Below are 112,841 nucleotides of genomic sequence, written 5' to 3'. Positions count from 1 at the left end.
GCCGACGAACCAGGACTTCGGCGAGCCGGGGAAGCCGGAGAGCAGCTCCACGACGGGGAACTTCTTGTCCTTGTGGGCCGGGTCGTCGTACTGCGGCGGGAGCCAGACGTACACCTCGGCCTTCACCCCGGATATCCCGCCCTTCAGGATGGTCTTCTGGACGCCGGGGCCCATGGTGGGGTCGTCGACGGGCGTGAAAGTCTGCCTGACCTTCGGCAGGTCGGAGATGCGCTTGCCGCCCAGCCCGTCCGGGCCGAGGTCGATGGCGGAGTCGACGTGGTCGCTGGTGCCCAGCAGGTCGTCCCAGCTGTCGTACAGCCCGTTGACGTTGTTCACGGCGACGAAGACCACGACGATCGCCGTGAGCTGTGCGAAGGCCACCATGCCCAGCCGCGTCGCGCCCCGGACGAGTGCGGGGCCGCGCACGCGGCTCCACAGCGCCAGGGGCAGCAGGACGGCGATCACGGCCAGCACGACCGCGGTCACGAGGAAGGGGGTACCTGTCAGGCTCATCACGGGGAGTAGGAGGGGGCCTGAGCCGTGCTGGTTGCCGCTCCTATGTACCGGTTACCTCACAAATACGCCCGGCGGGATCCGGCAGGCGTCACACCAGACGGCGGGCGGTCGCCCAGCGGGTCAGCTCATGCCGGTTGGACAGCTGCAGCTTGCGCAGCACGGCCGAGACGTGCGACTCGACCGTCTTCACCGAGATGAACAGCTGCTTGGCGATCTCCTTGTACGCGTATCCGCGCGCGATCAGCCGCAGGACCTCCCGCTCGCGCTGGGTGAGCCGGTCCAGGTCCTCGTCGACCGGCGGGGCGTCCGTCGAGGCGAACGCGTCCAGCACGAACCCGGCCAGCCGGGGCGAGAACACGGCGTCGCCCTCCTGGACCCGGAAGATCGAGTCGACCAGGTCCGCCCCCGTGATCGTCTTGGTGACGTACCCGCGCGCGCCGCCCCGGATGACGCCGATGACGTCCTCGGCGGCGTCCGAGACGGACAGGGCCAGGAACCGTACCGGGTTCTCGGGGGCCGACATCAGGCTCGCGCAGCGGCGCAGCACCTCGACACCGCCGCCGCCCGGCAGGTGGACGTCGAGGAGGACCACCTCGGGGCGGGTCGCGGTGATCACGGTCACCGCCTGGTCGACGTCGGCGGCCTCCCCGACCACCTCCACGCCGGTCGTCTCGGTCCGCCCGATCTCCGCCTGCACGCCGGTGCGGAACATCCGGTGGTCGTCCACCAGGACGACCCGTACCCGCCGCCCCGCGTCGGCTGCAGTCGTCGTGTCCTCGGTCATCCGTCCACCCTCTCCATCTCCAGCTCCACTTCGGTGCCGTCTCCCGGCACCGACCGCAGCCGCGCGGTGCCTCCGTTGCGCTGCATCCGGCCGATGATCGATTCTCGTACGCCCATCCGGTCGGCGGGTACGGCGTCGAGGTCGAAGCCCGGCCCCCGGTCCCGTACGGAGACGAAGACCGTCCGGCCCTCGACCTCCGCGTACACCTGCACCGCCCCACCCCGGCCACCGTACTTGGCGGCGTTGACCATGGCTTCCCGCGCGGCCTGCATCTGGGCGGCCAGTTTCTCGTCGAGCGGGCAGTCGCCGACGACCACGACCTCCAGGGGCACGCCGTGCTTGTCCTCGACCTCGGCGGCGGTCTTCTTGACCGCCTCGGCGAGCGTGTCCGGCTCCTGGTCCTCGTCCTTGCCGGTGCCCTCCGGCCGGTACAGCCAGTTGCGCAGCTCGCGCTCCTGCGCGCGGGCGAGCCGCCGGACCTCGCCCGGGTCGTCGGCGTTGCGCTGGATCAGGGTGAGGGTGTGCAGGACGGAGTCGTGTACGTGGGCGGCGACCTCGGCCCGCTCCTGGGCGCGGATGCGCATGGTGCGCTCCTCGGACAGGTCCTGCGACATCCGTACCAGCCACGGTCCGGCGAGCAGGGTCATCCCGGCGAGGACGGCTATCGCGGCGGTGAGGGCGGTGCCGAGCTGGGCGGCCGAGCCGCGCACCACCATGAACACGGTCAGGCCCATGCCGACGAGCGCGACGCCCGCGAGGCCCCGCACCAGCTGGAAGAGCCGTTTGCGGCGGCCCGGCTCGGTCCAGCTGGCGCGGCGCGCGTTGTCCACCTGCCGCCACACCAGGACGACGCCGACGCCGACGAGCAGGGTGGGCCATACGTACCGGTTGGCGTCGCTGCCGAGGTCGACGCTGCTGACGAAGCCGATCGCGCCGATGGTGAGCGCGACGAGCGCCACGATCTGGCCCTTGTCGGGCTTGCGGAGCCTGCGCCGCCCGTCGGGGGTGGTGGCGAAGACGGAACGCGGCTCGGCGGACCGGCCGCCGACGCCCAGCGGGACGACGATCCAGAAGACGGCGTAGACCAACACACCGAGGCCGTCGGCCAGGAAGAGGGCGAGGAAGACCAGGCGTACCCAGACCACGGGCAGCCCGAGGTGCCCGGCCAGGCCGCGCGCGACGCCGCCGAGCATCCGCCCGTCGGCGCTGCGGTAGAGCTTGCGCACGGGTGGTTCGTCGGTCGTCTCGGGTGGGCGGGCGGCGACTGGCATGCCCCGATCGTCACACGCCGGCCGCCGCCGGACATCAGGGCCGTCCCTCATCCGACCCTGAGAAACGCCCTGTTCTCCGAGAGGCGGTACGGGGGGCAGTACAGGGTCGAGACGGGGTCGAATATCAGGGACGGGCCAGGGTCGCGGAAGGTGCCGACGCGGCTCACGGGCCGTCACCATGGACGTATGACGCGTACGACCCCCACCCCCGCCCAGGCCGAGGCCGAGGCCGATGGAGCACCGGCCCAGCCGCCGCTGCGGCGCACGCCGCGGCGGAAGGTCGTGGCCGGGGTGTGCGGAGGGCTCGGGCGGTACTACGACCTCGACCCGGTGATCTTCCGGGTCGCGATCGGTGTGCTGGCCGTGACGGGGGGCCTCGGGCTGGTCTTCTACGGCTTCGCTTGGCTGCTGATCACGGCCGAGGACGAGGAGGAGAACGAGGCGCGGCGGCTGCTGTCGGGCCGGGTCGACAGCGCCTCGCTGGTCGCCCTGCTGATGGCGCTGGTCGGTTGCGGCCTGTTCCTGTCGATGCTCGGCAGCAGCAGCACCATCTCCTTCTCACTGCTGCTGATCATCGCCGTCAGCGGGGCCGCCGTCTGGTCGCAGCGGCGCCGGCTGGGCGAGGGCCACGAGGCGGCGGCGCACACGGCGGCGGCACACACGGTGGCGGAGGCGCCGCCGGAGACGAAGGCCCCGCCGCCGCCGGAGTCCCCGTCGTGGTGGCGCGAGCCGATCGTCAAGGACGGTACGTCGGGGCCGGTCCCGCTCGGCTATCTGTGGGGGCCGGAGGACGGCGCGGGGGTGGAGGACGCGATCCTGGCTCGCCCCTCGAAGAGCGCCGGGGCGGGCGCCGTGCCCGCCGCCGCCCGTGGCCCGCGTTCCCTGGGCGGCCCGGTCCTCCTGCTGGCCCTGGTGGCGGGCGGGCTGGGCACGGGACTGTCCTGGGGGTCGCAGCCGCTCGGGGTATGCCTGCAGATCGGGCTGGTGTGCGCGCTGGTGGTGTTCGGGCTCGGGCTGGTGGCCGGTTCGTTCCTGGGCCGGACGGGGTTCGGCACGGTGTTCATGACGGTGGTCACGGCCGTGCTGCTGGCGGGCGCGGCGCTGATACCCCGGCAGATCGACACGGATTGGATACGTGCGGACTGGAGACCGGCGGCCACGGCGGATCTGCGCCCCCGGTACGAGCTGGGCACCGGCGTCGGCACCCTCGACCTGTCCCGCCTGGCCGTTCCGGCGAAGCAGACGGCGCGCACCGCCGCGGAGGTCGGCGCGGGCCGCCTCCATGTCGTCGTACCGAGGAACGTGACCGTGAAGGTGCACGCCGAGGTGGGGCTCGGCGATCTGCGCCTGCCGGCCGACCCGGCCAATGACATCGACGTCGCCCCGGACCGCGAGGCGACCCGCACGATCGCCCCACCCAAGGGCGTGGCCCCGGCAGGCACGCTCGACCTCACCCTGGAGGTCGCGCTCGGACAGGTGGAGGTCACCCGTGCTACGTCATGACGAGCATGGCGAGCAGGGCCGCCGCGGCGAATGGCGCCATGAGTTCCGCCCCGGCCGGCTGGTCGTGGGGGCCACGGCCCTGGGCATCGCGGCGCTGTACGGGGGCGACGCGGCACGCGCCTGGGACACGCCCTGGTACGCGGCGCTGCCGTCGCTGGTCGCGGGGCTGGTCCTGTCGGGCGTCGCCGGCTGGATCGGCTACCGCGCCCGGCGCCGCCGCGCCGCCAGGGCCGCGTCGAGCGACAGCAGCGGAGCGCCGGCCAGCACCAGCGGCAGCCACGCCATCAGGTAGGCGAGGTCGTTGCCGTAGTAGTACGGGTCGGACTGCCAGCTCACGGTCAGCCACAGGCTGAGCGAGATGAGCGCCCCGCCGGCCGCGGCGAGCCTCGCCAGCAGTCCGACGAGCGTGCCGATGCCGACGGCCAGCTCGCCGAAGGCGATGCCGTACCCGAACCCTTCCGGGTTCTTCAGCGCCAGGTCGACGAGCCACGGCACGGCGGAGGAGTCCCGGACGGACCGCATCGTCTCGCCGATCGAGCCGGTCCCGGAGGCGGCCATGAACCGGTCGTCGGTGATCTTGTCGAGTCCGGCGTAGACGAAGGTGACACCGAGGAAGACCCGCAGCGGCAACAGCGCGTACCGGGAGGCGGTCGCCTTCCAGCCGCGCGGCCCGTCGGCGCCGCCCCCGTAGGTCGCTGTCGTCCGGTAGGTGTGCGCCATTGCCGGCCTGCCTCTCCACACGGCTGTCCCCGGGACCGATTCTCCTCGGCATCCCCGTGCAGGGATACGCGGCGAACGGCACGTGGGTTCAACGGCGGCCGGCCGCGTCGGCACGTGGGTTCAAGGTCGGCGGCCGGCCGCGTCGGCACGTGGGTTCAGGGGCGGCGGCCCGTCACGCGGACACGTCCGGTCCAGGGGCCGGCGGCCCGTCACGCGGACACGTCGATGACGACGCGGTTCGTCACCGCGCCCGAGGCGGTGACGACCTGGATGTCCGTCCAGCCGGGAGGGACGTCGGCCGGGACCGGGACGGTGAGGGTGGTGTCGGTGGGGCTGGTGAAGCCGCCCGGTGCCGGGACGAGCGGGACGTGGACATGGACCGGTCCGATACGGACGACCGTGCGGGTGAGGTGGGCGGGCGTCGCCGCTCCGGGCGGTACGAAACCGGCGCCCCGGATCTCGATGTCGTCGCCGGTCCGGAGAGGGGCGTCCGGGGCGCCGGGCCCCGGGGCGCGCACCACGGAGAGGATGACGGGCCGGACGCCCTCGGCGCACTTGGCGGCCAGGTAGGTGGCGGCCGAGAGGGCGACCAGGGCGACCAGCGCCCACGGCAGGTGCGGCAGCTCGCCGGGGCGCCGGACCAGCCGGGCGGCGGCGAACAGCACCGCGAACGCCGACACCAGCACGTACTGGGCGTCCGCGAGGCAGGCGCGCCCGGCGTCGTCGCACAGCAGGTCGGCGGCGCGCGGCCGTTCGGCGCGCACCTTCTGCACCCGCTGCGCCAGGATCCGCACGGTCACCACCTTGCGTACGGTGACGGCCACGGCGCACACCAGGGCGAGCGCCGTCAGCAGCCGGGCACCGCCCGCGAGCCCGACCCCGCCCCCGCCCCCGGCGGCGCCCTGGAGGGCGAGGTGGAGCGCGGCGAACACCGCGAGGAGCACCCACGCGGCGGCGACCGCCCGGGACGTCGACAGCCGGTTGTCCTCGCCGATCAGGGGCGCGAGGAGCCCTCCGTACGCCCGGTGCACATGGGCCGCGCCGGTCAGCAGGGCGCCCACGCATATCGCGGCGGCCAGCCCCGCCGTGCGCGCCCCGGTCCATCCGCCGCCGGCGCCACCGTACGGCGCGGCGGCCACCGCGTGCCCCGCCAGCAGGACCGCGACGGCGCCCCACACCGCGTACGGCGTGCCGCGCCACACCGCCTGCGGCCATGCCTCGCCGAGCGCCCGGCCCCGCTCGGCGAGAGTCCGCGCATGCCGGCCGAGCTCGTCGGAGACCCAGCGCCGTGAGGCCCCGTTGGGGAGGTCCGGCACACCCTCGCCCGCCGCCAGCCGGTCCCGCCGGGCCCGGAACGCGGCCACCGCCCGCCGGTGCTCCTCGCGTGCCCCGTGCGTACATCCGCCGCACCGCCTGGCCCCGTACACCGCCATGGCGCCCCCTTCCGTGTCTCAATCGGCGTCTCAACCACCCGACAGGGAAAAGGAATTCTTTCCTATGAACGCCACGGCCCGCGCCCCGCTCACACCTGCCCCAGGGGTGAAAGACACACCCGGAAGTTGACTGTCTACGACAGGAGTTCGGGCTCCGAGCGGCTGATCTGCCGCCACAGCGGCTGGTAGTTGATCCAGGCGACCAGATCGCTGCCGAGCCGCTCACGCGTCGCGACCGCCTCCCGGTGCCCGATCGGCACCGGCTTGCCGGCCGCCCGCGCGGTGAGCTGCACCTGGCTGCACCGCTCCATGGTGATGAACCACCAGGCCGCCGCGTCCACCGAGTCGCCGACCGTCAGCAGCCCGTGGTTGCGCAGGATCACGGCCTTCCGGCCGGCGAGCGCGGCCGCGATCCGCCGCCCCTCGGCGGCGTCCACGACGACGCCCGTGTAGGCGTCGTACAGGCAATGGTCCTCGTAGAACGCGCACGCCTCCTGCGTGATCGGCTCGATCAGTTCCCCCAGCGCGGCCAGCGCCCGGCCGTACGTGGAGTGGGTGTGCGCGACGGCCACGACATCGGGCCGCGCCCGGTGCACCTCGGCGTGCACGGTGAACGCGGCCTGGTTGACGTGCTCGGTCCCCTCGACGACCTGTCCGTCGCCATTGACCAGGAGCAGGTCGCAGGCGGTCAGACCGGCGAGCGGCTCACCGAAAGGGTTGACCCAGAAGCAGTCGGGGAACTCGGGGTCCCGCGCGGTGATGTGCCCGGAGACGCCCTCCTCGTACCCGAACCGCGCGAAAAGGCGCAGCGCGCCCGCCAGCCGCCGCTTGCGGTACGCCCGCTCGTCGGCGACGGACGCGTGGCTGGGCGGCATCGCGAAGTGCAGCCGCTCGACGGGTATGGGCACCGGCTCCGGCGTAGGTGCTTCGGCTTCGCTCATGGCCGGAAGTTACCGCCGGTCACGTCAACTGACCAGAGATGGAGGTGCACCCCATGAAGGGCGCCGACCGTACCTCGCTCTCCCCGCTGGTCGGCCTCCTCGACCTCGAACCGCACGTCGAGGGCGGCTGGTTCCGGGAGACCTGGCGGACGACGGGCTCGACCACACCGCACGGCTACCCCGGCCCCCGTACGTACGCGACCGGCATCTACTTCCTGCTGCACCCCGGCGAAAGCTCCCCCTGGCACCGCGTCCGCTCCGACGAGCTGTGGCTCTGGCACCGCGGCGGCCCGCTCCGCCTCGCCCTCGGCGGCGAGGGCGACGCCCCGTCCGAGCCCTGGGACCTCGTGCTCGGCCCGTCCGTCGAGACCGGCGAACAGCCGCAGCTCCTCGTCCCGGCCGGCACCTGGCAGTCGGCCGAGCCGGCCGGCACCGAGCCGGTCCTCGTCACGTGCGTGGTCGCGCCGGGCTTCCGGTACGAGGACTTCACGCTCGAAGCCGCCGCCCACAGGAAGTAGGCGACGGCTTCGGTCAGGCGCGGGGCGGGATCACTCCCACTCGATGGTGCCCGGCGGCTTCGACGTCACATCCAGCACGACCCGGTTGACGTCCTTCACCTCGTTGGTGATCCGCGTCGAGATCTTCGCCAGCACGTCGTACGGCATCCGCGTCCAGTCCGCCGTCATCGCGTCCTCCGACGAGACGGGCCGCAGCACGATCGGGTGGCCGTACGTGCGCCCGTCGCCCTGCACGCCCACCGACCGGACATCGGCGAGCAGCACGACCGGGCACTGCCAGATGTCGCCGTCGAGCCCGGCCGCCGTGAGCTCCTCGCGGGCGATGGCGTCGGCCTCGCGCAGAAGGTCCAGGCGCTCCTTGGTGACCTCGCCGACGATACGGATACCGAGGCCCGGTCCCGGGAAGGGCTGGCGCTGGACGATCTCCGCCGGGAGGCCGAGCTCCTGGCCGACCATCCGGACCTCGTCCTTGAACAGCTTGCGCAGCGGCTCGATCAGCTTGAACTCGAGGTCCTCGGGGAGCCCGCCCACATTGTGGTGCGACTTGATGTTCGCGGTACCCGTACCGCCGCCGGACTCGACGACGTCCGGGTAGAGCGTGCCCTGGACGAGGAACTCCACCGGGTGGTCGTCCGGCGCCTCGGCGACGATCTCGGCCTGGGCCTGCTCGAAGACGCGGATGAACTCGCGGCCGATGATCTTCCGCTTCTCCTCGGGGTCGGAGACCCCGGCGAGCGCCTCGAGGAACCGCTCCTGCGCGTCGACGACCTTCAGCTGGACGCCGGTGGCCGCCACGAAGTCCTTCTCGACCTGCTCGGTCTCACCCTTGCGCATCAGGCCGTGGTCGACGTACACGCAGGTCAGCTGCGAGCCGATGGCCTTCTGTACGAGGGCGGCCGCCACCGCCGAGTCCACGCCGCCCGACAGGCCGCAGATGGCGCGCTTCTCGCCGACCTGGGCGCGGATGGCCTCGATCTGCTCCTCGATGACGTTGCCGGTGGTCCAGTCGGGACGCAGACCGGCGCCGCGGTAGAGGAAGTGCTCCAGGATCTGCTGGCCGTGCGTGGAGTGCATCACCTCGGGGTGGTACTGCACGCCGTACAGCTTCTTCTCGTCGTTCTCGAAGGCCGCGACCGGCACGACGTCCGTGGACGCGGTGACGGTGAACCCGTCCGGGGCGGCGGAGCAGGCGTCGCCGTGCGACATCCACACCGGCTGCTCGGCCGGGGTGCCCTCGAAGAGCGTGGAGCCGGTCTTGCTGACGTGCAGCGGCGTACGCCCGTACTCGCGCGCGCCGGTGTTGTCGACGGTGCCGCCGAGGGTCGTGGCCATCAGCTGGAAGCCGTAGCACATGCCGAAGACGGGGACGCCGGCCTCGAAGATCTCACGGTCGAGCTGGGGTGCGCCCTCCTCGTACACGGAGGACGGGCCGCCGGAGAGGATGATCGCCTTCGGGTTCTTGGCCAGCATCTCGGCCACCGGCATGGTGGACGGGACGATCTCGCTGTAGACCCGGGCCTCACGGACGCGGCGGGCGATGAGCTGGGCGTACTGCGCGCCGAAGTCGACGACGAGTACGGCGTCGGGCGCGGCAGCGGGATTCGCTGATGACACTACGGCGGCCTTCCGGCGGGAGGAGCAGGAGGAGTCTGTATGTCGATTCTACCGGCGCGACCGGGGGAGCCTTTGTCTCACCATCCGAACCCGCGCTTGTCCCGCTCGGCGGATGGTCCATACTTGCCGCATGCGCAAGCTCTCGACCTTCGTCTTTACCTATGGCACCGGGCCCGTCCGGCTGCCATGGTCGTGCTGCTTGAGCCACTGACAAGCGACTTCCCAGGCGCCCCGGGCCGACAAGGTCCGGGGCGCCTGTTGCTTTTACCGGACCTGGTCGCCGGCCCGGGCTCCACCCACCAAAGGAGCCCCCGCCATGACCGCAGTGCACACCGACCGGACCGGCGCCCGCACCGACGAGGCCGCCGACGTGATCACGGGCGCGCGTGAGCGCATCGACGCGCTCGACGACCGGATCATCGGTCTCATCCAGGAACGGATGGCCGTCTCGGCCGTCATCCAGGAGGCCCGGATCTCGTCCGGCGGCCGGCGCGTGAACCTGGCGCGCGAGATGGACGTGCTGGCCCACTACAGGGACGCGCTGGGCAAGCCGGGTACGTCGCTGGCGATGACGATGCTGGAGCTGTGCCGGGGCCGCATCTGAGTTCGGGCGCGCTCTCACCCGTACGGCGCGTGACCGCTCCGGCACGGCTTCGTTGGATCGGTTGTCCGTGTCAGCCAGGGGCGGAACGAAGAAACCACGCGTGGCTCCGCCGGGGCGTGTGGCGTACCTCATGAGGTACGTCGTGGGACCTCGCACCGGCGTGCGTGACCGGACGGCAGGGGACAGCAGCCCGGTCACCCGAAAAGGCGGTCGGCTCCGGGGACGCCCGGAGCCGGCCGCATCCGGTCCCCACCGTTGCGTCGGCCACGGCCGTCCAGCACGATGCGAACGAGCCCGGTCCCGCCGCACCACCGTGTCCTGGCCCGCCCGTACGACCCACGACCACTGCCACCGAGCGGCGCTACCCCCCGGCGCCGCCTCCCTCGGCACCGGCGCTGCCCTGACGCCGGTGCTGACGGCCAAGGGCCCCGCGGAAGCGTTTCCGCGGGGCCCTTGTTCTGCGTGTTACGAGGCGTTGGCGCGGCGGCGGGCGACGACGAAGGTCGCGGCGCCCGCGGCGAGGAGGGCGGCGGCGCCGGCGGTGGCCGGGAGGGCGAGGGAGCCGGTGTTGGCGAGGCCGCCGCCGGTCTGGGTGGTCGGGGTCGACCCGCCGGTGGTGCCGGTCGTGCCGGTGGTGGTCGTACCGCCCGTCGTCGTGCCGCCCGTGGTGGTGCCGCCGGTGGTGGTCGTGGGGCCGGTGGTGGTCGTGGGGCCGCTCGTCGACGAGCCGGTCGTGGTGGAGCCGCCCGTGGGGTCCGTGCTCGGGTCCTTGGGGTTCAGGACCAGCTGGGCCGTGTTGTTGGCGGCCTTCGGGTCGAAGGCCGGCTCGGGGTGGCTGAGGAAGGTGTTGCGTACGGTCACGGCGCCCTTGGCGTCCGGGACGACCTTGTCGATCTTCAGCTCGAAGGGCAGCGCGAAGTCCTCGTCCTCGAACACCCGGATCGGTGTGTCACAGAAGTAGCGCGGCGCGCCCAGCGGCTCCTCGCGGTACTCCCCCTTGGCGGTACGCGGCTCGCAGCGGGCCGGCTTCTCGGTGACCGTGGCGCCGGCGGGGACGGTCACGTCCACGGTGGCGACGGGCTCGCCGGAGCGGAGGTACGCGATCCAGGCGGGGCCGCTGTTGCGGAACCCGACCGTCGCCTCGACCGTCTCGCCCGCCATGGCGGTGAGCTGGTCACCGTACGCGGCGAAGTCGGCGGTGTTCGTGGCGCGGAGGTCGACCTCCTGGTGGTTGTCCGCCGGTTCGAGGTCCGCCGCGCGGGGGGTGGCCGGCGCCTTCTTCAGGGTCAGCTCGGGGCCGGCGCCCTTGGCGGCCTTGCGGCGCGGGCCGCTCTGCTCCTCGACGCGGTGGGTGAAGATCTCGATGTACGCGTGGCCCGTGGCCTTCAGGCGGATCGGCTCGGCCAGCGTGTACGTGGCGCCGGGCTCGAACGTACCGGGGAAGCCGCAGACCGCCGTGGTCAGACCCGTGGTCTCGGTGTAGTCACAGTTGGCGTACCGCCGCGTGTAGTCGAGGCCGTGCGAGGTCGTCAGCGTGAGGCGTACGCCGTCGGCGGCGGCCGTGCCGGTGTTGGTGAAGGTGAGCGGGGCGTCCTGCACCTGGCCCGGCGTGACGTCGCGCTTGAGGCCGAGGGGGTGCATCACGAGGTCGGGGCCGCCGACGGTCACGCTGGTCGAGAACGACGTGAACGTCGCGCCCTCCGCCGTGCCGGTGACCTCGATGGCTCCGGTGGCGCCGAGCGCGCTGCCCTTGGCGGCGGTGACGTCCAGCTCGGCGACGCTGCTCACGCCCGCGGGGATGCCGAAGGCGTCGGTGCAGACGCCCGTGGTGCCGGTGATGGTGCAGTGCGCGCTGCCGGTCTCGCCGAAGCGGACGTCGGCGACGCCGGCCAGGCCGCTCAGGTCGAAGGTGACGGTGTACTCGCCCTCGAAACCGCCGTTTCGCCCGTCCTCGCCCGGGTTGTCGACCGTGACGTCGATCGTGGCCCCCTGCGGTTCGCCGGTGGCCGGATAGGGCCGCAGGCCCACCTCGGCGGGCCCGTCGAGCGTGAGGACCGGCTCCTCGGCGGCGTACGCGGCGGGGGCGGCGCTCAGCACGGCACCGGCGAGGAGCCCGGCGGCGGCGAGGGAGGCGGAAAGACGTCTCATCTGGGGACCTCTGGTTACGGCATACGGCGTGACTCTCGAGCACGGGTTCGACCAGGAGGCGATCCGGATGGTTGCGCGGCCGGAGATCACGGATTGGGCACGGGGAGCGCACCGGCAGATGGTGTGACGCGGCACACATAAAGTTCTCGTCAGGTGGCGTGCAACCATTCCCGCCAGTCACGGGTCATGTATGCGGAACCAACGGCCACACCCGTGAGACCCCACGCCGGGTCGGCCCCCACGACACCGTGCCGCACTAGGCGGTACGCCTGGACTTCACTGAGGTCTTCATGAAGCTTCGCCGCGCCATGGCGGTCGCCGCCGCGACCGCCGTCATAGCCCCTGCCGCCTTCCTGGCGGCTCCGGCCGCGTACGCGACGGACGGCACCACCAGCACGACCTCCACCTCCGGCTCCACCGGCGAGACGGAGACCGGCACGACCGGCGACACCACGACGACCGACGACTCCGCGAAGACGGACGACGGCGCGACGACGACCGAGGACGGCACCAAGACCGAGGACGGTTCGGCGACCGACGACGGCGCCGCCACCACCGAGGACGGTACGAAGACCGAGGACGAGTCCACCAAGGACGAGGGCTCGAAGACCGAGGACGACACGACCCCGGGCGACACCGAGACCGGCACCGAGGACGGCGCCCAGAAGCCGGGCACCGAGACCGGCAAGGACGAGGAAGAGGTCGTCGACGAGGAAGAGGAGATCATCGAGGAGGAGGTCTGCGAGCAGGCCGCCGTCGATGTCTCGCTCTCCAACCTCCCCGGCAAGATTGTCGCGGGCAGCGGCTGGAAGAACTTCCAGCTGAACGTCAAGAACAACAGCAACGAGGCCCTCGACGACGTTGTCGTCGGCGCCTGGGCGTCCTACAAGAAGGACCTTGACGAGGAGGCCTACACCGACCGCCTCGTCGAGAAGTACACCAAGATCGAGTACAAGCTGCCCAACGGTGAGTGGGAGAACGGCGCCATCCTCGCCGGCGGGAACATCGGCCTCTTCTTCGACATCGTCAACCTGAAGAAGGACGAGAAGCGCACCATCCAGCTGCGCATCTCGATCGACAAGGCCGCTCCGGCCGGCGCCGCCCTCGGTTTCGCCGCCACGGGCTACGACAAGAACGACGAGTGCTACGAGGACTACGCGTCCTACAGCTTCGAGGTCCTGGCCGCCGGCAGCAACGGTGGTGACGGTGGCGAGGCCAAGCCTTCCGACGAGAAGCCTGCCGACCTGAAGCCGCAGGGCGGCTCGAACCCCATCAAGGTCGAGGGCGAGCTCGCCGAGACCGGTTCCAGCTCGATGCTGCCGACCATCGGTATCGCCGGTGGTATCGCCATCGTCGCCGGTGCCGGTGTCGTCTTCGCGCTGAAGCGCCGTAACAGCGGTGCCACCGCGTAACACGCGTACCGCATAAAGCACATAAAGCAAGAGAGGCGCTGCACTCGGAGGGGGGTGCAGCGCCTCTCTCATGTCCCGTCACGGCTTGGGCGGGACCGCCGGGATGCCGAGGAACGGGAGCTTCAGGGCGCCGAAGGCGTTCGCCGGGACCGCCGGGGACTTGGGGGCGATCGGGGCGAGGCGTTCGTAGGACGCGGACTGGTCCGGGCGCGGGTCCTGCTCGCCCTTGTTGGGCCAGAAGGACATGGCGCGCTCCGCCTGGGCGGTGATGGTGAGGGACGGGTTCACGCCGAGGTTGGCGGAGACGGCCGCGCCGTCGACGACCGAGATGCCGGGGTGGCCGTAGAGGCGGTGGTACGGGTCGATGACACCGTCCTCGGCGGACGCGCCGATCGCGCAGCCGCCCAGGAAGTGGGCGGTGAGCGGGGTGCCCATCAGTTCGCCGACGTTGGAGCCGGCGAAGCCGTTGATCTCCTCCGCGAGGAGCGACGCGGCACGGGTGCCCTCGGGGATCTGCTTCGGGTTGGGGGCGCCGTGGCCCTGGCGGGCGGTGAGGAGGCCCTTTCCGATGCCGTCGCGCTTGCGGTAGGTGGTGAGGGAGTTGTCGAGGGACTGCATGACGAGCCCGATGATGGTCCGCTCCGACCAGCGGCGGTTGGACAGCGAGCGCAGCGTCAGCAACGGGTGGCGGGCGACGTTGCCGAGCCAGGCCCGGACCCGGCGCTCCGCGTACGGGACCTGGAGGATGGACAGCGACCCCATGGCGTTGGAGCCCTTGCCGTAGCGGACCGGTTCGATGTGGGTGGTGGCGTCCGGGTGGATGGACGACGTGATGGCGACGCCCTGGGTGAAGTCCACGCGCTTGTGGCCGTGCCGCTTGCGGTAGCGGCGGTCGGTGGTCTGGGACCCGACCAGCGCCTCGGAGTTGGTACGGGTCAGCTCGCCGAGGCGGGCGGAGATACGGGGCAGCTTCCCCTCGTCCTTCATCCGGTGCAGGAGCGTCTGGGTGCCGTACGTGCCGGCCGCGACGACGACGTACCGGCAGCGCAGCGTCCGGGGGGTGGCCTTGCGGCGGCGGTGTGTCGGGACGGTCGAGACGGCGTAGCCGTCACCCGACGGGTCCTCGGTGACGGCGGTGACCGTCGTCATGGGGTGGATGACGGCGCCGGCCTTCTCGGCGAGGTACAGGTAGTTCTCGGTGAGGTTGTTCTTGGCGCCGTGCCGGCAGCCGGTCATGCACTCGCCGCACTCGGTGCAGGCGCGGCGGGACGGGCCCGCCCCGCCGAAGTACGGGTCGGGCACGGGGGCGCCCGGCTTGGCCTTCGCCGTGCCGTCGGCGTCCTTGCCGTCGCCGAAGAAGACCCCGACCGGGGCCAGGTGGAAGGTGTCGCCGACACCCATCGCCTGGGCGGCCGCCTTGAGGTGGACGTCGGAGGGGGTCATGGTCGGGTTCAGCCGTACGCCCAGCATGCGCTTGGCCTGGTCGTAGTAGGGGGCCAGTTCCGCCTGCCAGTCGGTGATGGACGCCCACTGCTTGTCCTTGAAGAACGGCTCCGGCGGTACGTAGAGGGTGTTGGCGTAGTTGAGGGAACCGCCGCCGACCCCGGCGCCCGCGAGGACCATCACGTTGCCGAGGAGATGGATGCGCTGGAGGCCGAAGAGGCCCAGGGCCGGGGCCCAGAGGTAGTTCTTCACGTCCCAGGAGTTCTTGGGCAGCGTCTGCGGGGTGAAGCGGCGGCCCGCCTCCAGGACGCCGACCCGGTAGCCCTTCTCGGTCAGGCGGAGGGCCGAGACCGAGCCGCCGAAGCCGGAGCCGACGACGATGACGTCGTAGTCGTACCCGTCAGGCGATTCGGCCTGGTTCCGGGCAGGGGGTACCTGGGGCATGGGCTCTCCTCGTACCGAAGGGGAAGGGTCTAGCGGAAGCGGAACGCCTTCATCAGGCGCAGGCTGCGGCTCATCAGCGCCGCGTACTGCTCGTCGTCCATACCGAAGGAGGGCGCGAGCGGGATCAGCCGCTGCTGCGCCACCGTCTGGGCCTCGGTGTACTTGAGGATGCCCTCGGAGCCGTGCCGGCGGCCGAGGCCCGAGTCCTTCATGCCGCCCATCGGCGCCTGGACGCTGCCGTACGCAGGGGCGTACCCCTCGTTGATGTTGACCGTGCCGGTGCGCAGCTTCGCGGCGACGGCGTGGCCGCGACGGCCGTCCCTGGTCCAGACGCTGGCGTTGAGGCCGTACGCGGTGGCGTTGGCGCGCTCGACGACCTCGTCCTCGTCGCTGAAGCGGTAGATCGACACGACGGGGCCGAAGGTCTCCTCGGTGCACACCGCCATCGGTTCCTGGACGTTGTCCAGGATGGTCGGCTCGTAGAAGAGCGGGCCGATGTCGGGCCGGGCGACGCCGCCCGCGATCAGCTTCGCGCCCTTGGCGACGGCCTCCTCGACGTGCCGGGTCACCGTCTCCAGCTGCCGCTCGCCGACCAGGGAACCCATGTCGGCCCCGTAGGCGAGGGAGTTGCCGAGGCGCATGGCCTTGGTGCGGGCGGCGAAGCGCTCGACGAACTCGTCGGCGACCGACTCGTGGACGTACAGCCGCTCGATGGAGATGCAGAGCTGGCCGGCCGAGGAGAAGCAGGCGCGCACGGCGCCCGCGGCGGCCTTCTCCACGTCCGCGTCGTGGAGGACCAGCATGGCGTTCTTGCCGCCCAGTTCGAGGGAGACGCCGACGAGGCGGGCGGCGGCGCCCTGGGCGACCTCGCGGCCGGTGCGGGTGGAGCCGGTGAAGGAGACGTAGTCGGCGTGCCTGACGACCTCGGGGCCGACGACCGGGCCGTCGCCGAGGACGACCTGGAAGACCTCGGCGGGCAGACCGGCCTCGATGAGCAGGTCGCGGGCCCACAGGGCGGTCAGCGCGGTCTCGGTGTCGGGCTTCATGACGACCGCGTTACCGGCGACGAAGGCGGGCAGCGCGTCGCCGACGGAGAGTTCGAGGGGGTAGTTCCAGGGGGCTATCTGCCCGACGACCCCGCGCGGCTGGCGCAGCTCGGTGACCTTGGTGAGGGTCGGTACGACGCCGGTGTGGCGCCTCGGCTTGAGGTACGCGGCCGCGCGGCGGCCGTAGTGGCGGGCGGCGACGGCGACGGCCTGGACCTCTTCGTGGGCGTGCAGCCTGGCCTTGCCCGTCTCCAGCTGGATGAGGTCGAGGACCTCGGCCTGCCGCTCCAGGACCAGGTCGTGGAAGCGGAGGAGGACGGCGGCACGCGCGCGTACGGGCGTCTTGGCCCAGACCGGCTGGGCGGCGCGGGCGCGGGCGAACGCCTCGGCGACGTCCTCGGGGGTGGACTCGGGCAGGTCCGCCAGCTTCTCGCCGGTGAAGGGGGTGTGGTTGGCGGTACGGCCGGACCCGACGACGCCTCGCGTGAGCTGGGCGACCACTTCGGGCGTGACCACGTCGGCGGCGGTACGGGCACCGGCCGGGGCGGGGGCTGTCGGGTTCGTGCCGAGGGGCGTGGCGGGGGCCTGCGTGTCCGTCGTGTCCGTCATGGGGTCCGTCATGGGGGCGAGGGTATTCCGGATACGGGCCGCGCGGTACCCGCCGGTAACAGCTTTTCACCGGGCGCTCACACCGTGCCAGTGTTCGCTGGCAAATAAGCCCTGATCAGGGTCGGGCCCTCGGGGTTCAGGAGTGCCGCACCCGGAAGGAATCGAGAACGGTGTCGAAGTGACGCTTCAGCTCGTCGAGCCGGGCCACCGGCGCCGAGACCCACACGTCGTACATCCGCCCGCCCTCGTCCCAGCAGATGTCGTAGGTGCGCCGCGGCCCCTCGGCGCGGGAGAAGCCGTTCCAGGTGAACTCCCGCAGGGCGGCCGGGAGACCGTTGTGGGTGGTCGGGGTGACCTTGGCCGCGCGGTAGCCGGGGTTGGTGTCGGGTCCGTTCGCGTGGGCCCGCCGCATGTACCCGAGAGGGCCGTCGGCAGCCGGGGCCTGGATCCGGATACCGATCCGGAAAGCCTTGTCGGACGACGTGTAGTAGACGCGCCTGTCGTCGGTGGAGCGGACGTACCCCTGGGGCACGGTCACCGTGAAGCCACGCGGGTCGGAAGTGGATCGGTATCCGGTTGGTACGCGGGCGTGGGTGGGGGTCGGGCTCGGTGTCGCACTGGCGCTTGCGCCGGGACCCGTGCCGGTGCCGGGACCCGTGCCGGTGCCTGTGCCGGCCGCCGCGCCGGGCGTGTTGGGGACGGTGGGCGCGCCCGGTGACGGTGACACCGTGGCCGTCCAGTGGTCACCGCCGCCTCCGCCGCCCCCGCCTCCGCCGTCACCGCGCAGGAGCAGTACGCCCGCCGCGCCCGCCCCGGCGAGGGCCACGAGCAGTACGGCGGCCACCAGCGGCGTACGGCGGAGCCGGCGCCAGGCGGGATGGGCGGCGTGCGGGGGCGTCGCGTCCTCGTGCGGCGGGACGGCGTCGGAGCGGTCGCGGTCGCGGTCGCGGTAGTGGGCGCGGTCGCGGGAGCGGGCGCCGGGGCGGTTGTGGGCGCGGGGGCGGGTGCGGTGCGGGACGGCGTCGGTGGGCGCGGGCCGGGCGGCGTCGGCGCGCGACGGGCGCGCGTCGGCGTACGGGCCGGCGGCGCCGGTCGCCCTGCCGGTGTACGACAGCGGGACGTCGTCGGCCGGTTCGGGCCCCTCGTGCCGGGGCCCCTCGTACCCACGCGGTTCGTACCCCCGTGGTTCGTACCCACGCGGTTCGTACCCACGCGGTTCGTACCCACGTGTCGCGGCACGATCCGACCGCGCGTACGCCCGCAGCAGCCGTTCCGCCTCCGCCGCGCCCATCCGCCGCGCCGGGTCCCGCTGCAACAGGCCGCGTACGACCGGCAACAAGGGCCCCGCCGCCGCGGGGGGTCTGAAGTCCTCCTCGACGACCGCGTGCAGCACGCCGCCCAACGAGTCCCGGTGGAACGGCGACTGGCCGGTCAGCGTGGCGCACAGCAGCGCCCCGAGCGACCACAGGTCCGTCTCCGGACCGGCCTGCGCGCCTTGCATGCGCTCGGGCGCGGTGTACTCGGGCGAGCCGACGAACATCCCCGCTTCCGTGATCGTCGTCGAGCCGGCCAGCTGTGCGATGCCGAAGTCGGTGAGGACGACCCTGCCGGTCCCCTCCTCCAGCAGCACATTGGCCGGTTTCAGGTCCCGGTGCAGGACGCCCAGCGCGTGCGCGGCGCGCAGCGCGCTCAGCAGCGCGAGACCGATGCGGGCCGCCTCACGGGCGTCGAGCGGACCGTGCGTCGCGATCCGCTCGGCGAGCGAGCCGCCCTCGACCAGCTCCATGACGATGTACGGGACGCCGTCCTCCTCGACGACGTCGTGGACGCAGACGATGTGCGGGTGGTGGACGCGCGCGATGGCACGAGCCTCGCGGAGGGTGGGGTGGACGGCGGTTCCGACGTCCACATGGAGTTCCTTGACGGCGACGCGGCGGCCGAGCAGCTCGTCGTACGCCCGCCAGACGGTGCCCATGCCTCCCCGCCCGAGCCGGGCCTCCAGCCGGTAGCGTCCGACGATCCGCCGCTGCTGCCCCGATCCGGACACGGCACATCCCCTCTGCTCGCGCCGAGGGTCACTCCTCGGCGGGACGCCAGCCGCGCAGCATGATGTCGAACTGCTCCCGGGTCTCCGGCCAGTCGGCCGCGGGAGCGGACATGAACAGCGCGTACTCGGTTCCGTCGTCCGCGTAGTACACCTGGTCGATCGCGTGCCGCTCCCCCGCGTTGGCGTTCTTCTCGACCCAGGTGAACTCCCACAGACAGGATTCCAGTTGATCACGGAACGTGTTGGAGTGCAGCTCCTTCCGCTCATACTGGGGAAGCCGCTTCTTCAGCCCTTTCTCGATATCGAGCATGTGAAGGCAGGGATTCTCGAAGTCCGGTGAGGCGTCGACGCTGATACGGATGAGGTGGCGGCCGTTGTCGGGTGTGTAGTCGATCTGACCGTCCTGCGTCCGGCGCTTCCAGCCCTCGGGTACGAGAAGGCTGAAACCCGACGGGTCCTTGACCCGCTCCCAGCCATCCGGAACGGTCTGTGCCGCCCCGTCCCGGTGGGCGGCGGCGTCGTCGTTCCGGGTCGTGTCGTCGTTCCCGTACCGCATCACGGCGAAACCCGCGGCGCTGCCCACGACGGCGGCGAGGACGGTCACGAGGACGGCCGTGCGCCAACGGCTGCGGGGAGGTGACGGATTGTGGGCGGCGGGAGTGGCGGTGGCGGCGTCGGCGTCGGCCTGGTCGCCGGTGAGGCCTGGGGTCGCGGGGGCACTCGTGGCGCCCGCCGTCTCCTCGCCCGTGGCCTTCCGGCCGGGAGCCTCCGCCTCCGAGGCGCCGTACTCCGAGGCGCCGTACTCCGAGGTGCCGTGCCTGCCGTGTTCAGGGCTGCCGTGCTCCCGGCTGCCGTGATCCGGGCCGCCGTGATCCGACCCCGGCGGTCCCGCGGTCGCGGCCGCCAGGTCCTCCCGGCTCATGGACCGCGTCGGGACGTACGCCTGGGCGGCGGCCGGGGCGCGGCCCTCCATCGCCTCCAGCAGCATGCGTTCGACCTCGGCGGCGTCCGGGCGGTCGGCCGGGTCCTTGCGCAGCAGCGCGGTGATGACGGGCCCGAGGGCGCCGGCGTGCTCGGCGGGCGGTGGCTCCTCGGTCACCACGGCCTGCATGACGCTGAGCGGCGAGGTGCGATGGAAGGGCGGCGTGCCCTCCACGGCGGTGTAGAGCGTGGCGCCCAGTGACCACAGGTCGGAGGCGGGGCCGGGGTCACCGCCGCGTACCCGCTCGGGGGCCAGGTACTCGATGGAGCCGACCAGTTCTCCGGTACGGGTGATGGTGGAGTCGCCCTCGATGGCGGCGATCCCGAAGTCGGTGAGCAGGACACGGCCGTCGCGGGCGAGCAGGACGTTGCCCGGCTTGACGTCCCGGTGCAGCACTCCGGCGGCGTGCGCGGCACGCAGCGCGCCCAGGACGTGCAGTCCGATGCGGGCCGCCTCACAGGCGTCGATACGGCGATTTTCGGCCGCCTTGGCGGCGTCGGCGAGCGAGGGCCCGTCGACGTACTGCATCACTATCCAGGGCCGGTCGTCGTGCTCCAGGACGTCGTGGACGGTGACGACGCCGGGGTGGGTGATGCGGGCGGCGGCCCGTGCCTCCTTCTGCGTACGGGCGTGGAGGACGGCCCGGTCGGCCTCGGAGACGTACTTGCCGGCCGTGAGCTCCTTGACGGCGACGGTCCGGTGCAGCACTTCGTCGTGGGCGCGCCAGACCTTGCCCATGCCGCCGCGGCCGATGGTCTCGCTCAGCCGGTAGCGCCCGGCGAGTACGCTTCCCGCGCCCATGCCTTGAGAGTGTTCCACTGTCCCCCGCTCGTTCCTTCGGAGGACAGGTTACGGAGGGTTGCGCCGTGGCCGAAACCTCGGGGTTGCCAAGGAGACCGCTCTGTGATGCGTAGTTGGGGTTCCGGGAGAGTTTCGGACGCATTTGTCAGGACGTGCGCGTGGAGCGGTAGACCCCGACCGCCTGTTGGTAGATCTCCGACACCTTGTCACGCTCAGTTTCCGGGCCGATGACCTGGACGACGTGGTAGCGGTCGCCGACGACGAGCGCCAGGTTCCGGACGTACACCTCACGGCCGTTGGCGTCCGACCAGGTGAACTGCCCCTCCGCCATGACCTGTCGGCCGACGTCTATCCGGCGCAGCCCGGAAGCGGTCGCCCAACTGGACTCCCGCCAGGGCTGCAGCTCGCGCTCCTTGGTGCGCTGGTACTCCAGGGGGTCGCTGCCGTTGGCCTGGACGGTGTCCCGGCCGGGGACGACGATCAGGGTGAAGTCGCCGCCGGTGTACCGGACCTGGCCCACGTCGTTGATGGGGCTGCGCCGCCAGCTCTTGTCGACACCGATACGGAAGCCCTCCGGGTCGTCGCGCACGGCGTAACCGTCCGCCATGTCGGGTGAGCCGGCTGGGTCGGAGGAGCCGGAGGAGCCGGGGCTGACGGTGTTGGTGGAGGGTGCGGGGCCGCTGGGAGTGGGCTGTTGTTGCTGTGGGGCCTCGGTCCGCTGTGGCGGCTGCTGGGGCGGTTGGGGCTGCTGAGACGTTTGCGGGGCCTGGCCACGGGGCTGCGGTTCCGCCTTGGGCATGAACATCACGGCGTACGCGATGGCGGCGGCGAGCGCGAGCAGTATGACGAGCAGGAGCGTACGGCCGAGGGCGCGCGGGGCCCGGGGGGCGTTGGTCCCGGGCTTGGTCTTCTTGGTGTGGCGGTGGCGGCCGTGGGTGGTGCCGGGAGCGCCGGGGCGGCGCCTGCGGACGAGTTCGCCCCGGCGGCGTACGACGGGCAGGCGGGCGGCGTCGACGGACGGCATCGGCACGACGGCGGTACCCGCGTCGGGCTCGGGTGCCGAGCGGATGAGCGAGCGCAGCCAGCCGCGCAGCTCCTCGAAGTCCGGCCGCTCGGTCGGGTCCTGGCGCAGCAGCGACTCGACGACCGGGCGCAGCGGGCCGCACTCCTCGGCGAACGCGGGCGGCTCGGCGCACACCATCTGGACCAGCTCGGCTGCGCTCTCCTCGGGGTACGGGGCGTGGCCCTGGACCGCGCGGTAGAGCAGCGCGCCCAGCGCCCACAGGTCGGTGGCGGGGCCGATCGGCGGCGCCAGCTGCCAGGTCTCGTGGACCGGCCCGGCCTGTTCGGGCGCCCATCGCTCCGTCACGGCTCCGACGACGGCGATCCGGGCCTGGCGGGCGCGCTCGGCGGCGAGCGGCGTGGCCGGGCCCCGGTACGCGGGGGCGGGGGCCGGGGCGCCCGCGACGACGTCGTCCCAGCGGCCCGGTCCGGCGGGGCCGGGGGTGGGGCCCGGGGCGGGGTCGGGGGCGTGCGTCCGGCGCTGGGCGTCGGCGCGCAGCGCGTCCCTGGTGCCGTACGGGGAGACGCCGCCGCCCGCCGGAACGGAGCCGGGGCCGTGGCCGGGGCCGCCCGGCCCGTCGCTCCAGGTGCCGGCCAGCAGGGCACGCCGGGGGGCTCCGCGGTCGGCCTCGCCCTCGCCGGTGTCGTCGTCCTCGTCGTCGTCCTCGTCGTCGTCCAGGTCCGCGGCCTGCGCCCACCACCGCGGTTCGTATTCGTCCTGGGTGCCGCCCGCCGGGGCCGCGGGGCCCCTTGGCGGGGGCGGCAAGGAGAGGGCGGCGCCCGCCTCACCGGCGCGGGCGGCGGCACGCGCTCCGGCCCGGTACGCGGCGATGGCACCGGCCCGGGCGGCACGGCTGTCCGGCGCGGGGCGGCCCTCCGGCGCAGTGCGGCCGTCCGGCGCGGGTGCCTCCGGGAGCGTGGGCGCGGCCAGCTCGTACCCGGGCGCGAGGGCGGGAAGAGGCGGCACGGGGGCCGGTTCCGAAGCGGCCGGTACGGCGTGCGGGAAGTCGTCGTCGGCGTCCGGGTCCGGGTCCGGGTCCGGGACCGGGGCGTACCCGCACAGAGCCTCTTCCGCGGCGCCCGCCGCGAGGCCCGTGAGCACGACCCGTCCGTCGTCGCAGACCAGCACCGTACGCACCGTGATGTTCCGGTGGACCCAGCCGTGCGCGTGGAGCGCGCGCAGCGCGGTGAGCACGTCGGAGCCGATCTCGGCCGCCCGGTAGGGATTCAGCGGCTTCTCCGCGAGCAGCGCCGCCAGCGGGCGGGCCGCCACCAGTTCACTCACTATCCACAGCGACCCGGCCTCGGCGAAGACGTCGAAAACCTGGTCGAGCCGGGGGTGGTCCGGGATCTGCGCCGCTGCCTGAGCGGCCTCGATCGCCCGCCGTACCGCCGGATCGGACGACCTCCGGACCGCCCGGCCGGTCGCCGGTCTGCGCGGCGGCACGCGCGACCCGGCCGGTACGCCCGAGACGTCCGGGTCCACCACCTCGGCGTCGACGACCTCCGGCAACGGAAGCTGCCGGACCAGCACTTCCTGGCCGCTGTAGGTGTCAAAGGCGCGCGTCTCGACGAGTTCGTACTCGTCGGAGGGCGGCAAGGGCAGGCGGTAGCGGTCGGCGAGCACCCTTCCCGCGTAGTCGTCCACGACGCCGCCTCCCCACGAGCGCGCTGTCCCCCGGCTTCCAGACCGTACGAAACCGTCAAAACCGGTCGTCCCGCGTGCAGTTACCCGCCCATTCCGGCTGCGTACGGTCTACGAGCTCTCACGATACGTGGCCCTGGTCAGTCCTTGGGGCTGAACGTCGCGAACGCCGTGTCCCGCAGCGTCCTGCACTCCGCGCCGTCCCACTCGGCGGCCTTGCAGGTGATCATGATCGCGTAACCGCGTCGGGCATCGACCTTGAAGCCCCGGTTGAGCACGCGTACCCGTTCACCGTTCTGGTCACGCTCGAACTTCCAGTCGGCGGCCGTCGGATAACCCTTGTAGTCGACCTTCTCGATGCCGAGGTGCTTGTAGCCACTGACCCGGAATCCGACTGCGGCGGACTGCCATGCCTTGACGGCGTCGTCCTTGGGGCTGCTGCCGAAGTCGACCTGGACGCGCGGGAAGCCGCCCTTCTTCTCGCTGAATATCCCGCCCGAGTTGTCCCCCGCTATGGCGTGCATGCGGAAGCTCGACGGCATGGCCATGGTGAAGTGGAACTGGTCGTTGCTGACCATGGCGTACCCGGCCGGCAGCGACGCCGCGCCGTTCCCCGTCCCTTCGGACGGCTTTGCGCCACCGCTGCCGTCGCCGCCCCCGCCGCCGGGTTGTTGGCCGTCGGGCTTGGTCTCGTCCGGCTTGGCCTCGTCGGGCTTGGCGTCGTTCCCGTTCCCGGCGGTGGCGCCCTGGGCGACCGCGGAACCGGCCGACGCGGTCCGGTCGGTGCCGGGCGTGCCCTGGCCGTTCGCGCCCGGCTCGTCGCCACCGCTCAGTGCGATGGCCAGCACGGTGGCGACCACGGCGAGCGCGACGACGACCGCGATGACCACGAGCGTGCGGCGCGAGACCACGTCGGTGAGCGGTGCCCGCGTGGGAGCCACCGGCGCGGACCGGTCGGCGGTCTGCGGCGGGGTGGCGGGCTCCGCCTTGGCGAACGCCGCCGCGTTGCGTACGGAACGCAGCGCGCCGCGCACCCGCTCCGCCGCCGGGTCGTCCACGCCCTTGGGCTTGGCGGTGGTCTCCTCACCGGGCAGCGGCAGCAGGGGCACGATGCGCGTGACCTCGGGCGACGGCTCGGACACCGGCGGCGCCACGGGCGTCTCGGGCGCGTGGATCACGTCATTGAGCAGGACGCGGGCGCCGGCGTCGTCGAGCCGCTTGGCCGGGTCTTTGTGGAGCAGGCCGTAGATGACCTCCTCCAGCGGGCCCGCGTTCTTCGGCGGGTCGAGCTGCTCGGTCATCACGGCGGTCAGCGTCGCGATGGCGGAGCCCTTGTCGTACGGCGGGCAGCCCTCCACGCACGCGTACAGCAGGCCGCCCAGCGACCACATGTCCGCCGCCGGGCCGGGCTTGTGGCCGCGGGCCCGCTCGGGCGAGATGTACGAGGGCGCGCCGACGAGCATGCCCGTCGACGTGATGGACGGGTCGCCCTCGACCTGCGCGATGCCGAAGTCGGTGAGGACGACCCGGCCGTCGTCCGCGATGAGGACGTTGGACGGCTTCACGTCACGGTGCAGGATGCCCTCGCGGTGCGCGGAACGCAGGACGTCGAGGATGGCGAGCCCCACCTCGGCGGCGCGCCTGGGCGTGAGGACGCCGTCCTCGCGGATGGCGTCGGCGAGCGACTTGCCCTCGATCAGCTCCATGACGATCCAGGGGCGGTCGTCCTCGTCGACGACGTCGTAGACCGTCACGGCGCCGTTGTTGCGGATCCGCGCGATCGCCTTGGCCTCGCGGAGGGTACGCGTGATGAGGCGGCGCTTCTCGTCCTCGTCGATGCTGTTGGGGAAGCGGAGTTCCTTGACGGCGACGGTGCGCCCGAGCGTCTCGTCGACGGCCCGCCAGACGGTGCCCATGCCGCCGCGTCCCAGGACGCCACCGAGCCGGTACCGTCCCGCGAGCAGCCGCCCTTCGTTCGTGGGCCGCGCACCTGACGCCGTACCGGCCCGGTCACCGCCGCGCCCGCCGCCGGCCTCTCCGGACGCCTTGCTTCCGTCCCCCGGCTCCTTGGCACCCTTGGCCGAACCCGACCGCGCCCCGGGCACCGAACCGCCCGTACCCGAGGCCCCGGACGCCTTGCCGGACGGCTCATCAGCCCCGGAACCGGACGTGGCCGCACCGGCACTCGCACCCGCGCCGCCCTTGCCCGACCGGGGGGCGGGCACCGAAGCGTCCGCGTCCGCGTCCGAGCCCGTACCCGAGTCCGAGCCCGTACCCGCATCCGCATCCGCACCCAAGCGCGAGTCCGAGCCCGAGCCCGAGCCCGAGTCCGCGTCCGCCCCGGCGCCGGATGTGTCGCCCGCGTCCTTGCCCGAGGGGCCGCCGGACTCGTCGGCCGCCGCCTCGGCGCGGCCCGCGCCCAGCTTCATGGTCGCGTCCTTGACCGGCCCGGTGCCCGACGTGGCGGGTGCGTCCTCGGCCGGTTCGGCGCCCGGTTCCGTGTCCGGCCCGACGTCCGCCCCGACGCCCGGCTTCGCCGCGTCCCGCTGAGGTTCCCGAGCCGCGTTCCGCGACTGCTCCGCTCCCGACATGCGTCCCCTCTGCGATCCCTGATCCTCGCCCGCGCCTGCCGCTTCCGCGCGATGCGGTAACCCGCCCTGGAAGAGCGTCCATTGTCTCTCACTCCGGGACCGGCGAAACTCCCGGGTCCTCCGTCCGCCAGGATGGGCCCCGAAGAAGGGACCACACGATGCCACTGCCCCGCGCGCGGGTCGCCGCTCCGCTGGTCACCGCCCTGCTCGCGCTGGGTGCCGGCCCGCTGTCGGGGGAACCCTCCCCCATCCCTCCCTCCGCCGTTCTGCCCCGGCTCGTCTCCGAGGGCCACGCCCCGGCCGCCGCGATGCTGTCCGCCTCGCCCACGGCGTCGCAGTTCCAGGCAGCCGGTCCGGGCATCGCCCGCGCCGACCGCTTCCGCGCGGGCAGCATCACCAAGACGTTCATCGCCACGGTCGTGCTCCAACTCGCCGCCGAGGGCAGGCTGAGCCTCGCCGACCCGGTCGACCGCCATCTGCCCGGCCTGGTCCCCGGCGAGGCGGGCCGGCGCGTCACGCTGCGCGCCCTGCTCACCCACACCAGCGGCCTGCCGGACTACACCCACGGCAGCAGTCGCCCGTCACCCACGGCGCGGTCCACCGCTCGGGAGGCCGTCCGCCGCGCTCTGGCCCACCCGCCCGGCCCCGCCGGCCGCTACGCGTACTCCAACACCAACTACGTCCTGCTCGGCCTCGTCATCGAACGGGTCACCGACCACCCCTACGCGGCCGAGGCCCGTCGGCGCATCATCAGCCCGCTGCGCCTCACCGGCACTTCGTTCCCCGGCGCCCGCACGGCTCTGCCTTCGCCGCACGGCCAGGCGTACGACGCCACCGGCCGGGACGTCACCGCGCTCGACCCGCGCACCGCGGACGCCGCGGGCGAACTGGTCAGCACCCTCGACGATCTGAACCGCTTCTACGCCGCCCTGCTCTCCGGCCGCCTCCTCCCCGCACCCCAGCTCCGGCAACTGCTCGACACCGGCCCGGCGAACGGCCGCTACGGCATGGGCATCTACCCGCGCACGCTCTCCTGCGGCACCACGGTGTGGGGCCACAACGGACACATCACCGGCAGCTACGTCCGCACCGCCACGACGCGCGACGGCCGACGTACCGTCACCTTCCGTGTCAATACGGACGCCGTCCCCGACGAAACCCTCGACGCCCTGGAACCAGCCCTCCTCGACGCCGAGTTCTGCCCATGAACCGCACACCCGGTAACCAGGAGCCCCACAAGTCCTCGGCTCCCGGCGCCCAGACCTCGGATGCCGCCGCCGGCCTGGGGTCATCGGAGAACAGGGCCGACAGCGGCATCCGGTTCCCGAGGCCCGAGGCCAGGAGCATCATCGCGCCGGTGCCGCACCGGACTCGTGCTGGCCCGGCGATCCAGGGCGCATCATCCGCTGAAACCGCCGACCCTCCTCGCCGGTCAGCCTGCGGGCACGCACAGGCTCGACCACCGTGCCCCCATGCGGTCGGATCGCACGTGACCGCACATCCGACCGCCGCGACCACCAACCTGGTGGACCTGTGCGCCCACAACGCTAGAGCGGCACGATGTCCGGTGCGCCCAGCCTGGCCGCGTCCGCTGTCAGGTCGTCCGGCTGGCGCTGGGACTCGCGTTCGGCCTCCACCCGTTTCTCGTAGTGCTCCACCTCCTTCTCGATGTGCCCTTCGTCCCAGCCCAGTACCGGCGCCATCAGTTCCGCGCACTCCCGCGCGCTGCGCGTTCCCCGGTCGAAGGTCTCGATCGAGATGCGGGTGCGCCGGGTCAGTACGTCGTCCAGGTGCCGGGCGCCCTCGTGCGACGCGGCGTAGACGACCTCGGCCCGCAGGTAGTCGTCGGCGCCGCCCAGCGGCTCTCCCAGCTTCGGATCGGCGACGATCAGCTCCAGCAGCTCCTCGACGAGCGAGCCGTACCGGTTCAACAGGTGCTCCACGCGCGCGACGTGAAGTCCCGTCCGGGCGGCGATCCGGGCGCGCGCGTTCCACAGGGCCCGGTAGCCCTCGGCGCCCAGCAGCGGCACGTCCTCGGTGACGCAGGAGGCCACCCGCATGTCGAGGCCGTGCACCGCCTCGTCGACCGCGTCCTTGGCCATCACCCGGTACGTCGTGTACTTGCCGCCCGCCACGACGACCAGGCCGGGCACCGGATGGGCCACGGTGTGTTCGCGGGAGAGCTTGCTCGTCGCGTCGGACTCGCCGGCCAGCAGCGGCCGCAGGCCCGCGTACACGCCCTGCACGTCGTCGCGGGTGAGGGGCACCGCCAGCACGCTGTTCACATGCTCCAGCAGGTAGTCGATGTCGGCGCTGGACGCGGCCGGGTGCGCCTTGTCCAGGTCCCAGTCGGTGTCGGTCGTCCCCACGATCCAGTGGCGGCCCCATGGGATGACGAACAGCACGGACTTCTCGGTGCGGAGGATGAGCCCGGTGCTCGAGTGGATCCGGTCCTTGGGCACGACCAGGTGGATGCCTTTCGACGCCCGTACGTGGAACTGGCCCCTCTCCCCGATCAGGGCCTGTGTGTCGTCCGTCCACACCCCGGTCGCGTTGACGACCTGCTTGGCCCGGACCTCGTACTCGCCGCCCGCCTCCACGTCCTGGACGCGGGCACCGACGACACGTTCGCCCTCGCGCAGGAAGCCGATGACGCGTGCCCGGCTGGCGACGTGCGCGCCGTAGCTCGCGGCCGTCCGCACGAGCGTCGCCACGAACCGCGCGTCGTCCATCTGCGCGTCGTAGTACTGCAGCGCCCCGACGAGGGCGTCCCTCTTCAGCGCCGGGGCCACGCGCAGTGCCTGCCGCCGTGACAGGTGCCGGTGCAGGGGCAGTCCGCGCCCGTGTCCGGAGGAGACGGACATCGCGTCGTACAGCGCGACGCCCGTGCCGGCGTAGAGCCGCTCCCAGCCCTTGTGCTGCAGCGGGTAGAGGAACGGCACCGGTTTCACCAGGTGCGGGGCCAGCCGCTCCAGCAGCAGCCCGCGCTCCTTGAGTGCTTCCCGTACGAGCGCGAAGTCCAGCATCTCCAGATAGCGCAGCCCGCCGTGGATCAGTTTGCTCGACCGGCTGGAGGTGCCCGAGGCCCAGTCGCGGGCCTCCACCAGTCCGGTGGCGAGGCCGCGTGTCGCCGCGTCGAGAGCCGTCCCGGCGCCGACGACTCCGGCGCCCACGACCAGCACGTCCAGTTCACGATCGGCCATGGCCGCCAGCGCCTCGGCGCGCTCGGCGGGTCCCAGTGTCGCTGTCCTCACCGCTGCCTCCCGTCGCCCCCGTGTGGTCCCCGTACGGTCCCCGATTGGGCCCCGTGTGGTCGGGCTCACAGACTCGATTCTGTCCCGGCCCTCCGACTTCAGCCACCGCCTGTGGACAACACTCGGCGGAACCACGGCTCACAATGCCGCATAACGGTCATATTTACGCCTAGTCTGACATTGCGCTGCGCTCGTTCTGTCCACAGGACTTGCGCGTCTCGTCCACTCCGGCTACTGGGAAGGACGGCATCACCCATGCCCGCAGACCTCGCCGTCATCGGCCTCGGCCACCTCGGACTGCCCCTCGCCCAAGCCGCCACAGCCGCCGGTATCGACACCATCGGCTACGACACCGACCCGCGCCCCGTGGCGGAGCTGGCGGCCGGCCGTCCACCGGTCGACGGCTCGCTCACCGCCTCGGAGATCCGCCGGATGCTCTCGGGGGGCTTCCGGCCGACCACCAACCCCACCGAACTGGGCCGGGTCCGTACCGCCGTCATCTGCACCCCCACACCCGTCGGTACCGACCGCACACCGGACCTCACCGCCGTCGCCGAGGCGGCGCGCGCACTGGCCGCCCGGCTGCGCCCCAACACCACCGTCCTGCTCGAATCGCCCGTCCACCCCGGCACCACCGAGGACGTGCTGCGCCCGCTGCTCGAAGAAGGCTCGGGCCTCACCGCCGGCCGCGACTTCCACCTCGCGTACTCCCCCGGCCGCCTCGACCCCGGCAACCGCGCCCACGACTTCGCCCACACCCCCAGGGTCATCGGCGGCCTCACCCCCGCCTGCACGGAATCGGCCGCCGCCTTCTACGGCCGCCTCACCGACAAGGTCGTACGGGCCCGCGGCACCCGCGAGGCCGAGACCGTCAAGGTGCTGGAAACCAACTTCCGCCACGTCAACATCGCCCTGGTCAACGAAATGGCGGTGCTCTGCCACGAACTCGGCGTCGACCTGTGGGACGTCATCCGGTGCGCCGAGACCAAACCCTTCGGGTTCCAGGCCTTCCGCCCCGGCCCCGGCGTCGGCGGCCACGGCGTCCCCGTCGACACGATCGGCCCGCACCGCCCGCTGCGCCTGGTGGAGTTCGCGGGCCAGGTCAACGAACGCATGCCGCAGTACGTCATCCAGCGCTGCGCCACGCTCCTCAACGAGCACGGCAAGTCCGCGCGCGGCGCCCGCGTCCTGCTGCTCGGCGTCACCTACAAGCCCGACCTGGCCGACCAGGAGGGCTCCCCCGCGACCGAGATCGCCCGCCGCCTGATGGACATGGGCGCGGTGGTCAGCTACCACGATCCGTACGTCGCCGACTGGCGCGTCCGCGACCTGCCCGTCCCCCGGGCGGACTCCCTGTACGAGGCGGCCGCCGCGGCCGATCTGACGGTCCTGCTCCAGCAGCACCGTACGTACGACCTCCAGGGGCTGGCGGTGAAGGCGCAGCTCCTCCTGGACACCCGCGGGGTCACCCCGGCGGGCGCGGCCCACCGCCTGTAACGGGCCCGGGCGGCACCACGGAGAAAAGCCCGGCCCGATTGTCGGACCGGCCTGCTAGTCTCCGGCCCTCTGAACTCACAGCGATCTTATGCGCACACAAGTGCGTACAGACCTGTGAAAACCAACCCAGGGGGATTCCCAGCATGAGCCAGCCCACCCCGCCGCCCGGCAACCCGTTCGCCGCAGGTCAGGCGCCGTACCCGCCCGCGCCCGCGCCGGCCCCCGCGCGGAACAATGTCGCGCTCGGTGTGGTCGTCGCGCTCGTGGCCGCTCTCGTCGCCGCCGTCGCGTACGGCGCCATCGGTGGCGCGATCGAGCGCGAGATCGGGTACGCCGCGGTCGGCGTCGGCTTCCTGGTCGGCTTCGCCGCCGCGAAGGTCGGTGGCCGCAGCCCGGCGCTGCCCGTCATCGCCGCGATCCTGTCGATCGGTGCCGTCTACCTCGGCCAGCTGGTCGCGATAGCGGTCATCTTCAGCAACCTCGTCGGCGGGTCCGCGCCCGAGATCCTCCTGGAGGACTCCGGCACGCTGATGGACGCGTGGAAGGAAGCCGCGGACGGCATGACGTACCTCTTCCTCGCCCTCGCCGCGGTCACCGCCTTCGCGGGCGCCAAGAAGGCCAACTCCTAGGACGCGGCGTACGCCGAAGGGGCCCGCACCGTCGTCCGGTGCGGGCCCCTCACGCGTACGTACGACCAGCGGGTCAGCGCTTGTGCTGGGCGTCCGCGACGGTGACCTCGACGCGCTGGAACTCCTTGAGCTCGCTGTAGCCCGTCGTCGCCATCGCGCGGCGCAGCGCGCCGAAGAAGTTCATCGACCCGTCCGGCGAGTGCGACGGGCCGGCCAGGATCTCCTCGGTCGTACCGACGATGCCGAGGTCGACCAGCTTGCCGCGCGGCACGTCCTCGTGGACGGCCTCCATGCCCCAGTGGTGGCCCTTGCCCGGCGCGTCGGTCGCCCGCGCGAGCGGGGAGCCGATCATCACCGAGTCGGCGCCGCACGCGATGGCCTTGGGCAGGTCGCCGGACCAGCCCACGCCGCCGTCCGCGATGACGTGGACGTACCGGCCGCCGGACTCGTCCATGTAGTCCCGGCGCGCGGCCGCGACGTCCGCGACGGCGGTGGCCATCGGGACCTGGATGCCCAGCACGTTACGGGTGGTGTGCGCGGCGCCGCCGCCGAAGCCGACGAGGACGCCCGCCGCGCCCGTACGCATCAGGTGCAGGGCGGCGGTGTAGGTGGCGCAGCCGCCGACGATGACGGGGACGTCCAGCTCGTAGATGAACTGCTTCAGGTTCAGCGGCTCGGCGGCGCCCGACACGTGCTCGGCGGAGACGGTCGTCCCGCGGATGACGAAGATGTCCACCCCGGCGTCGACGACTGCCTTGGAGAACTGGGCGGTGCGCTGCGGCGAGAGGGCGGCCGCGGTGACCACGCCCGAGTCGCGCACCTCCTTGATGCGCTGCCCGATCAGCTCCTCCTGGATCGGGGCCGCGTAGATCTCCTGCAGACGGCGGGTCGCGGTCTCCGTGGGGAGCTCGGCGATCTCGTCCAGCAGCGGCTGCGGGTCCTCGTACCGGGTCCACAGGCCCTCGAGGTTGAGGACGCCGAGGCCGCCCAGCTGGCCGATGCGGATGGCGGTCTGCGGGGAGACCACCGAGTCCATGGGAGCGGCCAGGAACGGCAGCTCGAAGCGGTAGGCGTCGATCTGCCAGGCGATCGAGACCTCCTTCGGGTCCCGGGTGCGCCGGCTCGGTACGACGGCGATGTCGTCGAACGCGTACGCCCTGCGGCCGCGCTTGCCGCGCCCGATCTCGATCTCAGTCACGATGTGTGGCCTTTCCCTCTACGTCTGCGCCTACCAGTATCCCCGACACACGCGTGGGGGGCGGTTCCCGGCCGTATGCCGGAACCGCCCCCTACGCGCGCGTGGGCTACTTCCTGAATTACTTCCTGCTGTAGTTCGGCGCCTCGACCGTCATCTGGATGTCGTGCGGGTGGCTCTCCTTGAGGCCCGCCGAGGTGATCCGGACGAACCGGCCGCGATCCTGAAGCTCCGGAACGGTGCGCCCGCCGACGTAGAACATCGACTGGCGCAGGCCGCCGACCAGCTGGTGGACGACCGCGGACAGCGGGCCGCGGAAGGGCACCTGGCCCTCGATGCCCTCGGGCACCAGCTTCTCGTCGGAGGCGACGCCCTCCTGGAAGTACCGGTCCTTGGAGAAGGACCGCTGCTCGCCACGGGACTGCATGGCGCCGAGCGAGCCCATGCCGCGGTACGACTTGAACTGCTTGCCGTTGATGAACATCAGCTCACCCGGCGACTCCTCGCAGCCCGCGAGCAGCGAGCCGAGCATCACCGTGTCGGCGCCCGCGACGAGTGCCTTGGCGATGTCTCCGGAGTACTGCAGGCCGCCGTCGCCGATGACCGGGACGCCCGCCGCCTTGGCGGCCAGGGAGGCCTCGTAGATGGCGGTGACCTGGGGTACGCCGATACCGGCGACCACGCGGGTGGTGCAGATGGAGCCGGGACCGACACCGACCTTGATGCCGTCGACGCCGGCGTCGATCAGCGCCTGGGCGCCGTCGCGAGTGGCGACGTTGCCGCCGATGACGTCCACCGTCGCGTTGGACTTGATCTTGGCGACCATCTCGCCGACCAGCCGCGAGTGTCCGTGCGCGGTGTCGACGACGATGAAGTCGACGCCCGCCTCGATCAGCGCCTGGGCGCGCTCGAAGGCGTCACCCGCGACACCGACAGCGGCGCCGACGAGCAGCCGGCCTTCCTTGTCCTTGGCGGCGTTCGGGTACTTCTCCGCCTTGACGAAGTCCTTGACCGTGATGAGGCCCTTGAGGATGCCCGCGTCGTCGACGAGCGGCAGCTTCTCGATCTTGTGGCGGCGCAGCAGCTCCATGGCGTCGACGCCGGAGATGCCCACCTTGCCGGTGACCAGCGGCATGGGGGTCATGACGTCACGCACCTGCTGGCTGCGGTCGGTCTCGAAGGCCATGTCGCGGTTGGTGACGATGCCGAGGAGCTTGCCGCCCTGGTCGGTGACGGGGACGCCGCTGATGCGGAACTTGCCGCAGATGGCGTCGGCCTCGGCCAGCGTCGCGTCCGGGTGGACGGTGATCGGGTCGGTCACCATGCCGGACTCGGAGCGCTTGACCAGGTCGACCTGGTTGGCCTGGTCGGCGATGGACAGGTTGCGGTGGAGGACACCGACGCCGCCCTGCCGCGCCATGGCGATCGCCATGCGGGACTCGGTGACCTTGTCCATGGCGGCGGACAGCAGCGGGATGTTCACCCGTACGTTCTTGGAGATGTACGAGGAAGTGTCGATCTGGTCGGGTGCCATGTCGGACGCGCCCGGCAGCAGCAGCACGTCGTCGTAGGTCAGCCCGAGTGTCGCGAATTTCTCGGGCACTCCGTCGACGTTGGCAGTCATGACACCTTCCCCAAATGGCCTTGATCGGTGCGGATGTCCATGCTAACGGCCTGCGGCCGTGTCTCATTCCACGAGCAAGATCACCCAGAAGGTTTGTACGTTCACACGTACGGCCCACATCGGGAAGGACGGCTCACTGTTCGGCGAGCGCCCGCAGCCGGCTCAGCGCGCGGTGCTGCGCCACCCGTACCGCCCCGGGGGACATGCCGAGCATCTGGCCGGTCTCCTCGGCGGTCAGGCCGACCGCGACCCGCAGCACCAGCAGCTCACGCTGGTTCTCGGGGAGGTTGGCGAGCAGGCGCTTGGCCCACTCCGCGTCGTCGCTGAGCAGCGCGCGCTCCTCGGGGCCGAGGGAGTCGTCGGGCCGCTCGGGCATCTCGTCGGAGGGCACGGCGGTGGAGCCGGGGTGCCGCATGGCGGCCCGCTGGAGATCGGCGACCTTGTGGCCGGCGATGGCGAACACGAACGCCTCGAAGGGGCGCCCGGTGTCCTTGTAGCGCGGCAGGGCCATCAGCACGGCGACGCAGACCTCTTGGGCCAGGTCCTCGACGAAGTGGCGCGCGTCGCCGGGCAGGCGGTTCAGCCGCGTACGGCAGTACCGCAGGGCCAGGGGGTGGACGTGGGCCAGGAGATCGTGCGTGGCCTGCTCGTCGCCTTCGACCGCACGGTGTACGAGTGCACCGATGGCCCCGTGGGCATGGGCCGCCTCGTCGTCGCGCATCGGTCCATGGTGCCTTGGCGGCTCTTCGCCCGCCTCACCGCGTCCACTGTTGTGCACCGAAGCGTTATGAGCAGGTGCGCCGGACGTCATCTCCTGCGCCCTCCCCTGCCGCTCGATCGACTCGTCCCCGAGGAACTCCACCCTTCAAGGATGCGGCATCGCGCCGGAAACAGATATCGGGCCTCCGCCGCCCCGTCCGCCGGGCGGCGGACGGGGATCGATACGGTCACGCGCTAGCGCACCAGGCCCCAGCGGAATCCGAGCGCGACGGCGTGCGCCCGGTCCGATGCGCCCAGCTTCTTGAAGAGCCTTCTGGCGTGCGTCTTGACCGTGTCCTCGGAGAGGAAGAGCTCGCGGCCGATCTCCGCGTTGGAGCGTCCGTGGCTCATGCCCTCCAGCACCTGGATCTCGCGCGCGGTGAGGGTGGGCGCGGCGCCCATCTCGGCCGAGCGCAGCCGGCGCGGGGCGAGCCGCCAGGTCGGGTCGGCGAGCGCCTGGGTGACCGTGGCCCGCAGCTCGGCGCGCGAGGCGTCCTTGTGCAGGTATCCACGGGCGCCGGCGGCGACGGCGAGCGCCACCCCGTCCAGGTCCTCGGCGACGGTGAGCATGATGATGCGGGCGCCGGGGTCCGCGGAGAGCAGCCGGCGCACGGTCTCCACGCCGCCCAGACCGGGCATGCGTACGTCCATCAGAATCAGGTCCGAGCGGTCCGCGCCCCAGCGGCGGAGGACTTCCTCGCCGTTGGCCGCGGTCGTCACACGCTCGACGCCGGGCACCGTCGCGACGGCGCGGCGGAGCGCTTCTCGGGCAAGCGGGGAGTCGTCGCAGACGAGGACGGATGTCATGGCCGTCCTCCGCAGCTGATGCGCGTCACCTTGAGCCTCCAGGCTGGTTACGTATCGTCACCTGTGCGGTTGACGCCCCCGGACATCTGCCCGAGCGCTTGTTCTTTCAACCGCCTCCGCACTCTCAACGACGGTCACTCGAAAGAGTTACGGGTACGCCCTCCCCCTTCGGCACTCTACGTGAGGGAGCGCGTACGGAGGAGAGCGACGCAGGTCACCGGTGCTTCACTCAGAGCTATGCCCCATTTAGCGGCTTTTCCTTCACTTTGTCGGTGTCTGTGGCTAGATTCGCAATGAGTCATATTTACATCTACTTAGACAGTAGTTGTACGGTCGTGGCTGTATCAGCCCACTCACCCGCTCAGTACCGGAACCAAGGGGACATGCGCTATGGCAGATTTCTCCCGCCTTCCCGGACCCAACGCCGACCTGTGGGACTGGCAGCTGCTCGCGGCCTGCCGGGGGGTCGACAGTTCGCTCTTCTTCCACCCCGAGGGGGAGCGTGGCGCGGCGCGGAGTGCGCGCGAGAACTCGGCGAAAGAGGTCTGCATGCGGTGCCCGGTCCGCGCGCAGTGCGCGGCCCACGCGCTGGCCGTGCGGGAGCCCTACGGCGTATGGGGCGGCCTCACCGAGGACGAACGCGAGGAACTCATGGGACGAGCCCGCAACCGTCTCATCACGACGTCGTCCGGGACGCCGAGCCGCGCCTGAAGGAACGTTTCTGCGCCGGCTCCCGACTCCCAGGCACCCACGCGCGCGTGGAGCGGGTCTACGCCAGGGCGCGCGCGTGGAGCGGGTTTACGCGAGGGCGGCCGCGCGCGTGGAGCGGGCTTACGCGAGGGCGGCCGCGCGCGTCAACTGGTCGAGGGTGGCCGCGACCGCCGGGACCTTGGCCAGGTCGGGGAGGGTGAGGGCGACGATCTCCCGCTCGACGGCCGGTTCCACCGCCACGGTCCTCGCGCCCCGGGGGCGTACCGAGCGGATGGCCAGCTCGGGCAGTACCGCGACCCCGAGGCCCGCGCCGACCAGGCCGATCACCGCCGGGTAGTCATCGGTCGCGAAGTCGATGCGCGGGGTGAAACCGGCGCCCTCGCACACCTCCACGAGTTGGCGCCGGCAGCGCGGGCAGCCCGCGATCCACGACTCCTCGGCCAGTTCCCCGATGGCCACGGCCCCGGCGTCCGCGAGGCGGTGCCCCTCCGGGACCAGGCCGACCAGGCGGTCGGCGAGGAGCGGGCGTACGACGAGGTCGTCCCACTCCGCGACGGCCGGGCGGTAGCGGAACGCGAGCGCCACGTCGCAGTCGCCGTCGCGGAGCATCTCCACCGAGCGGGGCGGCTCCGCCTCGACGAGCGAGACCCGGGTGCCGGGGTGGGCCGCGCGGAGTGCGGCGAGGGCGTTCGGGACGAGGGTGGAGCTGCCGCTGGGGAACGACACCAGCCGGACGCGCCCGGCCCGCAGGCCCGCGATGGCGGCGATCTCCTCCTCGGCGGCCGTGAGGCCCGCGAGGATGCCGGCGGCATGGCGTACGAGCGCCTCGCCGGCCTGGGTCAGCCGCATTTCCCGGCCCGTACGGATCAGCAGCGGCGTGCCCGCCGACGATTCGAGCGCCTTCATCTGCTGGCTCACCGCGGGCTGGGTGCAGCCCAGTTCGCGCGCGGCCGCGGAGAAGGAGCCGGTGGCGGCGACGGCGCGGAGGACGCGCAGATGACGGGCTTCGATCACCCTTTGAATATAAGGCTCGCTTGGGCTGCGCGCGAAATATCCGATGGCTGCTTTGAGGGCGCTCGGGCTAGCGTGTCGTCATGAGAGTTCTCGCCGTCAATGTGGGGCGGCCCAAGGCCGTGGAATACACCGACGCGCCGAGCGGTACGACGGGCATCGACAAGCGGCCGGCCGACGGCCCCGTCCGGGTGGCCGATCCGGGTCCCAAGGGGCAGGGGGCGAGCGGCGTGGCCGGGGACGCGGTCTGCGACCTGCGCCACCACGGCGGGACCCACCAGGCGGTGTACGCGTTCGCGCGCGAGGACCTGGACTACTGGCAGGGCGAGTTGGGGCGCCCGCTGGCCGACGGCGCGTTCGGGGAGAACCTCACCACCTGCGGGATCGATGTCAACGCCGCGCTCATAGGCGAGCGTTGGCGGATCGGTTCGGCGGTGCTGGAGGTGGCGTCCGTGCGCATTCCGTGCCGTACGTTCGCGAGCTGGCTGGGCGAGAGGGGCTGGGTCAGGCGGTTCACGCGACGCGCCGCCCCGGGCCCGTACCTCAGGGTCGTCGAGCCGGGGGAGATCAGCCCGGGTGACGCGATCGAAGTGGTGCACCGGCCGGACCACGAGGTGACGGTCGAGTTGACCTTCCGGGCGTCCACGCTCCAGCGGGAGCTGCTGCCGCGCACGCTCGCGGCGGGCGAGGCGCTGGACCCGGAGGTGCGCGAGGCGGCACTCACGTACGTCGCGAAGACGACCCGTAGCGCCTGAGTCCGCGGCGGGCGGTGCGGCGGATCCCGATACTCCGTACATGTACGGTGGCCCGTCCGCCGCCCCATGGGACCGCGCGCTGCTTCCTCCGCGCGGGGCACTAACGTGCCGCGTATGACGACTGCACTGATTACGGGCGCGACGGCGGGAATCGGGGCCGCCTTCGCGCGGCGGCTGGCGGCGGACGGCCGCGACGTGGTGCTGGTGGCCCGGGATGTGAAGCGGCTCCGGGAACAGGCGACCGAGCTGCACGACCGGCACGGGATCGAGGCCGAGGTCCTGGCGGCCGACCTGGCCGAGGAGGACGGCATCGCGGCCGTGGAGGCACGGCTGTCGGACCGGAAGCGGCCGGTGGACCTGCTGATCAACAACGCAGGGTTCGGCAACAAGGGCCGGTTCCTGGACGTGTCCATGGCCGACGAGCTGAAGATGCTGAAGGTGCACTGCGAGGCGGTGCTGCGGCTGACGGCGGCCGCGACGGCGTCGATGCGGGACCGGGGGCGCGGCGGTGTGGTGAACGTCGCGTCGGTGGCCGCGTTCGTACCGCGTGGCACGTACGGGGCGTCGAAGGCGTGGGTCGTGCAGTTCACCCAGGGCGCGGCGCGCGACCTGGCGGGCAGCGGGGTGCGGCTGATGGCGCTGTGCCCGGGCTTCGTGCGTACGGAGTTCCACGAGCGGGCGGGGATGGGGACGGACAACATCCCGGGCTGGATGTGGCTGGACGCCGACAAACTGGTGGCCGCGGCGCTGGCGGATCTGGCGCGGGGCAGGACGCTGTCCATTCCCGACCCGCGCTACAAGGCGCTGATGGGTGTGGTGAAGCTGGTGCCGCGCAGCGTGCTCGGCGGTGTGAGCTCGCGGGCGGGGCGCAAGTACGGGCCGCAGTAGCCCCCTCTCACTACTGCGACGCGTCTCGTTTCGTCCGGAAATCATGAACGCAGTGGTGATCGAACGTCAATGGTCACGGAACGAATGATCGAAGATCTTGTTATTCGATCAGATCGGGTCGCGGGTGGATTAGGGTCTGACGACGGGCACCGCTCGACCGATCCACCACACCTCGAGGGGGACTTCCGCCGTGCGCGAGAGTGCTGTTGAACGTCACGACCGTCTGCTGGCCCTGGTGCGGGAGCGCGGCACGGCACGGGTCTCGGACCTCGCCGCGCAACTGGGCGTCTCTCCCGTGACCGCACGCCGGGACGTGGAGGCGCTGGCCGCCAAGGGGCTGCTGGACCGGGTGCACGGCCAGGTCTCGTGGCCCCGGGGGCAGGGCGGGGCCGAGCGGCGCGCGGGCGGGGAGCCGGCGGCCGCGGCGCCGGGCAGCGGCCCGGTGCTGGGGCTGCTCGCGCCGTCGGCGACGTACTACTTCGCCGAGGTGATCCGTGGTGCGCGCGAGGCGGCGGCCAGGGCGGGCGCGCGGCTGATCCTGCGGATCTCCGACTACCGGCCGGAGGACGACCGGGCCCGCACCGAGGGCCTGCTGGCCGCGGGGGCCGAGGGGCTGCTGGTGGCGCCGGGCTGGCGGGCGCCGGGCGACCAGGCCGAGCACAGCGACTGGATCGCCGAACTGCCCGTGCCCGCCGTGCTGCTGGAGCGGCGCGCCACGCCCGGTTCGGCGCTGGACGGGCTCGACCGGGTCTCCTCCGACCACCGGCACGGCGTCGTCCTGGCCGTGCGCCACCTGGTGGGGCTCGGGCACCGGTCGCCGCTGCTGGTGGCCCGCGCGGACAGCCCGACCGCGCTGGCGGTGCGGTCGGGATACGCGGAGGCGCTGGGCGCGCTGGGTCTGGACGAGCCGGGCCCGGTGATCGACTCGGTGCCGTCCGAACTGGATCCGGAGGGGTTCGAAGCGGCGGTCCGGGCGCTGCACTCGGCGGTCGCGTCGGGCGCGGCCACCGCGGCCCTGGTGCACAACGACGTGGACGCCATCCAGATGGTGCAGCGCCTCGCCGAGCTGGGCGTACGCGTGCCGGAGGACCTGGCTCTGATCGCGTATGACGACGAGGTCGCCGCCCTCGCCGACACCCCGCTGACGGCGGTCGCCCCGCCGAAGCGGCAGGTGGGCCGGCTGGCCACGGACCTGCTGGTCGAGCGGCTCGCCCAAGCGGCGGCCGACCGCGCCGAGGGCGGCGGCGAGGCCCCCGTCGAGGTGCCGGACGGACGGCCCGAGGAGGATCCCCGGCGGCATGTGACACTCCTGCCCCGGCTGCGGGTGCGGGCCTCGTGCGGGGCGGGGCAACCGAAACCGAACTGATCTTTTTTCGATCAATCAATCTTTCGCTCTTGACTTCGCTCACGAGTGGCTCAATCATCACGGCCACACCTTTCGTGTCGCCGTTCGTTCAGGAGCCCGCCATGAGCCGCAGTTGGAGCAGAACGTCCCCCGCCATAGCCGTCACCGCCACCGCCACCGCCCTCGCCCTGCTCACGGCGTGCGGCGGCGGCAGCGGTGACGACGCCGCGGCCCCCGGGGCCGACGGCAAGCCCGTGACCATCACCTTCTGGGGCTGGGCCAAGGGCTCGAAGGACGTGGTCGACGCGTTCAACGCCTCGCACAAGAACATCCAGGTGACCTTCGAGGAGATCCCCTCCGGCAACGCCGGCGGGTACGCCAAGATCTCCAACGCCGTGAAGGCCGGCAACGCCCCCGACCTCGTCGCCATCGAGTACCCGTCGCTGCCCGAGTTCGTCAGCCAGGGCTCACTGCAGGACATCGGCGCCCACCTGCCGGACGACGTCAAGGCCAAGCTGCTCCCGCAGGCCCTCGAACTCACCACCCTCGGCGGCAAGAACTGGGCCGTCCCCTTCGACGCCGCGCCGCAGGCCTTCTACTACCGCAAGGACCTGTTCGCGAAGTACGGCGTCGACGTCCCCAAGACGTGGGACGAGTTCAAGGCGGCGGCCGAGAAGGTGAAGAAGGCCGACGCCAAGGCCCGGATCGCCACCTTCTTCCCCGACGACCCGACCAGCTTCGAGGCGATGGCCTGGCAGGCCGGCGCCCAGTGGTTCAAGGCCGAGGGCGACACCTGGAAGATCGACACCACCGACGCCGCCACCAACAAGGTCACCGCCTACTGGCAGGGCCTGCTCGACGCCGACCTGGTCCACAGCAACGCCTCCTTCAGCCCCGAGTGGACCGGCTCCCTGAAGAACGGCACCACCCTCGGCTACCTCGGCGCCTCCTGGGGCGCGGGCGTCCTCAAGGGCACCCTGCCCGAGCAGAGCGGCAAGTGGGCCGTCGCCCCGATGCCCTCCTGGGACGGCAAGCCCGCCAGCGGCATGGTCGGTGGCTCCACCTTCGCCGTGACCAAGGACAGCAAGAAGACGGAGGCGGCCGTCGAGTTCGCCACCTGGATGGCCACCACCGAGGAGGGCATCGAGGCCCGGATAGGCTCCGGCACCTCCAGCGCCTTCCCGGCCGCCACCGCCCTGCGCCCCGTCGCCAAGAAGGCCTTCGACGCCGGGTACTTCGGCGGCCAGGACATCTACCAGCTCTTCGAGCAGGCCGGCGCCTCCATCAACCCCAACTGGACCTGGGGCCCGGCCACCGGAACCACCAACCTCGCCATCAAGGACCAGCTCGGCAAGGTCGCGAACGGCGGCACCACCCTCGCCGACGCCGTGAAGACCGGGCACGACGCGACCGTCGCCGAGCTGAAGAAGCGCGGCCTGAAGGTCGAGGGCTGACCCGATGAAGGCCCGCGTCGCCCCCGCCGCCCCGGCAGCCACCGCCGCCCCGGCCGCCCCGGCCACCCCCGCCGCTCCGGCGGGGACCACGGCCACCGCGGCCACCGCGGCCACCGGCAGTCGCCGTAGCGGCGGCCGCGCCCGTACCGGCGCCGCCGCCGTCCTCCTGACCCCCTTCTTCGTCCTGTTCACCGCGGTGATGGTGGTGCCGATCGGATACGCGGTCTGGCTCAGCCTGTTCACCGAGAAGCAGTCGGGGCTGGGCTTCGGTGGCACCGAGACCGTCTTCAGCGGCCTCGACAACTACCTGGCGGCGCTGGGCGACCGGGCCTTCCGCGAGGGCTTCGGCGTCCTGCTCGGATACTGCCTGTTCTACATTCCGCTGCTGCTCGCCGGAGCCCTCGGCCTCGCCCTGCTGCTCGACTCGGCCCTCGCCCGCGCCCGCCGCTTCTTCCAGCTGGCGCTGTTCCTGCCGCACGCCGTGCCCGGCATCATCGCCGCGCTGATCTGGGTGTACCTCTACACGCCCCAGCTCAGCCCGGTCGTGAAGGCCATGGAGTCGGGCGGCATCGGCTTCGACTTCTTCTCGCCCGAAGGCGCCCTCCCCTCCGTGGTCAACATCGCGCTGTGGGAATGGCTCGGCTACAACATGGTCATCTTCTACGCGGCCCTCCAGGCCATCGACCGCTCCGTCCTCGAAGCCGCGACGGTCGACGGGGCGGGTGCCTGGCGCACCGCGTTCAGCATCAAACTCCCGCTCATCCGGGCCTCCTTGGCGATGGTCGCGCTGTTCACCGTCATCGGCTCGCTCCAGCTGTTCACCGAGCCGCTCATCCTCAACAAGGGCACGGGCTCCGCCGTCACCTCCACCTGGACGCCGAACATGTACGCGTACACCGCGGCCTTCGACCGCAACGACTACGGACTCGCGGCCGCCGCGTCCGTCCTCCTCGCGCTCACCGCCGCGCTCCTGTCCTTCGCCGTCACCCGCCTCACGGGCCGCCGGAAGCAGGACCGGAAACAGGACCTGAAGCAGGGCCGGAAGGAGACGCAGGCATGAGCGCGACCGTCACCACCACACCGCCCGCGCGCCCCACCCGCCCGGCGACAGTGAGCACCGCGTCCGCCCGCCGGCCGCCGAGCCGCTGGCTGTCCCAGGCCGCCGTCAACGGCGCCCTGCTGCTGTCCGCCGCCTACATGCTCTTCCCCCTCGTCTGGCTCGTCACCGCCGCCACCAAGGACGCGGGCGGGCTGCTGGCCGGAAACGCCTTCTCCTTCGAGGGCTTCGACCTCGCCGGCAACCTCACCCGGCTCGCCGAGTACGGCGACGGGGTGTACTTCCGCTGGTACCTCAACAGCCTGCTGTACGCGGGCGGCGGGGCGCTGGTCTGCTCGCTGATCTGCGTCGCCGCGGGCTACGCCTTCGACAAGTACGACTTCCGGGGCAAGGAGAAGCTCTTCGGCGCCGTCCTGATGGGCGTGCTGGTCCCGACCACCGCGCTCGCCCTGCCCATGTACCTGCTCGCCAGCCGCACGGGCCTCGTCAACACCTACTGGGCCGTGCTCATCCCCGTCCTGGTCAACCCGTTCGGCGTCTACCTCGCCCGCGTCTTCAGCGCCGGCTACATCCCGAACGAGGCCCTGGAGGCCGCCCGTATCGACGGGGCCGGCGAGCTGCGCGCGTTCTGGTCGATCGGGCTCCGCATGATCATGCCGGGCTTCGTGACCGTCTTCCTCTTCCAGTTCACCGCCATCTGGAACAACTTCTTCCTCCCCCTGGTGATGCTCTCGGACCAGCGGCTCTTCCCCCTGAGCCTCGGCCTGTACGCATGGAACAGCAACGCCCACGCCGAACCCGACTTCTACCCCCTCGTCGTCACCGGCTCCCTGCTCGCCGTCGTCCCCCTGGTCGTCGCCTTCGTCTCGCTCCAGCGCCACTGGAAGGCCGGTCTGACCGCCGGCAGCGTCAAGTGAGGCCGCCATCCGTGCCGCCGTTGAGGAGCTCAGGTCCCACCATGCACCACGCCACTGACAACCGGCCCGCCGAGCAGCGCCCCGCCGTCCTGCTGGCCATGGGCCCCGGCATCGCCGGGCGCCTGCTCACCGACGCCCACCGCGCCCGCCTCGCCGCCCTCGCGCGCACCGACCCGCACCTGGTCGCCCACGACCTGGCCACCCCCACGCCCCGGGTCGCGGCCGCGCTCGCCGAGGCGGAGGTGCTGTTCACCTGCTGGGGCGCGACCCCGCTCACCGCGGCCGTCCTGGACCGTGCCCCGCGCCTCCGCGCCGTCGTCCACGCCGCCGGGTCCGTCAAGCACCACGTCACCGACGCCTGCTGGGAGCGCGGCATCGCGGTGACCTCGGCGGCCGCGGCCAACGCCCTGCCCGTCGCCGAGTACACGCTCGCCACCATCCTGCTGGCCGGCAAGCGCGTCCTGCGCGCCGCGCGGCGGTACGCGGAGCTGCGCGCCGACCACGACTGGCTGAGCGAGCTGGACGACAGCGGCAACCACCGCCGCACGGTCGGCATCGTGGGCGCGTCCCGCATCGGCCGCCGTGTGATCGAACTGCTGCGGCCCTTCGACGTACAGGTGCTGCTGTACGACCCGTACGTCACCCTCGGTGAGGCCGCGGCGCTCGGCGCCGTCCCGGCCGGGCTGGACGAGCTGTGCGCCCGCGCCGACACCGTCTCCATCCACGCGCCGCAACTGCCGTCCACGCGCCATATGATCGGCGCCGAGCAGCTGGCCCTCATGCCGGACGGGGCCACGCTCATCAACACCTCGCGCGGCTCCCTGGTCGACGAGGCCGCCCTGCTCCGGCACCTCACCACGGGCCGTCTCAACGCCGTACTCGACGTCACCGACCCCGAACTCCCGCCGCCCGACTCCCCCCTCTACACGCTCCCCAACGTCCTGCTCACCCCGCACATCGCGGGCTCGCTCGGCAATGAGCTGCACCGCATGGCGGACCAGGCGCTGGACGAGCTGGAGCGGTACGTGAAGGGCGCGCCGTTCGAGGATCCGGTGCGGCCGTCGCAGCTGAGCCGCTCGGCCTAGCCGAGGGAAACGACGAGGCGAAACGACGAGGCCCGGTGCCCCCGCGACGGGGGCACCGGGCCTCGTAACGCTCAGGCAGGCGTCAGTGGGAGTGGCCGTGACCGTGGCCGTGGCCCGCGTCCGCCGACTCCTCTTCCTTCTTCTCGACGACCAGGGTCTCGGTCGTGAGCAGCAGGGAGGCGATGGAGGCGGCGTTCTCCAGGGCCGAGCGGGTGACCTTGACCGGGTCGATGACGCCGGCCTTGACCAGGTCGCCGTACTCGCCGGTGGCGGCGTTGAAGCCCTGGCCCTTGTCGAGCTCGGACACCTTGGAGGTGATGACGTAGCCCTCGAGGCCCGCGTTCTCGGCGATCCAGCGCAGCGGCTCGACGGCGGCGCGGCGGACGACGGCGACACCGGTGGCCTCGTCGCCCTCCTTGCCGAGGTTGCCGTCCAGCACCTTGACGGCGTGGACGAGCGCGGAGCCACCACCGGAGACGATGCCCTCCTCGACCGCGGCGCGGGTCGCGGAGATGGCGTCCTCCAGACGGTGCTTCTTCTCCTTCAGCTCCACCTCGGTGGCGGCGCCGACCTTGATCACGCACACGCCGCCGGCCAGCTTCGCGAGGCGCTCCTGGAGCTTCTCGCGGTCCCAGTCGGAGTCCGTGGTCTCGATCTCGGCCTTGATCTGCGCGACACGGCCCTGCACGTCCTCGGACTTGCCGCCGCCGTCGACGATCGTCGTGTCGTCCTTGGTGACGGTGACGCGGCGGGCGGTGCCCAGCACGTCCAGACCGGCCTGGTCGAGCTTGAGGCCGACCTCCTCGGCGATGACGGTGGCGCCGGTGAGGGCGGCCATGTCGCCGAGCATCGCCTTGCGGCGGTCGCCGAAGCCGGGGGCCTTGACCGCGACGGCGTTGAACGTGCCGCGGATCTTGTTGACGACCAGGGTCGACAGGGCCTCGCCCTCGACGTCCTCGGCGATGATCAGGAGCGGCTTGGAGGAGCCGGCCTGGATGACCTTCTCCAGCAGCGGGAGCAGGTCGGTGATCGCGGAGATCTTGCCCTGGTGGATCAGGATGTACGGGTCGTCGAGGACGGCCTCCATACGCTCCTGGTCGCTGACCATGTACGGGGACAGGTAGCCCTTGTCGAAGGCCATGCCCTCGGTGAAGTCCAGCTCCAGGCCGAAGGTGTTGGACTCCTCGACGGTGATGACACCGTCCTTGCCGACCTTGTCCATCGCCTCGGCGATGAGCTCGCCGACCTGCTGGTCCTGCGCGGAGAGCGCGGCCACGGCGGCGATGTCGGCCTTGTCGTCGATCGGGCGGGCCGAGGCGAGCAGCTCGTCGGAGACGGCCTTGACCGCGGCGTCGATGCCCTTCTTCAGGGCGGCCGGGGAGGCGCCCGCGGCGACGTTGCGCAGACCCTCGCGGACCAGCGCCTGGGCCAGGACGGTGGCGGTGGTGGTGCCGTCACCCGCGATGTCGTTGGTCTTGGTCGCCACCTCCTTCACCAGCTGGGCGCCGAGGTTCTCGTACGGGTCCTCGATCTCGACCTCGCGGGCGATCGTGACACCGTCGTTGGTGATGGTCGGGGCGCCGAACTTCTTGTCGATGACGACGTTGCGGCCCTTGGGGCCGATCGTCACCTTGACCGTGTCGGCAAGCTTGTTGACGCCGCGCTCAAGGGCGCGACGGGCGTCCTCGTCGAACTTCAGGATCTTCGCCATGGGAGCGATTCAGCCCTCTCGGAACTCTGGTTGACGAACCGCGCCCCTCGCCGCCCGGCAATGTGTCATCAGCGGGGGCCAGGGGCGCAGCTCAAAAGCAATCTTGCTCGGGTGACTTACTTCTCGACGATCGCGAGCACGTCGCGAGCCGAGAGGACGAGGTACTCCTCGCCGCTGTACTTCACCTCGGTGCCGCCGTACTTGCTGTACAGCACGATGTCGCCGGTCTTGACGTCGAGCGGCAGGCGCTCGCCGTTCTCGAAGCGGCCCGGGCCCACGGCCAGGACGACGCCCTCCTGGGGCTTCTCCTTGGCGGTGTCCGGGATGACCAGGCCAGAGGCCGTGGTCTGCTCGGCGTCGAGCGGCTGGACCACAATGCGGTCCTCGAGCGGCTTGATGGCAACCTTGGAGCTGGTGGTCGTCACGATCCGACCTCCCCCTTCGGAGATCTCACGGGGTTAACTGTCTGAGGTGGCGACCAGGTGGATCCGTCGTCGCGGGTGCCGGACCTGCCCGTCGCTGTGTTGGCACTCTCCGGTGGGGAGTGCCAGAGCCGAGACTATGACCGCGATTAGCACTCGGTCAAGCGGAGTGCCAATTCACCGCCCGGTCGTGGCGCCATCCGGCCCCTGGAGTCCGGCCGCCGGGCCGATCATCTCCGCGTACGCGGCCCGCGCGTGCGGCTCGTACGCGGCCCGTACGCGGCTCACACGTAGTCCTCCAGCCTGGCCACCGCGTACCCCTTGGCCGTGACGACGTCCATCACCTGCCGGATCATGTCCGGCATGGTGCCGTTCCAGTCCTCCCTGCCCCGGAAATGGGTGAGGATGATGTCACCGGGATGCAGGTCCCGGTCCCACTCGCGCCACTCCATATGGTCGGGAAAAGCCTCGGCCGCCCATAGGGGCACGGCTCTGACGCCGCAGGATCGCGCGGCGCGCAGGGTGTCGGCGTTGTAGTTGCCGTAGGGCGGGCGGAAGAGCGGCGGGCGCTTGCCGAACCGCTTCTCGATGATGTCCTGCTGCCCGCAGATCTCGCGCTTCTGCTCCGCGTACGAAAGGGCGGGCATGTAGCGGTGGTTGAGGGTGTGGTTGTGCAGGGCCACGCCCTTGTCCTGCATCCGCTTGAAGTAGCCGTAGTCCTCCTTGACCAGGTAGTCGCTGAGGAAGGCGCTGTAGGGGATGTCCAGTTCGTCCATCATCCTCAGCAGCTCGGGGTCCTTTTCCGCGCCGTCGTCGATCGTCAGGAACACGATGCGTTCGGTGGTCGGGACGGTGGTGAAGACGGGCGGGAGGGTGGGGTCGCCGACCCCGAAGCCCTTGCGGAAGGTGAGGTGCGGCTTGTCGGCCGCCGCCGGGGGCGGGGGCGCCGCCAGGGGGGCGGCCCTGAGGCCCCACTTCCTGGCGGCGAGGGCGCGGGCGGCCCGGGCGCGTTTGGTCTTCTCCACGTACGCGGTGAGGGCGCCGGCCGCGTCGGGGGGCTGCTGGGGCTGCTGGCCGGCGGCGGGCTCGACGGTGCCGCCACCCGCCGCGGGACCCGCCCCCGGCCCCGCTCCCACGCCTCCTGTGCCGGTTCCCGCCGCGCATGCGGAACCGAGCGCCGCGACGACCAGGGCGGCGAGCAGAACCCGAGCCCGCTTGCTTACCGTTTGACCTTTTTGTCGTACTAGCTGCATGGCGCCGCATCCTGTCAGCGCGCCGCCCCGACCACCGGCCGACACCGCCGCCTGACGCGCACCATCCCCCGCCTGGCCCACAATGGGCCGGGTGACCGATCTCGCCGCCTTCTCCGCGCTCCTCACCGACGAGGGCCAGGCCCTGCTCACCGCCCTGCGCGACTACACCCCCTCCCAGGAGCTGGCGGTCGCCTCCCGGCTGCGCCGCGAGCACCCCGCCGACCTGGTCACGGCGGCGATCGCACAGGCCCGGCTGCGGCAGCGGGCGGTGGCGAAGTTCGGCGAGCAGGACGCGCACCGGATGTACTTCACGCCCGGCGGCGTCGAACAGTCCACCCGCAGGCCGGTCGCCGAGCACCGCGCCGCCGCCTTCGCCCGCCTCGGCGTACGCAGCGTCGCCGACCTGTGCGGCGGGATCGGCGGCGACGCGATCGCGCTCGCCCGCGCCGGCATCCGGGTCCTCGCCGTCGACCGCGACCCGCTGACGGCCGAGGCCGCCCGCGCGAACGCCGCCGCGCTGGGCCTGGCGGACCTGATCGAGGTGCGCTGCACGGACGTGACGGAGGTCGACACCTCCCCGTACGACGCGGTCTTCGTCGACCCGGCACGGCGCGGCGGCCGGGGGCGCGTGTTCGACCCGGAGGCGTACTCCCCGCCCCTCTCCTGGGCGATCGACGCGGCCCGCAAGGCCCCGCACGCCGCGCTGAAGATCGCCCCCGGCATCCCCCACGAGACGATCCCGCCGGAGGCCGAGGCGGAGTGGGTCTCCGACGGCGGCGACGTGAAGGAGGCGGTGCTGTGGTTCGGCACCCGCCCCGGCACGATCACCGCCACCCTCCTGCCCGGCCCGCACACCCTCACCGGCCGGGGCCTGCCCAACCCGCCCGTCCGCCCCGTCGGCCGCTTCCTGTACGAGCCGGACGGCGCCGTCATCCGCGCGCACCTGGTCGCGGAGGTCGCCGAGGAGATCGGCGGCGGCCTGGTCGACGAGACGATCGCGTACATCACGGCGGACGAGCCGCGCCCCACGCCGTACGCCACCGCGTACGAGATCACCGACGAGCTGCCCTTCAGCCTCAAGAAGCTCAAAGCCCTGCTGCGCGAACGGGAAGTCGGCACCCTGACGGTGAAGAAGCGCGGCTCGGCGGTCGAGCCGGAGGAACTGCGCCGCAAGCTCAAGCCCAAGGGCCCGAACGCGGCCACGGTGTTCCTGACCCGGGTGGCGGGGGCGCCGACGATGCTGCTCGGCCGGCCCGTGCGGTAGGGCGGTCACGACGATGGCACTGCACCCCGAGGGGATATTCACCAGCGGCCCGCTCTTCCAGCTGGTCGGTCTGGCCGCCGGCCCCGGCGACGCCCTGGAGTGGGAGGTGCTGCGACTCAACCGGATCCTGCTGACCGAGCACTGGGACCCGCACTGGCGCCACCCCTTGCAGCCGCTCGCCTCGCAACTCGACTACATGGCGGTGACGTTCACCGACGCCTTCTTCGACAGCTGTCCGCCGGCCGCCCGCGCCGTGTGGACCGCCGCCGCCGGCGACAGGACCGTACCCGAGTTCATGACGGAGCTGGCCCTGCTGCTGCGCCTCGCCGACCGCGAGGGCGAGCCGGACTACGACGCGGTGCCCCTGGCCGGGTGGGAGGCGGAGGCCAGGTTCCCGCTGCTGCGGGACCTGGACCTGTGGGCCTACCTCGACGAGCACGCCTCGTTCGACAGCGCCTTCCGGGAACGCATCGACGGCGAACACCCGTGGTGCGACCGCGAGCTGGTGCCGATCGTCACCCAGGCCGTGCAGGCCCTCGCGCTGTGCGCGCGGTCGGCGGCCTTCGCCACCGCCTTCCGCGCGTACGCCCCCGCCGCCACCACGGCCACCCTGGAGATCGTCGTCGAACTCGGCCAGGCGCACATGGCCGAGCACCACCGCACCCGGCCGGCCTGAGGCGGGCCGCTCACGTCTCTCACGTCCCGTGCGACTCGAAACGCCAGCGGTGCACGGGGCGGGTCACCAGCTCCGGGGAGGGTTCGGGCAGTTCGGGAAGGTCCGCGTCCAGGGGGGCGTTCCACCAGGTCAGGACCAGGACCCGGTCGCCGGGGGCCGTGAAGGTCTCACGGCGCACCGGCGCCGTGGCCAGCTCCTGGGCACGGGCCCAGGCCAGCAGCTCGCCGCCCCGGCCGTCCGCCGCGCGGGCCTCCCACATCAGGGTGACCACCGTCATGAGTAGAGGTTGTCCTTGCTGACCTCGTGCACGTGGTCGTGGTCGTGGTCGTGGTTGCCCGGCACGTGCGGGTCGGTGACCGGGAGGGACGAGTCCGCCGACAGCTCCAGGTCCGAGGCCGGCCGGTTGCGGGCCACCATCTCCGCCCCGAGCGCCGCGACCATCGCGCCGTTGTCCGTGCACAGCCCGGGGCGCGGCACACGCAGCCGGATGCCGGCGCGCTCGCACCGCTCCTCCGCCAGCGCCCGCAGCCGCGAGTTGGCGGCCACGCCGCCGCCGATCATCAGGTGGTCCACGCCCTGGTCCTTGCAGGCCCGTACGGCCTTGCGGGTCAGGACGTCGACGACCGCCTCCTGGAACGACGCCGCCACGTCCCGTACCGGAACCTCCTCGCCCGCCGCGCGCTTGGCCTCGATCCAGCGGGCGACCGAGGTCTTCAGCCCGGAGAAGGAGAAGTCGTACGCCGGGTCCCGTGGTCCGCTCAGCCCGCGCGGGAACGCGATCGCGTCCGGGTTCCCCTCCTTCGCCAGCCGGTCGATCACCGGCCCGCCGGGGAACCCCAGGTCCAGCACGCGGGCGATCTTGTCGAACGCCTCGCCCGCCGCGTCGTCGATCGTCGCGCCCATCGGCCGTACGTCGGAGGTGATGTCCGGCGCGAGCAGCAGCGACGAGTGGCCGCCGGACACCAGCAGCGCCATCGTCGGCTCGGGCAGCGGCCCGTGCTCCAGCTGGTCGACGCAGATGTGGGAGGCGAGGTGGTTCACGCCGTACAGCGGCTTGTTCAGCGCGTACGCGTACGCCTTCGCCGCCGAGACGCCGACGAGCAGCGCGCCCGCGAGGCCCGGGCCGGCGGTGACGGCGATGCCGTCGAGGTCGCGGGCGGAGACGCCGGCCTGCTTCAGGGCGCGTTCGATGGTCGGGACCATCGCCTCCAGGTGCGCGCGGGAGGCGATCTCGGGCACGACGCCGCCGTACCGGGCATGCGTGTCCACGCTCGACGCGACGGCGTCCGCGAGCAGGGTCGTGCCCCGGACGATGCCGACGCCGGTCTCGTCGCAGGAGGTCTCGATGCCGAGGACGAGGGGTTCGTCAGCCATGACTCTCAGTTCCTTGTACGTTGTGTACGTTCAGGCGCATGACGAGCGCGTCGATGTTGCCCGGCTGGTAGTAGCCGCGGCGGAAGCCGATCGGCTCGAAGCCGAAGCGCTCGTACAGCTTCTGGGCGCGGGTGTTGTCCACGCGCACCTCGAGCAGGACCTCGTCGCACTCGAAGGCGGTGGCGTGCTGGAGCAGGTCCGTGAGCAGCCGGGCGCCGAGCCCGGTGCCCCACTGGTCGCGGGCGACGGCGATGGTCTGTACGTCGCCGAGTCCGCCGGCCGCCGCCAGCCCCGCGTACCCGGTGATCCGGCCGTCCGGGGCCTCGGCGACGACGTAGCGGCGAGTGGCGTGCGGGCCGCGCGCGTGGGCGAGCTCGGACCAGAACATGCCCTCCGACCAGGCGTCGTCGGGGAACAGCTCCCGTTCCAGCTCCAGCACCGGCGCGATGTCCCACCAGCGCATCTCACGAAGCACCGCGGTCACGTCGGTCACGTCGGTCACTTCGGGGTGACCACCTTGTAGTTCTTCGGCACCTGGGCGTCGGGGCGGCGCAGGTACAGCGGCCGCGGTTCGAGGAACCCCTCGCCCGCCTTCAGCCGCTCGGCCGCCAGCGCGGCGAGCGCGGCCGCCGACTGGTGCTCGGGGTCGCGGGCGTCCGGGAACACCTCGCCGTACAGCCGCGCGCCGGCGCCGACCGCCGGGAGGCCGGCGACCTGCTGGGCGATGTCGGCGGGCCGGTCGACGGCGGGGTCGGTCGCGCGCGTACGGCAGTTGTCGTACCGCGCCCAGTAGACCTCCTTGCGGCGCGCGTCCGACGCCACGACGAACGGTTCGTCGATCCCGGAGGCGTACGCGAGTCCGTCGAGGGTGCACAGGCCGTGCACCGGTACGCCGCCGAGCGCCGACGCGAAGGTGGCCGCGGTCACCAGCCCGACCCTGAGACCGGTGTACGGGCCGGGCCCGACGCCCACGACGATGCCGGTCACGGCGTCGAGCTTCAGCCCGGCTTCGCGGAAGACCCGGTGGACGGCGGGCAGCAGCAGCTCCCCGTGGCGGCGGGCGTCCACCTGGGTGGACCCGGCGAGGACGGAGTCCCCGTCATGGAGGGCGACGGTGACGGCGGGTGTGGCGGTATCCATGGCGAGCAAGAGCACGCAAACAGCCTACGGCTCCGTGGCGGCGGGCACGGCGCCCCGGTCCACGCGCGCGTTCCTGCTACGGTCACACCGCATACGTACGTGGGAGAGGTGGGCAGCAGCGTGGCAAGGAGCAGCTCGGGATTCGTGGCCGGGCTCACCGCGGCGGCCATGGCCGCGGTCGCCTTCCTCGCCTACCAGGCGTCGGCCAACGTCCCCGCCGACCTGTCGGAGACGTCTCCCGCCCCGGCCGCCTCGCCGTCGGCCCCGGCGCCGGGCGGCGTGCCCAAGCAGCCGGCCGACCCCGCGCTCGCACTGCCGAAGCAGTCGGGCACGGGTGTACGGGTGGTGTACTCGCTCGGCGAGCGGCGGGTGTGGCTGGTGGGCGAGAAGGACACGGTGACGCGGACGTTCCCGGTGATGCCGAGCACGGTCAACCCGGCCCCGGGCACGTACGCCGTGACGTCCCGCTCCGGCACCGTGCCGGGATCGGACGGCGTCCAGATCGAGCACGTCGTGCGGTTCACGAGCGTCGACGGCGTGACGATCGGCTTCAGCGCGGCGGTCGACGGCTCGATGGCCAGCCCGGACCCGACGCGCCGGACGGGCGGGATCCGCATGAAGCGGGCGGACGGAAACGCGATGTGGACGTTCGCGACGGTCAACTCCAAGGTCGTCGTCGTCCCCTGACCACCCGCCCCACACGGCCCGACGCGGCGCGCCGCCCCGGCCCCACCTGCACGCGGCCTTGCGCGGTACGCGGCCCTGGGCCGGCTCGGACTCACACCACCCCGGCCGGCGCACAGCCCGGCCACGTACGCGGGTCCCTCAGGCGGTACGGCGACCGGACGCGGCACGTGGCCCTGGCGCCACGCGGCCTTGGGGCACGCAGGCGTGTACGGTACGCGCACCGTACGCGGTACGCGGTACGCGGCCGTGGGCCGGCTCGGGCGGACGCACAGCCCGGCCACGTACGCGGCACCTGGTCCTGGGCGCCACGCGGCCCTGGTGCACGCAGGCGCGTGCGGTGCGCAGCCGGTCACACGGCACCGGGCGGGCACGCAGCCCGGTGCGGCGCCGTCGTGTGCGCCGCCGGGCGCGCGGGGCGGTCCCCGTGGCGGCGCGAGCGACCCGCGCGGTGCGGCACGCCCCGGCCGGGGCGCACGCGGCTTGCCCAGTGCGCGGTCGGCGTACCGATGCGCCCCCTACGCCGCGCGGCGCCGCTCCGGGGCGGCCTCGCGGGGCTCGGGGGCGTCGGTGACGTCGGTGACGTCCCAGGCGTCGTCCGCGGTGGCCGCGTCCTCGGGGTCGGCATCGGTCCGGGGTGGTGTGGAGACGGCGCTGGCCGCCGCGCACGAGGCCAGCAGATCGCGCATCGACACATCCTGCTGCTTCGACGTCGGCATGGTCGCCTCCTCGGGCTCCGGGGGCAGGCGTGGTTAGGTAGACCTAACCAGGTCCTGGTATCCATGTGACCACGCCTCGGAGGTACGGCGCAACATTATGCCGACGTCTTGTCGGAAAGTACGGCGCGCGGTCGGCGACCGGTCACCCCAGCGCCAGGTCCACGCCCGCCCAGCGCGCCCCGTACCCCGTCAGCGTCACGACCCGCCGCTCGTCGTCCGTGGACCCGACGACCCGGTGGATGACGACGTGCAGCCGGTCCTCCGTGAGGTCCTCCACCTTGCCCTCGCCCCACTCCACGACCACCACCGACTCGGGCAGCGACACGTCGAGGTCGAGGTCCTCCATCTCGTCGAGTCCGCCGCCCAGGCGGTAGGCGTCGACGTGGACGAGCGCGGGGCCGCCCACCAGCGACGGGTGGACGCGTGCGATGACGAACGTCGGGGACGTCACCGCGCCGCGCACCCCCAGGCCTTCGCCGAGCCCGCGCGTCAGCGTCGTCTTGCCGGCGCCGAGCTCGCCGGTGAGCATGACGAGGTCACCGGGGCGCAGCAGTTTGGCGAGCGTGCGGCCCAGCTCCTGCGTCTGCTCAGGTGCGTGGAGGGTGAATCGGGCGACGGGGCCGGCGGGCTCAGCCGCCGGGCTGTGCGGTGCTTCCATACGTGCCAACGTTAGTCGCTGACGGTACCGCGCCCACCCGTACCAGCAGGTCCGCGAGCCGGTCGGTGACCGCCTCCGGGTGCTCCAGCATCACCAGGTGCCCGCCGTCGGGCACTATGACCAGCTCGGCGTCCGGCAGCAGGTCCGCGATCGCCTCCGTGTGGGAGCTGGGCGTGACCAGGTCCTGGTCGCCGGCGAGCGCCAGCACCGGCACCTCGGCGAAGATGCTCAGCGCCTCCGCCTTGTCGTGCTCGGTGAACGCCGGGTAGAACTCGGCGACCACGTCGATGGGTGTCCCCTCGATCATCCGCTCGGCGAACCGGGCGACCGCCGGGTCCACGTCCCTCGACGAGAACGAATAGCGCTTGATGAGCCCCGCGAACAGATCCGCCGTCGCCCGGCGGCCCCGTTCCACCAGCTCCGCCTGCGAGCCCAGCGCCCGCAGCACACCCGGCAGCACCCGGCGTACGGCGTTCACGCCCGCGACCGGCAGCCCGTAGTTGACCTCGCCGAGGTTGCCGCACGACGTACCGACGAAGGCGACGCCGACGACCCGCTCGCGGATCAGCTCCGGGTACTGCTCGGCCAGCGCCATCACCGTCATGCCGCCCATCGAGTGCCCCACCAGTACCAGCGGCCCCTCGGGGGCGGCCGCGTCGATGACCGCCTTCAGGTCGCGGCCGAGCTGGTCGATGGAGACCGGCACCCGGTCGGGCCCGCGCTGGGCGGCGCCCCGCCCGGAACGGCCGTGGCTGCGCTGGTCCCAGTGGACCGTGCGGACCAGCCCGCGCAGGGCGGCACGCTGGAAGTGCCAGGAGTCCTGGTTGAGGCAGTAGCCGTGGCTGAAGACGACCGTGACGGGGGCGGGCTCCCGGCGCCCGAAGAGCCGGCGGCGGCGCGGCGCGCCGGACTCCGCCTCCACCTCGTCGACCTCGTAGTACAGCTCGGTGCCGTCGTCGGCCTCGGCCCGGCCCGGGGTGCCGCGCAGCGAGCCGTACGGACCGGCGGCGTCCAGCGCGAGGCGCGCCTTGCGGCGCATGCCGCGCCCGACGGTGAGCCGTTCGAGGGCGACACCGGCCGCCGCGCCCGCCGCGATCACTCCTATCGCGGCCCCGGCGACACCGGCGCGGCGCCAATTGCCGGCCGCGCCGGCCGCCGCGGAAATCGCTTCCGCCGCGTCCACCGAACTGGTCTCACTCACTACGGCTGCTCCTTAAGGCTCCCGCTACTCGTTCAGGTAGACGCGTGGTACCCGCGAACCGATGCGCGTCACGATCTCGTACGCGATCGTGTCCGCGGCGCGTGCCCAGTCCTCGGCGGTCGGCTCACCGTCATCACCTGCCCCGAACAGCACGGCTTGTGCACCGGGCTCGACGGCGTCCCCCTGGAGGTCGACGACGAACTGGTCCATCGCGACCCGCCCGGCCACCGTCCGCACCTTGCCGCCGACCAGCACCGGGCCGCGTCCGGACGCGTGGCGCGGGATGCCGTCGGCGTACCCGAGGGGGACGAGGCCGAGGGTGGTGGCGCGCTCGGTGACGTAGTGGTGCCCGTAACTGACGCCGTGGCCGGGCGGTACGTCCTTGACGAGCGCGACGCTCCCCACCAGCCGCATGACGGGCCGCAGCCCGAAGTCGGCCGCGGTCCCGAGCTCCGGGCCGGGCGAGACGCCGTACATCGCGATGCCGGGCCGTACGAGGTCGAAGTACGTCTCGGGGAGGGTGAGCGTGGCCGGGGAGTTGGCCATGTGCCGCACCTCGGGCTCGACGCCCGCCTTCTCGGCGTACGTCAGCATCTCGTGGAACGTCTCCAGCTGGGCGCCGATGGAGGGGTGACCGGGCTCGTCCGCGCACGCGAAGTGCGACCAGATGCCGGTGACCTTCAGCAGGCCCTCGGCCTGGGCCGCCAGGGCCTCGCCGACGAGCCGGGGCCAGTCGGCGGGCTGGCAGCCGTTGCGGCCGAGCCCGGTGTCGGCCTTGAGCTGGACGCGCGCCGGCTGTGCGGTCCGGCGCGCGGCCTCCTTGACCTCGTCCAGGGCCCACATGCCGCTCACGGTCATGTCCAGGCCGGCCCGGATGCCGTCGTCCCAGGGGTCCCCGGGCGTCCACAGCCAGCACAGGACGGGCGCGTCGATTCCGGCGGCCCGCAGCGCGAGCGCCTCGTGCGGCGTGGCGGTGCCGAGCCAGGTGGCCCCGGCCTCCAGCGCCGCCCGCGCACAGGGCACGGCCCCGTGCCCGTACGCGTCGGCCTTCACGACGCCCATGACCTGAACGTCCGTCCCCACGCGCCCCCGCAGGGTACGCACATTGGCGCGCAACGCCCCGAGATCGATCTCGGCGCGGGCGCGAAGGGTCTGCGGTGTCTCACTCATCGCGCCCAGTCTCTCAGGTGCACGCCCCACCTCCCCTGTGTCCCCGCCCACGCCCCCGGAAGGCCCCGTACTTCAGGTCCCGGGAGCCCGGCTTCCGGCCGGGAGGGCGGGGCGGGACAGCGCCTGGGGAGCGCCCCGGTGCGGGCCCCCGGCTTCCGGAGCGGCCCTCAGCCCCGCACGTCCCGCCACGCCCCCGGGAGCGCCTCTGCCACGTCGTACGCCGCGATGGGGGCGTCGCGGGCGGCGCGGCGGGCCGCCAGGCCGTGGAGGTAGGCGGCGACCGACGCGGCGTCGCGCGCGGCGAGGCCGGCGGCCAGCAGGGAGCCCGCGAGGCCCGACAGGACGTCGCCGCTGCCGGCGGTGGCGAGCCAGGGCGTGCCCGTGGGGTTGACGCGTACCGGGCCGTCGGCCGAGGCGACGAGGGTCGTCGAGCCTTTGAGCAGCACCGTCGCCCCGTAGCGTCCCGCCAGTTCCCGGACCGCCTCCAGGCGCCGCGACTCCACGTCCTCCCGGGCGGTGCCCAGGAGGGCCGCCGCCTCGCCCGCGTGCGGGGTGAGGACCGTGGGCGCCGGGCGGGAGCGCACCGCCGCGGGGTCGAGGTTGCGCAGTCCGTCGGCGTCCACCAGGACGGGGACGTCCGAGCCGAGGACGTCGTCCGCGCCCGGCGTGTCGCCCAGGCCCGGCCCGATCACCCACGCCTGGACGCGCCCCGCCTTCCCGGGAGGCCCCGCGTGCACCAGCGTCTCCGGGTGGCGCGCGAGCACCGCGTCGCCGGCCGGCCCGACGTACCGCACCGCCCCGGCGCCGCCCCGCAGCGCGCCCGACACCGCGAGGACGGCCGCGCCCGGGTAGCGCGCCGAGCCGGCGACGACACCGACCACGCCGCGCCGGTACTTGTCGCTCTCCCCCGCCGGGACCGGCAACAGCCGCGCCACGTCCAGGTGCTGGAGGGCCTCGACGTCCGGCGCCGAAGGGAGGGCGAGGCCGATGTCCACGAGCCGCAGCGCCCCGGCGTGCTCCCGCGCCGGGTCGATCAGCAGCCCCGGCTTGTACGCCCCGAACGTCACCGTCGCGTCCGCCCGCACCGCCTCCCCGTGCACCTCCCCCGTGTCGGCGTCCACGCCGCTCGGCAGGTCGACGGCCACCACGACGGCCGCCGAGTCCCGCGCCGCCCGGACCACGTCCACGGCCTCCGGCCGCAGCCCGCCGCGCCCGCCGATCCCGGTGATGCCGTCCAGGACCAGGTCGGCCCGCTCCAGCACTCGGAGGGCGTCCTCGGCCACCCGGCCTCCGGCCCCCGTCAGCGCGCCCAGCCCGCCCTCGTGGGCGCGCGAGCCCAGCAGCACCGCCGACACGCGCGCGCCCCGGCGCGCCAGCCGGGCGCCCGCGTACAGCGCGTCGCCCCCGTTGTCGCCGCTGCCCACGAGCAGCACCACCCGGGCGCCGTACACCCGGCCGAGCAGCCCGGCGCACGCGGCGGCCAGCCCCGCCGCCGCCCGCTGCATCAGCGCGCCCTCCGGCAGCGTCGCCATCAACGCGGCCTCGGCGGCCCGTACGGTCTCCACGCGGTAAGCGGTACGCATGGGCTCAACCCTCCGCGATCACCACGGCCGACGCCACCCCCGCGTCATGGCTGAGCGATACGTGCCAGTGCCGTACGCCCAGCTCGGCGGCGCGCGCCGCGACCGTGCCGCGCACCCGCAGCCGGGGCTGCCCACTGTCCTCGACGTACACCTCCGCGTCCGTCCAGTGCAGCCCGGCCGGCGCGCCGAGCGCCTTCGCGATCGCCTCCTTCGCCGCGAACCGCGCCGCGAGCGAGGCGATACCGCGCCGCTCCCCGCTCGGCAGGAGCAACTCCCGCTCCAGGAACAGCCGCTGCGCCATGTGCGGCGTACGCTCCATCGCCGCCGCGAACCGGTCGATCTCCGCCACGTCGATCCCCACCCCGATGATCATTCGACCGTGACCGACTTCGCCAGGTTGCGCGGCTGGTCCACCTCGTTGCCGCGTACCGTCGCCAGCTCGCAGGCGAAGACCTGCAACGGCACCGTCGACACCATCGGCTGCAACAGCACCGGCGTCACCGGGATACGGATCAAATGGTCCGCGTAGGGCGTCACCGCCTCGTCCCCCTCCTCCGCGATCACGATCGTGCGGGCGCCGCGCGCCCGGATCTCCTGGATGTTCGACACGATCTTGTCGTGCAGCACCGACCGGCCGCGCGGGGACGGCACCACGACCACGACCGGCAGGTCCTCCTCGATCAGCGCGATCGGTCCGTGCTTCAACTCGCCGGCCGCGAAACCCTCCGCGTGCATGTACGCGAGCTCCTTGAGCTTCAACGCGCCCTCCAGCGCCACCGGATAGCCCACGTGCCGCCCCAGGAACAGCACCGTGTTCTTGTCCGCCAGCGACCGCGCCAGCTCCCGCACCGGCTCCATGGTCTCCAGGACCCGGTCGACGTCGTCCGCGATCCGCGCCAGGTCCTTGACGACCGCCCGGATCTCGTCGCCCCACTTCGTCCCCCGCAACTGCCCCAGGTACAGCGCCAGCAGGTACACGGCCACGAGCTGCGTCAGGAACGCCTTGGTGGACGCCACCGCCACCTCCGGGCCGGCGTGCGTGTACAGCACGCCGTCCGACTCGCGCGGGATCGTCGAGCCGTTGGTGTTGCAGATCGCCAGCACCCGCGCACCCTGCGCCCGGGCGTGCCGCAGCGCCATCAGGGTGTCCATCGTCTCGCCGGACTGCGAGATCGCGATCACCAGCGTCCGGTGGTCCAGGATCGGGTCCCGGTAGCGGAACTCGCTGGCCAGCTCCACCTCGCACGGGATGCGGGTCCAGTGCTCGATGGCGTACTTGGCGATCAGCCCGGCGTGGAACGCCGTCCCGCACGCCACCACGACCACCTTGTGCGCCTCGCGCAGCACCTCGTCGGCGATCCGCAGCTCGTCCAGCCGCAGCGCACCGCTCGCGTCGATACGGCCCAGGAGCGTGTCGGCGACCGCCTTCGGCTGCTCGGCGATCTCCTTGAGCATGAAGTAGTCGTAACCCCCCTTCTCGGCCGCGGAGGCGTCCCAGTCCACGTGGTACGCGCGTACGTCGGCGGGCGCCCCGTCGAAGTCGGTGACCGTCACCCCGTCCCGGCGCAGCTCCACCACCTGGTCCTGCCCCAGCTCGATCGCGGACCGGGTGTGGGCGATGAACGCGGCCACGTCCGAGGCGAGGAACGCCTCGCCCTGCCCGACCCCCACCACCAGCGGCGAGTTGCGCCGCGCGCCGACGACCACGTCCGGCTGGTCGGCGTGCACGGCGACGAGGGTGAAGGCGCCCTCCAGCCGCCGGCACACCAGCCGCATCGCCTCCGCCAGGTCGCCGGACGACGAGAACGACTCGGCCAGCAGGTGCGAGACGACCTCGGTGTCCGTCTCGGACTCCAGGGTGTGCCCCCGCTCGGCCAGTTCGGCGCGCAGCGGCGCGAAGTTCTCGATGATGCCGTTGTGGACGACGGCGACCCGCCCGGCGTTGTCGAGGTGCGGGTGCGCGTTGGCGTCGGTCGGCCCGCCGTGCGTCGCCCACCGGGTGTGCCCGATCCCCGCGTTCCCGGTCGGCAGGGGCCGGCTGACCAGCTCCTTCTCCAGGTTGACGAGCTTGCCCGCCTTCTTCGCCGCGGCCATCGAGCCGTCGGCGAGCACCGCGACACCGGCCGAGTCGTAGCCCCGGTACTCGAGCCGCTTGAGGCCCGCGATCACCACATCAAGCGCCGACTGCCCGCCGACGTACCCCACGATTCCGCACATGCCGACGAGCCTAAAGCCGCCCGCCCCCTCAGGTCCGCAAGGCCGTCCGAGCAGGACCGAGCAGGACCCGAGCAGGACCGAGTACGACCGGCTACGCCCGCCGCAGACCGGGTCAGGCCTTCGCGCGGTACGCCCGCATGGCCAGCGGGTAGAAGACGACGGCTATGCCCGCCGCCCATATCAGCGACCACAGCAGCGGCCGCCCCACCTCGCCGCCCAGCAGCAGACCGCGGAACGCGTCCGACAGGTGCGTCACCGGGTTGACGTGCACCCAGGCCTGGAGCCAGCCGGGCATCGTGTCGACCACGACGAACGCACTGGAGGTGAAGGTGATCGGGAAGATCAGCGTGAAGCCGAAGGCCTGCACCTTCTCCGCGTCACCCGCCAGCATCCCGACGAGCACCGCGCACCACGACACGGCAGCCGCGAAGATTACGAGCAGCAGGGCGCCCGCCAGGAACCCGCCCAGGCCACCGGTGATGCGGAAGCCGAGCGCCACGCCGAGGCCCATCATCAGCAGCATCGCCCACAGGTGCTTGGCCAGGTCGGCGGTGATCCGGCCGATCAGCGGCGCCGACCGGGCTATCGGCAGGCTCCGCAGCCGGTCGAACACCCCTTTCGTCAGGTCGGTGTTGAGGGCCATCGCCGTGTAGATGGTCATGAACAGCGTGTTCTGGACGATGATCCCGGGCAGCGCGTACTTCAGGTACGCGTCCGGCGATCCGGCCATCTGCCCGCCCATCACATACGTGAAGAGGAACACGAACATGATCGGCGTGATGCTGTAGTCGACGAGCTCCAGCGGGTTGTGCTTGACGGCCACCAGACTCCGCCACGCCATCGTGGCGGTCTGCCGCAGGCCGGCGCCCGGCCGCACCCGGCCGCTCGCGGTCAGGGGCGCGCCGATCGTCGTGGCGGTCATGCCGAACTCACCACCTTCTCGATGTCGCTGTCATCGGGTTCCACCTCCGCGGCGCCGGTCCCCGCCTCCGCCCGGTGCCCGGTCAGGGCCAGGAAGACCTCGTCCAGCGACGAGCGGCGCAGCGTCAGCTCACCTACCGCGATCCCCGCCCCGTCCAGCCGCCGTACGACGGCGGGCATCAGCTCCGGACCGTTCACCGGTGCCGTGATCACGTCCCCCTCGATCTTGGTCTGCCGGCCGGCCGCCTCCGCCACCAGCGCGTGGGCGCCCGCCAGGTCGTGCGCCCGCACCGGCCGGACCTGGAGCACCTGGCCGCCCACCTGGGACTTCAGCTCGTCGGGCGTACCCTCCGCGATGACCCGGCCCTTGTCGATCACCACGATGTTGTCGGCGAGCATGTCCGCCTCGTTCAGATACTGCGTCGTCAGCAGGGCCGTCACCCCCTCGGCGACCAGGCCGCGCAGCATGTCCCACAGCTCGCCGCGGCTGCGCGGGTCCAGGCCCGTGGTCGGCTCGTCGAGGAACAGGATCCGCGGCCGCCCCACCAGGCTCGCCGCCAGGTCCAGCCTCCGGCGCATACCGCCCGAGTACGTCTTCACCGCGCGCCCCGCCGCGTCGGCCAGCCCGAACCGGTCCAGCAGCTCCGCGGCCCGCGCCCTCGCCTCCCGCCTCGGTATCCCCAGCAGCCGCCCGATCAGCAGCAGGTTCTCCGTGCCCGTCAGGTTCTCGTCGACCGCCGCGTACTGCCCTGTCAGACCCACGAGCGAGCGCACCCGCCCCGCCTCCCGCACCACGTCGTGCCCGGCCACCAGCGCCCGGCCGGCGTCGGGCTCCAGCAGCGTGGCGAAGATCCGTACGGCCGTGGTCTTCCCCGCCCCGTTGGGCCCCAGCAGCCCCAGGACCGTCCCGGTGCGGGCGGCCAGGTCCACCCCGTCCAGCGCCCGGGTCTCCTTGAACCGTTTGGCCAGGCCTTCCGCCTGGATCGCATACGTCATGGGACTGTTCCCCTCGGCTCGGGTCGTACCACACGGACGCCGGGCCTCGACGCCCACCTTCCCCACAACTGTGACGCACGCCACTGACATTCCAGTCGCCGCGAGGACGGCCGAGGGTGACCGAGCACACGACCCACAACACCCCCGCAAGCACGACAATGGCCGTGTGATCACTTCGCCGCCACGCAGCGCCGCCGCCCACCGCCGTGCGGAGGCCACTCCGTACGTCGACCTCACCCGCGAGGAGTGGAGCGCGCTGCGCGACAAGACGCCGCTGCCCCTCACCGCCGAGGAGGTCGAGCAGGTGCGCGGTCTCGGCGACGTCATCGACCTCGACGAGGTCCGCGACATCTACCTCCCGCTCTCCCGCCTCCTCAACCTGTACGTCGGCGCCACCGCCAATCTGCGCGGCGCCCTCAACACGTTCCTCGGCGAGAAGAGCGCCCAGCGCGGCACCCCGTTCGTCATAGGGGTCGCCGGCTCCGTCGCCGTCGGCAAGTCCACCGTCGCCCGGCTCCTCCAGGCACTGCTCGCCCGCTGGCCCGAGCACCCGCGCGTGGAGCGGGTCACCACCGACGGGTTCCTCCTGCCCATGAAGGAGCTCCAGGAGCGCGGCCTGATGTCCAGGAAGGGCTTCCCCGAGTCGTACGACCGGCGCGCCCTGACCCGGTTCGTCGCCGACATCAAGGCGGGCAAGGACGAGGTCACCGCCCCCGTCTACTCACACCTGATCTACGACATCGTCCCCGGCGAGCGCCTCACGGTCCGGCGCCCCGACATCCTGATCGTCGAGGGCCTCAACGTCCTCCAGCCCGCCCTGCCCGGCAAGGACGGCCGCACCCGCGTCGGCCTCGCCGACTACTTCGACTTCTCGGTGTACGTCGACGCGCGCCCCGAGGACATCGAGGCCTGGTACCTGAATCGTTTCCGCAAGCTGCGCGCGACCGCGTTCCAGAACCCCTCCTCGTACTTCCAGAAGTACACCCAGGTCAGCGAGGAAGAGGCGCTGGACTACGCCCGTACCATGTGGCGGACCGTCAACAAGGTGAACCTGCTGGAGAACGTGGCGCCGACGCGGGGGCGTGCCACCCTCGTCGTACGCAAGGGCCCGGACCACAAGGTCCAGCGCCTCTCCCTCCGCAAGCTCTGACGCCCGCCCCCGACACGTTCTGGAAGAGAGCCCGTGCGCAGAAAGGGGCGCCCCACCGGTAACCGGTGGGGCGCCCCTTTCACATCAGTGGTCAGCCCAGCGCGGACTTCACCACGTCCGCGAGTTCCCCGGCGACCGAGCGGGCCTGCTCGATGTCGGCGGCCTCGACCATGACGCGGACCAGCGGCTCGGTGCCCGAGGGGCGCAGCAGGACGCGGCCGGTGGTGCCCAGGCGGCGCTCGGCGTCCGCGACGGCGGTGCCCAGCTCGGGGGAGGTCTTCACGCGCGTCTTGTCGACGTCCTTGACGTTGATCAGCACCTGCGGCAGCCGCTCCATGACCCCGGCCAGCTCGGCCAGCGTCCGCCCGGTCGCCGCCACGCGCGCGGCCAGCAGCAGACCGGTCAGGGTGCCGTCGCCGGTGGTGGCGTGGTCCAGGACGATGACGTGCCCGGACTGCTCACCGCCGAGCGCGTACCCGTGCTCCTTCATCGACTCCAGTACGTAACGGTCGCCGACCGCCGTCTGGACGAGCTGGAGGCCCTCGCGCTCCATGGCGAGCTTGAAGCCGAGGTTCGACATGACGGTCGCGACGACGGTGTCCCCGCGCAGCGTGCCCGCCTCGCGCATGGCCAGCGCCAGCACGGCCAGGATCTGGTCGCCGTCGACCTCGGCACCGGTGTGGTCCACCGCCAGGCAGCGGTCGGCGTCGCCGTCGTGGGCGATGCCGAGGTCCGCGCCGTGCTCGACGACGGCGGCCTTCAGCATCTCCAGGTGGGTGGAGCCGCAGCCGTCGTTGATGTTGAGCCCGTCCGGGGTGGCGCCGATGGTGATGACCTCGGCCCCGGCCTGCTGGAACGCGGCGGGCGACACACCGGACGCGGCACCGTGCGCCTCATCCAGGACGATCTTGAGCCCGTCGAGCCGGTTCGGCAGGACCGACAGCAGGTGGGCGACGTACTGGTCGAAGCCCTCCTTGTAGTCGGCGATCCGGCCGACCCCGCCGCCGGTCGGCCGGTCCCACGGCTCACCGGTGCGGTGCTGGTCGTACACGGCCTCGATACGGTCCTCCAGCTCGTCGGCCAGCTTGTGGCCGCCGCGCGCGAAGAACTTGATGCCGTTGTCCGGCATGGCGTTGTGGCTGGCGGAGAGCATCACGCCCAGGTCGGCACCGAGCGCGCCCGTCAGGTACGCGACGGCCGGCGTCGGCAGCACGCCGACCCGCATGACGTCCACGCCCGCGCTCGCGAGGCCCGCCACGACGGCGGCCTCCAGGAACTCTCCCGACGCACGCGGGTCCCGCCCGACCACGGCGGTCGGCCGGTGTCCTTCAAAGGTCCCCGCTTCGGCGAGCACGTGCGCCGCCGCGACCGACAGGCCGAGCGCGAGCTCCGCCGTCAGATCCGCGTTGGCGACACCGCGCACACCATCCGTGCCGAAGAGTCGTCCCACAGCTGTCCTCCGAGTTACTCCGAAAAAGCAAGGTGAAGCGTATAGACGTACGCCCCGGCAGCACGAAGGTGCCGCCGGGGCGTACGTTGAGCAGACCGAGCAGGCGTGATTAGCGCTTGCTGTACTGCGGGGCCTTACGGGCCTTCTTGAGACCGGCCTTCTTGCGCTCGACCGCACGGTCGTCGCGGCTCAGGAAGCCGGCCTTCTTCAGCGGGCCGCGGTTGTTGTCCACGTCCGCCTCGTTCAGCGCGCGGGCCACGCCGAGGCGCAGGGCACCGGCCTGGCCGGAGACGCCGCCACCCGAGATGCGGGCGATGACGTCGTAGCGGTTGTCGAGCTCGAGCACCTTGAAGGGCTCGTTGACTTCCTGCTGGTGCACCTTGTTCGGGAAGTAGTCCTCGAGGGTGCGACCGTTGATCTTCCACTTGCCGGTGCCCGGAACGATCCGGACGCGGGCGATGGCGTTCTTGCGGCGGCCCAGGCCGGCGGCCGGCTGCGGCTCGCCGAAGCGGGACGCGAGGGACTCCGAGGTGTACTCACCCTCGACGGGGACCTCGGACTCGAAGGTGGTGACCTCGGCGTAGGTCTCCTCGCCCTCGATGGGGTTCTCAACAGTGGTCTCGGCCACGATGCTCCTCAGATTCTTTTCGTCTTAGGGGGTGGCCGGACTTACTGCGCGACCTGGGTGATCTCGAACGGGACCGGCTGCTGGGCAGCGTGCGGGTGGTTCTCGCCCGCGTAGACCTTCAGCTTCGAGAGCATCTGACGGCCAAGGGTGTTCTTGGGGAGCATGCCCTTGACGGCCTTCTCAACAGCCTTCTCGGGGTTCTTCTCAAGCAGCTCGTCGTAGCGGACGGAGCGCAGACCACCCGGGTAACCGGAGTGGCGGTACGCCATCTTCTGGGTCCGCTTGTTGCCGGACAGGTGCACCTTGTCGGCGTTGATGATGATGACGAAGTCACCGGTGTCAACGTGCGGTGCATAGATCGGCTTGTGCTTGCCCCGCAGAAGGGTGGCGGCGGTGGTCGCCAGACGGCCCAGGACGATGTCCTGCGCGTCGATGATGTGCCACTGGCGCGTCACATCGCCGGGCTTGGGGCTGTACGTACGCACGGTCGTAGCCTTCGCTTCTTCAGTGAGTGGGTCCTGACAAGGCCACCCGGACGATCACGACAGCCTTGACCGCACATCGGGGACGCAACCCGAGTGCGTGTCGCTGGTCATCGGCCCGGTGGACCGGCGTAACGGCCTCTCACGTGAGAACGAGCAAGCCAATACGCATAACGAACCAGAAGGATACGCCGCGTGCCCCGTACGGGTCAAAACAGCCCCGCCAGGCACCCCCGCCCGGGGCCCCGTGCGGGTGCGTTCGGTCAGGGCGCGCCGAGTGCCTTGGCCAGGAACTCGGCCTCGTTGCGGCCCAGCGCCGTGGCGATGGTCATCCGGGCGCCGGAGATCCGCTCCATGATCTTCGGGGCGGCGAGCAGACGCTTGTCGCCCTGGACGAACGCCAGCTGGTCCCCGGGCACGGGCCGCCCGGCCACCTGGCCGGTGAGCTCGGCCCACTTCTCGCGGTCGGCCGCCTGGAACGTGACGTCGACGACCCAGCCCATGCCGTTCTCCTTGTCCTCGTACGCCCGCACGGCCGTGAACCTGCGCACCGTCATCCCGTCCCCGGTGGTGATCACGCAGGCCTGGCGGTCGTCGGACGTGTACGCCCGGCCCTCCGGCGCCCCCTCCGGGCACACCCCGAAGGACTCCGACTCCACCGGGAGGATGCGGACCGGCTGGTCGGGCAGCCCCGCGGCCCCCGCCTCGCCGTCGGCGGCCCACGGCTCCAGCACCAGCAGCCCTGCCAGGGCGAGCGCCGGCGCCACCGCGCCGCCGGCCCACCACCGCGCGCCCACCCGGCGCCGTGGGGTGGCCGGAGCGGACGGAGCGGTCACCGCGGGGGCGAAGCGCGCGGTCGGGGGCGGCGGCGCCACCGGCCCGGTCGGCGCGTCCGGCCCGACCCTCCGGCGGGCCTCCTCCACGGCCCGGGTACGCCGCTCCCGGTGCCGCTCGATGGCCGCCAGCCACCGCGCGTCGAGCCAGTCGGCGCCGCCCCGCGCGTCCGGCCGCTGCCCCAGCCTCGCCCCGCACAGGGCGAGGACGTCCGCCGGGGTGGGCCGCTCGGCCGGGTCCAGGGCCAGGCACGGCAGTACGAGCGGCTCCAGCTCGCGCGGCAGGCCGGAGACGTCCAGCTCGCCCGTGGCGGCCCGGACGAGCTGCTCCACGGCGGCGCCCGCCCCGCCGTCCCGGTAGGGGGCGCGGCCCACCGCGAGGTGGAAGAGCGTGGCGCCCATCGAGAACACGTCCGAAGCCGGTGTCGTCGGCTCGCCGCGCGCCTGCTCGGGCGCCGCGTAGACGATCGTCCCGAGGGCCGTCTGCGTACGCGTCAGGTCACCGGCCTGCGAGATGCCGAAGTCGATGACCCGGGGACCGTCCACCGGCAGCAGGACGTTGGACGGCTTGACGTCCCGGTGCACCAGACCGGCCTCGTGAATGCTGACCAGGGCCTCGGCGATGCCGGCGGCCACCCAGTACAGCGCGCCGCCCCTGAGCGGGCCGCAGCCGTCCACCAGGTCCCGCAGCGAGGGCGCCGGGACGTACTCCGTCGCCATCCACGGCACCGGACCCGTCGCGTCGGCGTCGACCACGCTCGCGGTGTACACGCCGCGCACCCGCCGGGCGAGCGCCACCTCGCGGGCGAAGCGGCGCCGGTCCGCCGTACCCGCCGGGGCTCCCGCGCCATCGCCGAGCAGCGTCTTGACCGCCACCGTCCGGCCGCCCGGCGAGCGGGCCAGGTAGATGCGGCCCATGCCGCCGCTGGCCAGCTCGGCCAGCACCGTGAACGATCCCAGCCGGTGCCCCGGCCGCAGCGCGCCCCGAGTGTCCGTCACGCCGTCGCCATGCATGCCCGCCCGCCCCCAGGTCCGACCCGCCCCGACACTGCGCGCACTGTACCGGTGACGCGCCGTGCCGCTCCAGGAAACCGCCTCCAGGAAACCGCCTCCAGGGAACCGTCTCCAGGAAACGGCGGCCTACCGCGCCCGCTCCACCCGGCGCTCGTCCCACACCGGCTCGGGCGTTTCCCGGACGACCCCGTCGGAGCCGAACACCAGATACCGGTCGAAGGAGCGCGCGAACCAGCGGTCGTGCGTGACGGCCAGCACCGTCCCCTCGTACGCCTCCAGCCCCACCTGGAGGGCCTCGGCCGACTCCAGGTCCAGGTTGTCCGTCGGCTCGTCCAGCAGGAGCGCGGTGGTGCCCGCCAGCTCCAGCAGCAGGATCTGGAACCGGGCCTGCTGCCCGCCCGACAGCCGGTCGAACACCTGGTCGCCCTGCCGCTCCAGCTCGTACCGCCGCAGCACGGACATCGCGCCGCCCCGGTCCTTGGCGTGCTCGGTCCACAGGATGTCGACGAGGGTGCGGCCCATCAGCTCGGGGTGGGCGTGCGTCTGGGCGAAGTGCCCGGGCACCACCCGCGCGCCCAGCTTCCACGACCCGCTGTGGGCGACCTCCTCCCCCGCCAGCAGCCGCAGGAAGTGCGACTTCCCGGACCCGTTCGACCCCAGGACGGCCACCCGCTCCCCGTAGAAGACCTCCAGGGAGAACGGCTTCATCAGGCCGGTCAGCTCCAGGTCCGCGCACGTCACCGCCCGCACCCCCGTACGCCCGCCCCGCAGCCGCATCCGGATGTCCTGCTCCCGCGGCGGCTCCGGCGGCGGACCCGCCTCCTCGAACTTCCGCAGCCGCGTCTGAGCGGCCGCGTACCGCGACGCCATCTCATGGCTGACCGACGCCGCCTGCCGCAGGTTCACCACCAGCCGCTTCAGCTGCTGGTGCTTCTCCTCCCACCTGCGCTTCAGCTCCTCGAACCGCGCGAACCGCTCCCGCCGCGCCTCGTGGAACGTCCCGAAGCCGCCACCGTGCACCCATACATCCGACCCCGCCGGGCCCGGCTCCACGGCCACGATCTTCTCGGCGGCCCGCGCCAGGAGCTCCCGGTCGTGCGACACGAACAGCACGGTCTTACGGGTCTCGGCAAGCCGCTCCTCCAGCCACCGCTTCCCCGGCACGTCGAGGTAGTTGTCCGGCTCGTCCAGGAGCAGCACCTCCTCGGGGCCGCGCAGCAGCGCCTCCAGGACCAGCCGCTTCTGCTCGCCGCCGCTCAGCGTCCGTACGTCACGGAACTGCGCCTTGTCGTACGGCACCCCCAGCGCCGCCATCGTGCACATGTCCCAGACCGTCTCGGCCTCGTACCCCCGCGCCTCCGCCCAGTCGCTCAGCGCCTGCGCGTACGCCAACTGCGCGGCCTCGTCGTCGACCGTCAGGATCCGGTGCTCGGCGGCGTCCACCGCGGCCGCCGCCTCCCGGATCCGCGCGGGCGCGACCGACACCAGCAGGTCCCGCACGCTCCGCTCGTCCCGTACCGACCCGACGAACTGCGGCATCACGCCCAGCCCGCCCGACACGGTCACCGTCCCCCCGTGCGGCTGGAGGTCGCCCGCGATCAGCCGCAGCAGCGTCGTCTTGCCGGCCCCGTTCGCGCCGACGAGCGCCACCACCGCGCCCTCACCCACCCGGAACGACACATCACCGAGCAGCACCCGCCCGTCCGGCAGGTAGTACTCCAGATGCGCGACCTCTACATGTCCCATGGCCGCATTGTCTCCGGGGGCCGACCCCCGCCCCAACCGGTTTAGGATGCGCGGCATGAGCTTTGGGGGACCCCAGTGGCCGCAGGAGCCGCACCACAGTCATCAGCAGCAGCCGTACGCGCCGCCGCAGACCGGCGCCCCGGACTGGAGCGCCCTCGCCGAGGCCTCCGAGCGGCGTACGCGCCGTAAGCGCCTGCTGATCGCCGGCGGTGCCGTGCTCGCCACCGCCCTGGTGGGCACCATCATCGCGACGGCCATCGTCTCCACCAACAAGGCCGACGACGACGGCGCCAACCTCGCGGACACCACCAGCGGCGCCCCGGAACTGCCCACGGACACCGCCAAGCCGCAGCCGTCGTTCTCCTCCGTGGCGCCCCCGCCCCCGCCGAACCCGATGGACTTCATCTCCACCGCGCAGAAGGACAAGGCGCCCATCAGCGCCGGCTCCCTCTTCCCCGGCAAGAAGCTCACCATGGGCGACCGCGTCCACATCAAGGGCGCCACCGCCTCCACCACCACCTGCGCGGCCGCCGCGGAGGACGGCCTCGGCGCGGTCCTGGAGCGCAACGGCTGCGAGCGCGTGATCCGCGCCACGTACGAGAGGGACGGCGTCGCCGTCACGGTCGGCGTCGCGCTGTTCGAGAACCAGGCGGCCGCGGTGAAGGCCAAGGAGCAGGCGCAGGGCGGCATCGCCCCGCTCGTCGGGTCGGGCGTCAACGGCTTCTGCCAGGCCAAGACGGTCTGCCTGCGCCGCGCCAACTCACTCGGCCGGTACGCCTACTTCACCCAGGCCGGCTTCACCAGCGGCAAGAAGGTGACGAAGGCCGACGAGATCGTCTTCAAGGTCAGCGACGACGTCGGCACGTTCGCCTTCAACCAGATCTACGCCCGCGGCCGCGCCCAGGCCTCAGCAGCAGCCACCGCCCCCGCCACGGGCGGCCAGTGACCGCTTGTTGCGGGCCTCCAGGTTCCTGGCGGCCAGCAGCTCGTCGGCCGGGTAACCGACCTCCTCCAGCGTGAGCCCGTGCGGCCGTACGACATGGACGGCCGAGTCCCGCACCCCGGCGGCCAGCACCTTGCCGGGCCACTCCACCGGCCGGTGCCCGTCGCCGACGAAGAGCAGCGCGCCGACGAGCGAGCGGACCATGTTGTGGCAGAAGGCGTCCGCGCGCACGGTCGCCTCCAGCACCCCGCTGGGCAGCCGCTCCCACCGCAGCTCCTGGAGCGTACGGATGGTCGTCGCGCCGTCCCGCTTCTTGCAGTACGCGGCGAAGTCGTGCTCGCCCACCAGCCGCTCGGCGGCCGCGTTCATGGCGTCGACGTCCAGCGGCCAGTCGTGCCACAGGATGTGCCCGCGCAGCAACGGGTCGACGCCCCCGGGGGTGTCCGTCACCCGGTACGCGTACCGCCGCCAGATCGCGGAGAACCGCGCGTTGAACCCGGGCGGCGCCTCCTCGACCTTCCACACCCGCACGTCGTGCGCCAGCCGCCCGGCCAGCCGCCGCAGCAGCTTGTCCCGGTGCTCGGCCCACACGGCCTCGGGCAGGTCGACGTGGGCGACCTGCCCGCGCGCGTGCACGCCCGCGTCGGTCCGCCCGGCGACGGTCAGCTCGTACGTCTCGGACGACCGCGTCACCGTACGCAGCGCGTCCTCGATGTCGCCCTGCACGGTCCGCTGCCCGCCGGCCTGCTTGGCCCAGCCGTGGAAGTCCTTGCCGTCGTACGAAAGGTCCAGCCGTACCCGTACGAAGCCGGGCTTCACGTCATCGCTCACGCGTCCATCCTCTCAAGCCGAACGGGCCCGCCCCCCGAGAGGGGCGGGCCCGTCCGTCAGCCGTCAAAAAGACGCTCAGGCGTCCTTCGACTCCTCAGCCGGAGCCTCGGCGGCCTCGTCGGCCTTGGTCTCCTCGACCTTGGCCTCGTCGGCCTCCTTGACCGCGCGCTTGGTCGCGGCCTCGGCCTCGGCGACGGTCGCCTTCTTCGCGATCTCGCCCTCGACCAGCTCGATGACCGCCATCGGGGCGTTGTCGCCACGACGGTTGCCGATCTTGGTGATGCGGGTGTAGCCACCCGGGCGCTCGGCGTAGCGCGGAGCGATCTCGGTGAAGAGCGTGTGGACGATGCCCTTGTCCGTGATCGTCTGCAGCACCAGGCGACGGTTGTGGATGTCGCCCTTCTTCGCCTTGGTGATCAGGCGCTCGGCGACCGGACGCAGGCGGCGGGCCTTGGCCTCGGTCGTGGTGATGCGGCCGTGCTCGAAGAGCGACTTCGCGAGGTTCGCGAGGAGCAGCTTCTCGTGCGCGGCGCTGCCGCCCAGACGGGCACCCTTGGCGGGCTTCGGCATGGTGTATCTCCTTGTGATCTGCACCGGCCGTATCAGGTACCGGTGTCAGCCTGTGCGAGGGGCGTGACGCCCCTCGCGCGCCCCCGGCGGTGCCGGGGAGGTCTCTTTCCGGGCTGCCGCCCGGGCCCGGGGCGGAAGCCCCGGCCTGTACTCGGCCCCTGCGGGGCCGAAGGCGTACCGCCCGCATGCCGGGCTGCCTGGGGCCGAAGCCCCGGTCCGCGCCGGCCCCTGCGGGCCGAGAACGTGCCCCGGCACCGGCAAGCCGACCCGGCGGGGGGCCGGGGCCGTCAGGCCCCGGTCCCTCACCGGGAGGTGATCAGTACTGCTCGGTCTCGACGAAGCCCGCGTCCGCGTCGTCGTCGGCGCCGAAGGCGTCGGCGGCGGCGGTCGGGTCGAATCCGGGCGGGCTGTCCTTGAGGGCCAGGCCCATGCCGGCCAGCTTCGCCTTGACCTCGTCGATCGACTTCGCACCGAAGTTGCGGATGTCGAGCAGGTCGGCCTCGGAGCGCGCCACGAGCTCACCCACGGAGTGGATGCCCTCGCGCTTGAGGCAGTTGTACGAACGAACGGTGAGCTCGAGCTCCTCGATCGGCAGCGCCAGGTCGGCGGCGAGGGCGGCGTCCGTCGGGGACGGGCCCATGTCGATGCCCTCGGCGTCGATGTTGAGCTCGCGCGCCAGACCGAACAGCTCGACCAGGGTCTTACCGGCCGACGCCATGGCGTCACGCGGACGCATGGCCTGCTTGGTCTCGACGTCGACGATCAGCTTGTCGAAGTCGGTGCGCTGCTCGACACGCGTCGCCTCGACCTTGTACGTGACCTTGAGCACCGGCGAGTAGATCGAGTCGACCGGGATGCGGCCGATCTCCTGACCCACCTGCTTGTTCTGCACGGCGGAGACGTAGCCGCGACCGCGCTCGACGGTCAGCTCCATCTCCAGCTTGCCCTTGCCGTTCAGCGTGGCGAGCACCAGGTCGGGGTTGTGCACCTCGACACCGGCCGGCGGGGCGATGTCGGCCGCGGTCACGAGGCCCGGGCCCTGCTTGCGCAGGTACATCACGACCGGCTCGTCGTGCTCGCTGGACACGACCAGCTGCTTGATGTTGAGGATGAGGTCGGTGACGTCCTCCTTGACGCCCGGCACGGTGGTGAACTCGTGCAGGACACCGTCGATGCGGATGGACGTGACGGCCGCACCCGGGATCGAGGAGAGGAGCGTACGGCGAAGCGAGTTGCCGAGCGTGTAGCCGAAGCCCGGCTCCAGCGGCTCGATGACGAACCGCGAGCGGTACTCGTCAACAACCTCTTCGGTCAGCGAGGGACGCTGAGCGATAAGCATGGTGTGTTTCCTTCAGTCGTGGACGCCCGCTATTTGACGTCCTCTGATACTGCAAGGGTACGGGCGGCACGCCCCCGAAGAGCCGTACCGCCCGGAACCTCACAAGACAAGCAGCAGCCGTGCGTCAGACGCGGCGGCGCTTCGGCGGACGGCAGCCGTTGTGCGGCGTGGGGGTGACGTCCTGGATGGAGCCGACCTCGAGACCGGTCGCCTGGAGCGAACGGATGGCCGTCTCACGACCCGAGCCCGGGCCCTTGACGAAGACGTCGACCTTGCGCATGCCGTGCTCCTGCGCGCGACGGGCGGCCGACTCGGCGGCCATCTGCGCGGCGAAGGGGGTGGACTTGCGCGAGCCCTTGAAGCCGACGTGGCCGGCGGAGGCCCAGGAGATCACGTTGCCCGAGGGGTCGGTGATCGAGACGATGGTGTTGTTGAACGTGCTCTTGATGTGGGCGTGCCCGTGAGCGACGTTCTTCTTTTCCTTGCGGCGCACCTTCTTGGCAGCGCCCTGACGACCCTTGGGGGGCATGTCTTAACTCCTACGGGAGGTGGTCGGTCCTACAGCGAAGACCGTGGACAGTCGTCCGCTGCGGACTACTTCTTGCCCGGCTTCTTCTTGCCGGCGATGGCGCGACGCGGGCCCTTGCGGGTACGAGCGTTCGTGCTGGTGCGCTGGCCGTGGACCGGCAGACCGCGACGGTGGCGCAGACCCTGGTAGCAGCCGATCTCGACCTTGCGGCGGATGTCGGCCTGGATCTCGCGACGGAGGTCACCCTCGGTCTTGAGGTTGGCGTCCACGTACTCGCGGATCTTGACCAGGTCCTCTTCGGACAGGTCACGAACGCGGGTGTTCGGGTTCACACCGGTGGAGGCGAGGGTCTCCTTCGCCAGGGTGCGGCCGATACCGAAGACGTAGGTGAGTGCGACCTCCACACGCTTGTCGCGCGGGATGTCAACACCGGAAACGCGTGCCATTCAATGGCTCCTGTGTGTTCGGGGGTCTTCCGCAGTACCGATCCCGGCCGCCGTATGAGGCACGGCCCGGGTCCCCGGCCCCCGCCGGAGGTACCGCCAGCCTGATGGCCCGGCGGGCACTGCGTATGTACGAATTGCTCGCGTCGCGCGAAGAACTGCGGAGGTGCAGGTCGGCGTGCGTCAGCCCTGGCGCTGCTTGTGGCGCAGGTTGTCGCAGATGACCATGACCCGGCCGTGACGGCGGATCACCTTGCACTTGTCGCAGATCTTCTTGACGCTCGGCTTGACCTTCATGGGATGTGAGGTTCTCCGGGTCAGTGCCACCGCCCCACAGGTGGGGCGCGACAAGATCTACTTGTATCGGTAGACGATCCGCCCACGCGTCAGGTCGTACGGAGACAGCTCCACCACGACCCGGTCGTCCGGGAGGATACGGATGTAGTGCATCCGCATCTTGCCGGAGATGTGCGCGAGGACCTTGTGACCGTTCTGGAGCTCTACCTTGAACATGGCGTTCGGCAGGGACTCGATCACGGTGCCCTCAATTTCGATGGCACCTTGCTTCTTGGCCACGCTTCGCCCTTCGAATCGGCTACCTTGATCGACTCTCGCCTCCGTGTGCGGACACACGGGTACACGAGAGCCGACGCATCAGTCTACGTCAGGCCCCTGGAAAAGACGAATCCGGAGAGCTTGCCCACCGCCGGAGATCGTTACCCCCCACCCGGAAGGCGGCCTGCGGGGCCGCGTGCGTCGCAGGCCGGCCGCCGTGACGCCCGGCTCCGCGCGCTCCGCCTTGCCGCCGACCCGTCCCCACCCGTCCCTGACGCCGCTCTCGCGGGCCCGGCGGCCGGCCGGTGGGGCCGGTCAGGCCAGCGGGTCCGGGGCCGCCGTCACGCCCAGCTCCGCGAGCTTGGCCTTGCCGCCGTCCGGGGCGGTCAGGACCAGGGGGCCCTGCTCGGTGAGGGCCACGGAGTGCTCCCAGTGGGAGGACCACGTGCCGTCCGTCGTGATGACGGTCCAGTCGTCCTCCAGGACCTCCGTGCGCGGCGTACCGAGCGAGACCATCGGCTCGATCGCCAGGCAGAAGCCGGGCACCAGCTTCGGGCCCTTGCCGCGCTTGCGGGCGACGTAGTTCAGCAGGTGCGGGTCCATGTGCATCTCGGTGCCGATGCCGTGGCCGCCGTAGTCCTCGATGATCCCGAACTTGCCCAGGCTGTGCTCACCCGTCGCCGGGCGCGGCTGGCGGCGGATGTAGGACTCGATGGCCCGCGAGATGTCCACCAGCCGGTTGCCGTTCTTCATCGCGGCGATGCCGGCCCACATCGACTCCTCGGTCACCCGCGACAGCTCGATCAGCTCCGGCGCGTGGCCCGACCCCACGAACGCCGTGTACGCGGCGTCACCGTGCCAGCCGTCGATGATCGCGCCGCAGTCGATGGAGATGATGTCGCCGTCCTTCAGGACGACGTCGTCGCTCGGGATGCCGTGGACGACGACCTCGTTCACGGACGTGCAGATCGTCGCGGGGAACCCGCCGTACCCCAGGAAGTTCGACTTCGCCCCGTGGTCGGCGATCACCTTCCGCGCGACCTCGTCGAGGTCCTTCGTCGTCGCCCCGGGCACCGCCGCCTCGCGCGTCGCCGCGTGGATGGCGGCGACGACAAGCCCCGCCTCGCGCATCTTCGCGATCTGCTCGGGAGTCTTGATCTGCACCATGACGGCTGACGCCTTTCGAAACGGAGAACGGGGTGACCTCACCACGATACGGCCGTACGACGACGGCCGCGGCGCCCCGAGGGGCACCGCGGCCGTCGTACGAAGCACCGTGGTGCTACGCGGCCTTCTCGCCGCGCAGCGCCTCCATCGCGCGCTCGGTCACGTCGTTGACCTTGCCGAGCGCGGAGATGGTGACCACCAGGCCCTGGGCCTTGTAGTGGTCGATGATCGGCTCGGTCTGCGTGTGGTAGACCTCCAGCCGCTTGCGGACGGTCTCCTCGGAGTCGTCCTCGCGCTGGTACAGCTCACCGCCGCAGACGTCACAGACGCCCTCGGTCTTCGGCTTCGAGTACGTCTCGTGGAAGACGTGCGCGCTGTCGTTGCGGCAGATGCGGCGACCCGCGATCCGCTTGACGACCTCGTCCTCGGGGACCTCCAGGTCCAGGACCGCGTCCAGCTTCATGCCCTCGCCGTCGAGCATGGCGTCGAGCGCCTCGGCCTGGGCCACGTTGCGCGGGAACCCGTCGAGCAGGAAGCCGTTCACGGCGTCGGGCTGCTCCATACGGTCCTTGGCCATCCCGATGGTGACCTCGTCGGGTACGAGGTTGCCGGCGTCCATGTACGCCTTGGCCTGCTTGCCCAGCTCCGTGCCCTGACTGATGTTGGCGCGGAACAGGTCGCCCGTGGAGATGTGCGGAATCGACAGGTTCTTGGCAAGGAACGCGGCCTGCGTTCCCTTGCCGGCACCGGGCGGTCCGACGAGGACGATTCGCATCAGCGGAGGAACCCTTCGTAATTGCGCTGCTGGAGCTGGCTCTCGATCTGCTTCACGGTCTCCAGCCCCACACCCACGATGATGAGGATGCTCGTCCCGCCGAACGGGAAGTTGGCATTGGCGCCACCGAAGCCTGCCAACGCCATCGTCGGCACAAGAGCGATCAGACCCAGATACAGCGAGCCCGGCCAGGTGATCCGGTTGAGCACGTAGCTCAGGTACTCGGCAGTAGGTCGACCAGCCCGGATACCCGGGATGAAGCCACCATACTTCTTCATGTTGTCCGCGACTTCCTCGGGGTTGAACGAGATCGCCACATAGAAGAAGGCGAAGAACACGATCAGGAGGAAGTACACGGTGATGTAGTACGGGTGGTCACCCTTGACGAAGTGGGCTTCGATCCAGGTTTTCCAGCCCGACTGGGAGTTGGAGAACTGGGCGATCAAGGCCGGGATGTAGAGCAGCGACGAGGCGAAGATGACAGGAATCACACCTGCCTGGTTCACCTTGAGCGGGATGTACGTGGACGTACCGCCGTAGGACCGGCGGCCGATCATGCGCTTCGCGTACTGCACCGGGATGCGGCGCTGGGCCTGCTCGACGAAGACGACCAGGCCCACCATCACGAAGCCGATCAGGATGACGGTGCCGAACTCGATCCAGCCCTGCGCGAGCTTGCCGCTGACCTTGATGGCCCACAGGGCGCCCGGGAAGCCGGCGGCGATCGAGATGAACATCAGGATCGACATGCCGTTGCCGATGCCGCGGTCGGTGATGAGCTCACCGAGCCACATCACGAGGGCGGTGCCCGCCGTCATGGTGATGACCATCAGGATGGTCACGAAGATCGACCGGTCCGGAACCACCTGGCCCGCCACCGTGCAGCCACTGAACAGCGCGCCGGTACGGGCGGTCGCCACCAGACCGGTGCCCTGCAGGATCGCGAGCGCGATCGTCAGGTACCGCGTGTACTGCGTGATCTTGGCCGTACCCGACTGACCCTCCTTCTTGAGGGCTTCGAGGCGCGGGATGACCACGGTCAGCAGCTGCAGGATGATGCTCGCCGTGATGTACGGCATGATGCCGAGCGCGAAGATGGTGATCTGCAGAAGCGCGCCGCCGCTGAACAGGTTCACCAGGCCGAGCAGGCTGTTGCCGCCCTTGCTGGCCTCGTCCACACACTGCTGGACGGACTGGTAGTCGACACCCGGGACGGGGATGTGGGCCCCGAGCCGGTAGATCACGATGATGCCCAGCGTGAAGAGCAGCTTCTTGCGCAGGTCGGGCGTCTTGAACGCCCGGGCGAACGCGGTGAGCACGGTGCCTCCTGCGACCCCCGCGTTACGCGCGTGAGGGTGACGGTTTGGTATGTGAGTAGATACAAACACGGCAGCCTTACGCCACGGAGGCAGACTGCCGGGACACTAACAGCGGCTACCATACCCGGCCGCCACGCCCGCGTGAAACGTCGCTGAGCCACGTCAACTGCGGGTAACCCGAATCGTCCCCGGGCGAGCGGTCGCCTCGGTCCCACACAGGACAACGGCGCAGCGCCGCGTTTGGCGCCCGACTCCGTGCGGACCCGGTGAAGATGTCCGAAAGCCGCCGTGGACCGGCGTGAAGCAACAGGGCGGGACCGGCGCAGGCGGCAGGAGACGTACCGACGCCGAGCCGGCACGAAAAGAGCCTGGCCGACGCCCACGAGGGGCGCCGGCCAGGCTCTTTGCCGTCAGTGTCCGACGGTGTCCGTCAGGACGTAGCTCAGACGAGCTCGGTGACGGTGCCGCCCGCGGCGGCAATCTTCTCCTTGGCGGAGCCGGAGACGGCGTCAACCGAAACCTGCAGCGCCACGGAGATCTCGCCCTGGCCCAGGACCTTGACGAGGCTGTTCTTGCGCACCGCGCCCTTGGCGACCAGGTCGGCCACCGTGACCTCGCCACCCTCGGGGTAGAGCGAGGCGAGCTTGTCCAGGTTCACGACCTGGTACTCGGTGCGGAACGGGTTCTTGAAGCCCTTCAGCTTCGGGAGACGCATGTGGAGGGGCATCTGCCCACCCTCGAAGCGCTCCGGAACCTGGTAGCGGGCCTTCGTACCCTTGGTACCACGACCAGCGGTCTTACCCTTGGACGCCTCACCACGACCCACACGGGTCTTGGCGGTCTTGGCGCCCGGGGCAGGCCGGAGGTTGTGGGCCTTCAGCGGGCTGTTCTCCGCCATGTCAGTCAACCTCCTCAACCGTCACGAGGTGGCGGACGGTGTGCACCATGCCGCGGAACTCGGGGCGGTCCTCCTTGACAACCACGTCGCCCAGGCGCTTGAGGCCCAGGGTACGCAGGGTGTCGCGGTGGTTCTGCTTGCTGCCGATGTACGACTTCGTCTGCGTGACCTTGAGGCGAGCCATTACGCACCCGCCCCTGCACGCGCACGGAGGAGAGCCGCGGGGGCGACGTCCTCGAGGGGCAGACCACGGCGAGCCGCGATCTCCTCGGGACGCTGCAGGCCCTTGAGGGCCGCCACGGTCGCGTGCACGATGTTGATCGCGTTGTCGGAGCCGAGCGACTTCGACAGGATGTCGTGAACGCCGGCGCACTCGAGCACGGCACGCACCGGGCCACCGGCGATAACACCGGTACCGGGGGAAGCCGGCTTGAGCAGGACGACGCCCGCGGCCTTCTCACCCTGGATCGGGTGCGGGATGGTGCCCTGGATACGGGGGACCTTGAAGAAGTGCTTCTTGGCCTCCTCCACACCCTTGGCGATGGCGGCCGGCACCTCCTTGGCCTTGCCGTAACCGACACCCACGGTGCCGTCACCGTCGCCCACCACGACCAGCGCGGTGAAGCTGAAGCGACGACCACCCTTCACAACCTTGGCGACGCGGTTGATCGCGACAACGCGCTCAACGTACGCGGTCTTCTCGGCGGCAGCAGCGCCGCCGTCACGGCCCTTCCGGTCCCGCCGCTCGCCGCCACCGGCACCGCTTCCGCGGCGCTGGGGTCCAGCCATTGGAATTACCTCTCTTCGTTTTCCGCTGAGCTACGGAACCGGCTCAGAACTTGAGACCGGCTTCGCGGGCGGCGTCCGCCAGGGCGGCAATGCGCCCGGCGTACTGGTTGCCGCCACGGTCGAACACGACAGCCTCGATGCCGGCGGCCTTGGCACGCTCGGCCACGAGCTGGCCGACCTGCTTCGCCTTCGCCGACTTGTCGCCTTCGCCGCCGCGGATGGACGCGTCCAGGGTTGACGCCGACGCGAGGGTGTGACCCGCGATGTCGTCGATGACCTGAGCGGTGATGCCGCGGTTGGAACGCGTGACGACCAGGCGCGGACGCTCGGTCGTACCCGCGATCTTCTTGCGGATGCGGATGTGGCGACGCTTCAGAGCAGCGCCCTTGTAGGCCTTGCCCTTGGCAATCTTCACGCCGTATGCCATGGCTTACTTACCAGCCTTTCCGACCTTGCGGCGGATGACCTCACCCGCGTACTTCACGCCCTTGGCCTTGTAAGGGTCGGGCTTGCGAAGCTTGCGGATGTTAGCGGCGACCTCGCCGACCTTCTGCTTGTCGATGCCCTCGACCGAGAACTTGGTCGGAGACTCGACCTTGAAGGAGATGCCCTCGGGCGCCTCCACCAGGATCGGGTGGCTGTAGCCGAGCTGGAACTCCAGGTTGGAGCCCTTCGCGGCAACGCGGTAACCGACACCGCTGATCTCGAGCGCCTTCGTGTACCCCTGGGTCACACCGGTGATCATGTTGGCCACCAGCGTGCGGGACAGGCCGTGGAGGGCCTTGTTCTGACGCTCGTCGTTCGGACGGGTGACGTTGAGAACGCCGTCCTCGCCCTTAACGATCTCGATCGGCGCGGCGACGGTGTGGCTCAGGGTGCCCTTGGAACCCTTCACCGTGACCGTGCGGCCTTCGATGGTGACGTCCACGCCGGCGGGAACCGTGATGGGGAGCTTGCCAATACGCGACATTAGCTTTTCCTCCGTTCCCGACTACCAGACGTAGGCGAGGACTTCCCCACCCACGCCCTTCTTCTGCGCCTGCTGGCCGGTCAGGAGGCCGTGGGACGTGGAGATGATCGCCACGCCCAGACCGCCGAGGACCTTCGGCAGGTTGGTGGACTTCGCGTAAACCCGCAGACCGGGCTTCGAGATCCGCTTGATGCCCGCGATGGAGCGCTCACGGTTCGGACCGAACTTGAGCTCGAGGACGAGGTTCTTGCCAACCTCGGCGTCCTCGACGCGCCAGCCCGTGATGAAGCCCTCCTGCTGGAGGATTTCCGCGATGTGAGACTTGATCTTGCTGTGCGGCATCGTCACGGTGTCGTGGTACGCCGAGTTCGCGTTCCGCAGACGCGTAAGCATGTCTGCGATCGGATCAGTCATGGTCATGAATTGGCCTTCGGCCTCTCTCGCCGGGGTTTCCTGTATGCGCCATCCCTCTCCCCGCTCATGGGCGGGACGGGTGCGGTGCGGGGACCTACGGCGTAGTAAGTCGTACGGGCGGCAGGCGCCCAACCCCACAAGCCTACGACATGTGGAGAAGGGCTCCTGCCGACCAGATGCTTACCGAGAGACTCCGGTCATCCCAAGTGAGGGATTACCAGGAGCTCTTGGTCACGCCCGGCAGCTCGCCACGGTGAGCCATCTCACGGAGGCACACGCGGCACAGGCCGAACTTGCGGTAGACGGAGTGCGGACGACCGCAGCGCTGGCAGCGGGTGTACGCGCGCACGCCGAACTTGGGCTTGCGGGCAGCCTTCGCGATGAGAGCCTTCTTCGCCATCTCGCTTACGCCTCCTTGAACGGGAAGCCGAGGTGACGGAGGAGCGCACGGCCCTCTTCGTCGTTGGTCGCCGTGGTCACCACGGTGATGTCCATACCCCGGACACGGTCGATCTTGTCCTGGTCGATCTCGTGGAACATGACCTGCTCCGTGAGACCGAAGGTGTAGTTGCCACGGCCGTCGAACTGCTTGGGGGACAGGCCGCGGAAGTCGCGGATGCGCGGGAGCGCCAGCGACAGGGTGCGGTCCAGGAACTCCCACATGCGGTCGCCACGGAGCGTGACGTGGGCACCGATCGGCTGGCCCTCACGCAGCTTGAACTGCGCGATGGACTTGCGGGCCTTGGTCACGGCCGGCTTCTGACCGGTGATCGTGGTGAGGTCCTTGATGGCACCCTCGATCAGCTTGGAGTCGCGGGCGGCGTCGCCCACACCCATGTTGACCACGATCTTGACGAGGCCGGGAACCTGCATGACGTTCTCGTACGAGAACTCCTCACGCAGCTTGCCCGCGATCTCCTCGCGGTACTTCGTCTTCAGACGCGGAGTGGTGGTGGTAGCCATCAGATGTCCTCACCCGTCCGCTTGGCAACGCGGATCTTGTTGCCCTCGTCGTCGAAGCGGTAACCGACGCGGGTCACGACCTTCTTGCCGTCCTTCTCCACGACGAGCTGAACGTTGCTCACGTGAATGGGGGCCTCGGTGGTGACGATGCCGCCGGTCTGCGAACCACGAGCGGTCTGGCCGGCCTTGGTGTGCTTCTTGACCCGGTTGACACCCTCGACCAGGACGCGGTCCTCACGGGGGAAGGCCGCGATGACCTTGCCCTGCTTGCCCTTGTCCTTACCGGTGATGACCTGAACCAGGTCGCCCTTCTTGATCTTCATGCTTACAGCACCTCCGGCGCGAGCGAGATGATCTTCATGAACTTCTTCTCGCGCAGTTCACGGCCCACGGGGCCGAAGATACGGGTGCCGCGAGGGTCGCCGTCGTTCTTCAGAATGACGGCGGCGTTCTCGTCGAAGCGGATGTACGAGCCGTCCTGGCGGCGGCGCTCCTTGACGGTGCGAACGATGACCGCCTTGACGACGTCACCCTTCTTCACGTTGCCACCGGGGATCGCGTCCTTGACGGTGGCGACGATGACGTCACCGATGCCCGCGTAGCGGCGACCGGAACCACCGAGAACACGGATGCAAAGGATCTCCTTGGCACCAGTGTTGTCGGCGACACGCAGTCGCGACTCCTGCTGGATCACGTCTATCTCCTGATTGTCTGCCGGTTCCCGGCAGGGGCGCCTCTTGCGAGGTCAACCCCTGCCGAGCCTGGCGGAACGAACTCGGGGGAAACCCCCCGAGCGATTACTTGGCCTTCTCGAGGATCTCGACGACGCGCCAGCGCTTGGTCGCGGACAGCGGCCGGGTCTCCATGAGGAGGACACGGTCGCCGACACCCGCGGCGTTCTGCTCGTCGTGCGCCTTGAGCTTGTTGGTACGGCGGATGACCTTGCCGTACAGCGCGTGCTTGACGCGGTCCTCGACAGCGACGACGACGGTCTTGTCCATCTTGTCGCTGACGACCAGACCCTCGCGGGTCTTGCGGAATCCGCGCTCGGTCTTTGCAGTCTCAGTCACGTTGTTCTCGCTCATCAGGCGCTCTCCACCGTCTCGATGCCCAGCTCGCGCTCACGCATCAGGGTGTAGATCCGGGCGATGTCCTTACGGACGGACTTGAGCCGACCGTGGTTCTCGAGCTGGCCCGTCGCCGCCTGGAAGCGGAGGTTGAACAGCTCTTCCTTGGCCTCGCGGAGCTTGTTGAGAAGCTCCTCGTTGCCCAGCTCGCGCAGCTCGGACGCCTTGGTACCGGCCGACATCACAGCTCACCTGCCTCGCGCTTGACGATCTTGCACTTCATCGGCAGCTTGTGGGCGGCACGAGTCAGGGCCTCACGCGCGATCTTCTCGTTCGGGTAGGACAGCTCGAACATCACCCGACCGGGCTTGACGTTCGCGACCCACCACTCCGGCGAACCCTTACCGGAACCCATGCGGGTCTCGGCAGGCTTCTTGGTCAGCGGGCGGTCCGGGTAGATGTTGATCCAGACCTTGCCGCCACGCTTGATGTGGCGGGTCATCGCGATACGGGCCGCCTCGATCTGGCGGTTGGTCACGTACGCCGGAGTGAGGGCCTGGATGCCGTACTCGCCGAACGCAACCTGCGTACCACCCTTGGACATACCGCTGCGCTTCGGGTGGTGCTGCTTGCGGTGCTTGACCCTACGGGGGATCAGCATTTCGGTCAGGCCTCCGTTCCGGTGCTCTCAGCCGGAGCAGCGGCAGCGGCCTCGGCCTTGGGGGCCTCGGCAGCGGAACCGGTCTGCTGCGGCTTGCGACCGCGACCGCCACGCTCGCCACCGCGGCCACCACGGCCGGCGGGGCGCTCAGCACCACCACGGGCCGGACGGTTGCCGGCGCGGGCAGCGGCGTTCTCGGCGCGGACCTCGGCGATGTTCTTGACGTCGCCCTTGTAGATCCAGACCTTCACGCCGATGCGGCCGAAGGTGGTCTTGGCCTCGAAGAAGCCGTACTCGACGTTCGCGCGGAGCGTGTGCAGCGGCACACGGCCCTCGCGGTAGAACTCCGAGCGGGACATCTCGGCGCCGCCGAGACGGCCACCACACTGGATCTTGATGCCCTTGGCGCCCGCCTTCATCGCCGACTGCATGCTCTTGCGCATGGCGCGGCGGAAGGAGACGCGGGAGGACAGCTGCTCGGCAACGGCCTGGGCGACCAGCTGGGCGTCGACCTCGGGGTTCTTGACCTCGAGGATGTTCAGCTGGACCTGCTTGCCCGTGAGCTTCTCGAGGTCGCCGCGGATGCGGTCGGCCTCGGCGCCACGGCGGCCGATGACGATGCCCGGACGAGCGGTGTGGATGTCCACCCGCACGCGGTCACGGGTGCGCTCGATCTCCACCTTCGAGATGCCGGCGCGCTCCATGCCGGACGTCATCATCCGACGGATGGCGACGTCTTCCTTGACGTAGTCCTTGTACAGCTTGTCGGCGTACCAGCGCGACTTGAAGTCGGTGGTGATGCCGAGCCGGAACCCGTGCGGGTTTACCTTCTGGCCCATTACCGGGTTCCTTCCTTGCTGCTGACGACCACGGTGATGTGGCTGGTCCGCTTGCGGATCCGGTAGGCACGGCCCTGGGCGCGCGGACGGAACCGCTTCAGGGTCGGGCCCTCGTCGACGTACGCCTCGCTGATGAACAGCGAAGAGGCGTCCGTGTGGTCGTAGTTGTGCGCGGCGTTGGCAATGGCGCTGTCCAGCACCTTGCCCACCGGCACGCTCGCGGCCTGCGGGGCGAAACGCAGGACCGCCTGAGCCTCCGTGGCGTCCATGCCACGGATGAGGTCCACCACGCGGCGGGCCTTCATGGGCGTGACGCGGATGTACCGCGCCTGGGCCCTGGCTTCCATGGTTGTCCCTTCAGTGTCTGACACGTTCGTCATGGTCTTTCACCCCGCTACTAGCGGCGCTTCGACTTCCGGTCTTCCTTGACGTGACCCCGGAAGGTGCGCGTCGGCGAGAACTCGCCGAGCTTGTGGCCGACCATCGACTCGGTGACGAACACCGGGATGTGGGTCTTGCCGTTGTGCACCGCGATCGTGTGGCCGAGCATGGCCGGGACGATCATCGAGCGACGGGACCAGGTCTTGATGACGTTCTTGGTGCCTGCTTCGTTCTGCGTGTCCACCTTCTTGATCAGGTGGTCGTCGACGAAGGGCCCCTTCTTGAGACTGCGCGGCATCTAAACCCGCTCCTAGCGCTTCTTGTTCGTCTTGCGGCGGCGGACGATGTACTTGTTGCTCGCCTTCTTGGGAGAACGAGTACGACCCTCCTTCTGACCCCAGGGGGAGACCGGGTGGCGACCACCGGAGGTCTTGCCCTCACCACCACCGTGCGGGTGGTCGACCGGGTTCATCGCCACACCGCGGACGGTCGGGCGAACACCCAGCCAGCGCTTACGGCCGGCCTTGCCCCAGTTGATGTTCGACTGCTCGGCGTTGCCGACCTCGCCGATGGTGGCGCGGCAGCGGACGTCGACCAGGCGGATCTCACCGGACGGCATGCGCAGGTGGGCCATCTGGCCCTCCTTCGCGAGCAGCTGCACGGAGGCACCCGCGGAGCGGGCGAACTTGGCGCCACCACCGGGACGGAGCTCGATCGCGTGGATCGTGGTACCGACCGGGATGTTGCGCAGCGCCAGGTTGTTGCCGGGCTTGATGTCGGCGCCGGGGCCGTTCTCGACCCGGTCGCCCTGGTTCAGGCCACGCGGGGCGATGATGTAGCGCTTCTCGCCGTCCACGTAGTGGAGGAGCGCGATGCGCGCGGTGCGGTTCGGGTCGTACTCGATGTGAGCGACCTTGGCCGGCACGCCGTCCTTGTCGTGACGACGGAAGTCGATCACGCGGTAGGCGCGCTTGTGGCCACCGCCCTGGTGACGGACGGTCACACGACCGGTGTTGTTACGGCCGCCCTTGCTGTGCAGGGGGCGGACCAGCGACTTCTCCGGCGTGGACCGCGTGATCTCGACAAAGTCGGCGACGCTGGAGCCACGACGGCCCGGAGTCGTCGGCTTGTACTTGCGGATACCCATTTCTCAGTCCTCGTCCGATATTCGGACCAGGGCGCTCCGTTAGGAGGCCTGGCCGAAGATGTCGATACGGTTGCCCTCAGCAAGGGTCACGATGGCGCGCTTGGTGTTCGCGCGCTTACCGAAACCGGTGCGGGTGCGCTTGCGCTTGCCCTGGCGGTTGATCGTGTTCACCGACGCGACCTTGACCGAGAAGACCGCCTCGACGGCCTGCTTGATCTGGGTCTTGTTCGCGGTGGGGGCCACGATGAACGTGTACTTGTTCTCGTCGAGCAGCGCGTAGCTCTTCTCGGAGACAACCGGCTTGACAAGAACGTCGCGCGGGTCGGAGAAGGTCTTGCTGGTGATCTCGGCCATCAGGCCTCGCTCCCCTCGTTGTCATCGGCCTTGGGGCCAGACACGAAGGACTCGAAGGCGGCCTTGGTGAAGACCACGTCGTCGGAGACGATCACGTCGTACGTGTTCAGCTGGCCCGGCTCCAGGATGTGCACCTGGGGCAGGTTGCGGGCGGACAGCCACGCGGCCTCGTCGGCGCGCTCGACGACCAGGAGCAGGTTCTTGCGCTCCGAGATCTTGCCGAACAGCGTCTTGGCGGCCTTGGTGGAGACCTCGCCCTCGACCACGCCGGTGACGACGTGGATACGGGAGTGACGCGCCCGGTCCGAGAGGGCACCGCGCAGGGCGGCGGCCTTCATCTTCTTCGGGGTGCGCTGCGAGTAGTCACGCGGCACGGGACCGTGGACGACGCCACCGCCGGCGAACTGCGGGGCGCGGGTCGAACCCTGACGGGCGCGGCCGGTGCCCTTCTGGCGGTACGGCTTCTTGCCACCACCGCGGACTTCGCCACGGGTCTTGGTCTTGTGCGTGCCCTGTCGGGCAGCGGCCAGCTGGGCGACGACGACCTGGTGGATCAGCGGAACGCTGGTCTTCGCGTCGAAGATCTCCGCGGGGAGCTCGACGGTACCGGCCTTGTCGCCTGCCGGCGAAAGGATGTCAATGGTGCTCATCGTTACCTCAGGCCCCCTTGGCCGCGGTACGGACCAGGACGAGGCCGCCGTTCGGACCGGGGACCGCGCCCTTGATGAGCAGCAGACCCTTCTCCGCGTCAACGGCGTGGACGGTCAGGTTCTGGGTGGTGACCCGCTCGTTGCCCATGCGGCCCGCCATGCGGAGGCCCTTGAACACACGGCCCGGGGTGGCGCAGCCACCGATGGAACCGGGCGAGCGGTGCTTGCGCTGGGTGCCGTGTCCGGCGCCCAGGCCACGGAAGTTGTGGCGCTTCATGACACCGGCGAAGCCCTTGCCCTTGCTCTTGCCGGTGACGTCGACCTTGATGCCCGCCTCGAAGACCTCAGCGGTGATCTCCTGGCCGAGCGTGTACTCGGAGGCGTCAGCGGTGCGGATCTCCACCAGGTGGCGGCGCGGGGTGACGTCGGCCTTGGCGAAGTGACCCTTGAGGGGCTTGTTCACCTTGCGCGGGTCGATCTCGCCGAAGGCGATCTGGACCGACTCGTAGCCGTCAGTGTCGTTGGTGCGGACCTGGGTGACGACGCAGGGCCCAGCCTTGACGACGGTCACCGGGACGACCCGGTTGTTCTCGTCCCAGACCTGGGTCATGCCGAGCTTCTCGCCCAGGACGCCCTTAATGTTCTTAGCCATCTCGCGCGTCACCTCAGAGCTTGATCTCGATGTCGACGCCGGCCGGGAGGTCGAGGCGCATGAGCGAGTCAACCGTCTTCGGCGTGGGGTCGAGGATGTCGATGAGGCGCTTGTGCGTGCGCATCTCGAAGTGCTCGCGCGAGTCCTTGTACTTGTGCGGCGACTTGATGACGCAGTACACGTTCTTCTCAGTGGGCAGCGGCACCGGGCCCGCGACCGACGCACCAGTGCGCGTCACCGTCTCGACGATCTTCTTCGCCGACGAGTCGATGACCTCGTGGTCGTAGGCCTTGAGCCGGATGCGGATCTTCTGTCCCGCCATGGCTACTCAGTAGTCCTGTCTCTCGTAACGCTCTGGAACCTGGTGAGCTGCGCCCGTAGCGCTGCACTGCCTCCGACCCACGCGGTCGGGCGTGTCGCATTCCCTCTACGCAGATATCCCGAAGGATTTCCCAACCAAGGGGGGTGCGGGCCCAAAGACCGCGAGCCGGGGGCAACACACCCACCGGGTGCCTGGCCGGCGCCCCGCCCACGCTTCCCGAAAGATTCCCGTACGTCCGCCCCTGATCAGGGGCGACGAGTACTGTGGGACTCGCTTCCGGTCCTCCCGGCGGGAGGCGCGCAGCATCGGCACTCAACCGAGCAACCCCGACAGTCTGCCATACGGGGCAGAGGCGACGCCAATCGAGCCGAAGAGATTACCCCGCGGGGTGTCCCTGTCAAACCGCGGCACACCCCCACCACCGGCGGAACCTCCTGGTCCGCACCCACGCGTCAGGTCCTGGTCACGGTGCCGCACTCCTGGGACAGCTCGTCCAGGGGCTTGCTGCGATCGTAGGGGTCGACCAGCCTGCCGCCGCCTCCGCCGTCCTCACCTGCCACCAGGTCCGAGAGGAACTGGGGGTGCAGGAAGCCGTCGCCGTCGCGCGAGCAGTCGTCGTTGCCGGCGCTCTCGTCCATGCGCAGGACGTACAGCTTCCCCGGCGTCGTACGGATCTTCTCGGGGTCGTACAGGGCGAGGGTCAGCTGCCTGCGCACGACGGTCCGGGCGACCTCCGTGGCGCCGGGGCCAGCCTTCACCACCGGGTAGACGAACGTGTAATCGGCGTGCACGAGCACCTGGCCGTCCCGCTCGCCCCTCTCGTAGGTCAGCTTGCCCCGGACCTTCACCACGTTCCCCGCCGGACGGACCTCGGACGGGTCGAAGCGGCTGAAGACCCACAGCGGGTCGCGGTCCACGCTGGGGTGGGTCAGGGCCTTCTCCAGCACTCCGCGCCCGTCGGCCTGGAGCGGGTCCAGGAGATCCAGCGCGGCCCCGGGGCGCTCGCCCCTGAGCGTGGCGGGGTCCAGATTGGCGGCGACGAGCAGCTTCTTGGTGCTGTTCAGCGCGTGGGCGACCTGCTCCTCGGTCATCCCGCCGACGGCCTTCGCCCCCGGTACCGCGATCCCCGCGGCGCCGTCCGCCCAGTCGACCGCGGGCGAGCCCCGGAAGGGCTCCTTGAGCGTGGGCGTGTCGCCACCGGCCCCTCCCGCCGGGGGCGCGGCGGTGTCGGCGTACCCCGTCCCGCGGGTGGTGAACCGGTCGGTGACCAGCTCCGGGCGTACGGCGACGACCAGGAGCCCCGCCGCCAGCAGGATCCCGAGCACCCCGGCCAGGCGCCGGCGCCGGGTGGCGCGCCCGTCGAGCTCCCGCCAGGCCGGCCCGGTACGCCACCCCTCGGGCTGCCCGGAACGGGCGACCCGGGCCGCACGCGCGGCGCGCTCATCGGCCGACGGCTCCTTGGGGACGTCCCTGGAGGCGGCCGCCCCACCGTCCTGCTCCGCGGCGCGGAGGAACCGCGCCCACTCCTCGTCGGACACGGACGGCTCGTCTCCGGGCCGTCCTTCCGGTGCGCTCGTCCCCACGTCCCCACCCCTGCCATGTCGCTGACGCGAACATTTGATCATGTCGGCCGGGCGGCTCCCTCGACGATCCGTGCGATCCCGTCCAGGAGGGGCCCCAGCCCGAAGGCGAAGAGCGCGTCGAGATCGAGGTCGTACCCGCCCTCGAAGCCGGCGAGGGTACGGGCGAGGGCCGGATAGCGCCCGGAGTCGACGACCTCCCGCATCGCCGCCGCCTGCCCGTCCATCCACTCGTCCTCGGTGAGCCCGGTCGCGGCCTGCGCCTGCACCTCACGCTCCAGGTTGACGGCCAGGCCCTGGACGTAGCTGTAGATCAGCAGGTGAATGTCGAAGCGCGTCTTCGCGTCGAGGCCGCTGCCGTCCAGCGCGGCGAGCACCCATTCTCCGTGGGCCATCAGGTTCGGCAGGACCAGCGGGCGGGTGAGCGGGCCGATCTGGGCCACCCACGGGTGGCGGCGGCAGACCTGCCACATGGCGCGCGCCCCCGCCTCCATACGCGCCCGCCACCCCTCGGGCGGTACGGCGGGGTGCGCGACCTCTCCGTACGCGGCGTCCGCCATCAGCGCCACGAGCTCGTCCTTGCTGCCGACATGGCGGTACGGGGACATCGCGGCCACCCCGAGGCGGGCGGCGACACCCCGCATGGACAGGGCGGCCAGCCCTTCCGCGTCGGCGATCTCGATGGCGGCGCGAACGATGCGGGCCCGGGTCAAGTCCGGTTCCGCGGTCCGCCCGGGGGCCCGGGGCGCCTCCCGTTCCGGGGCCGCGGTCCCGGCGACGACGGTGCCGACACGGGGCCGGGCCTCGACGGCACCCTCCAGGCGCAGCGCGGTGAGCGCCTTGGTGGCGGTGGCGAGGGCGACGCCCCACTGCCGGGCGATCTGCCGGGTGGAGGGGACGCGGTCGCCGGGGCGGAGGTCGCCGTCGGCGATGCGCTGCCGGATGTCGGCGGCGATGCGGAGGTAGGGGGGCTGGTCGCCCATGGGCCACCTCGATTTCTTTTCGACGTCCGTGCGCCCTGTACTAGGGCAGAGCCTAGCAGCGACAGGTCCCCGCTTGCCGTGACTGACCTAGTACAGATGCCTTGTTGTAGCTGCTTGGCAGGCATGCGTGTACGCCGTACATTCAGCGACGTACACCGTATCGAAGGGAGCTGGGCCATGCAGTCCGTACTCATTTCCGGTGCCGGTATCGCCGGATCCGCGCTCGCGTGCCTCCTGCGCCGCCGGGGCTTCACGCCCACCGTCGTCGAGCGCGCCCCCGCTCTGCGCAGGGGTGGGCAGGCCATCGACGTCCGGGGCGTCGCCCTGGACGTGATCGACCGCATCGGCGTCCTCGAGCAGGCACGCGCGGTCCGTACCCGGATACGGGGCATGTCGGTCCTGGACGCGGAGGGCACGGAGATCGACCGCTCGACGGAGTACGCGCTGAGCAGCGGCCGGCTGGACAGCGCCGACATCGAGGTACTGCGCGACGATCTGGCGCGGCTGCTGTACGACCGGGCGCGCGACGGCGTCGAGTACGTCTTCGGCGACGGCGTCACCGCGCTCACCGAGGACACCGACGGGGTCGTCGCGGACTTCGCCCACGCCCCGCCGCGCCGCTTCGACCTGGTGGTCGGCGCCGACGGCCTGCACTCGACGGTACGGCGGCTCGTCTTCGGACCGGAGGAGGCCTTCGCCCGGCACCTGGGCAGCTACCTGTCGGTGTTCAGCGCGGACAACTTCCTGGACCTGGACCACTGGCAGCTCTGGATGCGTGACGGCGACGCGGGGTTCTGCGTCGTGCCCGTACGCGACAACCGCGAGCTGCGGATCGCGTTCGGCTTCGAGTCCGGGCCGCTGGGCGGCGGTGCCGACCTGAGATCCATGATCGTGGCGCGGCTCGCCGCCCTGCGCTGGGAGAGCGACCGGCTGACGAAGGCCGCGCTGGAGGCCCCGGACTTCTACTGCGACGCCATGGCCCAGATCCACATGGACCACTGGACCCGGGGCCGCACGGCCCTGCTCGGCGACGCCGGATACTGCCCCTCGCCGCTGTCCGGCCAGGGCACGAGCCTGGCCCTGGTCGGCGCGTACGTCCTGGCCGACGCGCTGGCGGGGGCGGGCGGCGACCACGGGGCGGCCTTCGCCGCGTACGAGTCGCGCATGCGGCCGTTCGTCGCCGCGAACCAGGCCCTGGCGACCGAGAACCCGGGCGGCCCGGCGTCGGAGGAGTCGCTGAACCGAGCGAAGAACGCGATCACGCTCAACGCCCCGTCCTGACCGCCACCCAGCCCGCCGGGGCGCCCTCCCTCCCGAGAGTCGCAGGCTCCGGCACCCCCAACCCACGCCCCGGGGGTGCGCCGTCCGGTCACGGTCACCGTTCCGGGCCGCCCTCCCCTCCGAGAGTCGCAGGCTCCGGCACCCCCAACCCACGCCCCGGGGGTGCGCCGTCCGGTCACGGTCACCGTTCCGGGCCGCCCTCCCCTCCGAGAGTCGCGGGCTCCGGCGCCCTGTCAAGGGCGCTTCGCGTCGGCTTCGCCGATGGGCTTCGCCCACCCTTGACAGGCCGCCTCCGCCCGCGCGTTTTCTCTCGGAGGGCGGCCCCGGGGAGCAGGCATCCGGGGGGCCAGCCGCAAGAGTCGGGCTCGTTGCCGAGGCGACCCGGCCGGAGCAGGCGCGGCAGAGGAATGGGGTGCTCGCTCTCGGCTCAGCGGCTGGCCGCCGTCTGTCGGCCGGGGTACAAGACCTCGCTCCTGCCGGTGGTGGGTGCGCCCCAGTGCAATGGGGCATCCGGGCCCGGCCCGGCGACTGCGGGCGGGTGAGGGGTTGGGGTGCAGGCAGGTGGCTGGGGTGGGTGCGGGGCTGGGCCAGGGTGTTGCCCTGGCGGAGGGGCGCCCGGCCGCCTGGGGCCGGGGTGCTCCTGGGCACCTCATCAACCTTGCATGCCACGCAGGGTGCCCCACCCGTCTCCTTGGTCACACCAGCACCGGGATCGGTGAGTTGCGGGCGGTGTGGGACACCTTCCCGTCGGGGTGTCCGGCCTCTGGGTGTCTCATCCCGCCCACACCTTCGGCGAGGTGATACGGATGGGACTGGAGAGGGTGGGAAGGGCGCGCCCCAAGCGGTGCCGGGTGCCGGGCCGACCTGGTCCCGCGACGGGACACGATGGCTGGCGTCAGGCGGGCGCGGTGTGCGGGGCTCGAGGTCCCCCGGGCCCGGCTTGCCTCACCAAGACGCCTCACCGGCCCCCACCGTCACACCTGCACCAGGGCCGAGGAGTTGTGTGCGACGTAGGACACCTACCGGCGATGAGCATCCGGGCGCGGGTGTCCCATCCCGCCCACAACTCCGGCGGTCGGTGCCGCTGTCATTGGAGGGGCCGCCCCTTCCCGAACTTCGAGTGCGCCGGGAGCCGTGGGCCCGGGCCCGAGCGGGAGCCCGCGCCGCGCCGGGAGCTTCACGTCCAGGCACCCGGCATCCCCACCGTGTCCCGGCCGGACAGGGCAACACCCAGGCCCAGCCCCGCACCCAGCCCAGCCACCTGCCTGTACCCCGGCCCCTCACCCGGCCGCAGTCGCCGGGCCGACCCCGGATGCCCCACACCACTTGGGCGCACCCACCACTCACCGGAGCGAGGTCTTGTGCCGCAACCCGAAGACGGCCGCCCGCCGCTTAGCCAAGCGCCGCCGCCCCATTCCACTGCCGCGCCTGCCGGGCGGCCTTGGCCACGAGCGCCCGGAAAGGGGCTGGCCCCCCGGGATGCCTGCTCCCCGGGGCCGCCCTCCGAGAGAAAACGCGCGGGCGGAGGCGGCCTGTCAAGGGTGGGCGAAGCCCATCGGCGAAGCCGACGCGAAGCGCCCTTGACAGGGCGCCGGAGCCCGCGACTCTCGGAAGGGAGGGCGGCCCGGAACGGCAACCATGACCAGACGGCCCACCCCCGGGACGTGGGTAGGAGGCACCCGTGAGGACCAGCGAGGAGGTCTACCACCGGCTCCTGTGGGATCCGCGCTTCGATCCCGCCCGGTTCGTACTGGGCGTACGCCTCCGCGAGGGCGGACCCGGGCGGGTGCGGCTGACCGACTTCGTACCGGGCGGCGACATCCCGTGGCACCGGGTGCTGTTCTTCGAGGCCGACGGGGAGGTGGTGTGGGACCGGACCACGGGCGTGGAGCGGCTCGACGCGACCGACGCCGGGCGGGTACGGAGCCTCGATGTGCCGCCCACGCCGCGCACGGCGGTGGCATGGCTGCCGCCCGACGAGCTGTGGCCGCCGATCCAGGCCGTCCGCCGGGACCACGACCCCCAGATCCACCGCTGGCCGCCGCACGTCAACCTGCTCTTCGGCTTCGTACCCGAGGAGGACTTCCCGCGTGCCGCGCCCCTTCTGACCTCGGCGGCCGCCGAGGTCGCCCCCTTTCCGGCGCGGCTGTCCGGCATCCACACCTTCCGGCACCGGGCCGGCTCCACGGTGTGGCTGGATCCGGCGGCCGCGGACGACCGGCCGTGGGCCGACCTGCACCGGGCGCTGTGCCTCCGCTTCCCCTCCTGCACGGGCCACCGCCAGGGCTTCACGCCGCACCTGAGCCTCGGCCGCACCCGCCACCCCCGGGACGTCGCCGCCGAGTGCGCCGAGCGGCTGGGCGCGTGGGGGCCGCTCACCGCGCGGGTGGCGGAGGTGGTGGTGCTGTCCCGCCGTGCCGACGAACCGATGCGGGTACGGGCGCGGGTCGCGCTCGGCACCGGCGAGGTGCGGTGGGTGGACGACTGAGGGGCCTGAGGGGCCTGAGGGACCTGAGGGACCTGAGGGCAGCCGAGAGAGGGCCTCTCTTAGAAACCTCTTAACCGCGAGCCGCACGCTCGCACCCATGATCCATCCCGAAGAGCACTCGCCCGTACGCCCTGGACACCGCGACACCGTGGGCGCCGCGCGCAGGAGGCGCAACCGCGTCCTCGGTATCGCCGCCGCACTCGTCGTGACCGTGGGCGCCGCGTCCGCCGGTTACGCCGCGTTCGCCGGCCCCGAGGGCGGGTCCGGCCGGTCCCCGCTCGCCGCGCCGCCCCGGGTCCATGGCGGTGCGGTCGACTTCCACGTGGCGGGCGGCACCATCACGGTCGATACGGCCACCATGCGGCTGACCGGGCACGTCGAGGGCGAGGCCGCCGTCCCCGTCTCCGACGCGGCCGCCGACGACCTGGGCAAGCCCGGCAAGGTGGAGGTGGACGGCTCCCGCGCCTCGTGGACGTACCCCTCCAAGAGGCTGCGGGTCACCGCCGCGGCCGAACGGGGACGGCTGCGGATGACGGTGCGTGCCCAGGAGGACGGCACTCTGGCATGGCCGGTCACCGGCAAGGGGCCCGGCACGGGCGCCGCCAGGAACGCCTCCTTGCAGGTGCCCCGGGGCGAGGGGCTGTCGGTGCCCGTCATGGACCGGTTCTGGAACTCCCCCGAGGCGGGCCTCGCGGGCACCGAGGCCGACCTAGCCACCGGTTCCCTCACCCTGCCGTTGTGGGGCTACACCACGGGCGGGCGCGGTGTCAGCTACCTCGTTCCGGAGAGCGTCGGGACGTCGCTCGCCTTCGCTTCGGCGGGCGGGAAGCTGAACGCGACCGCGAAGCACGAATTCTCCCAGCGGGAGAAGACCCTCGACTACACCATCACCTTCTCCCTCACCTCCGCCTCTCCCGTCGCCCCGGCCGCCGACTACCACCGCTGGCTGCGCGAGCACGGCGAGCTGCGCACGCTGAAGCAGAAGATCGCCGGGAACCCGGAGATCAAGAAACTGCTCGGCGCCCAGCACGCCTACCTGTGGGGTGGCGCCCGCGCCCCGGAGGCCGTGCGGCGGCTGCGCGAGCAGGGCAACACACGGCTGTGGCTCGGTTACGACGCCGACGGCAAGCCCATGAGCGCGAAGGCGGTCGCGACCGCCAAGCGTCAGGGCTACGTCGTCGGCCCGTACGACACGTACGCCAACGGCCAGGATCCGCGCACCGCCGACACCCCGGTGGCCACATGGCCCGGCACCGTCTACCCCGACCACTGCGTACGCACCTGGAAGGGCGAGATCAAGACCGGTTTCGGCAACCGGGGCTGCTACCTCAGCTCGGAGGCGTTCGCCAGGACGGAACCCACCCAGCACCACCTGGCCGAGCACACCCGGCAGCTGACCGAGAACGGCGCCAACAGCGTCTTCCTGGACGTCGACGCGGCCGGTGAGCTGTTCAGCGACTTCTCCGCCGACCACCCGATGACCAAGAAGCAGGACAGGGCCAACCGCCTGCACCGCATGCGTACCCTTGCGGACAAGAACCGCTTCGTCCTCGGTTCGGAGTCCGCCGTCTCCTGGTCGGCACCGGTGCTGGCGTTCAACCACGGCTCCCAGACGCCGGTGAACGACACCCTGTGGCCGTTCCAGAAGGACAAGGCGTGGGGCACCTATTACCCCTCCGACGCACCTGGGGTTTTCTTCAAGCCCGTCGGGTTGCCCGCCGCGCTGGCGAAGTCCCTGTACGACCCCGCCTACCGCGTACCGCTGTACCAGACCGCGCTGCACGACTCCCTCATCAGCACGGACCGCTGGGAGATGCCCTACGACAAGTTCCCGGCCCAGAAGACGAACCGCGCGCTGATGTCCATGCTCTACAACACCCCGCTCAACTTCGTCCTCAGCGCGGGGAACCTGGACACCACGGGCCCGGAAATGGCTCGTCTCCAGCGCTACTTCGCCCCGCTGCACAAGGCGGCCGGCACCGAGCGCATGACGGACTTCCGCCACCTGACCAAGGACCACCTGGTCCAGCGCTCCGTCTTCGGCAACGGCGTACTGACGGTCACGGCCAACTTCGGCTCCAAGGCGTACGCCGGCCTCCCGGCCGGATGCGTCGACGCCGAGCTGAAGGGCGACACCGAGCCCCGGCGCCTCTGCCCGGCCAACGGCTGACAGGCCCTGGGTGTACCGCGGGTCCGCCTGATCCGGCCACAACTCTCGGATCGCCGGCCTGCACCGCCGGGACCCACGCCTCCTGCTCTCCGGCGGGGACGCCGAACGCCTGGTCCCGGGCGAGTGCGGAGAGAGTGTCAACTGTTCTCGCCCGGCTGACCATTCGGATGACGCAGGCGCCTTTGGCATATGCCAAACAGCTTCGCTCCCTAGCGTCCACCCCATGGTCAGTTCCTCGCACGAGGCGATGCATCGCATCTTCCAGGAATTCCCGCAGCTCTTCTCCGGTGTCTCGGAGGTGCTGGGCGTTCCGTTCCCCCCGCCCATCTCCGTCCAGATCCTGCCGACCGACCTCACCGAGGCCCGCCCCCTCGAACGCCGCGTGGACACGCTGCTGCTCTTCGACACCGAGGACGAGGGTCCGTTCCTCCTGGCCGTCGAGGCTCAGGGCAGGAAGGACCTCTCCAAGCCCGCGAGCTGGGCCTACTACCTGTCGTACCTCTACGCGAAGTACCAGCGGCCGCCCGTGCTGCTGGTCGTCTGCCAGGACCGCTCCACGGCCGAATGGGCCACCCGGCCGGTCCACATCGGTCCCCGGCAGTGGGCCTCCCTCACCCTTCGCCCCCTGGTGGCGGGCCCGCACAACATGCCCGTGATCCGCACCACCGTCGAGGCCCGCAAAGACCTGGCCCTGACCACCCTGGCCGCCATCACCCACGCCGACAATCCGGACGTCGCTGCCATACTGAAGGCAGTCTCCGGCGCCCTGCGCGAAACACCTGAAGAGCTGTCCCACCCCCTCGCCGAACTCATCGCACAAGGCCTGGGCAAGCGCCCGGCCGCACAACTGTGGAGGCACCTGATGGCTGCGGACCTGTCGTTCTACAAGTCGACCGTCGCGGAAGAGCTTCGCGACCAGGGCCGCCAAGAGGGCCGTGAGGAAGGTCGCGAGGAAGGCCGCGAGGAAGGCCGCGCAGCAGGCGTCGCGGAGAGCGTTCTGCTTCTGCTGACGCAGCGAGGCATCGACGTCTCCGATGCGGCCCGCAACCGCATCCTGTGCTGCGAAAACCTCGAGACTCTGCATCGCTGGCTGCTCCGCGCCCCGACCGCCCCCTCGGCGGAGGACATCTTCATCGATGAGTGACCCAGATCCCGCGCCGGGGTAAGGCCCCCGCTCTCCGTGCCGCACGATGCGCGCTTCCCCCGGATTATGATCACCAGGGTCATCCATAAGGGGGAAGCCGCATGCGCAAGACCATCACCACCGCCGCCCTCGTCCTTGCCGCCACCCTGTTGACGGGGTGCGGCGGCGGCAGTACGGACGACCCGAAGCCCGCCTCGGGCGCACCGTCCGCGAAGCCGTCCGAGGCAGCGAAGGGCGACGGGCCCGTCAGCCACCAGGTCACCCTCGAAGTGCAGGGCACGGGGTCGACGCTCGTGTACTACAACCTGGACACCAACAAGGGCGAGCAGGTGACTCTGCCCTGGAAGAAGACGGCCACCATCACGTTCACCACCGAGGCCGAGAAGAAGATCGGCACCGTGGTGTCCGTGGTGCCCGGGTCGGTGCCGGCCGCCGATGGCACGCTGAAGGCGGCGCCCTGTGTGATCACCGTCGACGGCAAGAAGGTCGCCGACAACAAGGGCGCCAATGACAAGGACCCCTCGTCCAGCATGTGCAAGTACGCGCTGAAGTAACCGGCTGTTGAAGGCCACGCGGCATCCAGGCAACCCACTCCTCCGATCTTCCGTCTAACCGACCGCAGAACGCGGTTGGTTACGCAAACGGGGGAAGCGGGACGTGGACCACATACGGGGGACAGGGCCGCGCCCTGCCGTTTTCCGGCGGCGGGGCGTGCTCGCCTCCGCCGCGGCAGTAGCGCTGGCCGCCGTCGCCGGGTGTTCCGTGCCCGCGCCGCGGCGCGGTGGGCCGACGGCCGATCCGGCGCCGGGGATCCCGATCACCAGCTCGCGGCGCGCCCAGCTGATGCAGATCGCGGCGCATCCGGACGACGACCTGTACTTCATGAACCCGGACAGCCAGCGGATGGTCGACGCGGGCGTCCCGTTGGTGTCGATATACGTCACCGCCGGCGAGCACGACGGCAAGAACCACATACCCGGGCGCAAGGACACCCCCGCCGACAAGGCCGCCTACTCCTCCGCCCGCCACCAGGGCCTTCGCCAGGCGTACGCGACGATGCTCGGGCTCGACACGTTCACCAGGTGGCACAAGGGCGTCATCACCCTCCGCGGTGACCGCCGTGCCGAGATCAACACCCTCACCAACGGCAACCGCCGCGTCGAGCTGATCTTCCTCAACCTCTCCATGCACGCCCCGCGCCGCTGGATGGCGCTGCCGAGCCTGTGGAAGGACCGGGCGCTGGGCCTCCGGACCGTGGTGGCCGACGACTCCCCCGTACGCAAGGCCGACACGTACGACTACGACGCGCTCGTCGACGTCCTCGTCGGGCTCATGGAGCGCTACCAGCCGACGGTGATCCACACGCTGGACCCGGACCCCGACATCCAGGACAGCGACGAGCAGACCCGGAAGAAGGACTCCGAGCAGCGCGGCTACTCGGACCACGCCGACCACACCGCCGTCGCGTCCTTCTCCTGGGCCGCCATGGTCCGCTGGGTGGCCGACGCGACGAAGGACGGCGGCGCGATACCCGCCTTCGTCACCACCTCCTTCCGCGGCTACTACAACCGGCACTGGCCCAAGAACCTCCCGGAGCCGGTGCTCAAGGAGAAGGCCGCGCACCTCGTCCCGTACGGCGGCGATCCGTCCTGGCAGTGCGGCAACAGTGGCGGCTGCGGCGACTACAACGTCGGCGGGATCCGCCCGCTCACCAACAAGAAGGGCTGGGTACGGGCCACCCACTACCGCTACCCCGGCGCCGGCCCCGTCGTGGCCACCGAGCCCGACGGGCGGCTCGCCGTGTACGGGGTGCTGGGCCTCCGCGCCGTGCGCTGGCGCGAGACGGAACCCGGGAGCGGGCAGTGGGGTGAGCCGGGCGACCTGGGGGGCGGGCCGCTGGCGCCCGGGCTCGGCGGGGTGACCCTGAAGGACGGCCGGCAGTTGCTGTTCGGGCTCCGCTTCGCGGCGCTCGGCGGGCACGGTGGGCCGAACAAGCGCGAGATCGTGCTGCTGGAGCAGCGTGCTCCGGGCGGGCCGTTCCTCGCCTGGACGGGGCTCGGGAACCCGGAGCGCGGCGACGACCGGGGGCGCCGGCTGGGCGTTCCGGTGGCGGCGGCGACCCCCGACGGCCGGGTCCACCTTTTCGTACGCAACGCGGACAAGGGCGTCAGCGGCCGGGTCCGGGAGGCGGACGGGACGTGGGGGCCCTGGCTGGACCTCGGCGGGGCCGAGGTGCAGGACGGGCTTTCGGCCGCGGTGGACGGCACGGGCCGCGTCCACCTGTTCGCGGCGGGCCGGGAAAGCGTCCACCACTGGACGCAGGACGCCCCGGGTGGCCCGGTCACCTCCCGTGCCGGTGACGCCCTCCCGGTCTCCGGCGGCCCCGTGGCGGTGACCGCGACCCGCGACGGCGGCCTGGCGCTCTACTACCGCGCCCCCACCCGCAAGGACCTGACGGCGGTACGCCCCGACGGCACGGCCCTGCCCAGGGTCACCCTCGACGGGTACGGCCCGGTCGCCGCGACCGCCGGCCCCCAGGGCCCGGTCCTCCTCGGCAAGGACCTCCGCGGCCGCATCCAGATCCGCACCCCGGCGGGCCGCCTCACCACCCGTACGCAAGGCGCCGTGGCCCTGGAGTCGGCCACCCTCCACGCAACCGGAAGGCACGGCACCCTCGCCATAGGACTGGGCGCGGACGCCCACCCCTGGACCTGGACACCGGAACCCCGCACCGAAGGCTGAGCCCCGTCACCGGCCCTCAGAGCCGCTGGATCTCCTCACCCTCCACCACGAGGCGTCGTCCTTCGGGCTGCCGTCCTTGGGTGGCTCCGGCAGGGAGTCGAGGCAGCTCTTGCCGGCTTCGCGGACGACGCCCGTGGCCTCCTTCAGGGCGTCGGCGATCCGGTTCGCGTACCCGAGCGCCCTGCCGTAGTCCGGGTTCGGGTGGATGTTGGCCGCCTGGCGGTACAGCGCGTCCGACTTCGCGTGGACGCTGCCGCCCTCCGGGACCTCGCCGTCGACTTCCTCGCCGCCCGCGGGGTAGGTGACCGAGCCGTCCTCGTTGCGCGGTCCAGCGGCCCCGGACACGAGGAAGGGCCCGCACGACCGAGGTCGTGCGGGCCCTTCTCGCAGCTCTGTGGCGAGCTACCAGGTCAGACCAGAATTACTTCGTGATCTTGGTGACCTGGCCGGCGCCGACGGTCCGGCCACCCTCACGGATGGCGAACTTGAGGCCCTCCTCCATGGCGACCGGCTGGATCAGCGAGACCGTCATGGTGGTGTTGTCGCCCGGCATGACCATCTCGGTGCCCTCGGGGAGGGTCACGACGCCGGTCACGTCCGTGGTACGGAAGTAGAACTGCGGGCGGTAGTTGTTGAAGAACGGCGTGTGGCGGCCACCCTCGTCCTTGGACAGGATGTAGGCCTGCGCCTCGAACTCGGTGTGCGGGGTGACCGAGCCCGGCTTGATGATGCACTGGCCGCGCTCGACGTCCTCGCGCTTGATGCCACGGAGGAGCAGACCGACGTTCTCACCGGCCTGGCCCTCGTCGAGCAGCTTGCGGAACATCTCGATGCCGGTGACCGTGGTGGTGGTCTTCTCGGTCTTGATGCCGATGATGTCGACGGTCTCGTTGACCTTGAGGACACCACGCTCGATACGGCCGGTGACGACCGTACCGCGACCGGTGATCGTGAAGACGTCCTCGATCGGCATCAGGAACGGCTTGTCGACGTCACGCTCGGGCTGCGGGATGGACTCGTCGACGGCCTTCATCAGGTCGAGGACGGACTTGCCCCACTCCGCGTCGCCCTCGAGCGCCTTGAGCGCCGAGACCTTGACGACCGGAACGTCGTCGCCCGGGAACTCGTACTCGGTGAGGAGCTCACGGACCTCGAGCTCGACGAGCTCCAGGATCTCCTCGTCGTCCACCATGTCGGCCTTGTTCAGCGCGACGACGATGTACGGAACGCCGACCTGGCGGGCCAGGAGCACGTGCTCCTTGGTCTGCGGCATCGGGCCGTCGGTGGCGGCGACCACGAGGATGGCGCCGTCCATCTGCGCGGCACCGGTGATCATGTTCTTGATGTAGTCCGCGTGACCGGGGCAGTCGACGTGGGCGTAGTGACGCGTCTCGGTCTGGTACTCGACGTGCGCGATGGAGATGGTGATACCGCGCTGGCGCTCCTCAGGAGCCTTGTCGATCTGGTCGAAGGCCGAGGCCTCGTTCAGGTCCGGGTACGCGTCGTGCAGCACCTTGGTAATGGCGGCCGTGAGGGTCGTCTTACCGTGGTCGATGTGACCGATGGTGCCGATGTTGACGTGCGGCTTAGTCCGCTCGAACTTCGCCTTCGCCACGGGGTTCCTCCTGAGAGTGGTTCTGGTACGCCTTACTCATCGGCGCCAGGTGATCTTTGCTGGGTGGCCACCCGCCGGGACCCCGTCTCGGGTTCGGGGCGGAGCCCCGGCGGATGGTGTCAAGCCTAAAGCGTGAACTCGGGAGAGTTACTCGCCCTTGGCCTTCGCGATGATCTCCTCGGCGACGTTCCGCGGAACCTCGGCGTAGGAGTCGAACTGCATCGAGTAGCTTGCGCGACCCGAGGTCTTGCTGCGGAGGTCGCCGACGTAGCCGAACATCTCCGAGAGCGGCACCAGGCCCTTGACGACCCGGGCGCCAGCCCGCTCCTCCATGGCCTGGATCTGGCCACGGCGGGAGTTGATGTCACCGATCACGTCACCCATGTAGTCCTCGGGCGTGGTGACCTCGACGGCCATCATCGGCTCGAGGAGCACGGGGGACGCCTTGCGCGCGGCCTCCTTGAAGGCCTGCGAACCGGCGATCTTGAAGGCGAGCTCGGAGGAGTCGACCTCGTGGTAGGCACCGTCGAGAAGCGTGACGCGAACGCCCGTCATCTCGTAGCCCGCGAGGATGCCGAACTGCATGGCCTCCTGGCAGCCGGCGTCCACCGAAGGAATGTATTCCTTCGGGATACGGCCACCGGTGACCTTGTTGACGAACTCGTACGAGGCGTCGCCGCCCTCGATCGGCTCGACCGCGATCTGCACCTTGGCGAACTGACCGGTACCACCGGTCTGCTTCTTGTGGGTGTAGTCCACGCGCTCGACGGCCTTGCGGATCGTCTCACGGTACGCGACCTGCGGCTTACCGACGTTGGCCTCGACCTTGAACTCACGCTTCATACGGTCGACGAGCACCTCGAGGTGAAGCTCACCCATACCGCCGATGACGGTCTGGCCGGTCTCCTCGTTGGTGTGCACCTGGAAGGAGGGGTCCTCCTCCGCGAGACGCTGGATGGCGACACCCAGCTTCTCCTGGTCACCCTTGGACTTGGGCTCGATGGCGACCTCGATGACCGGCGCCGGGAAGTCCATGGACTCCAGGATCACCGGGTTCTTCTCGTCGCACAGCGTCTCACCGGTCGTGGTCTGCTTCAGACCCATGACGGCGATGATGTCGCCGGCGCCCACCGACTCGATCTCCTCACGCTTGTTCGCGTGCATGCGGTAGATCTTGCCGATGCGCTCCCGCTTGCCCTTGACCGAGTTCAGCACCGAGGTGCCGGACTCCAGGCGACCGGAGTAGATCCGGACGAAGGTGAGCTTGCCGAGGTGCGGGTCGCTCATGATCTTGAACGCCAGCGCCGACAGCGGCTCGTCGTCGGACGGCTTGCGCTTGACGACCGCCTCCGCGTCCTTGACGTCGTGGCCCTCGATGGCCTCGATGTCGACGGGGGAGGGGAGGTAGCGCACGACCGCGTCGAGCAGGGGCTGGACGCCCTTGTTCTTGAACGCGGTGCCACAGAACACCGGGGTGACCGTGGTGCCGGTGCCCTTGCCGGAGGCGATGGTGATACGACGGATCGCGGCGTACAGCTGCTCCTCGGACGGCTCCTGGCCCTCCAGGTACAGCTCCATGATCTCTTCGTCGTTCTCGGCCACGGCCTCGAGCAGCTTGCCGCGGTACTCCTCGGCAGCCTCGGTGTGGGTGTCCGGGATGTCGACGATGTCGTACATCTCGCCCTTGGCGGCCTCGGCGGACCAGACCAGGGCCTTCATCCGAACGAGGTCGATGACGCCCTTGAAGTCGGCCTCGGCGCCGATCGGGAGCTGCATGACGATCGGCTGCGCGCCCAGGCGGTCGCTGATCATGTCGACACAGCGGTGGAACTCGGCGCCGGTGCGGTCGAGCTTGTTGACGAAGCAGATACGCGGAACGCCGTAGCGGTCCGCCTGACGCCACACGGTCTCGGACTGCGGCTCAACGCCGGCGACGCCGTCGAACACCGTCACCGCACCGTCGAGCACGCGGAGCGAACGCTCCACCTCGACGGTGAAGTCGACGTGGCCCGGGGTGTCGATGATGTTGATGGTGTGGTCAACGTCTTCCAGCGGCCAGTGGCAGGTCGTCGCGGCAGACGTGATCGTGATGCCGCGCTCCTGCTCCTGCTCCATCCAGTCCATGGTGGCAGCGCCGTCGTGGACTTCACCGATCTTGTAGGAAACACCGGTGTAGAACAGGATCCGCTCGGTGGTGGTCGTCTTGCCCGCGTCGATGTGGGCCATGATCCCGATGTTGCGGACCTTGGCCAGGTCAAGCGAAGTGGTAGCCATAAGGCTTCAGTCTTCTCTCGGTCTCGATGTGGGTGCGACTACCAGCGGTAGTGCGCGAAGGCCTTGTTGGACTCGGCCATCTTGTGCGTGTCCTCACGCTTCTTGACCGAAGCACCGAGGCCGTTGGAGGCGTCGAGGAGCTCGTTCATGAGGCGCTCGGTCATGGTCTTCTCGCGACGGGCGCGGGAGTAACCCACGAGCCAGCGCAGCGCGAGCGTGGAGGCGCGACCGGGCTTGACCTCGATCGGCACCTGGTAGGTGGCGCCACCGACGCGGCGGGACTTGACCTCGAGAGACGGCTTGACGTTCTCGAGGGCGCGCTTCAGCGTGATGACCGGGTCGTTGCCGGTCTTCTCGCGGAGGCCTTCCATGGCGCCGTAGACGATCCGCTCGGCGGTGGAGCGCTTGCCGTTCAGCAGGATCTTGTTGATGAGCGAGGTCACCAGAGGAGAGCCGTAGACCGGGTCGATGATGACCGGGCGCTTCGGGGCGGGGCCCTTACGAGGCATTCTTACTTCTCCTTCTTGGCGCCGTAGCGGCTGCGGGCCTGCTTGCGGTTCTTGACACCCTGGGTGTCGAGCGAGCCGCGGATGATCTTGTAGCGAACACCCGGCAGGTCCTTCACACGGCCACCACGCACGAGCACGATGGAGTGCTCCTGCAGGTTGTGTCCCTCACCCGGGATGTAAGCCGTGACCTCGATCCCGCTGGTCAGACGCACACGCGCGACCTTGCGGAGGGCCGAGTTCGGCTTCTTCGGGGTGGTCGTGAACACACGCGTGCAGACGCCGCGGCGCTGAGGGGAACCCTCGAGTGCGGGCGTCTTGTTCTTCTCGACCTTGTCCTGCCGGCCCTTCCGGACCAGCTGCTGGATCGTAGGCACTACTTCTCCGGTTTCTGTGTGCCGTGTAGTAAAGCTAACCTGGAACGTCGCCGACCCACGCGGTCGGGTGTGTCGAATACTGCGGACTTCCGCCGCATGGCGGAAAAGGGCGCAGATTGCGGTGGCCGATGCTCGACTCGCCGTGCGGTTGAGGACACGCACAGGAGCCCAGGCACACCCCAGGCACAAGGTCTGAGCGTACCTACCTCACGGACTTCGGTCAAAACAAATGCGGACGGCAGCGACACGCCGGATTCGATCATCCCGGATACGACCGTTCGTGGCTCGATCTGTTCATTCGCGCCCACGCGGGGCCGCGCCTTCAGTACGTTGATCGGTCGCTCGACGAATCGGGGGACCCATGACGGCGGCTAATTTATCCGGCGGAGACGGCTGGGCGGGCGGCGCGGACGGAGGCGCCGGCCTCGCCGGAGGCGCCGGGCTGGACGATCGGGTGCCGTTCCTCGCGCGCCTGGAGAAGGCCGACCGGCAGGCGCTGCTGGCGCTCGGCCGCGAGCTGAGCTTCACGCCCCGCATGGTCCTGCTGCACCAGCACGAGCCGTCGTCGCACGTGCTGTTCCTCGTCCACGGCTGGACCAAGGTCACCGCCTCCGCCGCCAACGGGTACGAGGCGCTCCTCGCCCTGCGCGGGCCGGGCGACATCGTCGGGGAGTCCGCCGCGCTGACCGGCCGCCCCCGCTCCGCGACCGTGACCGCGCTGGAGCCCGTGCGGGCGGTGGCCGTGGAGCACGAGCGGTTCAAGGACTTCCTCGGCCGCTCCCCCGCCGTCTCGTTCGCCCTGCTGGGCCTCACCTCCGACCGCACGCGCGCCGCCGACCGCCGCCGGCTCCAGTTCGCGTCGATGAGCGTGCGGGAGCGGTTCGCGGCGCTGCTGCTGGACCTGGCCCGGATGCACGGCCGGCGCACCGACGAGGGCATCGAGGTCTCCGTACCGCTGAGCAAGCAGGAGCTGGCCGGGTCGGTGGGGGCCTCCCGCGAGATGGTCCAGCGGCTGCTGAAGGAGCTGAGGTCGCGGGAGGCGGTGTCGACCGGTCGACGCACCCTGCTCATCATGCGCCCCGACGTACTGCGGCGGATCGCCCGTGCCGAGCGTCCCGACGACTGACTCTGTGCACACGGTCACACTCGGAGTGGGTCATCGTTCCTCACCACAGGAGCCCCCGGGTCGCCACTCTGCTGCTGCTCCCCTCCCACCGGAAAGGCGACCATGACCGACCCCGTGAGCCGGACGATCCTCCTGCTCGACATCGAGAAGTACAGCGACCGGGACGACGTCGAACAGGCGTATCTGCGCCGGATGCTGTACGGCATCAGCGACAGCGCGCTGGAGAGCGCGGGCATCGACGAGACCCTCCGGCTGCGCGCCGACCGCGGCGACTCCGTCATGGAGCTGATCGACGCCAACGCCTCGGTGACCGCGCTGCTGCGTGCCCTGCTGACCGAGGTGCCGGTACAGCTGCGGGCGGTGAACCGGATGGCGTCCAGCTCCGCGCAGATCCGGCTGCGCGCGGTCCTGGCCACCGGGTACGTGGCGGTCGACGAGCTCGACGGCTGGGTCGGCTCCGACCTCAACCATGCCTGCCGCCTCCTGGACGCCGGGCTGCTGCGCGCGGCGCTGCGCGAGCGCAAGGACGACTTCGCGCTGTGCGTCTCGGAGGGCGTGCACTCCGGGATCGTGCGGCACGGACACCCGGGCATCCCGGCCGAGGACTTCCACCCCATCACGGTGACCAGCAAGAACGGCCCGTTGAAGGCGTGGCTGCACGGTCCAGTGCCGGGAGGACGTGAGGACCACCGCGAGACGGCGCCGGGCGGATCGGGGGACCGCCCGGCGCCGGGGCCCGCGCCCGCGCCCGCGTACGACTTCCGGGGCGCGGACGTCCGCGTCGACGGCGGGTTCGTCGGCGGCAGCCACCACGGCATCAGCGGCGGCACCTTCCACGGCGACGTGACGATCGGCGGTGACGCGTGAGCGCGGAGGAGCCGGGCCCCGCCGGCCCCGCCGGCCCCGCCGAGCCGGAGAAGCCGGCCGACCCGGCCGACGGCGGCGGCAAGGACGGCGCCGAGGAGACCGCGGCGGAGGAACCCGACCAGCGGCAGAACGCCTGGTCGGCGCGGCGGGACCTGTTCAACCACAGCCCGTGGGACGTCACGGGCGGCGTCGTCGGAGCCGACCACCACGGCATCAGCGGCGGCCACTTCACCGGCAACGTCCACCTGGGCAGCAGGACCGAGATCGTCTACCAGTTCGGCGGCGCGGCGGCGGCCCACTCCTCCGGCGAGGTGCCGGAGGCGACGCTCACCCGGCTGGCCGCCCGGTTCGTCACCGGCGGGGACGACGCCTTCGACGCGCTGGTCGAGCGGCTGCGCGCCGAACGGGTCCTGGTCCTGTCGGGCGCGCAGTTCACCGGTCGCCGCACCGCCGCGCTGATGCTGCTGCACCGCCTGGGCGCGGCGCCGGTGCGCGCTCTGGACCGGGAGACCGGCCCCGGCGAGCTCGCCGGGCGCATCGGCGCGGGCGGGCACGTCCTGTGCGACCCGCTCACCCGCCGCGACCGGCCGCTGCGCGAGGCGCACCTACTGGCCGCGCGGGACCGGCTGGCCGAGAAGGACGCGTACCTCGTCATCACCGTCGGCCCGACCGCCGCCCTGGAGGACGTCACGCCCGCCGCCTGGCGGCCGCCCGCACCCGCCGCCGTACTGGAGGCGCATCTGCGCGCGGAGACCGGCGGCGACGAGGAGACCGTACGGAAGCTGCTGGCCCTGCCGCCGGTCACCGAGTTCCTCGGCCGCCGCCACCAGCTGCGCGAGGCGGCCGGGTACGCCCCGGTGCTGGCGCGGTACGCGGCCGGGGAGGTGGAGGAGCGGCGGATCGAGCAGTTCTCGCAGGCCGCGCTGGAGAGCCAGGTCCAGGAGTGGTTCGAGCAGGACGAGGCGTCCCTGCACCTGCGCGACAAGGCGTTCCTGGTCGCGCTGGCCGCCTTCGACGGCGGGCCGTACGCGCTGACGGCCGAGGTGAGCGACCTGCTGTACGCCTTCCTCCTGAAGACCGAGAACCCCTCCCGCCCGCCCGAGGTCCCCGTCTTCGGCACCCACATCGGCAAGCGCCTCCAGCTCGCCCGGGCGACCAGCTACCCGGAGGAGGAGCAGACCGAGTGGGGGCCGGTCGAGCAGCTCAAGGCGCGGTACGAGGACGACCGCGCCGCGCTGGTGCTGTTACGCGAGGTGTGGACCGGCCACCCGTCCGCCCGGCCCGCCCTGATCGCCTGGCTCCAGCGGCTCGCGGGTGACGGCCGCCCCCTGGTGCGTACGCGCGCGGCCGCGACCGTCGCCGTCCTCGCGTACACCGACCTGCCGTCCGCCATGGCGCTGGTCATCGAACCGTGGGCCAGGTCCAACCGCTTCCGGTACCGCCTCGTCGCCGTCAACGCGCTCACCCTCGCCCACCTCCTCGGCACGCCGAACGTGCCCCGCATCCTCGACGCCTGGTGCGAGAGCGACGACCAGCGGCTGTGCTGGGTGGCCATCCGTACGCACGGGCTGATCGGCCCCGGGCGCCCGGCGGAGACCCTGGCCGCGCTGCGGGCCGCGGCCCGCCACCAGCACGACCCCGACGAGCTGCTGACGGCCGAGCTCGCCGAGTCGGTCGAGCTGCTGCTGCTTTCCCCCGCCGGGGACCGGGTCCTGTCGGAGCTGATCAGGACCCTGCACGACGACCGGCCCGTACTCGACCTGGCCCTGAGCGGCTTCGTCGGAGCCTGTCGGCACACCGAGACCGACGAGCGGTACGGCCGTCCGCTGGTCCTGCACTGGTACGCGCGGGCCGCCACCGAGCGCGGCCCGGCGGCGCAGCACATCGCCGCCCTGTGGCGTACGGCCCTCGGCGACCGCGTGCACACGCGGTACGCGCTCGACGTACTGCACCGCTGGGTGCTGGCGGCCGAGCGGGAGCAGAGCGTCGAGTGGGAACTCGCCGCGCTGCTGCCCGCACTGGTCACCACGGCGTCCGAACACCAGCGGCTGGACCACCTGTTGCGTACCAGGCCCGGCGAGGACGGCGCTCCCCCGCCGCCCGTGGCGGGCCGCCTGCTGACCGTCCTGCCACGCCCTCCCCACTGACACCCCGCAAGGAGACACGTCGCCATGCCCGACTTCCGCCGCCCGTTCGAGTGGGTGCAGGACGCCGACCGGCACACCCAGTTGATCGACCCGGTGCTGACCGTGCGGCAGCTCTCGCGGTTCGACTTCGCCCGCAAGTCGCTGACCCGTATCGACCACGCCCTGGTCTTCGCCACGCCCAAGGGCACGTACGACGCCTACCTGCCGCCCCGGCGGCCCTCGCGCTCGGAGGCGGCGGCCAAGCGGTACACCGCGGTGTACGAGGTCGACATGGGCGTCCATCCGGTGCGGGCGGAGATCAGGCTGCCCAGTGACAACGACGCGTTCGAGTTCGGGGTCGTCGCGGAGCTGTCCTGGCAGGTCGTCGACCCGGCCCGGTTCGTGGAGAGCGGCCACCGGGACGTGCCGCGGCTGCTGCTCGGCGAGTTGGAGCAGGCGGCGCGGCCGGTGGCCCGCCGGTTCCCGATCGCCGAGAGCGCGGCCGCCGAGCGGGAGCTGCTGGACGCCGTGACCGGGCGGGGGCCGCTGGGCGCGGCGGTGGGGCTGACGGTGACGTGGACGGTCCGGCTGCGCCGTGACCAGGAGAACATCGACCACCAGCTGCGGCTCCAGGCCATCGACCACGCCGCCACGGAACAGATCTTCACCGAGCGGCGCGGCATGGAGTACGACGTCGCCCTTGACGCGCGCAGCAGACAGCACGACGCCCTCCAGGTGGGCCGCGCCATGGAGTACGGCCGGCAGGAGCAGGAGCTGGTGCTCCAGCAGCAGGCGTGGCAGCACGAGCGGGCCATGCTGGAGGCCCGGCAGGCCGTGGAGATGCAGCAGATCGAGGCGCAGAAGATCGCGTTCTACCAGTGGCACCTCCAGCAGGGCGGCGTCCAGGCGTGGGCCCTGCACCTGGCGCAGCACCCCGAGGACTCCCGCCTGGTCATGGAGAGCATGCGGGAGGACCAGCTCCGGCTGATCCAGGCGCAGATGGACCTGGTCGGCCAGCTGCTGGGCAGCGAGGGCGCGGAGAACTACGAACTGGAGGGCCCCAAACAGCTCGCGCTGCGGGCGGTCAGCGACATCCTGAACCAGCGCCTCCCGGGGGTGGCCCAGGACGGCCCACCGCAACTGCCGGGTGGCCAGGAATACCCACAGGCGGCCACGCCGCAGCCGGAACCCGCGCAGGGCACGCCCCCGTTGCCGCCGCAGCAGGCCCCCCAGCCGGGCGCGCCACAGGGGGCGCCCTCCCCCGGCCGGCCCCCGTTCCCCGGCGAGCCGGGCTCCCAGCAGGGTCCGCCCCTGTTCCCGCCTCGGCCGGGGGTGCCGCAGGGTCCGCCTCCGTTCACGCCCCAGTCGGGGGTGCCGCAGGGTCCGCCTCCCTTCACGCCCCAGTCGACCCGACCCACTGACGCCGTCCCGCCGTTCCCCGCCCAGCCGGGCCACCCCGCCCACCCGGCCCACACGGCCCCCGCCCAGGCCCCGGCCCAAGCTCCGGGCCGGCCGGCCCACACCCCTCCGGACGCCCCGCAGCACGCCGCGGCCGGCACCTTTCAGGGCTGGCAGCCACCGCCGGGATACGGCAGCGCGCCGGTCATGCCCCCGCCACCGCCCACGCAGCCACAGGCCCCGGCCCCGGCCCCGGCCCCGGAGAGCGGAACGGCCGAGGGCGGCCCCGCACAAGAGGCCGGTGCCCCGTGACGGACCGCGCTCCCGTCACGGGCCCCGCTCCCGTGACGGACCCCGCTCCGGAGGCCGCCGCCCGGCTGCTCGCCGACCTGCGCTCCGAGATCGCCCGGGCCGACCACAAGGCGTCCGTCCTGGTCGCCGCCCTCGGAATGACCGCCGGCGTGGTCAGCGGCCTGCTCGCCGGGCGCGGATGGAACCCGAGCACGCTCTCCGCGCCCGGCGCGGTCGCGTGGTGGGCGGGTACGTCCGCGCTCGCCCTGGCTCTGCTGGCCCTGCTGATGGCCATCGTGCCGCGTTACGGCGGGGCCGGCTGGGAGCCGGGGCGGCCCCTTTCGTACTTCGGTGACATCCAGCAGGCCGTACGGCAAGGCCGGCTGGCGGAGGCGCTCGCCGAAACCGAGCGCGCCGGCGCCGCCTCGCTCATCGCGGCGCTGACCGAGAACAGCCGCATCGCCGCTCGCAAGCACCAGTGGATACGGACCGGTGTGCTCGCGTTCTCGGCGGGCGCGGTCCTGCTCCCCGCATCCCTGCTCGTCGGCTGACGTCCCCACACCGCGAAGGATCTCGAAGGATCACCATGTCGCAGCCAGAGGAACCGCAGTACCCGGTCTCCCCGCCCCCGTACCCCGAGCCGGAGGCCCCGCAGTACCCGGCGACCCCGCCCGCCTACCCCACGACTCCGCCCCCGTACCCCGAAGCACCGCAATCCGCCACGCCCCCGCCCGCGTACCCGCAAGCCGCCACGCCCCCGGCTCCGCCCCCGCCCGCCTACCCGCAAGCCGCCCCGCCTCCGCCCGCCTACCCACAGCCTCCTCAGGCCCCGCACACCACGCCGGCCCCCATCCCCCCGCAGCCCCCCCGATACCCCCCCC

The 112,841-nt window shown here is 71.4% G+C and carries 110 protein-coding genes and 1 pseudogene (1 of these 111 only partly in view); 32 read left to right on the top strand and 79 right to left on the bottom strand.

Features of this window, described 5'->3' with window-relative positions:
• The 3 genes from AMK26_RS08150 to AMK26_RS08140 form a co-directional block, all read right to left on the bottom strand.
• Window positions 1-513 carry the beginning of an alpha/beta hydrolase gene (locus tag AMK26_RS08150; RefSeq protein ID WP_079277496.1) on the bottom strand. The gene continues 795 nt to the left of window position 1, outside the view, so only the first 513 of its 1,308 coding nucleotides appear in the window; its start codon is at window positions 511-513; its stop codon lies beyond the left edge, outside the window.
• A gap of 91 nt (window positions 514-604) precedes the next feature.
• The gene (locus tag AMK26_RS08145) at window positions 605-1,300 is read right to left on the bottom strand and encodes a LuxR C-terminal-related transcriptional regulator (RefSeq protein WP_073753603.1); all 696 of its coding nucleotides are present in this window, start codon (window positions 1,298-1,300) and stop codon (window positions 605-607) included.
• On the bottom strand, window positions 1,297-2,571 hold the full coding sequence (locus tag AMK26_RS08140; RefSeq protein WP_073753601.1) for an ATP-binding protein: 1,275 nt from the start codon (window positions 2,569-2,571) through the stop codon (window positions 1,297-1,299). The genes AMK26_RS08145 and AMK26_RS08140 overlap by 4 nt, the downstream gene beginning before the upstream one ends.
• A gap of 186 nt (window positions 2,572-2,757) precedes the next feature.
• On the opposite strand from AMK26_RS08140, the gene AMK26_RS08135 reads away from it, so the two are divergent.
• Window positions 2,758-4,074 carry a PspC domain-containing protein gene (locus AMK26_RS08135; RefSeq protein ID WP_073753599.1) on the top strand — a complete coding sequence of 439 codons (1,317 nt, stop codon included), beginning with the start codon at window positions 2,758-2,760 and terminating at the stop codon, window positions 4,072-4,074.
• Entirely contained in the window at window positions 4,061-4,366 is a 306-nt protein-coding gene (locus AMK26_RS38525; RefSeq protein WP_073753597.1) for a hypothetical protein, read from the top strand. The genes AMK26_RS08135 and AMK26_RS38525 overlap by 14 nt, the downstream gene beginning before the upstream one ends.
• Here AMK26_RS38525 and AMK26_RS08125 read toward each other — a convergent pair.
• From AMK26_RS08125 to AMK26_RS08115, 3 genes are all read right to left on the bottom strand, one after another.
• Window positions 4,273-4,794: a DoxX family membrane protein gene (locus AMK26_RS08125; protein WP_073753595.1), complete on the bottom strand. Its 522-nt coding sequence runs from the start codon at window positions 4,792-4,794 to the stop codon at window positions 4,273-4,275. The two genes, AMK26_RS38525 and AMK26_RS08125, sit on opposite strands and share 94 nt — an antisense overlap.
• A 209-nt stretch (window positions 4,795-5,003) precedes the next feature.
• Window positions 5,004-6,227 (bottom strand): hypothetical protein, encoded by a 1,224-nt coding sequence (locus tag AMK26_RS08120; RefSeq protein ID WP_073753593.1) that lies wholly within the window; start codon window positions 6,225-6,227, stop codon window positions 5,004-5,006.
• A gap of 134 nt (window positions 6,228-6,361) precedes the next feature.
• Window positions 6,362-7,168 carry a class II aldolase/adducin family protein gene (locus AMK26_RS08115; protein ID WP_073753591.1) on the bottom strand — a complete coding sequence of 269 codons (807 nt, stop codon included), beginning with the start codon at window positions 7,166-7,168 and terminating at the stop codon, window positions 6,362-6,364.
• Between the two features lie 53 nt (window positions 7,169-7,221).
• On the opposite strand from AMK26_RS08115, the gene AMK26_RS08110 reads away from it, so the two are divergent.
• Entirely contained in the window at window positions 7,222-7,686 is a 465-nt protein-coding gene (locus AMK26_RS08110) for a cupin domain-containing protein (RefSeq protein ID WP_073754715.1), read from the top strand.
• A gap of 30 nt (window positions 7,687-7,716) precedes the next feature.
• Here the strand turns inward: AMK26_RS08110 and guaA are convergent, their stop codons facing one another.
• Complete coding sequence (gene guaA, locus AMK26_RS08105) at window positions 7,717-9,300, bottom strand: glutamine-hydrolyzing GMP synthase (RefSeq protein ID WP_073753589.1); 1,584 nt, start codon at window positions 9,298-9,300, stop codon at window positions 7,717-7,719.
• A gap of 316 nt (window positions 9,301-9,616) precedes the next feature.
• Here guaA and AMK26_RS08100 point away from each other — a divergent pair, with 316 nt between their 5' ends.
• The gene (locus tag AMK26_RS08100) at window positions 9,617-9,904 is read left to right on the top strand and encodes a chorismate mutase (protein WP_073753587.1); all 288 of its coding nucleotides are present in this window, start codon (window positions 9,617-9,619) and stop codon (window positions 9,902-9,904) included.
• A 465-nt stretch (window positions 9,905-10,369) separates the two neighbouring features.
• On the opposite strand, the gene AMK26_RS08095 is transcribed toward AMK26_RS08100, so the two are convergent.
• A complete protein-coding gene (locus tag AMK26_RS08095; RefSeq protein WP_073753585.1) occupies window positions 10,370-12,052 on the bottom strand; it encodes a hypothetical protein in 1,683 nt (560 codons plus the stop codon).
• Between the two features lie 290 nt (window positions 12,053-12,342).
• On the opposite strand from AMK26_RS08095, the gene AMK26_RS08090 reads away from it, so the two are divergent.
• On the top strand, window positions 12,343-13,464 hold the full coding sequence (locus tag AMK26_RS08090; RefSeq protein WP_079277494.1) for an LPXTG cell wall anchor domain-containing protein: 1,122 nt from the start codon (window positions 12,343-12,345) through the stop codon (window positions 13,462-13,464).
• Between the two features lie 78 nt (window positions 13,465-13,542).
• Here the strand turns inward: AMK26_RS08090 and AMK26_RS08085 are convergent, their stop codons facing one another.
• The 6 genes from AMK26_RS08085 to AMK26_RS08060 form a co-directional block, all read right to left on the bottom strand.
• The gene (locus tag AMK26_RS08085) at window positions 13,543-15,351 is read right to left on the bottom strand and encodes a GMC oxidoreductase (protein ID WP_073753583.1); all 1,809 of its coding nucleotides are present in this window, start codon (window positions 15,349-15,351) and stop codon (window positions 13,543-13,545) included.
• A gap of 29 nt (window positions 15,352-15,380) precedes the next feature.
• Entirely contained in the window at window positions 15,381-17,018 is a 1,638-nt protein-coding gene (locus AMK26_RS08080) for a succinic semialdehyde dehydrogenase (protein WP_073753581.1), read from the bottom strand.
• A gap of 124 nt (window positions 17,019-17,142) precedes the next feature.
• Window positions 17,143-19,053, bottom strand: coding sequence for a serine/threonine-protein kinase (locus tag AMK26_RS08075; protein ID WP_073753579.1), 1,911 nt, complete (start codon window positions 19,051-19,053; stop codon window positions 17,143-17,145).
• A 28-nt stretch (window positions 19,054-19,081) separates the two neighbouring features.
• Window positions 19,082-20,836, bottom strand: a complete 1,755-nt coding sequence (locus AMK26_RS08070) for a protein kinase domain-containing protein (RefSeq protein WP_443333151.1) — start codon at window positions 20,834-20,836, stop codon at window positions 19,082-19,084.
• 145 nt (window positions 20,837-20,981) lie between these two features.
• The gene (locus AMK26_RS08065) at window positions 20,982-23,546 is read right to left on the bottom strand and encodes a protein kinase (RefSeq protein WP_073753576.1); all 2,565 of its coding nucleotides are present in this window, start codon (window positions 23,544-23,546) and stop codon (window positions 20,982-20,984) included.
• A 137-nt stretch (window positions 23,547-23,683) separates the two neighbouring features.
• The gene (locus AMK26_RS08060; protein ID WP_073753575.1) at window positions 23,684-26,134 is read right to left on the bottom strand and encodes a serine/threonine-protein kinase; all 2,451 of its coding nucleotides are present in this window, start codon (window positions 26,132-26,134) and stop codon (window positions 23,684-23,686) included.
• A gap of 158 nt (window positions 26,135-26,292) precedes the next feature.
• On the opposite strand from AMK26_RS08060, the gene AMK26_RS08055 reads away from it, so the two are divergent.
• Complete coding sequence (locus AMK26_RS08055; RefSeq protein WP_073753573.1) at window positions 26,293-27,342, top strand: serine hydrolase domain-containing protein; 1,050 nt, start codon at window positions 26,293-26,295, stop codon at window positions 27,340-27,342.
• A gap of 339 nt (window positions 27,343-27,681) precedes the next feature.
• Here the strand turns inward: AMK26_RS08055 and AMK26_RS08050 are convergent, their stop codons facing one another.
• Window positions 27,682-29,388 (bottom strand): glycerol-3-phosphate dehydrogenase/oxidase, encoded by a 1,707-nt coding sequence (locus tag AMK26_RS08050; protein WP_073753571.1) that lies wholly within the window; start codon window positions 29,386-29,388, stop codon window positions 27,682-27,684.
• A 255-nt stretch (window positions 29,389-29,643) separates the two neighbouring features.
• Between AMK26_RS08050 and AMK26_RS08045 the strand changes: the two genes are divergently transcribed.
• Window positions 29,644-30,885: a nucleotide sugar dehydrogenase gene (locus AMK26_RS08045; RefSeq protein ID WP_073753569.1), complete on the top strand. Its 1,242-nt coding sequence runs from the start codon at window positions 29,644-29,646 to the stop codon at window positions 30,883-30,885.
• 143 nt (window positions 30,886-31,028) lie between these two features.
• Window positions 31,029-31,514, top strand: a complete 486-nt coding sequence (locus AMK26_RS08040) for a hypothetical protein (protein ID WP_073753567.1) — start codon at window positions 31,029-31,031, stop codon at window positions 31,512-31,514.
• A 73-nt stretch (window positions 31,515-31,587) separates the two neighbouring features.
• On the opposite strand, the gene AMK26_RS08035 is transcribed toward AMK26_RS08040, so the two are convergent.
• From AMK26_RS08035 to AMK26_RS08020, 4 genes are all read right to left on the bottom strand, one after another.
• Window positions 31,588-32,712 (bottom strand): GuaB3 family IMP dehydrogenase-related protein, encoded by a 1,125-nt coding sequence (locus AMK26_RS08035; protein WP_073753565.1) that lies wholly within the window; start codon window positions 32,710-32,712, stop codon window positions 31,588-31,590.
• Between the two features lie 118 nt (window positions 32,713-32,830).
• Window positions 32,831-34,333, bottom strand: a complete 1,503-nt coding sequence (gene guaB / locus AMK26_RS08030) for an IMP dehydrogenase (RefSeq protein WP_073753563.1) — start codon at window positions 34,331-34,333, stop codon at window positions 32,831-32,833.
• 133 nt (window positions 34,334-34,466) lie between these two features.
• Complete coding sequence (locus AMK26_RS08025) at window positions 34,467-35,054, bottom strand: sigma-70 family RNA polymerase sigma factor (RefSeq protein WP_073753561.1); 588 nt, start codon at window positions 35,052-35,054, stop codon at window positions 34,467-34,469.
• 233 nt (window positions 35,055-35,287) lie between these two features.
• On the bottom strand, window positions 35,288-35,899 hold the full coding sequence (locus AMK26_RS08020; RefSeq protein ID WP_003948568.1) for a response regulator transcription factor: 612 nt from the start codon (window positions 35,897-35,899) through the stop codon (window positions 35,288-35,290).
• Window positions 35,900-36,289: 390 nt separating this feature from the next.
• On the opposite strand from AMK26_RS08020, the gene AMK26_RS08015 reads away from it, so the two are divergent.
• Entirely contained in the window at window positions 36,290-36,610 is a 321-nt protein-coding gene (locus tag AMK26_RS08015) for a WhiB family transcriptional regulator (protein ID WP_073753559.1), read from the top strand.
• A 120-nt stretch (window positions 36,611-36,730) separates the two neighbouring features.
• Here the strand turns inward: AMK26_RS08015 and AMK26_RS08010 are convergent, their stop codons facing one another.
• A complete protein-coding gene (locus AMK26_RS08010; protein WP_073753557.1) occupies window positions 36,731-37,624 on the bottom strand; it encodes a LysR family transcriptional regulator in 894 nt (297 codons plus the stop codon).
• 80 nt (window positions 37,625-37,704) lie between these two features.
• Here AMK26_RS08010 and AMK26_RS08005 point away from each other — a divergent pair, with 80 nt between their 5' ends.
• From AMK26_RS08005 to AMK26_RS07975, 7 genes are all read left to right on the top strand, one after another.
• Complete coding sequence (locus tag AMK26_RS08005) at window positions 37,705-38,376, top strand: MOSC domain-containing protein (RefSeq protein ID WP_073753555.1); 672 nt, start codon at window positions 37,705-37,707, stop codon at window positions 38,374-38,376.
• Between the two features lie 114 nt (window positions 38,377-38,490).
• Window positions 38,491-39,264 carry an SDR family NAD(P)-dependent oxidoreductase gene (locus AMK26_RS08000; protein ID WP_073753553.1) on the top strand — a complete coding sequence of 258 codons (774 nt, stop codon included), beginning with the start codon at window positions 38,491-38,493 and terminating at the stop codon, window positions 39,262-39,264.
• Between the two features lie 190 nt (window positions 39,265-39,454).
• A complete protein-coding gene (locus AMK26_RS07995; RefSeq protein ID WP_073753551.1) occupies window positions 39,455-40,630 on the top strand; it encodes a substrate-binding domain-containing protein in 1,176 nt (391 codons plus the stop codon).
• A 101-nt stretch (window positions 40,631-40,731) separates the two neighbouring features.
• Window positions 40,732-42,063, top strand: a complete 1,332-nt coding sequence (locus AMK26_RS07990) for an ABC transporter substrate-binding protein (protein WP_073753549.1) — start codon at window positions 40,732-40,734, stop codon at window positions 42,061-42,063.
• A gap of 4 nt (window positions 42,064-42,067) precedes the next feature.
• Window positions 42,068-43,123 carry a carbohydrate ABC transporter permease gene (locus tag AMK26_RS07985; protein WP_241837826.1) on the top strand — a complete coding sequence of 352 codons (1,056 nt, stop codon included), beginning with the start codon at window positions 42,068-42,070 and terminating at the stop codon, window positions 43,121-43,123.
• On the top strand, window positions 43,120-44,037 hold the full coding sequence (locus AMK26_RS07980) for a carbohydrate ABC transporter permease (protein WP_079277491.1): 918 nt from the start codon (window positions 43,120-43,122) through the stop codon (window positions 44,035-44,037). Before AMK26_RS07985 ends, AMK26_RS07980 begins: the two co-directional genes overlap by 4 nt.
• A gap of 41 nt (window positions 44,038-44,078) precedes the next feature.
• A complete protein-coding gene (locus tag AMK26_RS07975; RefSeq protein WP_073753547.1) occupies window positions 44,079-45,122 on the top strand; it encodes a hydroxyacid dehydrogenase in 1,044 nt (347 codons plus the stop codon).
• Between the two features lie 82 nt (window positions 45,123-45,204).
• On the opposite strand, the gene groL is transcribed toward AMK26_RS07975, so the two are convergent.
• From groL to AMK26_RS07960, 3 genes are all read right to left on the bottom strand, one after another.
• The gene (gene groL / locus AMK26_RS07970; protein ID WP_073753545.1) at window positions 45,205-46,833 is read right to left on the bottom strand and encodes a chaperonin GroEL; all 1,629 of its coding nucleotides are present in this window, start codon (window positions 46,831-46,833) and stop codon (window positions 45,205-45,207) included.
• A 116-nt stretch (window positions 46,834-46,949) separates the two neighbouring features.
• Window positions 46,950-47,258 carry a co-chaperone GroES gene (groES, locus tag AMK26_RS07965; protein ID WP_010471835.1) on the bottom strand — a complete coding sequence of 103 codons (309 nt, stop codon included), beginning with the start codon at window positions 47,256-47,258 and terminating at the stop codon, window positions 46,950-46,952.
• 281 nt (window positions 47,259-47,539) lie between these two features.
• Window positions 47,540-48,508: a polysaccharide deacetylase family protein gene (locus AMK26_RS07960; RefSeq protein WP_073753543.1), complete on the bottom strand. Its 969-nt coding sequence runs from the start codon at window positions 48,506-48,508 to the stop codon at window positions 47,540-47,542.
• Window positions 48,509-48,590: 82 nt separating this feature from the next.
• Between AMK26_RS07960 and AMK26_RS07955 the strand changes: the two genes are divergently transcribed.
• Window positions 48,591-49,772, top strand: a complete 1,182-nt coding sequence (locus AMK26_RS07955) for a class I SAM-dependent methyltransferase (protein ID WP_107420894.1) — start codon at window positions 48,591-48,593, stop codon at window positions 49,770-49,772.
• A gap of 13 nt (window positions 49,773-49,785) precedes the next feature.
• Window positions 49,786-50,448: a hypothetical protein gene (locus AMK26_RS07950; RefSeq protein ID WP_073753541.1), complete on the top strand. Its 663-nt coding sequence runs from the start codon at window positions 49,786-49,788 to the stop codon at window positions 50,446-50,448.
• Window positions 50,449-50,467: 19 nt separating this feature from the next.
• Here the strand turns inward: AMK26_RS07950 and AMK26_RS07945 are convergent, their stop codons facing one another.
• Genes AMK26_RS07945 through tsaB form a run of 4 tightly spaced genes read right to left on the bottom strand, consistent with a single transcriptional unit; the run spans window position 50,468 to window position 52,977 of the window.
• Window positions 50,468-50,725 carry a hypothetical protein gene (locus AMK26_RS07945; RefSeq protein WP_073753539.1) on the bottom strand — a complete coding sequence of 86 codons (258 nt, stop codon included), beginning with the start codon at window positions 50,723-50,725 and terminating at the stop codon, window positions 50,468-50,470.
• Complete coding sequence (gene tsaD / locus AMK26_RS07940; protein WP_073753537.1) at window positions 50,722-51,822, bottom strand: tRNA (adenosine(37)-N6)-threonylcarbamoyltransferase complex transferase subunit TsaD; 1,101 nt, start codon at window positions 51,820-51,822, stop codon at window positions 50,722-50,724. Before tsaD ends, AMK26_RS07945 begins: the two co-directional genes overlap by 4 nt.
• A complete protein-coding gene (rimI, locus tag AMK26_RS07935) occupies window positions 51,815-52,285 on the bottom strand; it encodes a ribosomal protein S18-alanine N-acetyltransferase (RefSeq protein WP_073754710.1) in 471 nt (156 codons plus the stop codon). The genes tsaD and rimI overlap by 8 nt, the downstream gene beginning before the upstream one ends.
• Before the next feature lie 35 nt (window positions 52,286-52,320).
• The gene (gene tsaB / locus AMK26_RS07930) at window positions 52,321-52,977 is read right to left on the bottom strand and encodes a tRNA (adenosine(37)-N6)-threonylcarbamoyltransferase complex dimerization subunit type 1 TsaB (protein WP_073753535.1); all 657 of its coding nucleotides are present in this window, start codon (window positions 52,975-52,977) and stop codon (window positions 52,321-52,323) included.
• 129 nt (window positions 52,978-53,106) lie between these two features.
• Here tsaB and AMK26_RS07925 point away from each other — a divergent pair, with 129 nt between their 5' ends.
• Complete coding sequence (locus AMK26_RS07925; protein WP_073753534.1) at window positions 53,107-53,649, top strand: hypothetical protein; 543 nt, start codon at window positions 53,107-53,109, stop codon at window positions 53,647-53,649.
• A gap of 515 nt (window positions 53,650-54,164) precedes the next feature.
• Here the strand turns inward: AMK26_RS07925 and AMK26_RS07920 are convergent.
• From AMK26_RS07920 to AMK26_RS07880, 9 genes are all read right to left on the bottom strand, one after another.
• A complete protein-coding gene (locus tag AMK26_RS07920; RefSeq protein WP_073753532.1) occupies window positions 54,165-54,365 on the bottom strand; it encodes a hypothetical protein in 201 nt (66 codons plus the stop codon).
• A 142-nt stretch (window positions 54,366-54,507) separates the two neighbouring features.
• Window positions 54,508-55,023, bottom strand: coding sequence for a tRNA (adenosine(37)-N6)-threonylcarbamoyltransferase complex ATPase subunit type 1 TsaE (gene tsaE / locus AMK26_RS07915; protein WP_073753530.1), 516 nt, complete (start codon window positions 55,021-55,023; stop codon window positions 54,508-54,510).
• The gene (locus AMK26_RS07910; RefSeq protein WP_073753528.1) at window positions 54,995-56,224 is read right to left on the bottom strand and encodes an alpha/beta fold hydrolase; all 1,230 of its coding nucleotides are present in this window, start codon (window positions 56,222-56,224) and stop codon (window positions 54,995-54,997) included. The genes tsaE and AMK26_RS07910 overlap by 29 nt, the downstream gene beginning before the upstream one ends.
• A gap of 24 nt (window positions 56,225-56,248) precedes the next feature.
• Window positions 56,249-57,394: an alanine racemase gene (gene alr, locus AMK26_RS07905; protein WP_073753526.1), complete on the bottom strand. Its 1,146-nt coding sequence runs from the start codon at window positions 57,392-57,394 to the stop codon at window positions 56,249-56,251.
• A gap of 167 nt (window positions 57,395-57,561) precedes the next feature.
• Complete coding sequence (locus AMK26_RS07900) at window positions 57,562-58,977, bottom strand: bifunctional ADP-dependent NAD(P)H-hydrate dehydratase/NAD(P)H-hydrate epimerase (RefSeq protein WP_073753524.1); 1,416 nt, start codon at window positions 58,975-58,977, stop codon at window positions 57,562-57,564.
• Between the two features lie 4 nt (window positions 58,978-58,981).
• Window positions 58,982-59,350 (bottom strand): holo-ACP synthase, encoded by a 369-nt coding sequence (locus tag AMK26_RS07895; RefSeq protein WP_073753522.1) that lies wholly within the window; start codon window positions 59,348-59,350, stop codon window positions 58,982-58,984.
• On the bottom strand, window positions 59,347-61,194 hold the full coding sequence (gene glmS, locus AMK26_RS07890) for a glutamine--fructose-6-phosphate transaminase (isomerizing) (protein WP_073753520.1): 1,848 nt from the start codon (window positions 61,192-61,194) through the stop codon (window positions 59,347-59,349). The genes AMK26_RS07895 and glmS overlap by 4 nt, the downstream gene beginning before the upstream one ends.
• A gap of 112 nt (window positions 61,195-61,306) precedes the next feature.
• Window positions 61,307-62,116 carry an ABC transporter permease gene (locus AMK26_RS07885; RefSeq protein ID WP_073753518.1) on the bottom strand — a complete coding sequence of 270 codons (810 nt, stop codon included), beginning with the start codon at window positions 62,114-62,116 and terminating at the stop codon, window positions 61,307-61,309.
• Complete coding sequence (locus AMK26_RS07880) at window positions 62,113-63,111, bottom strand: ATP-binding cassette domain-containing protein (RefSeq protein ID WP_073753516.1); 999 nt, start codon at window positions 63,109-63,111, stop codon at window positions 62,113-62,115. Before AMK26_RS07880 ends, AMK26_RS07885 begins: the two co-directional genes overlap by 4 nt.
• 166 nt (window positions 63,112-63,277) lie before the next feature.
• On the opposite strand from AMK26_RS07880, the gene coaA reads away from it, so the two are divergent.
• Window positions 63,278-64,261 (top strand): type I pantothenate kinase, encoded by a 984-nt coding sequence (gene coaA / locus AMK26_RS07875; protein ID WP_073753514.1) that lies wholly within the window; start codon window positions 63,278-63,280, stop codon window positions 64,259-64,261.
• 91 nt (window positions 64,262-64,352) lie between these two features.
• Here coaA and glmM read toward each other — a convergent pair whose 3' ends face one another.
• The 5 genes from glmM to AMK26_RS07850 all read right to left on the bottom strand — a co-directional run bounded on the left by glmM (window position 64,353) and on the right by AMK26_RS07850 (window position 70,414).
• Window positions 64,353-65,711: a phosphoglucosamine mutase gene (gene glmM, locus AMK26_RS07870; RefSeq protein ID WP_073753512.1), complete on the bottom strand. Its 1,359-nt coding sequence runs from the start codon at window positions 65,709-65,711 to the stop codon at window positions 64,353-64,355.
• A 109-nt stretch (window positions 65,712-65,820) separates the two neighbouring features.
• Entirely contained in the window at window positions 65,821-66,339 is a 519-nt protein-coding gene (rpsI, locus tag AMK26_RS07865; RefSeq protein ID WP_031076704.1) for a 30S ribosomal protein S9, read from the bottom strand.
• Between the two features lie 41 nt (window positions 66,340-66,380).
• Window positions 66,381-66,824, bottom strand: coding sequence for a 50S ribosomal protein L13 (gene rplM, locus AMK26_RS07860; protein WP_073753510.1), 444 nt, complete (start codon window positions 66,822-66,824; stop codon window positions 66,381-66,383).
• A 260-nt stretch (window positions 66,825-67,084) separates the two neighbouring features.
• On the bottom strand, window positions 67,085-68,653 hold the full coding sequence (locus tag AMK26_RS07855; protein ID WP_158071105.1) for a serine/threonine-protein kinase: 1,569 nt from the start codon (window positions 68,651-68,653) through the stop codon (window positions 67,085-67,087).
• A gap of 141 nt (window positions 68,654-68,794) precedes the next feature.
• Window positions 68,795-70,414 carry an ABC-F family ATP-binding cassette domain-containing protein gene (locus AMK26_RS07850; protein WP_073753506.1) on the bottom strand — a complete coding sequence of 540 codons (1,620 nt, stop codon included), beginning with the start codon at window positions 70,412-70,414 and terminating at the stop codon, window positions 68,795-68,797.
• Window positions 70,415-70,469: 55 nt separating this feature from the next.
• Between AMK26_RS07850 and AMK26_RS07845 the strand changes: the two genes are divergently transcribed.
• Window positions 70,470-71,360, top strand: coding sequence for a hypothetical protein (locus AMK26_RS07845; RefSeq protein WP_073753504.1), 891 nt, complete (start codon window positions 70,470-70,472; stop codon window positions 71,358-71,360).
• On the opposite strand, the gene truA is transcribed toward AMK26_RS07845, so the two are convergent.
• The 33 genes from truA to AMK26_RS07675 all read right to left on the bottom strand — a co-directional run bounded on the left by truA (window position 71,322) and on the right by AMK26_RS07675 (window position 91,555).
• The gene (gene truA, locus AMK26_RS07840) at window positions 71,322-72,188 is read right to left on the bottom strand and encodes a tRNA pseudouridine(38-40) synthase TruA (protein ID WP_073753502.1); all 867 of its coding nucleotides are present in this window, start codon (window positions 72,186-72,188) and stop codon (window positions 71,322-71,324) included. The genes AMK26_RS07845 and truA overlap by 39 nt on opposite strands.
• A 75-nt stretch (window positions 72,189-72,263) precedes the next feature.
• Window positions 72,264-72,758, bottom strand: coding sequence for a 50S ribosomal protein L17 (gene rplQ, locus AMK26_RS07835; protein ID WP_073753500.1), 495 nt, complete (start codon window positions 72,756-72,758; stop codon window positions 72,264-72,266).
• Window positions 72,759-73,074: 316 nt separating this feature from the next.
• Window positions 73,075-74,097, bottom strand: coding sequence for a DNA-directed RNA polymerase subunit alpha (locus AMK26_RS07830; RefSeq protein ID WP_003956430.1), 1,023 nt, complete (start codon window positions 74,095-74,097; stop codon window positions 73,075-73,077).
• Between the two features lie 124 nt (window positions 74,098-74,221).
• A complete protein-coding gene (rpsK, locus tag AMK26_RS07825) occupies window positions 74,222-74,626 on the bottom strand; it encodes a 30S ribosomal protein S11 (RefSeq protein WP_003956432.1) in 405 nt (134 codons plus the stop codon).
• A gap of 65 nt (window positions 74,627-74,691) precedes the next feature.
• Window positions 74,692-75,072, bottom strand: coding sequence for a 30S ribosomal protein S13 (gene rpsM, locus AMK26_RS07820; protein ID WP_064069941.1), 381 nt, complete (start codon window positions 75,070-75,072; stop codon window positions 74,692-74,694).
• Between the two features lie 180 nt (window positions 75,073-75,252).
• Window positions 75,253-75,366: a 50S ribosomal protein L36 gene (rpmJ, locus tag AMK26_RS07815; protein WP_003956441.1), complete on the bottom strand. Its 114-nt coding sequence runs from the start codon at window positions 75,364-75,366 to the stop codon at window positions 75,253-75,255.
• Between the two features lie 57 nt (window positions 75,367-75,423).
• The gene (gene infA / locus AMK26_RS07810) at window positions 75,424-75,645 is read right to left on the bottom strand and encodes a translation initiation factor IF-1 (RefSeq protein WP_003956442.1); all 222 of its coding nucleotides are present in this window, start codon (window positions 75,643-75,645) and stop codon (window positions 75,424-75,426) included.
• Window positions 75,646-75,939: 294 nt separating this feature from the next.
• Window positions 75,940-76,791 carry a type I methionyl aminopeptidase gene (gene map / locus AMK26_RS07805; protein WP_073753498.1) on the bottom strand — a complete coding sequence of 284 codons (852 nt, stop codon included), beginning with the start codon at window positions 76,789-76,791 and terminating at the stop codon, window positions 75,940-75,942.
• 115 nt (window positions 76,792-76,906) lie between these two features.
• Window positions 76,907-77,566, bottom strand: coding sequence for an adenylate kinase (locus AMK26_RS07800; RefSeq protein ID WP_073753496.1), 660 nt, complete (start codon window positions 77,564-77,566; stop codon window positions 76,907-76,909).
• Complete coding sequence (gene secY, locus AMK26_RS07795; RefSeq protein WP_073753494.1) at window positions 77,566-78,885, bottom strand: preprotein translocase subunit SecY; 1,320 nt, start codon at window positions 78,883-78,885, stop codon at window positions 77,566-77,568. Before secY ends, AMK26_RS07800 begins: the two co-directional genes overlap by 1 nt.
• 442 nt (window positions 78,886-79,327) lie before the next feature.
• Window positions 79,328-79,783 carry a 50S ribosomal protein L15 gene (gene rplO / locus AMK26_RS07790; protein WP_073753492.1) on the bottom strand — a complete coding sequence of 152 codons (456 nt, stop codon included), beginning with the start codon at window positions 79,781-79,783 and terminating at the stop codon, window positions 79,328-79,330.
• Window position 79,784: 1 nt separating this feature from the next.
• Window positions 79,785-79,967: a 50S ribosomal protein L30 gene (gene rpmD, locus AMK26_RS07785; RefSeq protein ID WP_073753490.1), complete on the bottom strand. Its 183-nt coding sequence runs from the start codon at window positions 79,965-79,967 to the stop codon at window positions 79,785-79,787.
• Window positions 79,967-80,572 (bottom strand): 30S ribosomal protein S5, encoded by a 606-nt coding sequence (gene rpsE, locus AMK26_RS07780; protein ID WP_005313527.1) that lies wholly within the window; start codon window positions 80,570-80,572, stop codon window positions 79,967-79,969. The genes rpmD and rpsE overlap by 1 nt, the downstream gene beginning before the upstream one ends.
• Window positions 80,573-80,615: 43 nt before the next feature.
• Entirely contained in the window at window positions 80,616-80,999 is a 384-nt protein-coding gene (gene rplR, locus AMK26_RS07775; protein WP_031076680.1) for a 50S ribosomal protein L18, read from the bottom strand.
• Window positions 81,000-81,002: 3 nt separating this feature from the next.
• Entirely contained in the window at window positions 81,003-81,542 is a 540-nt protein-coding gene (gene rplF / locus AMK26_RS07770; RefSeq protein ID WP_064069946.1) for a 50S ribosomal protein L6, read from the bottom strand.
• A 21-nt stretch (window positions 81,543-81,563) separates the two neighbouring features.
• Entirely contained in the window at window positions 81,564-81,962 is a 399-nt protein-coding gene (gene rpsH / locus AMK26_RS07765; RefSeq protein ID WP_073753488.1) for a 30S ribosomal protein S8, read from the bottom strand.
• Window positions 81,963-82,170: 208 nt separating this feature from the next.
• Window positions 82,171-82,356, bottom strand: coding sequence for a type Z 30S ribosomal protein S14 (locus AMK26_RS07755; protein WP_003956452.1), 186 nt, complete (start codon window positions 82,354-82,356; stop codon window positions 82,171-82,173).
• Between the two features lie 5 nt (window positions 82,357-82,361).
• Complete coding sequence (rplE, locus tag AMK26_RS07750; RefSeq protein WP_073753487.1) at window positions 82,362-82,919, bottom strand: 50S ribosomal protein L5; 558 nt, start codon at window positions 82,917-82,919, stop codon at window positions 82,362-82,364.
• Complete coding sequence (gene rplX / locus AMK26_RS07745) at window positions 82,919-83,242, bottom strand: 50S ribosomal protein L24 (protein WP_073753485.1); 324 nt, start codon at window positions 83,240-83,242, stop codon at window positions 82,919-82,921. Before rplX ends, rplE begins: the two co-directional genes overlap by 1 nt.
• A 2-nt stretch (window positions 83,243-83,244) precedes the next feature.
• Complete coding sequence (gene rplN / locus AMK26_RS07740; protein ID WP_003956455.1) at window positions 83,245-83,613, bottom strand: 50S ribosomal protein L14; 369 nt, start codon at window positions 83,611-83,613, stop codon at window positions 83,245-83,247.
• Window positions 83,614-83,716: 103 nt separating this feature from the next.
• The gene (gene rpsQ / locus AMK26_RS07735; protein ID WP_031076673.1) at window positions 83,717-84,004 is read right to left on the bottom strand and encodes a 30S ribosomal protein S17; all 288 of its coding nucleotides are present in this window, start codon (window positions 84,002-84,004) and stop codon (window positions 83,717-83,719) included.
• Window positions 84,004-84,228 (bottom strand): 50S ribosomal protein L29, encoded by a 225-nt coding sequence (gene rpmC, locus AMK26_RS07730; protein ID WP_015035581.1) that lies wholly within the window; start codon window positions 84,226-84,228, stop codon window positions 84,004-84,006. The genes rpsQ and rpmC overlap by 1 nt, the downstream gene beginning before the upstream one ends.
• Window positions 84,228-84,647, bottom strand: coding sequence for a 50S ribosomal protein L16 (gene rplP / locus AMK26_RS07725; protein WP_073753483.1), 420 nt, complete (start codon window positions 84,645-84,647; stop codon window positions 84,228-84,230). Before rplP ends, rpmC begins: the two co-directional genes overlap by 1 nt.
• A gap of 5 nt (window positions 84,648-84,652) precedes the next feature.
• The gene (gene rpsC / locus AMK26_RS07720; RefSeq protein ID WP_073753481.1) at window positions 84,653-85,486 is read right to left on the bottom strand and encodes a 30S ribosomal protein S3; all 834 of its coding nucleotides are present in this window, start codon (window positions 85,484-85,486) and stop codon (window positions 84,653-84,655) included.
• Window positions 85,486-85,833, bottom strand: a complete 348-nt coding sequence (gene rplV / locus AMK26_RS07715; protein ID WP_009327087.1) for a 50S ribosomal protein L22 — start codon at window positions 85,831-85,833, stop codon at window positions 85,486-85,488. Before rplV ends, rpsC begins: the two co-directional genes overlap by 1 nt.
• A 50-nt stretch (window positions 85,834-85,883) precedes the next feature.
• The gene (rpsS, locus tag AMK26_RS07710; protein WP_073753479.1) at window positions 85,884-86,165 is read right to left on the bottom strand and encodes a 30S ribosomal protein S19; all 282 of its coding nucleotides are present in this window, start codon (window positions 86,163-86,165) and stop codon (window positions 85,884-85,886) included.
• A gap of 12 nt (window positions 86,166-86,177) precedes the next feature.
• On the bottom strand, window positions 86,178-87,014 hold the full coding sequence (rplB, locus tag AMK26_RS07705; protein ID WP_018847502.1) for a 50S ribosomal protein L2: 837 nt from the start codon (window positions 87,012-87,014) through the stop codon (window positions 86,178-86,180).
• A 39-nt stretch (window positions 87,015-87,053) separates the two neighbouring features.
• Entirely contained in the window at window positions 87,054-87,368 is a 315-nt protein-coding gene (rplW, locus tag AMK26_RS07700; RefSeq protein WP_073753477.1) for a 50S ribosomal protein L23, read from the bottom strand.
• Complete coding sequence (rplD, locus tag AMK26_RS07695; protein WP_064069951.1) at window positions 87,368-88,018, bottom strand: 50S ribosomal protein L4; 651 nt, start codon at window positions 88,016-88,018, stop codon at window positions 87,368-87,370. Before rplD ends, rplW begins: the two co-directional genes overlap by 1 nt.
• 7 nt (window positions 88,019-88,025) lie before the next feature.
• Window positions 88,026-88,670 (bottom strand): 50S ribosomal protein L3, encoded by a 645-nt coding sequence (rplC, locus tag AMK26_RS07690; protein ID WP_031076660.1) that lies wholly within the window; start codon window positions 88,668-88,670, stop codon window positions 88,026-88,028.
• A gap of 13 nt (window positions 88,671-88,683) precedes the next feature.
• A complete protein-coding gene (gene rpsJ, locus AMK26_RS07685) occupies window positions 88,684-88,992 on the bottom strand; it encodes a 30S ribosomal protein S10 (protein ID WP_003948644.1) in 309 nt (102 codons plus the stop codon).
• A 452-nt stretch (window positions 88,993-89,444) separates the two neighbouring features.
• Window positions 89,445-90,530 (bottom strand): hypothetical protein, encoded by a 1,086-nt coding sequence (locus AMK26_RS07680; protein ID WP_241837825.1) that lies wholly within the window; start codon window positions 90,528-90,530, stop codon window positions 89,445-89,447.
• Between the two features lie 83 nt (window positions 90,531-90,613).
• Window positions 90,614-91,555, bottom strand: a complete 942-nt coding sequence (locus AMK26_RS07675; RefSeq protein ID WP_073753473.1) for a TetR/AcrR family transcriptional regulator C-terminal domain-containing protein — start codon at window positions 91,553-91,555, stop codon at window positions 90,614-90,616.
• A gap of 177 nt (window positions 91,556-91,732) precedes the next feature.
• Here AMK26_RS07675 and AMK26_RS07670 point away from each other — a divergent pair, with 177 nt between their 5' ends.
• From AMK26_RS07670 to AMK26_RS07645, 6 genes and pseudogenes are all read left to right on the top strand, one after another.
• Entirely contained in the window at window positions 91,733-92,836 is a 1,104-nt protein-coding gene (locus tag AMK26_RS07670; RefSeq protein WP_073753471.1) for an FAD-dependent monooxygenase, read from the top strand.
• Between the two features lie 1,681 nt (window positions 92,837-94,517).
• Window positions 94,518-95,321, top strand: a pseudogene (locus AMK26_RS07665) (RNA repair domain-containing protein); the annotation flags it as partial.
• A 100-nt stretch (window positions 95,322-95,421) separates the two neighbouring features.
• Window positions 95,422-97,494, top strand: a complete 2,073-nt coding sequence (locus tag AMK26_RS07660; RefSeq protein WP_079277489.1) for a glycoside hydrolase — start codon at window positions 95,422-95,424, stop codon at window positions 97,492-97,494.
• Window positions 97,495-97,717: 223 nt separating this feature from the next.
• On the top strand, window positions 97,718-98,638 hold the full coding sequence (locus AMK26_RS07655) for a hypothetical protein (RefSeq protein WP_073753467.1): 921 nt from the start codon (window positions 97,718-97,720) through the stop codon (window positions 98,636-98,638).
• A 101-nt stretch (window positions 98,639-98,739) separates the two neighbouring features.
• Entirely contained in the window at window positions 98,740-99,192 is a 453-nt protein-coding gene (locus AMK26_RS07650) for a hypothetical protein (protein ID WP_073753465.1), read from the top strand.
• A 157-nt stretch (window positions 99,193-99,349) separates the two neighbouring features.
• On the top strand, window positions 99,350-101,380 hold the full coding sequence (locus AMK26_RS07645) for a PIG-L family deacetylase (protein ID WP_241837824.1): 2,031 nt from the start codon (window positions 99,350-99,352) through the stop codon (window positions 101,378-101,380).
• 6 nt (window positions 101,381-101,386) lie between these two features.
• On the opposite strand, the gene AMK26_RS07640 is transcribed toward AMK26_RS07645, so the two are convergent.
• The 5 genes from AMK26_RS07640 to rpsL all read right to left on the bottom strand — a co-directional run bounded on the left by AMK26_RS07640 (window position 101,387) and on the right by rpsL (window position 106,152).
• On the bottom strand, window positions 101,387-101,725 hold the full coding sequence (locus tag AMK26_RS07640) for a hypothetical protein (protein WP_073753461.1): 339 nt from the start codon (window positions 101,723-101,725) through the stop codon (window positions 101,387-101,389).
• A gap of 76 nt (window positions 101,726-101,801) precedes the next feature.
• Entirely contained in the window at window positions 101,802-102,995 is a 1,194-nt protein-coding gene (gene tuf, locus AMK26_RS07635) for an elongation factor Tu (protein ID WP_073753459.1), read from the bottom strand.
• 147 nt (window positions 102,996-103,142) lie between these two features.
• Entirely contained in the window at window positions 103,143-105,269 is a 2,127-nt protein-coding gene (gene fusA / locus AMK26_RS07630; RefSeq protein WP_073753457.1) for an elongation factor G, read from the bottom strand.
• Window positions 105,270-105,307: 38 nt separating this feature from the next.
• Entirely contained in the window at window positions 105,308-105,778 is a 471-nt protein-coding gene (gene rpsG / locus AMK26_RS07625) for a 30S ribosomal protein S7 (protein ID WP_031076642.1), read from the bottom strand.
• Window positions 105,779-105,780: 2 nt separating this feature from the next.
• Window positions 105,781-106,152, bottom strand: coding sequence for a 30S ribosomal protein S12 (gene rpsL, locus AMK26_RS07620; RefSeq protein WP_003948652.1), 372 nt, complete (start codon window positions 106,150-106,152; stop codon window positions 105,781-105,783).
• 361 nt (window positions 106,153-106,513) lie between these two features.
• Here rpsL and AMK26_RS07615 point away from each other — a divergent pair, with 361 nt between their 5' ends.
• The 5 genes from AMK26_RS07615 to AMK26_RS07595 all read left to right on the top strand — a co-directional run bounded on the left by AMK26_RS07615 (window position 106,514) and on the right by AMK26_RS07595 (window position 112,511).
• A complete protein-coding gene (locus AMK26_RS07615) occupies window positions 106,514-107,278 on the top strand; it encodes a Crp/Fnr family transcriptional regulator (RefSeq protein ID WP_079277488.1) in 765 nt (254 codons plus the stop codon).
• A 102-nt stretch (window positions 107,279-107,380) separates the two neighbouring features.
• A complete protein-coding gene (locus tag AMK26_RS07610) occupies window positions 107,381-108,145 on the top strand; it encodes a hypothetical protein (protein WP_073753455.1) in 765 nt (254 codons plus the stop codon).
• Window positions 108,142-110,292: a hypothetical protein gene (locus tag AMK26_RS07605; protein WP_073753453.1), complete on the top strand. Its 2,151-nt coding sequence runs from the start codon at window positions 108,142-108,144 to the stop codon at window positions 110,290-110,292. The genes AMK26_RS07610 and AMK26_RS07605 overlap by 4 nt, the downstream gene beginning before the upstream one ends.
• A gap of 24 nt (window positions 110,293-110,316) precedes the next feature.
• Window positions 110,317-111,981, top strand: coding sequence for a hypothetical protein (locus AMK26_RS07600; protein ID WP_073753451.1), 1,665 nt, complete (start codon window positions 110,317-110,319; stop codon window positions 111,979-111,981).
• Window positions 111,978-112,511 (top strand): Pycsar system effector family protein, encoded by a 534-nt coding sequence (locus tag AMK26_RS07595; protein WP_073753449.1) that lies wholly within the window; start codon window positions 111,978-111,980, stop codon window positions 112,509-112,511. The genes AMK26_RS07600 and AMK26_RS07595 overlap by 4 nt, the downstream gene beginning before the upstream one ends.
• The last annotated feature ends 330 nt before the right edge of the window (window positions 112,512-112,841 follow it).

The organism is Streptomyces sp. CB03234 (assembly GCF_001905885.1).
Lineage (GTDB): Bacteria > Actinomycetota > Actinomycetes > Streptomycetales > Streptomycetaceae > Streptomyces.
The sequence above is the reverse complement of the archived record's forward strand: the minus strand, read 5'-3'. Positions and strand labels throughout refer to the sequence as shown.

Bases quoted from the DNA above. Each gene is read 5' to 3' on its own strand.
- AMK26_RS07950 (WP_073753541.1), top strand. From the start codon at position 49,786: ATGGCACTGCACCCCGAGGGGATATTCACCAGCGGCCCGCTCTTCCAG.
- AMK26_RS07960 (WP_073753543.1), bottom strand. From the start codon at position 48,508: ATGCAGCTAGTACGACAAAAAGGTCAAACGGTAAGCAAGCGGGCTCGG.
- AMK26_RS07980 (WP_079277491.1), top strand. From the start codon at position 43,120: ATGAGCGCGACCGTCACCACCACACCGCCCGCGCGCCCCACCCGCCCG.
- AMK26_RS08005 (WP_073753555.1), top strand. From the start codon at position 37,705: ATGAGAGTTCTCGCCGTCAATGTGGGGCGGCCCAAGGCCGTGGAATAC.
- rplV (WP_009327087.1), bottom strand. From the start codon at position 85,833: ATGGAAGCCAGGGCCCAGGCGCGGTACATCCGCGTCACGCCCATGAAG.
- rpsE (WP_005313527.1), bottom strand. From the start codon at position 80,572: ATGGCTGGACCCCAGCGCCGCGGAAGCGGTGCCGGTGGCGGCGAGCGG.
- AMK26_RS08100 (WP_073753587.1), top strand. From the start codon at position 9,617: ATGACCGCAGTGCACACCGACCGGACCGGCGCCCGCACCGACGAGGCC.
- rpmJ (WP_003956441.1), bottom strand. From the start codon at position 75,366: ATGAAGGTCAAGCCGAGCGTCAAGAAGATCTGCGACAAGTGCAAGGTG.
- AMK26_RS07975 (WP_073753547.1), top strand. From the start codon at position 44,079: ATGCACCACGCCACTGACAACCGGCCCGCCGAGCAGCGCCCCGCCGTC.
- AMK26_RS07675 (WP_073753473.1), bottom strand. From the start codon at position 91,555: ATGGGCGACCAGCCCCCCTACCTCCGCATCGCCGCCGACATCCGGCAG.
- map (WP_073753498.1), bottom strand. From the start codon at position 76,791: ATGGTGCAGATCAAGACTCCCGAGCAGATCGCGAAGATGCGCGAGGCG.
- AMK26_RS08125 (WP_073753595.1), bottom strand. From the start codon at position 4,794: ATGGCGCACACCTACCGGACGACAGCGACCTACGGGGGCGGCGCCGAC.
- fusA (WP_073753457.1), bottom strand. From the start codon at position 105,269: ATGGCTACCACTTCGCTTGACCTGGCCAAGGTCCGCAACATCGGGATC.
- AMK26_RS07830 (WP_003956430.1), bottom strand. From the start codon at position 74,097: ATGCTTATCGCTCAGCGTCCCTCGCTGACCGAAGAGGTTGTTGACGAG.
- AMK26_RS07655 (WP_073753467.1), top strand. From the start codon at position 97,718: ATGGTCAGTTCCTCGCACGAGGCGATGCATCGCATCTTCCAGGAATTC.
- tsaD (WP_073753537.1), bottom strand. From the start codon at position 51,822: ATGGCTGACGAACCCCTCGTCCTCGGCATCGAGACCTCCTGCGACGAG.
- rplF (WP_064069946.1), bottom strand. From the start codon at position 81,542: ATGTCGCGTATTGGCAAGCTCCCCATCACGGTTCCCGCCGGCGTGGAC.
- rpsG (WP_031076642.1), bottom strand. From the start codon at position 105,778: ATGCCTCGTAAGGGCCCCGCCCCGAAGCGCCCGGTCATCATCGACCCG.
- rplC (WP_031076660.1), bottom strand. From the start codon at position 88,670: ATGGCTAAGAACATTAAGGGCGTCCTGGGCGAGAAGCTCGGCATGACC.
- rpsK (WP_003956432.1), bottom strand. From the start codon at position 74,626: ATGCCCCCCAAGGGTCGTCAGGGCGCTGCCAAGAAGGTGCGCCGCAAG.
- AMK26_RS07945 (WP_073753539.1), bottom strand. From the start codon at position 50,725: ATGACGGTGGTCACCCTGATGTGGGAGGCCCGCGCGGCGGACGGCCGG.
- AMK26_RS07885 (WP_073753518.1), bottom strand. From the start codon at position 62,116: ATGACCGCCACGACGATCGGCGCGCCCCTGACCGCGAGCGGCCGGGTG.
- AMK26_RS07850 (WP_073753506.1), bottom strand. From the start codon at position 70,414: ATGGGACATGTAGAGGTCGCGCATCTGGAGTACTACCTGCCGGACGGG.
- rpsQ (WP_031076673.1), bottom strand. From the start codon at position 84,004: ATGAGCGAGAACAACGTGACTGAGACTGCAAAGACCGAGCGCGGATTC.
- AMK26_RS07985 (WP_241837826.1), top strand. From the start codon at position 42,068: ATGAAGGCCCGCGTCGCCCCCGCCGCCCCGGCAGCCACCGCCGCCCCG.
- rplO (WP_073753492.1), bottom strand. From the start codon at position 79,783: ATGGCGGAGAACAGCCCGCTGAAGGCCCACAACCTCCGGCCTGCCCCG.
- rplD (WP_064069951.1), bottom strand. From the start codon at position 88,018: ATGAGCACCATTGACATCCTTTCGCCGGCAGGCGACAAGGCCGGTACC.
- AMK26_RS08015 (WP_073753559.1), top strand. From the start codon at position 36,290: ATGGCAGATTTCTCCCGCCTTCCCGGACCCAACGCCGACCTGTGGGAC.
- rplR (WP_031076680.1), bottom strand. From the start codon at position 80,999: ATGGCATACGGCGTGAAGATTGCCAAGGGCAAGGCCTACAAGGGCGCT.
- rpsH (WP_073753488.1), bottom strand. From the start codon at position 81,962: ATGACCATGACTGATCCGATCGCAGACATGCTTACGCGTCTGCGGAAC.
- AMK26_RS08145 (WP_073753603.1), bottom strand. From the start codon at position 1,300: ATGACCGAGGACACGACGACTGCAGCCGACGCGGGGCGGCGGGTACGG.
- AMK26_RS07600 (WP_073753451.1), top strand. From the start codon at position 110,317: ATGCCCGACTTCCGCCGCCCGTTCGAGTGGGTGCAGGACGCCGACCGG.
- groL (WP_073753545.1), bottom strand. From the start codon at position 46,833: ATGGCGAAGATCCTGAAGTTCGACGAGGACGCCCGTCGCGCCCTTGAG.
- AMK26_RS07955 (WP_107420894.1), top strand. From the start codon at position 48,591: ATGGGCCGGGTGACCGATCTCGCCGCCTTCTCCGCGCTCCTCACCGAC.
- rplE (WP_073753487.1), bottom strand. From the start codon at position 82,919: ATGGCTACCACCACCACTCCGCGTCTGAAGACGAAGTACCGCGAGGAG.
- AMK26_RS08135 (WP_073753599.1), top strand. From the start codon at position 2,758: ATGACGCGTACGACCCCCACCCCCGCCCAGGCCGAGGCCGAGGCCGAT.
- AMK26_RS08140 (WP_073753601.1), bottom strand. From the start codon at position 2,571: ATGCCAGTCGCCGCCCGCCCACCCGAGACGACCGACGAACCACCCGTG.
- AMK26_RS08055 (WP_073753573.1), top strand. From the start codon at position 26,293: ATGCCACTGCCCCGCGCGCGGGTCGCCGCTCCGCTGGTCACCGCCCTG.
- AMK26_RS07610 (WP_073753455.1), top strand. From the start codon at position 107,381: ATGACCGACCCCGTGAGCCGGACGATCCTCCTGCTCGACATCGAGAAG.
- alr (WP_073753526.1), bottom strand. From the start codon at position 57,394: ATGAGTGAGACACCGCAGACCCTTCGCGCCCGCGCCGAGATCGATCTC.
- AMK26_RS08045 (WP_073753569.1), top strand. From the start codon at position 29,644: ATGCCCGCAGACCTCGCCGTCATCGGCCTCGGCCACCTCGGACTGCCC.
- AMK26_RS07650 (WP_073753465.1), top strand. From the start codon at position 98,740: ATGCGCAAGACCATCACCACCGCCGCCCTCGTCCTTGCCGCCACCCTG.
- AMK26_RS07755 (WP_003956452.1), bottom strand. From the start codon at position 82,356: ATGGCGAAGAAGGCTCTCATCGCGAAGGCTGCCCGCAAGCCCAAGTTC.
- rplP (WP_073753483.1), bottom strand. From the start codon at position 84,647: ATGCTGATCCCCCGTAGGGTCAAGCACCGCAAGCAGCACCACCCGAAG.
- AMK26_RS07895 (WP_073753522.1), bottom strand. From the start codon at position 59,350: ATGATCATCGGGGTGGGGATCGACGTGGCGGAGATCGACCGGTTCGCG.
- AMK26_RS07615 (WP_079277488.1), top strand. From the start codon at position 106,514: ATGACGGCGGCTAATTTATCCGGCGGAGACGGCTGGGCGGGCGGCGCG.
- rplQ (WP_073753500.1), bottom strand. From the start codon at position 72,758: ATGCCGAAGCCCGCCAAGGGTGCCCGTCTGGGCGGCAGCGCCGCGCAC.
- AMK26_RS08095 (WP_073753585.1), bottom strand. From the start codon at position 12,052: ATGAGACGTCTTTCCGCCTCCCTCGCCGCCGCCGGGCTCCTCGCCGGT.
- rpsS (WP_073753479.1), bottom strand. From the start codon at position 86,165: ATGCCGCGCAGTCTCAAGAAGGGGCCCTTCGTCGACGACCACCTGATC.
- AMK26_RS07900 (WP_073753524.1), bottom strand. From the start codon at position 58,977: ATGCGTACCGCTTACCGCGTGGAGACCGTACGGGCCGCCGAGGCCGCG.
- AMK26_RS07920 (WP_073753532.1), bottom strand. From the start codon at position 54,365: ATGCCGACGTCGAAGCAGCAGGATGTGTCGATGCGCGATCTGCTGGCC.
- AMK26_RS08090 (WP_079277494.1), top strand. From the start codon at position 12,343: ATGAAGCTTCGCCGCGCCATGGCGGTCGCCGCCGCGACCGCCGTCATA.
- AMK26_RS08040 (WP_073753567.1), top strand. From the start codon at position 31,029: ATGAGCCAGCCCACCCCGCCGCCCGGCAACCCGTTCGCCGCAGGTCAG.
- AMK26_RS08020 (WP_003948568.1), bottom strand. From the start codon at position 35,899: ATGACATCCGTCCTCGTCTGCGACGACTCCCCGCTTGCCCGAGAAGCG.
- AMK26_RS08115 (WP_073753591.1), bottom strand. From the start codon at position 7,168: ATGAGCGAAGCCGAAGCACCTACGCCGGAGCCGGTGCCCATACCCGTC.
- rimI (WP_073754710.1), bottom strand. From the start codon at position 52,285: ATGCGCTGGTGGGACATCGCGCCGGTGCTGGAGCTGGAACGGGAGCTG.
- rplB (WP_018847502.1), bottom strand. From the start codon at position 87,014: ATGGGTATCCGCAAGTACAAGCCGACGACTCCGGGCCGTCGTGGCTCC.
- rpmD (WP_073753490.1), bottom strand. From the start codon at position 79,967: ATGGCTCGCCTCAAGGTCACGCAGACGAAGTCGTACATCGGCAGCAAG.
- rplX (WP_073753485.1), bottom strand. From the start codon at position 83,242: ATGAAGATCAAGAAGGGCGACCTGGTTCAGGTCATCACCGGTAAGGAC.
- AMK26_RS07670 (WP_073753471.1), top strand. From the start codon at position 91,733: ATGCAGTCCGTACTCATTTCCGGTGCCGGTATCGCCGGATCCGCGCTC.
- AMK26_RS07880 (WP_073753516.1), bottom strand. From the start codon at position 63,111: ATGACGTATGCGATCCAGGCGGAAGGCCTGGCCAAACGGTTCAAGGAG.
- glmS (WP_073753520.1), bottom strand. From the start codon at position 61,194: ATGTGCGGAATCGTGGGGTACGTCGGCGGGCAGTCGGCGCTTGATGTG.
- AMK26_RS07845 (WP_073753504.1), top strand. From the start codon at position 70,470: ATGAGCTTTGGGGGACCCCAGTGGCCGCAGGAGCCGCACCACAGTCAT.
- AMK26_RS08120 (WP_073753593.1), bottom strand. From the start codon at position 6,227: ATGGCGGTGTACGGGGCCAGGCGGTGCGGCGGATGTACGCACGGGGCA.
- AMK26_RS08085 (WP_073753583.1), bottom strand. From the start codon at position 15,351: ATGCCCCAGGTACCCCCTGCCCGGAACCAGGCCGAATCGCCTGACGGG.
- guaB (WP_073753563.1), bottom strand. From the start codon at position 34,333: ATGACTGCCAACGTCGACGGAGTGCCCGAGAAATTCGCGACACTCGGG.
- tsaE (WP_073753530.1), bottom strand. From the start codon at position 55,023: ATGGAAGCACCGCACAGCCCGGCGGCTGAGCCCGCCGGCCCCGTCGCC.
- AMK26_RS08025 (WP_073753561.1), bottom strand. From the start codon at position 35,054: ATGCGCGACGACGAGGCGGCCCATGCCCACGGGGCCATCGGTGCACTC.
- rpsJ (WP_003948644.1), bottom strand. From the start codon at position 88,992: ATGGCGGGACAGAAGATCCGCATCCGGCTCAAGGCCTACGACCACGAG.
- AMK26_RS08110 (WP_073754715.1), top strand. From the start codon at position 7,222: ATGAAGGGCGCCGACCGTACCTCGCTCTCCCCGCTGGTCGGCCTCCTC.
- AMK26_RS08070 (WP_443333151.1), bottom strand. From the start codon at position 20,836: ATGGGCGCGGGAAGCGTACTCGCCGGGCGCTACCGGCTGAGCGAGACC.
- AMK26_RS07660 (WP_079277489.1), top strand. From the start codon at position 95,422: ATGATCCATCCCGAAGAGCACTCGCCCGTACGCCCTGGACACCGCGAC.
- AMK26_RS08000 (WP_073753553.1), top strand. From the start codon at position 38,491: ATGACGACTGCACTGATTACGGGCGCGACGGCGGGAATCGGGGCCGCC.
- AMK26_RS07800 (WP_073753496.1), bottom strand. From the start codon at position 77,566: ATGCGAATCGTCCTCGTCGGACCGCCCGGTGCCGGCAAGGGAACGCAG.
- rpmC (WP_015035581.1), bottom strand. From the start codon at position 84,228: ATGTCGGCCGGTACCAAGGCGTCCGAGCTGCGCGAGCTGGGCAACGAG.
- AMK26_RS07990 (WP_073753549.1), top strand. From the start codon at position 40,732: ATGAGCCGCAGTTGGAGCAGAACGTCCCCCGCCATAGCCGTCACCGCC.
- rplW (WP_073753477.1), bottom strand. From the start codon at position 87,368: ATGGCCGAGATCACCAGCAAGACCTTCTCCGACCCGCGCGACGTTCTT.
- rpsM (WP_064069941.1), bottom strand. From the start codon at position 75,072: ATGGCACGCGTTTCCGGTGTTGACATCCCGCGCGACAAGCGTGTGGAG.
- AMK26_RS08060 (WP_073753575.1), bottom strand. From the start codon at position 26,134: ATGTCGGGAGCGGAGCAGTCGCGGAACGCGGCTCGGGAACCTCAGCGG.
- AMK26_RS08080 (WP_073753581.1), bottom strand. From the start codon at position 17,018: ATGACGGACCCCATGACGGACACGACGGACACGCAGGCCCCCGCCACG.
- rpsC (WP_073753481.1), bottom strand. From the start codon at position 85,486: ATGGGCCAGAAGGTAAACCCGCACGGGTTCCGGCTCGGCATCACCACC.